The 115064-nt window shown below is 60.5% G+C and carries 105 protein-coding genes and 3 pseudogenes (2 of these 108 cut by a window edge); 48 read left to right on the forward strand and 60 right to left on the reverse strand.

Features of this window, described 5'->3' with window-relative positions:
• A protein-coding gene (locus NTD80_RS21350) for an efflux RND transporter periplasmic adaptor subunit (protein ID WP_262134904.1) crosses the window boundary here: on the reverse strand, positions 1-195 show its beginning. It extends 960 nt beyond the left edge of the window; 195 of the gene's 1155 nt are visible here — the first part of the coding sequence; its start codon is at positions 193-195; its stop codon lies off the left edge, out of view.
• 178 nt (positions 196-373) lie between these two features.
• Here NTD80_RS21350 and NTD80_RS21355 point away from each other — a divergent pair, with 178 nt between their 5' ends.
• Complete coding sequence (locus tag NTD80_RS21355) at positions 374-928, forward strand: TetR/AcrR family transcriptional regulator (RefSeq protein ID WP_262134906.1); 555 nt, start codon at positions 374-376, stop codon at positions 926-928.
• 168 nt (positions 929-1096) lie between these two features.
• Here the strand turns inward: NTD80_RS21355 and NTD80_RS21360 are convergent, their stop codons facing one another.
• From NTD80_RS21360 to NTD80_RS21375, 4 genes are all read right to left on the reverse strand, one after another.
• Positions 1097-2119 (reverse strand): transketolase family protein, encoded by a 1023-nt coding sequence (locus tag NTD80_RS21360; protein ID WP_262134907.1) that lies wholly within the window; start codon positions 2117-2119, stop codon positions 1097-1099.
• The gene (locus tag NTD80_RS21365; protein ID WP_262134908.1) at positions 2116-2964 is read right to left on the reverse strand and encodes a transketolase; all 849 of its coding nucleotides are present in this window, start codon (positions 2962-2964) and stop codon (positions 2116-2118) included. Before NTD80_RS21365 ends, NTD80_RS21360 begins: the two co-directional genes overlap by 4 nt.
• A gap of 17 nt (positions 2965-2981) precedes the next feature.
• Positions 2982-4280: an MFS transporter gene (locus NTD80_RS21370; protein WP_262134909.1), complete on the reverse strand. Its 1299-nt coding sequence runs from the start codon at positions 4278-4280 to the stop codon at positions 2982-2984.
• Positions 4281-4377: 97 nt separating this feature from the next.
• On the reverse strand, positions 4378-5127 hold the full coding sequence (locus NTD80_RS21375) for an SDR family NAD(P)-dependent oxidoreductase (protein WP_262134910.1): 750 nt from the start codon (positions 5125-5127) through the stop codon (positions 4378-4380).
• A gap of 197 nt (positions 5128-5324) precedes the next feature.
• Here NTD80_RS21375 and NTD80_RS21380 point away from each other — a divergent pair, with 197 nt between their 5' ends.
• Positions 5325-6239, forward strand: a complete 915-nt coding sequence (locus tag NTD80_RS21380; protein ID WP_262135067.1) for a LysR substrate-binding domain-containing protein — start codon at positions 5325-5327, stop codon at positions 6237-6239.
• Positions 6240-6291: 52 nt separating this feature from the next.
• Here the strand turns inward: NTD80_RS21380 and NTD80_RS31410 are convergent, their stop codons facing one another.
• From NTD80_RS31410 to NTD80_RS21455, 16 genes and pseudogenes are all read right to left on the reverse strand, one after another.
• A complete protein-coding gene (locus tag NTD80_RS31410; protein WP_410017425.1) occupies positions 6292-7155 on the reverse strand; it encodes a methyl-accepting chemotaxis protein in 864 nt (287 codons plus the stop codon).
• A pseudogene (locus NTD80_RS31415) lies at positions 7150-7911 on the reverse strand (MCP four helix bundle domain-containing protein); the annotation flags it as partial. The gene NTD80_RS31410 and the pseudogene NTD80_RS31415, both read right to left, overlap by 6 nt.
• Positions 7912-7973: 62 nt before the next feature.
• Positions 7974-9173: an OprD family porin gene (locus NTD80_RS21390; RefSeq protein ID WP_262135068.1), complete on the reverse strand. Its 1200-nt coding sequence runs from the start codon at positions 9171-9173 to the stop codon at positions 7974-7976.
• Positions 9174-9417: 244 nt separating this feature from the next.
• Positions 9418-10950: a UxaA family hydrolase gene (locus NTD80_RS21395; protein ID WP_262134913.1), complete on the reverse strand. Its 1533-nt coding sequence runs from the start codon at positions 10948-10950 to the stop codon at positions 9418-9420.
• 70 nt (positions 10951-11020) lie between these two features.
• The gene (locus NTD80_RS21400) at positions 11021-12208 is read right to left on the reverse strand and encodes an L-talarate/galactarate dehydratase (protein ID WP_262134914.1); all 1188 of its coding nucleotides are present in this window, start codon (positions 12206-12208) and stop codon (positions 11021-11023) included.
• Positions 12209-12225: 17 nt separating this feature from the next.
• Entirely contained in the window at positions 12226-13527 is a 1302-nt protein-coding gene (locus NTD80_RS21405) for an MFS transporter (RefSeq protein WP_262135069.1), read from the reverse strand.
• A gap of 265 nt (positions 13528-13792) precedes the next feature.
• Positions 13793-14803, reverse strand: a complete 1011-nt coding sequence (locus NTD80_RS21410) for an alpha/beta hydrolase (RefSeq protein WP_262134915.1) — start codon at positions 14801-14803, stop codon at positions 13793-13795.
• Positions 14804-14843: 40 nt separating this feature from the next.
• Positions 14844-16070, reverse strand: coding sequence for an OprD family porin (locus NTD80_RS21415; RefSeq protein ID WP_262135070.1), 1227 nt, complete (start codon positions 16068-16070; stop codon positions 14844-14846).
• A 92-nt stretch (positions 16071-16162) separates the two neighbouring features.
• The gene (locus tag NTD80_RS21420; RefSeq protein WP_262134916.1) at positions 16163-17035 is read right to left on the reverse strand and encodes an aldose 1-epimerase; all 873 of its coding nucleotides are present in this window, start codon (positions 17033-17035) and stop codon (positions 16163-16165) included.
• A 95-nt stretch (positions 17036-17130) separates the two neighbouring features.
• Positions 17131-18222: a mandelate racemase/muconate lactonizing enzyme family protein gene (locus tag NTD80_RS21425; protein ID WP_262134917.1), complete on the reverse strand. Its 1092-nt coding sequence runs from the start codon at positions 18220-18222 to the stop codon at positions 17131-17133.
• Positions 18219-19031: an NAD-dependent epimerase/dehydratase family protein gene (locus NTD80_RS21430; protein WP_262134918.1), complete on the reverse strand. Its 813-nt coding sequence runs from the start codon at positions 19029-19031 to the stop codon at positions 18219-18221. Before NTD80_RS21430 ends, NTD80_RS21425 begins: the two co-directional genes overlap by 4 nt.
• A gap of 51 nt (positions 19032-19082) precedes the next feature.
• Positions 19083-20366, reverse strand: a complete 1284-nt coding sequence (locus NTD80_RS21435) for an MFS transporter (protein ID WP_262134919.1) — start codon at positions 20364-20366, stop codon at positions 19083-19085.
• A 99-nt stretch (positions 20367-20465) separates the two neighbouring features.
• Positions 20466-20759: a Dabb family protein gene (locus tag NTD80_RS21440; protein WP_262134920.1), complete on the reverse strand. Its 294-nt coding sequence runs from the start codon at positions 20757-20759 to the stop codon at positions 20466-20468.
• A gap of 12 nt (positions 20760-20771) precedes the next feature.
• On the reverse strand, positions 20772-22181 hold the full coding sequence (locus NTD80_RS21445) for an aldehyde dehydrogenase (NADP(+)) (protein ID WP_262134921.1): 1410 nt from the start codon (positions 22179-22181) through the stop codon (positions 20772-20774).
• A 33-nt stretch (positions 22182-22214) separates the two neighbouring features.
• Positions 22215-22664 (reverse strand): nuclear transport factor 2 family protein, encoded by a 450-nt coding sequence (locus tag NTD80_RS21450; protein ID WP_262134922.1) that lies wholly within the window; start codon positions 22662-22664, stop codon positions 22215-22217.
• A complete protein-coding gene (locus tag NTD80_RS21455) occupies positions 22661-23473 on the reverse strand; it encodes a ribonuclease activity regulator RraA (RefSeq protein WP_262134923.1) in 813 nt (270 codons plus the stop codon). Before NTD80_RS21455 ends, NTD80_RS21450 begins: the two co-directional genes overlap by 4 nt.
• A gap of 183 nt (positions 23474-23656) precedes the next feature.
• Here NTD80_RS21455 and NTD80_RS21460 point away from each other — a divergent pair, with 183 nt between their 5' ends.
• The 5 genes from NTD80_RS21460 (at position 23657) to NTD80_RS21480 (ending at position 30130) form a co-directional block, all read left to right on the forward strand.
• Entirely contained in the window at positions 23657-25276 is a 1620-nt protein-coding gene (locus NTD80_RS21460; protein ID WP_262134924.1) for an IclR family transcriptional regulator C-terminal domain-containing protein, read from the forward strand.
• 471 nt (positions 25277-25747) lie between these two features.
• A complete protein-coding gene (locus NTD80_RS21465) occupies positions 25748-27010 on the forward strand; it encodes a serine hydrolase domain-containing protein (protein ID WP_262134925.1) in 1263 nt (420 codons plus the stop codon).
• A gap of 116 nt (positions 27011-27126) precedes the next feature.
• Positions 27127-28464: an alginate export family protein gene (locus NTD80_RS21470; protein ID WP_262134927.1), complete on the forward strand. Its 1338-nt coding sequence runs from the start codon at positions 27127-27129 to the stop codon at positions 28462-28464.
• A gap of 40 nt (positions 28465-28504) precedes the next feature.
• Positions 28505-29608 carry a polyamine ABC transporter substrate-binding protein gene (locus NTD80_RS21475; protein ID WP_262134928.1) on the forward strand — a complete coding sequence of 368 codons (1104 nt, stop codon included), beginning with the start codon at positions 28505-28507 and terminating at the stop codon, positions 29606-29608.
• Positions 29609-29650: 42 nt separating this feature from the next.
• A complete protein-coding gene (locus tag NTD80_RS21480) occupies positions 29651-30130 on the forward strand; it encodes a DUF3237 domain-containing protein (RefSeq protein WP_262134930.1) in 480 nt (159 codons plus the stop codon).
• 19 nt (positions 30131-30149) lie between these two features.
• On the opposite strand, the gene NTD80_RS21485 is transcribed toward NTD80_RS21480, so the two are convergent.
• Positions 30150-30761, reverse strand: a complete 612-nt coding sequence (locus tag NTD80_RS21485; protein ID WP_262134931.1) for a TetR/AcrR family transcriptional regulator — start codon at positions 30759-30761, stop codon at positions 30150-30152.
• A 513-nt stretch (positions 30762-31274) separates the two neighbouring features.
• On the reverse strand, positions 31275-31553 hold the full coding sequence (locus NTD80_RS21490) for a hypothetical protein (protein WP_262134932.1): 279 nt from the start codon (positions 31551-31553) through the stop codon (positions 31275-31277).
• A gap of 129 nt (positions 31554-31682) precedes the next feature.
• Here NTD80_RS21490 and tnpC point away from each other — a divergent pair.
• Both tnpC and NTD80_RS21500 read left to right on the forward strand, forming a co-directional pair.
• Positions 31683-32435: pseudogene (tnpC, locus tag NTD80_RS21495) on the forward strand (IS66 family transposase); the annotation flags it as partial.
• 391 nt (positions 32436-32826) lie between these two features.
• Positions 32827-33000: pseudogene (locus tag NTD80_RS21500) on the forward strand (transposase domain-containing protein); the annotation flags it as partial.
• 85 nt (positions 33001-33085) lie between these two features.
• Here the strand turns inward: NTD80_RS21500 and NTD80_RS21505 are convergent.
• The 10 genes from NTD80_RS21505 to NTD80_RS21550 all read right to left on the reverse strand — a co-directional run bounded on the left by NTD80_RS21505 (position 33086) and on the right by NTD80_RS21550 (position 43518).
• On the reverse strand, positions 33086-33793 hold the full coding sequence (locus tag NTD80_RS21505) for a helix-turn-helix transcriptional regulator (RefSeq protein WP_262134933.1): 708 nt from the start codon (positions 33791-33793) through the stop codon (positions 33086-33088).
• A gap of 2 nt (positions 33794-33795) precedes the next feature.
• On the reverse strand, positions 33796-34728 hold the full coding sequence (locus NTD80_RS21510) for an NAD(P)-dependent alcohol dehydrogenase (RefSeq protein ID WP_262134934.1): 933 nt from the start codon (positions 34726-34728) through the stop codon (positions 33796-33798).
• A gap of 152 nt (positions 34729-34880) precedes the next feature.
• Positions 34881-35258, reverse strand: coding sequence for a nuclear transport factor 2 family protein (locus NTD80_RS21515; protein ID WP_262134935.1), 378 nt, complete (start codon positions 35256-35258; stop codon positions 34881-34883).
• Between the two features lie 581 nt (positions 35259-35839).
• Entirely contained in the window at positions 35840-36220 is a 381-nt protein-coding gene (locus tag NTD80_RS21520) for a type II toxin-antitoxin system RelE/ParE family toxin (RefSeq protein ID WP_262134936.1), read from the reverse strand.
• Between the two features lie 2 nt (positions 36221-36222).
• Entirely contained in the window at positions 36223-36513 is a 291-nt protein-coding gene (locus NTD80_RS21525) for a type II toxin-antitoxin system ParD family antitoxin (RefSeq protein WP_262134937.1), read from the reverse strand.
• 291 nt (positions 36514-36804) lie between these two features.
• Complete coding sequence (locus NTD80_RS21530; RefSeq protein WP_262134938.1) at positions 36805-38019, reverse strand: PIN domain-containing protein; 1215 nt, start codon at positions 38017-38019, stop codon at positions 36805-36807.
• Positions 38020-38088: 69 nt separating this feature from the next.
• Entirely contained in the window at positions 38089-39708 is a 1620-nt protein-coding gene (locus NTD80_RS21535) for a DUF2326 domain-containing protein (RefSeq protein WP_262134939.1), read from the reverse strand.
• A complete protein-coding gene (locus NTD80_RS21540; protein WP_177020185.1) occupies positions 39701-39919 on the reverse strand; it encodes an ABC-three component system middle component 7 in 219 nt (72 codons plus the stop codon). The genes NTD80_RS21535 and NTD80_RS21540 overlap by 8 nt, the downstream gene beginning before the upstream one ends.
• Positions 39903-40862 carry an ABC-three component system protein gene (locus NTD80_RS21545; RefSeq protein ID WP_262134942.1) on the reverse strand — a complete coding sequence of 320 codons (960 nt, stop codon included), beginning with the start codon at positions 40860-40862 and terminating at the stop codon, positions 39903-39905. The genes NTD80_RS21540 and NTD80_RS21545 overlap by 17 nt, the downstream gene beginning before the upstream one ends.
• 886 nt (positions 40863-41748) lie before the next feature.
• Positions 41749-43518, reverse strand: a complete 1770-nt coding sequence (locus NTD80_RS21550) for a sensor domain-containing phosphodiesterase (protein WP_262134943.1) — start codon at positions 43516-43518, stop codon at positions 41749-41751.
• A 219-nt stretch (positions 43519-43737) separates the two neighbouring features.
• Between NTD80_RS21550 and NTD80_RS21555 the strand changes: the two genes are divergently transcribed.
• Together NTD80_RS21555 and NTD80_RS21560 are read left to right on the forward strand one after the other, a co-directional pair.
• Entirely contained in the window at positions 43738-45687 is a 1950-nt protein-coding gene (locus NTD80_RS21555) for a PAS domain-containing sensor histidine kinase (RefSeq protein WP_262134944.1), read from the forward strand.
• Positions 45688-45796: 109 nt separating this feature from the next.
• On the forward strand, positions 45797-47308 hold the full coding sequence (locus tag NTD80_RS21560) for a xylulokinase (RefSeq protein ID WP_262134946.1): 1512 nt from the start codon (positions 45797-45799) through the stop codon (positions 47306-47308).
• Here the strand turns inward: NTD80_RS21560 and NTD80_RS21565 are convergent.
• Positions 47265-48227: a LysR family transcriptional regulator gene (locus NTD80_RS21565; protein WP_177343950.1), complete on the reverse strand. Its 963-nt coding sequence runs from the start codon at positions 48225-48227 to the stop codon at positions 47265-47267. The genes NTD80_RS21560 and NTD80_RS21565 overlap by 44 nt on opposite strands.
• A gap of 286 nt (positions 48228-48513) precedes the next feature.
• On the opposite strand from NTD80_RS21565, the gene NTD80_RS21570 reads away from it, so the two are divergent.
• From NTD80_RS21570 to NTD80_RS21605, 8 genes are all read left to right on the forward strand, one after another.
• Positions 48514-49029, forward strand: a complete 516-nt coding sequence (locus NTD80_RS21570; RefSeq protein ID WP_065905597.1) for a flavin reductase family protein — start codon at positions 48514-48516, stop codon at positions 49027-49029.
• 57 nt (positions 49030-49086) lie between these two features.
• Positions 49087-50073: an ABC transporter permease gene (locus NTD80_RS21575; RefSeq protein WP_262134947.1), complete on the forward strand. Its 987-nt coding sequence runs from the start codon at positions 49087-49089 to the stop codon at positions 50071-50073.
• A gap of 30 nt (positions 50074-50103) precedes the next feature.
• Positions 50104-51051 carry a sugar ABC transporter substrate-binding protein gene (locus tag NTD80_RS21580; RefSeq protein ID WP_201143949.1) on the forward strand — a complete coding sequence of 316 codons (948 nt, stop codon included), beginning with the start codon at positions 50104-50106 and terminating at the stop codon, positions 51049-51051.
• Positions 51052-51073: 22 nt separating this feature from the next.
• Positions 51074-52573: a sugar ABC transporter ATP-binding protein gene (locus tag NTD80_RS21585; RefSeq protein WP_262134949.1), complete on the forward strand. Its 1500-nt coding sequence runs from the start codon at positions 51074-51076 to the stop codon at positions 52571-52573.
• 29 nt (positions 52574-52602) lie between these two features.
• Positions 52603-53400 (forward strand): SDR family NAD(P)-dependent oxidoreductase, encoded by a 798-nt coding sequence (locus NTD80_RS21590; protein ID WP_083221424.1) that lies wholly within the window; start codon positions 52603-52605, stop codon positions 53398-53400.
• A 166-nt stretch (positions 53401-53566) separates the two neighbouring features.
• A complete protein-coding gene (locus tag NTD80_RS21595; protein WP_065905601.1) occupies positions 53567-54685 on the forward strand; it encodes an LLM class flavin-dependent oxidoreductase in 1119 nt (372 codons plus the stop codon).
• A complete protein-coding gene (locus NTD80_RS21600) occupies positions 54678-55553 on the forward strand; it encodes a transketolase (RefSeq protein ID WP_065905602.1) in 876 nt (291 codons plus the stop codon). Before NTD80_RS21595 ends, NTD80_RS21600 begins: the two co-directional genes overlap by 8 nt.
• A gap of 3 nt (positions 55554-55556) precedes the next feature.
• Positions 55557-56537, forward strand: a complete 981-nt coding sequence (locus NTD80_RS21605) for a transketolase family protein (RefSeq protein ID WP_262134951.1) — start codon at positions 55557-55559, stop codon at positions 56535-56537.
• Between the two features lie 176 nt (positions 56538-56713).
• Here NTD80_RS21605 and NTD80_RS21610 read toward each other — a convergent pair whose 3' ends face one another.
• Positions 56714-57619 carry an NAD-dependent epimerase/dehydratase family protein gene (locus NTD80_RS21610; protein ID WP_065905604.1) on the reverse strand — a complete coding sequence of 302 codons (906 nt, stop codon included), beginning with the start codon at positions 57617-57619 and terminating at the stop codon, positions 56714-56716.
• Between the two features lie 143 nt (positions 57620-57762).
• Here NTD80_RS21610 and NTD80_RS21615 point away from each other — a divergent pair, with 143 nt between their 5' ends.
• Together NTD80_RS21615 and NTD80_RS21620 are read left to right on the forward strand one after the other, a co-directional pair.
• Positions 57763-58692: a LysR family transcriptional regulator gene (locus NTD80_RS21615; protein ID WP_262134952.1), complete on the forward strand. Its 930-nt coding sequence runs from the start codon at positions 57763-57765 to the stop codon at positions 58690-58692.
• A 105-nt stretch (positions 58693-58797) separates the two neighbouring features.
• The gene (locus tag NTD80_RS21620) at positions 58798-59580 is read left to right on the forward strand and encodes an SDR family NAD(P)-dependent oxidoreductase (RefSeq protein ID WP_262134953.1); all 783 of its coding nucleotides are present in this window, start codon (positions 58798-58800) and stop codon (positions 59578-59580) included.
• Positions 59581-59613: 33 nt separating this feature from the next.
• Here NTD80_RS21620 and NTD80_RS21625 read toward each other — a convergent pair whose 3' ends face one another.
• Positions 59614-60546: a TIGR03571 family LLM class oxidoreductase gene (locus NTD80_RS21625; RefSeq protein ID WP_262134955.1), complete on the reverse strand. Its 933-nt coding sequence runs from the start codon at positions 60544-60546 to the stop codon at positions 59614-59616.
• Positions 60547-60675: 129 nt separating this feature from the next.
• Entirely contained in the window at positions 60676-61524 is an 849-nt protein-coding gene (locus tag NTD80_RS21630; protein WP_262134957.1) for a type 1 glutamine amidotransferase domain-containing protein, read from the reverse strand.
• 110 nt (positions 61525-61634) lie between these two features.
• Between NTD80_RS21630 and NTD80_RS21635 the strand changes: the two genes are divergently transcribed.
• A complete protein-coding gene (locus NTD80_RS21635) occupies positions 61635-62558 on the forward strand; it encodes a LysR family transcriptional regulator (protein WP_262134958.1) in 924 nt (307 codons plus the stop codon).
• A gap of 75 nt (positions 62559-62633) precedes the next feature.
• Positions 62634-63536: a LysR family transcriptional regulator gene (locus NTD80_RS21640; RefSeq protein WP_201143956.1), complete on the forward strand. Its 903-nt coding sequence runs from the start codon at positions 62634-62636 to the stop codon at positions 63534-63536.
• On the opposite strand, the gene NTD80_RS21645 is transcribed toward NTD80_RS21640, so the two are convergent.
• The 3 genes from NTD80_RS21645 to NTD80_RS21655 are packed head-to-tail and all read right to left on the reverse strand — an operon-like array spanning position 63533 to position 65447.
• Entirely contained in the window at positions 63533-63952 is a 420-nt protein-coding gene (locus NTD80_RS21645; RefSeq protein WP_120448126.1) for an SRPBCC family protein, read from the reverse strand. The two genes, NTD80_RS21640 and NTD80_RS21645, sit on opposite strands and share 4 nt — an antisense overlap.
• Positions 63949-65007 carry a major royal jelly family protein gene (locus NTD80_RS21650; RefSeq protein ID WP_262134961.1) on the reverse strand — a complete coding sequence of 353 codons (1059 nt, stop codon included), beginning with the start codon at positions 65005-65007 and terminating at the stop codon, positions 63949-63951. Before NTD80_RS21650 ends, NTD80_RS21645 begins: the two co-directional genes overlap by 4 nt.
• Positions 65004-65447: a cupin domain-containing protein gene (locus tag NTD80_RS21655; protein ID WP_226940006.1), complete on the reverse strand. Its 444-nt coding sequence runs from the start codon at positions 65445-65447 to the stop codon at positions 65004-65006. Before NTD80_RS21655 ends, NTD80_RS21650 begins: the two co-directional genes overlap by 4 nt.
• 248 nt (positions 65448-65695) lie before the next feature.
• Here NTD80_RS21655 and NTD80_RS21660 point away from each other — a divergent pair, with 248 nt between their 5' ends.
• From NTD80_RS21660 to NTD80_RS21675, 4 genes are all read left to right on the forward strand, one after another.
• Positions 65696-66820 (forward strand): zinc-dependent alcohol dehydrogenase family protein, encoded by a 1125-nt coding sequence (locus tag NTD80_RS21660; protein WP_262134962.1) that lies wholly within the window; start codon positions 65696-65698, stop codon positions 66818-66820.
• Positions 66821-67076: 256 nt separating this feature from the next.
• Positions 67077-68222: an efflux RND transporter periplasmic adaptor subunit gene (locus NTD80_RS21665; RefSeq protein ID WP_065905614.1), complete on the forward strand. Its 1146-nt coding sequence runs from the start codon at positions 67077-67079 to the stop codon at positions 68220-68222.
• Complete coding sequence (locus NTD80_RS21670) at positions 68219-71374, forward strand: efflux RND transporter permease subunit (RefSeq protein ID WP_262134964.1); 3156 nt, start codon at positions 68219-68221, stop codon at positions 71372-71374. The genes NTD80_RS21665 and NTD80_RS21670 overlap by 4 nt, the downstream gene beginning before the upstream one ends.
• On the forward strand, positions 71367-72749 hold the full coding sequence (locus NTD80_RS21675) for an efflux transporter outer membrane subunit (protein ID WP_262134965.1): 1383 nt from the start codon (positions 71367-71369) through the stop codon (positions 72747-72749). Before NTD80_RS21670 ends, NTD80_RS21675 begins: the two co-directional genes overlap by 8 nt.
• A gap of 39 nt (positions 72750-72788) precedes the next feature.
• Here the strand turns inward: NTD80_RS21675 and NTD80_RS21680 are convergent, their stop codons facing one another.
• The 7 genes from NTD80_RS21680 to NTD80_RS21710 all read right to left on the reverse strand — a co-directional run bounded on the left by NTD80_RS21680 (position 72789) and on the right by NTD80_RS21710 (position 80488).
• Positions 72789-74096, reverse strand: coding sequence for an MFS transporter (locus NTD80_RS21680; RefSeq protein WP_065905617.1), 1308 nt, complete (start codon positions 74094-74096; stop codon positions 72789-72791).
• A gap of 62 nt (positions 74097-74158) precedes the next feature.
• A complete protein-coding gene (locus tag NTD80_RS21685; protein WP_065905618.1) occupies positions 74159-75139 on the reverse strand; it encodes a transketolase family protein in 981 nt (326 codons plus the stop codon).
• Between the two features lie 2 nt (positions 75140-75141).
• The gene (locus tag NTD80_RS21690; RefSeq protein ID WP_065905619.1) at positions 75142-76029 is read right to left on the reverse strand and encodes a transketolase; all 888 of its coding nucleotides are present in this window, start codon (positions 76027-76029) and stop codon (positions 75142-75144) included.
• A gap of 97 nt (positions 76030-76126) precedes the next feature.
• Positions 76127-77218 carry a glycerol dehydrogenase gene (locus NTD80_RS21695; protein WP_262134967.1) on the reverse strand — a complete coding sequence of 364 codons (1092 nt, stop codon included), beginning with the start codon at positions 77216-77218 and terminating at the stop codon, positions 76127-76129.
• A gap of 130 nt (positions 77219-77348) precedes the next feature.
• On the reverse strand, positions 77349-78041 hold the full coding sequence (locus NTD80_RS21700) for an SDR family NAD(P)-dependent oxidoreductase (protein ID WP_065905621.1): 693 nt from the start codon (positions 78039-78041) through the stop codon (positions 77349-77351).
• A 30-nt stretch (positions 78042-78071) separates the two neighbouring features.
• Positions 78072-78872: a shikimate dehydrogenase family protein gene (locus tag NTD80_RS21705; protein WP_262134968.1), complete on the reverse strand. Its 801-nt coding sequence runs from the start codon at positions 78870-78872 to the stop codon at positions 78072-78074.
• Positions 78873-78889: 17 nt separating this feature from the next.
• A complete protein-coding gene (locus NTD80_RS21710; protein ID WP_262134969.1) occupies positions 78890-80488 on the reverse strand; it encodes a GMC family oxidoreductase in 1599 nt (532 codons plus the stop codon).
• Positions 80489-80710: 222 nt separating this feature from the next.
• On the opposite strand from NTD80_RS21710, the gene NTD80_RS21715 reads away from it, so the two are divergent.
• From NTD80_RS21715 to NTD80_RS21750, 8 genes are all read left to right on the forward strand, one after another.
• Positions 80711-81856, forward strand: a complete 1146-nt coding sequence (locus NTD80_RS21715; protein ID WP_262134970.1) for a glycerol dehydrogenase — start codon at positions 80711-80713, stop codon at positions 81854-81856.
• A gap of 43 nt (positions 81857-81899) precedes the next feature.
• Positions 81900-83072, forward strand: a complete 1173-nt coding sequence (locus tag NTD80_RS21720) for an iron-containing alcohol dehydrogenase (RefSeq protein ID WP_262134971.1) — start codon at positions 81900-81902, stop codon at positions 83070-83072.
• Positions 83073-83196: 124 nt separating this feature from the next.
• Positions 83197-84474 (forward strand): carbohydrate porin, encoded by a 1278-nt coding sequence (locus NTD80_RS21725; protein WP_262134972.1) that lies wholly within the window; start codon positions 83197-83199, stop codon positions 84472-84474.
• Positions 84475-84504: 30 nt separating this feature from the next.
• Positions 84505-86010, forward strand: coding sequence for an aldehyde dehydrogenase (locus NTD80_RS21730; RefSeq protein WP_262134973.1), 1506 nt, complete (start codon positions 84505-84507; stop codon positions 86008-86010).
• Between the two features lie 69 nt (positions 86011-86079).
• Entirely contained in the window at positions 86080-87315 is a 1236-nt protein-coding gene (locus NTD80_RS21735) for a sugar ABC transporter substrate-binding protein (protein ID WP_262134974.1), read from the forward strand.
• A 67-nt stretch (positions 87316-87382) separates the two neighbouring features.
• On the forward strand, positions 87383-88894 hold the full coding sequence (locus NTD80_RS21740; RefSeq protein ID WP_262134975.1) for a sugar ABC transporter ATP-binding protein: 1512 nt from the start codon (positions 87383-87385) through the stop codon (positions 88892-88894).
• Positions 88887-89942: an ABC transporter permease gene (locus NTD80_RS21745; protein WP_262134977.1), complete on the forward strand. Its 1056-nt coding sequence runs from the start codon at positions 88887-88889 to the stop codon at positions 89940-89942. The genes NTD80_RS21740 and NTD80_RS21745 overlap by 8 nt, the downstream gene beginning before the upstream one ends.
• 126 nt (positions 89943-90068) lie before the next feature.
• Complete coding sequence (locus tag NTD80_RS21750) at positions 90069-90743, forward strand: GntR family transcriptional regulator (RefSeq protein ID WP_226940005.1); 675 nt, start codon at positions 90069-90071, stop codon at positions 90741-90743.
• Here NTD80_RS21750 and NTD80_RS21755 read toward each other — a convergent pair.
• Together NTD80_RS21755 and NTD80_RS21760 are read right to left on the reverse strand one after the other, a co-directional pair.
• Positions 90740-91726 carry a zinc-binding dehydrogenase gene (locus NTD80_RS21755; RefSeq protein WP_262135071.1) on the reverse strand — a complete coding sequence of 329 codons (987 nt, stop codon included), beginning with the start codon at positions 91724-91726 and terminating at the stop codon, positions 90740-90742. The two genes, NTD80_RS21750 and NTD80_RS21755, sit on opposite strands and share 4 nt — an antisense overlap.
• A gap of 198 nt (positions 91727-91924) precedes the next feature.
• The gene (locus NTD80_RS21760; protein ID WP_410017424.1) at positions 91925-94150 is read right to left on the reverse strand and encodes an ATP-binding protein; all 2226 of its coding nucleotides are present in this window, start codon (positions 94148-94150) and stop codon (positions 91925-91927) included.
• Positions 94151-94454: 304 nt separating this feature from the next.
• On the opposite strand from NTD80_RS21760, the gene pstS reads away from it, so the two are divergent.
• The 6 genes from pstS (at position 94455) to NTD80_RS21790 (ending at position 99592) form a co-directional block, all read left to right on the forward strand.
• A complete protein-coding gene (pstS, locus tag NTD80_RS21765; protein ID WP_065905629.1) occupies positions 94455-95483 on the forward strand; it encodes a phosphate ABC transporter substrate-binding protein PstS in 1029 nt (342 codons plus the stop codon).
• A 74-nt stretch (positions 95484-95557) separates the two neighbouring features.
• The gene (gene pstC, locus NTD80_RS21770; protein WP_065905630.1) at positions 95558-96523 is read left to right on the forward strand and encodes a phosphate ABC transporter permease subunit PstC; all 966 of its coding nucleotides are present in this window, start codon (positions 95558-95560) and stop codon (positions 96521-96523) included.
• Entirely contained in the window at positions 96523-97437 is a 915-nt protein-coding gene (gene pstA / locus NTD80_RS21775) for a phosphate ABC transporter permease PstA (protein WP_106804463.1), read from the forward strand. Before pstC ends, pstA begins: the two co-directional genes overlap by 1 nt.
• A gap of 76 nt (positions 97438-97513) precedes the next feature.
• Positions 97514-98275 carry a phosphate ABC transporter ATP-binding protein PstB gene (gene pstB, locus NTD80_RS21780; RefSeq protein ID WP_065905635.1) on the forward strand — a complete coding sequence of 254 codons (762 nt, stop codon included), beginning with the start codon at positions 97514-97516 and terminating at the stop codon, positions 98273-98275.
• A gap of 31 nt (positions 98276-98306) precedes the next feature.
• Positions 98307-99005: a hypothetical protein gene (locus NTD80_RS21785; protein WP_262134981.1), complete on the forward strand. Its 699-nt coding sequence runs from the start codon at positions 98307-98309 to the stop codon at positions 99003-99005.
• The gene (locus NTD80_RS21790) at positions 99005-99592 is read left to right on the forward strand and encodes a hypothetical protein (protein WP_213552307.1); all 588 of its coding nucleotides are present in this window, start codon (positions 99005-99007) and stop codon (positions 99590-99592) included. Before NTD80_RS21785 ends, NTD80_RS21790 begins: the two co-directional genes overlap by 1 nt.
• Before the next feature lie 82 nt (positions 99593-99674).
• On the opposite strand, the gene NTD80_RS21795 is transcribed toward NTD80_RS21790, so the two are convergent.
• The 6 genes from NTD80_RS21795 to NTD80_RS21820 form a co-directional block, all read right to left on the reverse strand.
• Positions 99675-100037: a BrnA antitoxin family protein gene (locus tag NTD80_RS21795; protein WP_213552309.1), complete on the reverse strand. Its 363-nt coding sequence runs from the start codon at positions 100035-100037 to the stop codon at positions 99675-99677.
• Between the two features lie 3 nt (positions 100038-100040).
• Positions 100041-100322: a BrnT family toxin gene (locus NTD80_RS21800; protein WP_262134982.1), complete on the reverse strand. Its 282-nt coding sequence runs from the start codon at positions 100320-100322 to the stop codon at positions 100041-100043.
• 336 nt (positions 100323-100658) lie between these two features.
• Positions 100659-101999, reverse strand: coding sequence for a c-type cytochrome (locus NTD80_RS21805; protein WP_262134983.1), 1341 nt, complete (start codon positions 101997-101999; stop codon positions 100659-100661).
• A 16-nt stretch (positions 102000-102015) separates the two neighbouring features.
• Positions 102016-104247 (reverse strand): xanthine dehydrogenase family protein molybdopterin-binding subunit, encoded by a 2232-nt coding sequence (locus NTD80_RS21810; protein WP_262134984.1) that lies wholly within the window; start codon positions 104245-104247, stop codon positions 102016-102018.
• Positions 104247-104702 carry a (2Fe-2S)-binding protein gene (locus tag NTD80_RS21815; RefSeq protein WP_065905649.1) on the reverse strand — a complete coding sequence of 152 codons (456 nt, stop codon included), beginning with the start codon at positions 104700-104702 and terminating at the stop codon, positions 104247-104249. The genes NTD80_RS21810 and NTD80_RS21815 overlap by 1 nt, the downstream gene beginning before the upstream one ends.
• A 219-nt stretch (positions 104703-104921) precedes the next feature.
• Positions 104922-105224, reverse strand: a complete 303-nt coding sequence (locus NTD80_RS21820) for a DUF6124 family protein (RefSeq protein WP_262134985.1) — start codon at positions 105222-105224, stop codon at positions 104922-104924.
• 484 nt (positions 105225-105708) lie between these two features.
• Here NTD80_RS21820 and NTD80_RS21825 point away from each other — a divergent pair, with 484 nt between their 5' ends.
• From NTD80_RS21825 to NTD80_RS21855, 6 genes are all read left to right on the forward strand, one after another.
• A complete protein-coding gene (locus NTD80_RS21825) occupies positions 105709-106698 on the forward strand; it encodes a hypothetical protein (protein ID WP_262134986.1) in 990 nt (329 codons plus the stop codon).
• 2 nt (positions 106699-106700) lie between these two features.
• Positions 106701-107060, forward strand: coding sequence for a hypothetical protein (locus NTD80_RS21830; protein ID WP_262134987.1), 360 nt, complete (start codon positions 106701-106703; stop codon positions 107058-107060).
• 70 nt (positions 107061-107130) lie between these two features.
• Positions 107131-107325 carry a hypothetical protein gene (locus NTD80_RS21835; protein ID WP_262134988.1) on the forward strand — a complete coding sequence of 65 codons (195 nt, stop codon included), beginning with the start codon at positions 107131-107133 and terminating at the stop codon, positions 107323-107325.
• Positions 107326-107368: 43 nt separating this feature from the next.
• Positions 107369-107731, forward strand: coding sequence for a hypothetical protein (locus NTD80_RS21840; protein ID WP_262134989.1), 363 nt, complete (start codon positions 107369-107371; stop codon positions 107729-107731).
• Positions 107732-108029: 298 nt separating this feature from the next.
• Complete coding sequence (locus NTD80_RS21850) at positions 108030-108389, forward strand: hypothetical protein (protein WP_262134990.1); 360 nt, start codon at positions 108030-108032, stop codon at positions 108387-108389.
• Between the two features lie 309 nt (positions 108390-108698).
• Positions 108699-109058, forward strand: a complete 360-nt coding sequence (locus NTD80_RS21855) for a hypothetical protein (protein ID WP_213552315.1) — start codon at positions 108699-108701, stop codon at positions 109056-109058.
• A gap of 106 nt (positions 109059-109164) precedes the next feature.
• On the opposite strand, the gene NTD80_RS21860 is transcribed toward NTD80_RS21855, so the two are convergent.
• Positions 109165-110847 (reverse strand): AMP-binding protein, encoded by a 1683-nt coding sequence (locus NTD80_RS21860; protein ID WP_262134991.1) that lies wholly within the window; start codon positions 110845-110847, stop codon positions 109165-109167.
• Between the two features lie 276 nt (positions 110848-111123).
• Between NTD80_RS21860 and NTD80_RS21865 the strand changes: the two genes are divergently transcribed.
• Positions 111124-111900 (forward strand): ABC transporter substrate-binding protein, encoded by a 777-nt coding sequence (locus NTD80_RS21865; protein WP_120448148.1) that lies wholly within the window; start codon positions 111124-111126, stop codon positions 111898-111900.
• An 83-nt stretch (positions 111901-111983) separates the two neighbouring features.
• Here NTD80_RS21865 and NTD80_RS21870 read toward each other — a convergent pair whose 3' ends face one another.
• From NTD80_RS21870 to NTD80_RS21885, 4 genes are all read right to left on the reverse strand, one after another.
• A complete protein-coding gene (locus NTD80_RS21870; RefSeq protein ID WP_065905656.1) occupies positions 111984-112610 on the reverse strand; it encodes a transcriptional regulator in 627 nt (208 codons plus the stop codon).
• Complete coding sequence (locus NTD80_RS21875) at positions 112610-113743, reverse strand: NAD(P)/FAD-dependent oxidoreductase (RefSeq protein ID WP_065905658.1); 1134 nt, start codon at positions 113741-113743, stop codon at positions 112610-112612. Before NTD80_RS21875 ends, NTD80_RS21870 begins: the two co-directional genes overlap by 1 nt.
• Positions 113740-114672, reverse strand: a complete 933-nt coding sequence (locus NTD80_RS21880; RefSeq protein WP_262134992.1) for an ornithine cyclodeaminase family protein — start codon at positions 114670-114672, stop codon at positions 113740-113742. The genes NTD80_RS21875 and NTD80_RS21880 overlap by 4 nt, the downstream gene beginning before the upstream one ends.
• Positions 114673-114740: 68 nt before the next feature.
• Positions 114741-115064, reverse strand: partial view of a LysR family transcriptional regulator gene (locus NTD80_RS21885; RefSeq protein ID WP_065905660.1) — the 3' end only. 615 nt of this gene lie beyond the right edge of the window; only the last 324 of its 939 coding nucleotides appear in the window; its start codon lies off the right edge, out of view; the stop codon is at positions 114741-114743.

Below are 115064 nucleotides of genomic sequence, written 5' to 3' on the forward strand. Positions count from 1 at the left end.
CACGCGCACCGGCTCTACACGCCCCGGTAGTTGTGCGATCAGGGTCAGTGGTTCGCTGCTGACTGTCATCGCTTCGACTTCACGCGGCCCCCCGGGTCCGCCCCAACCCTGCGGCGGCTGTTCACAACCTGCCAGGCTCAATGCGGCCAATAAAGGGAGTACCGGAACCACTTGCCATCTGCGCGACGTACTCATCTTTCACCTGGGCCACGCCCATTAGCTGTTAAAGATGCGGATGATTGTTTATTTTATCAAATGAGTCAATATTGACTCATAAGGTGCTTTTGTGAGCAACTTAGCCATAGCACTTGAGAAGATGAGCCATTTCTGCACAATGGCTCGCACGTCATTCTGATAATCGAAGAAACGCCTAATGGATTTATCTGCAGCGAACGAGAAACTGTTGAAGGCTCTGGCCATTGCCATGGTCGATCACCCGGCAGGGACGTTCAAAGACATCGCTGAAGCCGCAGGGGTGAGCAAGGCCACGTTGAATCGCTTCTGTGGCACGCGTAACAACCTCATTGAGAGGCTGTTCAATTACGGCTCTACCGTGATCAGTCAGGTCATGGATAACGCGAACTTGCAGGACGCGCCGCCTCTTGAGGCCCTACAGCGCCTGATCGAAAACCATTTGACCCACCGTGAACTTTTGGCCTTCCTGGCCTTCCAGTGGCGGCCTGACTCGCTGGATGAACGCGCAGGCGGCAGCCGCTGGCAGCCTTATTCGGACGCGCTGGACAATTTCTTTCTGCGCGGTCAGCACGAAGGAGTGTTTCGTATCGACATCAGTGCCCAGGTGCTGACGGAGATGTTTGCCTCGATCATTTACGGATTTGTCGACGCAGAACGGCGTGGGCGGGTTGCCCGGGTGGGGATGGCGACGCAGGTTATGCAGTTTTTTCTACAGGGCGCTACCAGCCGTTGAAGGCTGGGTCTCGGAACCGACGCTACGGTGTCGATGCTCGCGGGGCAGGGGACTTGCACGTATATGAATAGCGACCGCTGTCTCCATAGGCCGCTATCTGGGTACAGTTTCAGGTTTTCAAACCGTTCGATTGGGGCTGAGTGTTATCGGTGCATGTGGTGAATTCGGTCAAAGCCAGGCTTTGATCCGGGATTTGACAGCCTCAGTCGATATGCCGTAACGATCATGCAGCGTCGGCAAGGCCCCGGCATCCAGAAATGCATCGGGTAATGCAATCTGCCTGAAGGTCGGCGTCACGCCATTGCGCAGCAACACGCCGGCGACTGCCTCGCCCAGTCCACCAATAATGGAGCTGTTTTCTGCGGTGACCACCAGGCGACCTGGTTTGCGGGCTTCAGTCAGAATGGTTTGCTCATCCAGTGGCTTGATCGTCGGCACGTGCAGCACGGCAACATCAACCCCGTCCGCTTGCAGCTCTTTTGCAGCCTCCAGTGCGCGCATGGTCATCAAACCGGTGGAGATGATCAAAACATCGTTGCCGGTGCGCAGGGTCTTGGCTTTGCCGATCTCGAATTTGTAGCCGTACTCGTCCAGTACCAGCGGCACATTTCCGCGTAGCAAGCGCATGTAAACCGGGCCTTGGTGCGCTGCGATGGCGGGCACGGCCTGTTCGATTTCAAGCGCATCGCACGGGTCGACGATCATCAGGTTGGGCATGGCGCGGAAGATCGCCAGGTCATCCGTGGCTTGGTGGCTTGGGCCGTAACCGGTGGTGAGGCCGGGCAAGCCACAGACGATCTTGACGTTGAGGTTCTCTTCAGCAATCGCCATGCAGATGAAGTCATAGGCGCGTCGCGAAGCGAACACGGCGTAGGTGGTGGCAAAGGGTACGAAGCCTTCCCGGGCCATACCCGCTGCCGCACTCATCAGCAGTTGCTCAGCCATGCCCATTTGATAGAAGCGATCTGGGTGCGCCTTGGCGAAGATGTGGAGGTCGGTGTACTTGGACAAGTCGGCGGACAGGCCGACGATATCCGGACGCTGATCTGCAAGCGCGGCCAGCGAATGACCAAAAGGTGCGGACCTGGTGGTCTGACCTTCTGAGGCAATCGAGGCGATCATCGCCGAGGTGGTTAGGCGTTTTTTGGCCGGTTCAACCGTGGAAGACGGAGTGTTGGCTGCGTTGCTCATTGGTTTTTTCCTTCTTCAAGGTTGCTCAGTGCCAGATCCCATTCGTGTTCTTCCACTCGGATGAAATGGTTTTTTTCACGGGATTCGAGGAAGGGCACGCCTTTGCCCATTTTGGTATCGCAAATGATCACCCGTGGCTGGGTGCCGAGATGGTTGCGCGCGGCGTCGAATGCGGCGACCAGTGCTTCCAGATCATTGCCATCGACGCGCTGGGTGAACCAGCCAAAAGCCTGCCAGCGATCGACGATAGGCTCGAACGAGAGGATTTCACTCGAGTAACCGTCAGCTTGCTGGTTGTTGACGTCGACGATGGCGATCAGGTTGTCGAGCTTCCAGTGCGACGCCGACATCACCGCTTCCCAAGTCGAGCCTTCATTCAGCTCGCCGTCCGACAGCAGGTTGTAGACGAAGGCAGTTGAGCCTTTGCGTTTGAGGCCCAGGCAGGCACCGACCGCGATGCCCAGGCCCTGACCGAGCGAACCGCCGGTGATCTCCATGCCGGGGGTGTAGGTGGCCATGCCCGACATCGGCAGGCGACTGTCGTCCGCGCCGTAGGTTTCCAGCTCGTCGAGCGGGATAATGTCGGCTTCGATCAGGGCCGCATACAGTGCAATCGCGTAGTGACCGATCGATAGGTAAAAGCGATCGCGGGCTTCCCATTCCGGGTCTTCGGGCCGGTAGCTCAGGGCGTGGAAGTAGGACACGGCCAGCAGGTCGGCAGCGCCGAGGGCCTGGCCGACATAGCCTTGCCCTTGAACCTGACCCATGCGCAGGGCATGGCGGCGAATGTTGTGGGCGCGTTGTGCCAGCGTCGTGGGCGACGTGAATGCAGTTTGAACAGTCATGGTGAAACTCCAATGAATCAACGATTGACCGAGGCGGCGGGGATGCGCAGTACCAACGTGGCACCGAACAGCAGAACACCGGTGATCAGGTACATGCCGATGGCGCTGGAGCCGGTCTGTGTGGTGACCCAGCCGATCAGATAGGGCGAGCAGAAGCCTGCGAGGTTGGCGATGCTGTTGACTGCCGCGATTCCGGCGGCGGCGGACACCCCACCGAGCAGCGTGGTGGGCAGCATCCAGAACATCGACGTCGCGGACAGGATTCCGGAAGCGGCCAGGCACAGACTGAGGATGGAAAGCAGTACATTCCCGCCCATCAGCGCCGCCAGGCTCAACCCGATGGCACCTGCGATCATCGGCACAATGAGGTGCCAGCGACGCTCACGATGTTTGTCGCCGCTACGTCCGGCATACAGCATGGCCACGATTGCGCAGAGGTAGGGCAGGCTGCTCAGGAAGCCGATGTGCAGCGGATCGGAAACCCCCGCGTTACGCACCAGGGTCGGCAGCCAGAAGGTGATGGCGTACTGACCCATCACCACGCAGAAGTAGATGCCGGCCAGCAACCACAGACGGCGATCGCGGATGAACTCGCCCACCGAGGCATGGGTGACTTTCTGCTGGTCGTCCTCGGCCAGTTCGCGGCTGATCAGTGCTTTCTCGTCATCATCGAGCCAACTGGCCTGATGCACGCCGTCCTTGAGATAGCTCAGCACCAGTAACCCGACAACGACCGTGGGCACCGCCTCCAGCACGAACATCCATTGCCAGCCGGCCCAGCCGTGCATGCCGGCGAAGTGGTTCATGATCCAGCCGGAGAGCGGGCCGCCGACCATCCCTGACAGCGGAATGGCGATGAACCACAACACGGTCATGCGCGCACGCCGGTAGGAGGGAAACCAGTAGGTCAGGTACAGCAGCAGACCCGGCGCCAGACCGGCTTCGGCAACACCGAGCAGGAAGCGCAGGGCGTAGAACTGCCAGGCGGTTTCGACGAAGGCGAACAGGGCGGAGACGATGCCCCAGGTGATCATGATGCGGGCGATCCAGACCCGCGCACCGACCTTGTGCAGGATGATGTTGCTCGGTACTTCGCACAGGAAGTAACCGATGAAGAACATGCCGGCACCCAGTCCGTAGACCGTTTCGCTAAGTGCCAGATCGTTCATCATTTGCAGCTTGGCAAAGCCGACATTGACCCGATCAAGATAGGCGCACAGGTAGCACAGCATCAAAAAGGGCATCAGGCGCCACGCGGTTTTACGGTAGGCGTTGGAGCGCACGGTCGAAACCGCTTCGAGCGACAAGGTAGTCATGATGGTCTGATCTCTTATTTTTATTGACCGCCAGGCTTGTGGCCCGGCTGCGTCGTCGATCCAGAACCGCACGGGCCGCGAGGCCCGCCAGCTGTCATCAGTGAATCAGCATGCCGCCGTTCACATCCAGGGTGATGCCGGTCAGGTAAGAGGATAGGTCGCTGGCCAGGAACAACGCCGCGTTGGCCACATCCTGCGCCTCACCTAGGCGTCCGAGGGGGATGCCGTCGATGATCGCGTGACGGCGTTCGTCCTGCATCAGGCCGCCGGTGATATCGGTATGGATCAGGCCGGGGGCAATGGAGTTCACGCGCACCTTGTCCGGGCCCAGCTCGCGCGCCATGGCTTTGGCCAGGCCCAGCACGCCGGCTTTGGCGGCGCTATAATGCGGGCCACCGAAAATGCCACCGCCCCGTTGAGCGGAAACCGACGACATGCACACGATGCTGCCGGTCGACTGCTGGCGCATGACCGGGATCACCGCCTGGGACATCAGCAACGTACCGCGCAGGCTGACGTCCAGCACCTTGTCGTAATCCGAAGGGCGGATGTCCAGGGTCTTGAGGGGTTGGGTGATACCGGCGTTGTTGACCAGGATGTCGATGCGACCGAAATGCTCGATGATTTTCGCGACCGCCTGCTGCACTTGGGATTCGTCAGCGACGTTGGCGGCCAGACCCAGATGGCCTTCGCCCAGGGAGGCCGCGGCATCGCGGGCGGCGGAATCATCCAGATCGAGGATCACGACGCGGGCGCCTTGCTTCGCGAAAGTGGTTGCTGTGGCGCGGCCAATGCCACGCGCGGAGGCTGCACCGGTGATGATCGCGACTTTGCCTTGAAGAAGCATGGAGGGTACCTCTGATTGTTGTTATTGGGTCGATCCGCTATGAATCGATGATCCAGCTTGTTCTTCAAGGCATCCCTGAGCAATAACGCGAATGTCACTCGGTGCTGAAAAAAAATCAGCACTCGCCATCACGCAGATCGAATGGTTGAATGGCCCAACGACCGGCTTATGCCTTCTGTAGCGGAATAAAAATAATCATGCGTTCACCTGGCGATGCACCTCCGATACTGCCACCCCTGAAAGCCATTCAGGCCTTTGAGCAAACGGCACGCTTTGGCAACGTCGCGCGAGCGGCTGAAATACTTGATCTGACGCCCTCAGCCGTCAGTCACCAGTTGGCCAAGCTCGAGGCGATGATTGGTCGACAACTCTTTCTGAGAACGGCCAGGGGGGTAACCTTGACGCCTGTGGGTGAGCAATACCTCACTGAGGTGTCTGGCATCCTGCATAGCCTGGCGGTGGCGACCGAGCGCGCCACCAGCGATGTCAGTCTTGATTGTCTGCGTTTGCACTCGTCGCCCAGTTTTGGCCTGCTGTGGCTGATGCCGCGACTGGAGCAATTTCGCCAGAGCCATCCCGATATCCAGCTCAATCTCTCGTGCTCCTACGAATCACTGCACTTCAGCCGAGACAAGATCGATGTCGACATCCGCCACGGCATGCCCAACTGGCCGAGCTTCGAAGTGCGCACCATGCGCAATGAAAAGATCGCGGTGATGGCTTCGCCGAAACTGTTGGAGAAACAACCCGTCCGGGCTGTTGCGGATCTGCTCGGCTGCAACCTGATTCTGTCAGAGGCAACATTGATCAAGTGGCCGCAATTGTTTGCACAGCACGGTGTATCACGGCCGGAAAAACCCTACACCCTCAGTTTCGATCGCTCGTACATGACATTGGAGGCCGCCAGCCACGGGCTTGGCTTCGCACTGGAAAGCACGTTGTTGGCTCAGGACTATCTTACGCGTGGTGACTTGGTCGAGGTTGCCCCGGAACTGAGCGCCCCCATTACCGCGCATCATCTGGTCTTTCCCAGAGCCCACTCAAACTTTCCCCGCGTGAGGCGTTTTCTGGAATGGATGCAGAAAGAGCTCGGGCATGATTTCACTTACTGACGGTGGTTCGTGGTACACGAAAGGGGCGGCAAGTGGTCGATGCTTCACCGACTTAAAGCTTGAACGTACTGAGCATCAGGTTAAGCCCCGATGCGAGTCGTGCCAGGTCACTGCCGGCGGCGCTGGTCTGGTTGGCGGCAGTCGCTGTTTGGTCACAGAGATCGCGGATCTGCATCAGATTGCGGTCGATTTCCCGGGCAACGTAGGCTTGCTCTTCGGCAGCGGTGGCGATGATCAGATTGCGTTCATTTATTCCGCCGACGGCTTGAGTGATGGTGTGCAGAGCCTGTTCCGCAATGCCGGCCTTGAGCAAAGTTCCAGTGGCTTGAGTGACGCTCGCCTTGAGCGCCTCAACGGTGTCTGTCGTTCCCTGTTGAACCATCCCTATCATCGATTCGATCTCTCGGGTGGATTCGCCGGTGCGGTGGGCAAGGGCCCGGACCTCATCAGCTACGACGGCAAATCCCCTGCCGGCTTCGCCTGCCCTGGCGGCTTCAATAGCCGCGTTGAGCGCTAACAGGTTTGTCTGTTCGGAAACCGAGCGAATGACATCCAGAACCTTGGTGATGCCGCGACTCTGTTCGGACAGTGTTTCGGCCCGCATCGCAGCGCGTTGCACCTGGTTGACCAGGGCGTCGATCAAGGTGATGGTTTCGCCAAGTTGAATTTTGCCGTGCTCGGCTGTTTGCGTTGAAGTCTGCGATTGCTCTGAGGTAGTGACGGCGTTGCCGGCAACTTCTTCGACGGCGGCGCTCATCTGGTTGACCGCTGTGGCGGCCTGATTGATCTGGTTATTCTGTTCCTGCAGTGACTGACGACTGTGCTCCATGACCCGGGTCATTTCTTCTGCCGCCGACGCCAATTGATCCGCGGTTTTTTCGATGTCCCCAAGCGTGTTGCGCAGGTTGCCTTGCATGCTCGCCAGTGCTTGCAGCAGTTGCGCAGGTTCATCTCTGCCGGACGTTGAAATGGGCAGGGTCAGGTCGTTGGCGGCAATGCTTTGAGCCACGATCACTGCGTTTTGCAAAGGCAGGATAATGCTGCGGCTGAAGCGCCAAGCGAGGGTAAGGGTGATCAGCAGCGCTGCGATAGTCGCGCCGATGGCGATGCTTCGGGCTTGGCTGTAAGTCTGCTCGGCCACAGATCCAGCCTCGATTGCGGCGCGCTGGTTAATGGCGGCCAACCCTGCTGTTTGCTCATTCATGAGGTTGGCATACTCGTTGAGTTTGCGCAGTTGCAGCACAACGTCGCTTTGGCGGTTAGCCTTCAGCAACTCGATTTCCTCAAGCATGCCTTCCCTGTAGGTCTGGTAGGCATCCTTGAGTTTGCTCAGGGCAGTGCGCTCTTCGTCGGTAGTGGCAATGTTGCTGTACTGCGCCAGGTTGTTCTCGATCTTTAACGTCAGGGCATTCATGTTGCCACTGTATTTGATCAGGTCTTGCGGGGAGTTGAAGGCATGCAGCAACAGGGCGGTGATGCGCAGGCGAGAAAGGTTGAGGCCCAGCTCATCACTCAGGGCCATGTTGGGCATGGATTCGGTCTGGATGACTTGGCCTGCATGGCGGATGTCGTTCATCCGGGTCAGGAAAAACGCCCCCATAGCCACTAATAGCGCGCTGATCAAGGCGAAACACAGCAGGGTCCTGAGGGTTAATTTCATCTGTCTTAACATAGGCGAATTTCCACGGGGGGGGGCGGGCGGATGGAGGGGCAGCGAAGCCGCCCCTCGGAGGATCAGAGCAGTGGCAGGGTGTAGCTGACGATCAGCCGGTTCTCGTCGATGTCGCGCAGATAGTTCGAGCGCAGGGCCGCATTACGCCAGAGCACTGCGACGTTCTTCAGTGCGCCGCTCTGGATGGTGTAACCCAGGTCGGTGTCGCGCTCCCACTCGCGGCCTTCGCCTGCCACCGTGGCCGGGTTAGCATGGCTGGCGGTGGTGTAGCGGGTGGCAAAGGTCAGGCCAGCAATCCCCAGGGCCGCGAAGTCATAGCTGTAGCGCAATTGCCAGGAACGTTCGTCGCGTTCCATGAAGTCGTTGGCCATCATGTAGTTGGTCAGGGAAGCGTCTGTGCCGACGACATAGGGCATGGCCGTGGCACCGCTCAGGCCCTGGTAGCCAAGGCCGATACCGTGTCCGCCGAGGCTGTAGCCGACCAGCGCGTTGAGGGTGCGGTTGTCGACCTTGCCGGCACCGGCATTGCCGACGTCGTCACTGACGTAATAACGCACATCGGTCTTCAAGGTGCCGCTGCCCAGTGGCAAGGAATGCACCAGGCCCAGGTATTGCTGGCGGTAGATGTTTTCCAGTTCTCCATACTGATAGCTCAAGGTCAGACTCTTGCTGATTGCATAGTCGCCACCGGCCAGTTTGAAGTCGTCAGCGTCGGGCGTAGCCTTGAAGCGCTTGTTCTTGTTGACCAGGGTCAGGGCCTGATTGTGGGAATAGTCGCGCAGGGTGGTGCGGTTGATGTCCCCCAGAGTGAAGGTGAAGTTATCCAGTTCCTTGGCAGTCAGGATGCCGCCCTGGAATGTCTGCGGCAGGATACGCCCGGTGCTGGAAGCGATGACCGGGTACTTGAGGATCTGCGTGCCGACCTTCAGTTCTGTTTTCGACACCTTGACCTTGGCCGCCAGGCCGAACTTGCTGTACTGGTCCGGCGCCCGCCCGTCCTGCCCCACGGGCAGCAGGCCGGTTCCACTGCGATCGGGGGCCGAGTCGAGCTTGAGACCGAGCATGCCCAGGGCATCGATGCCGAAACCGACGGTACCCGGGGTATAGCCAGAGCGGAAATCGAGAACGAAACCCTGGGCCCATTCTTCGCGTTTCGATACCCCGGCATCTTCACGGAAGTCACGATTGAGGTAGAAGTTGCTGGTTTGCAGGGTGGCGTGACTGTCCTCGACAAAACCTGCGGCGAAGGTCGAAGGGGCCAGAGGCTAGCGGGCATGAGGCTGGTGCAGATGAGTAGTTTTTTATTGTTGTGCATGGTCTCTCCTATGATCCTGTGGGCACGGCGTTGCTGGTCGCGCATACGGATGGCGATGATCTTGTTGTTATTGTGGGTGGAGCCGAGTGCTCGGGCAGAGGCAGGGTGTTCAGCTTGTGGCTGAACACCCTGGGGCAATGCCGATGAGAAGAAGTCCCGCGTCAGCTTGTGACCGGGCGGGTCTCAGAGGGTCAGGCCAGAACGCCGATCTGCCATGGGCAGAATTCGTCCTCTCCCAGGCCATTGAGTTCGCTTTTGGTCTTGTCTCCAGAGGCGTGGGCCAAAAGGCGCTCGAAGATCTCCTGGCCCATTTCCTGGATGCTCTTGTCGCCGTCGATGATCTGGCCGCAGTTGATGTCCATGTCATCGCTCATTCGCTCGAACATCGGCGAGTTGCTGGCTAGCTTGAACGTCGGGGCGGGCAACGAGCCGAAGCAGGAACCGCGTCCGGTGGTGAAAGCGATCATGTTGGCTCCGCCGGCAATCTGCCCGGTGGCGGAAACCGGGTCATAGCCAGGGGTATCCATGAACACCAGACCATGGGTCGTCACCGGATAGGCGTATTCGTACACGTCCATCAGCGGCGCGTTGCCGCCTTTCTTGGCGCCACCCAAGGATTTTTCCAGAACGTTGGCCAAGCCACCGGCGTTGTTGCCAGGGCTGACTCGACCGTTGATTTGGGTGTCGCGACCCTTGTTGTATTCCAGCCACCAGTCGATGCGTTCGATCAGCTTGCGTCCGACTTCCGGGGTGATGGCGCGGGCGGTCAAGGTGTGTTCGACACCGAAGATTTCCGAGGTCTCGGAAAGAATCGCGGTACCGCCGTGGCGTACCAGAATGTCCACTGCCGCGCCCAGCGCCGGGTTAGCCGACAGGCCGGAGAAACCATCCGAGCCACCGCACTGCATGCCGATGATCAAGTGTTCCGCCGATACCGGTTCACGCTTGACCGCGTTGGCCTGGGGCAGCATGGCTTCGATCATTCGGATGCCTTGCTCTACTGCAGTTTTGACACCGCCGACATCCTGGATCACCAACGACTTGAGCATTTCACCGAGCACCAGTTGCTCCTGCTCGATGAAACCATAGATGTTGTTGCGCTCGCAGCCCAGGGCGATCAACAAGCCCCCTGCGGTGTTGGCGTGCTTGATGTGACCGCCGATGGTGCGGCGCAGCAGGTCCATTGGCTCGCCGGTCATTTCCATGCCGCAGCCGATTTCGTGGACGAAGGGCACCACGCCATCGACGTTCGGGTAGGCGGCCAGGCGCTCTTCGTCGAAGTGGTTGGCGATCTTGCGCGCCACGGTGGCGCCACAGTTGCCGACCACGAATACCCCGAGGTAATTGCGCGTGGCAACCCGGCCATCTTCGCGGACGATACCTTTGAAGGTTGCTCGTTGTTCTGCAGGCAAAAGATCGGTGGGCACGTAGTCAAGGCCGAAGCGATAGTCCCGGTCGGTCTCGCCGAAACTGATGTTATGGCTGTGCATCCAAGTGCCAGCCGGCAAGTCTTCACTGGCATAGCCGATCACGGTGTTGTACTTGAGCACAGGTTGGCCTTTCTCGATCATGCGCGCGGCAACCTTGTGTCCCAACGGTACGCTTTGCAGTGTCGTCAGCGCTTCGCTGACGACGGGCGTGCCGGCCGGAATTTCGACGCGGGCGACCACGACGTTGTCGGCGGGATCGAGACGAATGACTGGGCTGATTTCACGGGGAGACATGCGGATGTTCACTCTCGGATTATTTTTATGTGGCCGCCATCCCCGCCAGGCAAGGATGGCGACAGTACGCTTAGGGGCGCTTGCCGAACTCGCTGGTATCAACGGTCCAGGCCAGTGCCTGTTCGCTTAGGCTGAAGCCCAGGCCTGGGCGGTTCGGTACCTGCATGCGACCATTGCGCAGTTCCAGACGTTCGTTGAACAGGGGTTCGAGCCACTCGAAATGTTCCAGCCAGGGCTCCTGGGGGAAGGCTGCGGCGAGATGGAGGTGGATCTCCATAGCGAAGTGCGGAGCCATATTGATTCCCTTTAGGCTAGCCAGGTTCATGATCTGCAGGAATGGCGTAATACCGCCCACGCGCGGTGCGTCAGGCTGGATGAAGTCGCAGGAGCGGGCGTTGAGTAACTGAGCATGTTCGCCAAAGCTGGTGAGCATTTCCCCGGTGGCGATCGCGGTATCCAGTGATGCCGCCAGGGCGGCATGGCCCTCGATGTCGTAGGCATCGAGTGGCTCTTCGATCCAGGTCAGGTCGAACTGCTCCAGTGTGCGGCCGAAGCGTTGTGCGGTGATGCGGTCCCATTGCTGGTTGGCATCGACCATCAGCGGGAAGCCTTCGCCCAGGCGTTCGCGTACAGCTTTCACGCGCTTGAAGTCGATGCTGGTGTCCGGTTGCCCGACCTTGATCTTGATACCGCCAATGCCATTGGCGCGGGAGATATCGACGTTTTCCAGTACGTGTTCCAGCGGTGTCGACAGATAGCCCCCCGAGGTGTTGTAGCACTGCACGGAGTCGCGATGGGCGCCCAGCAGCTTGGCCAGTGGCAGCTTGGCGCGCTTGGCCTTGAGGTCCCATAGGGCGATATCGAACGGAGCGATGGCTTGTGTGGTAAGGCCGCTGCGGCCCATCGAGGCACCGGCCCACAGCAGCTTGTTGAAGATCTTGGCGATATCGTTGGGGTCTTCGCCGAGCAGGTTGGGCGCAATTTCCTTGGCATGGGCATACATGCCCGGACCACCTGCACGCTTGGAGTAGCCAAAACCGATCCCTTCATGGCCTTCGCGGGTGCGGATCTCGGCAAAGATAAAGGCGATTTCGGTCAGTGGTTTCTGACGGCCGGTTAATACCTTGGCATCGCTGATCGGCGCTGCCAGCGGCAGGATGGTCAGGGATACCTTGACCCATTCGATGCTGTCGGTAGTGGCGGCACCGGCTTTTTGTGATTCGATTTGCGGGGCCGTGTACACGTTACTCTCGATCATGATGGTTCTCCGTTTTGTTATGGGGCAACAGGGGACTTGGTCAAATCGGACAAATTGAGTCGTTGAATCTTGCCAACGATAAACAGGTAGGAAAAAGCCGCGAGCAGGCCGTGGGCACCCACATAGATCAGTGCGCTATTGAACGAGCCGCTGGAGTGCAGCAGGTAGCCGATGACCACGGGGGTGACGATCCCGGCGGTGTTGCCCATGGCGTTGAACACACCACCGGTCATGCCGACCATTTCTTTCGGAGCGGTGTCGGCGACTACGGCGAAGCCCAGGTTGCCGAAACCCTTGCCAAAGAACGCCAGGCTCATGACGGCGATCACCAGCACCTGTGAGTCGACGTAGTTGCAGAGGATCATTGATGAGCTGAGCAGCACGCCAGTGATGATCGGCGTCTTGCGGGCAATACTTAGGGACTTGGTGCGTCGGACCAGAAAGTCGGAGAAGAACCCGGAAGATATCGCCCCAATCAAGCCGCAGGCAGCAGGGATAGAGGCGACCAGGCCGGCCTGCAGGATGTCGAAGCCACGGTCCTTGACCAGGTAAATAGGGAACCAGGTGACGTAGAACCAAGTAATCGCGCTGACGCAGTACTGGCTGAGGAACATGCCGGCGAGCATGCGGCTCTTGAACAGCAGGCCAATTTCACCAAGGGTACTCAGGCCCGTTGCCGAAATTTGCTTGCCGGATTTGTCGCGGCGGCTTTCCAGGTCAACCAGGCCTTCGCCGGCCCGAATATACTCCAGTTCGGCGGCATTCATTCTTGGGTGCTTGATCGGCAGGTAGTAAACCTTCCACCAGATCATGGCAATGCCCAGTCCGAGGACACCCATGACGATGAAAACGTACTCCCAGCCATACCGGTAGCAAACCCAGCCCATCAGTGGTGTGAAGAAGGCCAGTGAAATGTACTGGGCGCTGTTGAAAATCGCCCCGGCCATGCCACGTTCGGAAGATGGGAACCACGACGCGATGACCCGCGTGCAGCCTGGGCCAACGGGAGCCTCGGCAATTCCCAGCAGAAAGCGCAAGGCCAATAGCAGTGGCACGACCATGCCGATGAAATGCACTAGGCCCATGCAGATGGTGAAGATGGACCAGATGGTGATAGCGAAGGCGAGCGTTTTCTTTGAGCCGAAGCGGTCGCTCAACCAGCCAGATGGAATCAGGAAGATCACATAGGCCCAGCTGAAGACCGAGAACAGATAGCCCATTTCCACCGAGCTGATGCCTAACTCCTTGCTCATGTCCGAGCCTGCCACCGAAATAGCTGCGCGGTCGGCGCTGCTCAAGGCAAGGACGATGGTGATCATGGCCAGGATCAGGAAACGATAGCCGGTCTTGGCGACGGATGTGCCGGTGCCGGCCTGGGAGCGTCTACTCGATGCTGAAGCATCTGGGGGCATGCTCGTGCCTTCAAGCGCGTAGCGCTCATTTGTGTTCATAGGTGTGCCTCTGTCGTTATTTTTGTGGAGTGCCAAGGCGCACGTGTTTTGTGAGCGCCGTTACCTGTTTTATTTTTCCCACTATTTGGGAGTAAGGTTTTGAGTGTTCAGCAGGTATGTATTGATCCTAAATTCAAGGGCCCGCTTTAAAAATGACTTTTGTCGCGCAGCGTCTGGATTGTTCCAGATAGTGGGAATGTCTTGTTGGGTATAACGCAAGTCGCAACGCTTGGCCCATGGCGTCGTAGAATCGCTCGACCTCATCACTCCCCTGCGCCCGAAGGCTCGCATGCAGCAAGCCACGACCCATATGCAGTTGGCTGGGTACGCCTGCCTGTTGCAGGACCCGGTGGTAGGCATGACCTTGATCACGCAACGGGTCGAACTCGGCTACGCCGATAAAGGCTGCAGCCAGGCCCTCGAATTGTTGGGCTTGTAAGGGCATGGCGCAGGGATTCAGGCGCTGCGCAAACCTGGGCAAAAAACCATCCAGCGACTTGGCCAGGCTCTGCGTCGTGAGGGTCGGCGTGCGGGCATGCTCGGTCATCGACGGCAGGTCATCGCTGGCGCTGAGAACCGGGTAGGCCAGCAGTTGCAGCAGCGGTTGCGCCAAATCACGCTCGAGCAACGCCCGGCACAGGCCGGCGGCAAGTGTGCCTCCGGCACTGTCGCCGGCCACTGCCAGGCGGTGGGTGCTCAGGGCTGGATGCAGTTCACCATTGCGTAATGCCATCCATGCCGCCAGGGCGTCCTCCAGAGGGGCGGGGAAGGGATGATCCGGCGCCAACCGGTAATCCACCGCGACGATGGCGGTCGGCAACCGGCGCGCCAGTCGGTAGGCGAACCAGTCGTGGCTGTCCAGATTGCCCAGGTCCCAGCCACCTCCGTGCAGGTAGAGCACGGTCGGCCATCCGCCTTCGGGCGGCGGCGCATCGGGGTGATACAGGCGTAACCTCAAGTCGCCCAGGGCAAGATCCTCCACTCGCAGGCCTTGTGGGACTGTCGGGGTGAAATGACGACAGGCCCGCACGAAGGCCGCGCGTCTGGCCTCCAAGCTGTCATCAACTGGCGCGAAACCCTGGCTAGTCTCGACAAAATCCTGCAGGGATGGGCTGAGCGAATAGGTTGTGGTCGGCTGGGTCATTGTGCCTCCGGGCGGGTGGAGTAATCGTAGTGCTGGCAGGTCAGCGCAACGGGATGGTGTAGGCCAGGATCAGGCGGTTTTCGTCACGACGTCCGGTGGCGTCACCGTTGAGTTCGACATTGCGCCATCGCACGGCCAGGCCTTGCAGCGGGCCGCTTTGCAACACGTAGCTGATGTCGAGGTTGCGTTCCCACTCGCTGGCATCCTCGCCGGCGACCTTGAAGTTGTCGCCCTTCACATAACGGACGAAAGCACTCAGGCCGGGGACGCCGAGCGGGGCGAAGTCCAGGTCGTAGCGCGCTTGCCAGGAGCGTTCCCGTGCGCGGTCGAAACGCAGCACCTGGACCGCGTTGGCCACGCCGGGCAGGTCGGTGTCGTGCAGGAACGGCAAGGCACTATCGCCGGCGTTGTATTGGTAGCCCGCGCGAAAGGTCTGGGGGCCATAGTTGGCTGAGAGCAGGGTTGAACTCATGCGGCTGTCAAGCTTGCCAGCCTTGGCCACGCCAGACTCGGATGAGTCCAGGTAATTGAGCGTGCCGCTCAGGGTCCAGCCGCCCAGCGGCAGGCTGTGGGTGCCGGTGTAGAGCACTTGCTGATAGACATCCTGCAACTGACCGCCCCACACGCCCAATGAGCTGCGGCCATTGGGAGCCCAGTTGCCACCCAGGTAGTTGAAGCGGTCACTGCTGGCGTTCAGGTAGTTGCCGGTCTGCATGTTGCGGCTGCCGCTGAACTCACGGTAGTTAACCTTGCGCATCTGTCCCAGGCTGAACTGAAAGTGCTCCAGCTCACGGATGTCGAGCATCGCGCCTTCAAAAAACTGCGGCAGTAGGCGGGCATCGCCGGCGCTGACCAAGGGTATTTTCGGGAACAAGCCGCCGACCTTCAGTTCGCTGCGCGAGTACTTGAGCTTGAGCGCGCCGGTGGCTTCGGAGTATTCGTCTACCGAGCGCGGATCGGCGTTGCGCGGTCCGCCAGCGCGGTTATAGGCACCGGGCAACAGGGCGCTGCCGCTGCGGTCTGGTGAGGAGTCGAGCTTCAGGCCCAGGCCTGCGTAGAAATCCAGGCCGACGCCGATGGGGGTGGCGGTGTAGCCGGATTCCCCTTTGAGGATAAAGCCTTGGGCCCATTCTTCAATCTTCGATTGGGCCGGTGCCTTACTGTCGCGCAAGTCGTGGTTGTAATAGAAGTTGCGTAGGGTCAGGTTGGCCTTGCTGTCTTCCAGGAAGGCCGCGTAGCTGCTCAGCGGCAACATGCCCAGGGTCATGTACGGCAGTTTTTTCAAGGTGCGTGGGCAGGTGAAACGAGAGCGTGGTTTCATTGTTTTTCTGCTCGTGGGTTGATCAGGTGTGGCGTGGTTCAGGCACCGGGCCGCCAGGCCAGTTCCAGGGTGGCTTCCAGCCGTTGCCCAGGCTCGATACGTTGTGTGCCGACCTCGGGCCACTGGTTGGCGGGTGTGTTGAAGGCGTCGGCCAGGTGCGAGACCGGTTCCAGGCACAGGTAGGCGGCGTCGACCGGAGCAAAGGCGACGAAATGCGACAGCGGTGCCTCGGCTTGCACGAGCAGGCGACCCTGGGGGTAGTTCAGGCTCAGGGCGCCATCCCATTGCGAGAGGTAGTACGCCAGGTTCGTCACGGCGCTGGCATCGATGCTGAGTGCCGTGTTCATTACCCGGGATTGCCCGGTGGGTAAGTAGGCATCGTCGATCAGCCAGTTACGTTGCGCCTGCAAGGTCGCCTGCATGCCGGAATGGCGCTGGAAGTAGGGGTGTAGCCCAAGTCCGCCGGGCATCGCATGATCGCCGAGGTTGGTCAGGCACAGACGGATCCGCAGACGTTCCCCGATTAGGGAAAAATGCTGTTCGGCACGAATCGGCCAGGGCCAGTGTTCGCCGTGGTACTCGCAGACGAGCACGGCGTGTTTGGCGTCGAGGCTGTTCACTGTCCACTCGAGTGTATGGCTCACGCCATGTAACGTATGGGGTTGTGCGGCTGGATGAGCGGGTAACTTGTACTCGCGGTCTTCGAAATTCAGCCGGGCGTCGCGCAGGCGGTTGGAGTACGGCAGCAGCGGGTAGGCGCCGCCCCGAGGCCAGTTCAGTGGGTCGAAGGTGCTGGTGTTGATGGGCAGCAGAATGTCGAGATCGCCGACGCGCAATGAACCGATGCGCCCGCCCCATTCGGGTAGAAGCGTCAGGTGCCAGGTGTCATTGTCCAGTTCGATCGACTGCATGATGGCTCTCCGCCAGGAAAAAAACGAGCACAACAAGGCCCGTGCCGGCTCCGGGGAGCCGACGCATGTTGGGTTGAAGGTGACGCAGGGGCGGGTCAGGCTCGGCGGAAGCGTTCCAGTACGCCCAGGTCTATATCCTGGCCAAGGCCCGCCTGTTGCGGGATCTGCAACAGGTGGCCGTCGCGCAGACCCTCAATGTCATAGAGCCAGCCGGCCGGCTCGACGAACAGGTACTCGATCTGCGGCACCGTAGGTTGCACGGCGGCAAGGTGAAGGGTTGCCAACAGACCCGGGCCGAAGTACGGGCAATGCGGCAGCACTACAGCGCCGTAGGCCTGGGCCAATTCGGCAATGCGCAGGCATTCGCTGATTCCGCCGACCTTGGTCACGCTCGGTTGTATCGAGTCAACGGCGCCGTGTTTCAGGGCCTGCTCGAACTGCACGGCGGTGCACCAGTTTTCTCCGGCCGACAGCGGCACGCCGTTGCCGCGAAAACTGGCGAGGGTGGCAAAGTCTTCCGGCGGAAAGATCGGTTCTTCCAGCCAGACCAGTTTCAGGTCTGCCAGTGCCGGAAGCCAGTCGCGCGTATCTTGTACGCTCCAGCTGCAATTTACATCGGTGGCCAGGGGCACATCATCACCAATGGCGCGCCGGCAGGCGGCGATCTCATCGACGGTGACCTCGTGCAGCTTGATATCGCGAAACCCCATCTCCAAGGCTTTTTCGCAGATGCGTGGGGCGATCTCGTTGTCAGCGTAGCGGACCATGCTGGCGTAAGCCGGCACCTGTTCGCGGCTGGCCGTGCCGAGCAGACGGTGTAGCGGCTGCTGCTGGCGGCGCGCAGCCAGGTCCCAGAGCGCCATGTCGACACCGGAGATGGCGAACATAGTCACACCGTATCGGCCGAACAGGTGCAAGCGCAACTGGGTATCGCGGTTCCACTGGGCTATATCATGGACCTCACGGTCCAGCAGCAGTGGGGTAATCAGGCGATCGATCAGGGCCTTGCTGGCGTCGGCGACGAAGTAGCCGAAGGCCTCGCCCCAACCGATATTGCCCTGTTCGTCCTGCAAGCGAATCAGCACGTTTTCCAGCGTGTTCCAGGTGGTTGGGGTAATTCCCTGGCCCTTGCCTCCGTCCTTGAACGGAATCTCGACGACGAAGGTGTCGATCTTGACGATTTTCATTGTGTCTCCACCAAAACGCTGGTCAATGGCGCGTCGGCGTACGCGCCGCCGACGTAATCACGGCCCGAGCCTTCGACAGTCATGGCCTCGTACGCGAGATAACCGGGGCCCAAGTGGCCACCGGCATTGTCCTGCGGGCGGTAACCGAGGGTACGCGCGAGACGATTGTGGAACATCGGGTTCGGACTCTCGGAAACACCGTAGACGATCTCATGGCGTACATCCGGGTGTTCGATGCCGATGCACACCAGTTGCGCCAGGTCGCGCGCACTGGTCCACATGCGCAGGCGCCGGGCATCGGACACTTGCGGGTCGGCATTGCCTATGCGAATCACGAAGGTTTGCAGGATATTGCGTTGGGCAAAGGTGGCGCAGGCGGCTTCGCCAAAAACCTTGCTCATGGCGTAGTAGCTGTCCGGTGCAATCGGCATATCGTCGAAGCACTCGGCCGCATCGCCGCGGTGCTGGCCCAATACATGATGACTGCTGGCGAAGACGAAGCGCTTGACGCCTTGGCGGTGCGCCGCCTCCAGCAGATAGAGAGTGGCGTGATAGTTCGGCTCCACCGTGGCCTGGAAGTGGATATCGGTGCCGTGGGCACAGGCCAGGTGCAAAACGGCATCGACCCCCTGCACGGCCCGATCAACCTGCTGTGCGTCGGTGAGGTCGGTGCTCAGGAACGTTTCGTTTGCGGCCAGATCGTCGACCGGCTTGCGATCCAGCAGACGCAGGGAATAGTGCTGGCGCAGGTAAGGGCGCAGGGCGGTGGCGACGATTCCGGCGCCGCCGGTGACAAGCAGAATGGGCATGATGTAGATCTCGGTCTGTATGCCGGTGTAGAGCGCCGGCAATGCTCAGGTTCAGGCAGTGACGGCGACTACCGGCAGGCTTTTGGGCTTGGTGCTGACAAAGAAGGCGACGATCAGTGCGCCCACGATACCCAGGCTACCGGCCAGCGCGAAGCCACTGGCATAGGTGCCTGTGGATTGGATGATAAAGCCGGTCAGGGTTGGTGCGACGATCCCGGACAGGTTCGCCAGCCCGTGCATGAAACCGCCCGCGGTACCGACCTGGTGATCGGGTACGGAATCCTGGATCAATGACCAATAGGCGGGTGCGGTCAGCATCAGGAATCCGATGGCGACGGTCATCACTGCGACGGTGGCGGTCACGTCCTGGACCTGGCCGGTCAGGCCGATACAGGCGGCGGCAATTAACAGGCACGTGACCAGCACCACCTTGCGTGAGAACACCTGTTTGCCGGTGAGCTTGAATACCCAGTCGATCAACAGGCCGCCGCAGACAAAGCCCACGGTGCCGACCAGCCATGGCAGCGCGGTGACGATGCTCATGGACTTCAGATCAATACCCTTGGCGTCGATCAGATAGCTGGGGAACCAGGTCATAAAGAAGTAGAGGATGTAGTTGTAGCAGAAGAGCGACACACCGGTGACGAGCACCGAACGCTGCAGGATGATCTGCAGGACTGGGGTGCGAGGCGCTTCACCGGGCGCGGCAACGGGGCGGCCTTCGTTGATCTGCGCCAATTCCTCGACCGATACCTCTGGATGTTCCTTGGGTGTCGAGGTGGCCAATCGATACCAGGCCACGGCCCAGATCAGTCCGAGCATGGCAATGACCACAAAGGCTACGCGCCAGCCCAGCCAGAGAGCGAGGAAGCCGACAATCGGGCCGGCCAAGGCACCGCCCAGAGGGCCGCCGGCCTGATTGATGCCGATGGCGCGGGCACGTTCCTTGATCGGGAACCAGCTGTTCACCGTCTTGTTGGCCGTGGTCGACACCGGGCCTTCGCCGACGCCGAACAGTGCGCGCACGATCAGCAACGACCAGAAGTTGAAGGCAAGTGCTGTGGAGCCGCACAGGAGCGACCAGAAGCTCATGGACCAGGTGAGCACGCGTTTAGGGCCGAAGCGATCGGCGAGGTAGCCGCCGACAAAGCAGAACAGGGCATAGCCGAAAAAGAAGCTGCTGAAAATCATGCCCTTTTCAGAGGGGGTGAGGTGGTACTCCTGGGTAATGAACGGCATCGCGATGGACAGTGCGGCTCGATCGACATAGTTGATGACCATCGCGATAAACAGCATGGTAAGGATTGTCCAACGATAGTTTTTCTTCTTATTCATGGTGATCTCCGCCCAACTTGAGGCTGGGCTGTTTTTATAGTGTGGCTTTGCTCTGGCAGCGCGCCCCGTTGGGCAGAACTACGGCGCGCGCCTTAAGGTTTACTCGCTGTAATCGACCGCTACCCACTCGAAGTACTGCTTGAGCTCGCCCACCAAGGCCTGGTGGGCCGGATGGGGCAGATAGCGTTCTACAGCGGCGCTGTCGTCAAAGCTGGAGTCCAGGATGTAATCCCAGCAGATCGGTCGATCCAGCTCATTGGCCGCGACTTTCCAGCCTCGAATAAAATCAATCTGCTCTTCCAGTTGACGCATGCCCTCGACCAGCCGGGCCTCAAGCTCAGGTTGTCTGGGCACACTGGGCAGTCGGCGAAACATTACGATATGACGCATCATTGATCGACTCTCCTATTCCGTCAGCAGCCAGGCCGGAGCATCCTGCAGGGCAACCGGACGCAGGAAACGTTCAATGGCGGCGTAACCAACCGAAGTGCTCTGCGGTGCGGTGGACGAAGGCCATGGACCACCGTGCTGTTGGGCATGGCATACGGCAACTCCGGTGGGAACGCCGCTGAACAACACGCGACCGGAAATATCCTGTGCGGCGTTAACCAGTGCACGGTTGCGCTCGGTCGCGGTATCGGCGCCCCATAGCGTGGTGGTCAGGGTGCCGCCGATCGCCTTGAGTACGTCGATGATTTCCTCATTGTTGCTGGCTGTGACCACCAGGGCGGCCGGGCCGAACATCTCTTCGCGCAGGTGCTGATTGGCGACAAAGGCCTTGGCCCCTACTGAAAACAGGCGTGGGGCTGGGCCATCGGTATCGGCCGCTGGCTGGAACAGGGCGCTGGCGTGGGCTGCAACGGTGGCGCTGGCCTGGTCGAAGCCCTGTTGCATGCTGGGGGTCAGCATGCGATGGGTCTTGATCGGAGCAATGGCTTCGGCCAGATGACGGAGAAAGCGTTCGCTGGCCGGGTGATCCAGGACAACGATCACCCCAGGGCTGGTGCAGAACTGACCGCAGCCCAAGGTGATCGAGGTGGCCAGGCTCTTGGCCAGGCTTTCGGCATCTCTTTCCAGCGCGGCCGGCAGAGCCACCAGCGGGTTGATCGAGCCCAGTTCGCCGAAGAACGGGATCGGGCGTGGACGCTCGTTGGCCAGTTTCCACAAGGCAGTGCCACCCTGATAGGAGCCGGTAAAGGCAACGGCAGCAACTTGTGGATGCTGGACCAGGTAGCCACCGGCACCGCGCGAGGCACCTTCGACCAAGGTCAGCACGCCCTCTGGCAGCTTTTGCTCGGCAACCACGCGTGCGGCCAGAGTGTAGACGGCACGTGACAGATCCGGGTGTCCGGAGTGCGCCTTGACCACCACGCAGCAACCGGCGGCCAGGGCTGAGGCGGTATCGCCGCCTAGTACCGAGAAGGCGAACGGGAAGTTGCTGGCGGAAAACATCGCCACGGTGCCCAGTGGGCGTTGCACACGCGTCAGTCGTGGGCGACCGACCGGTGGCGCGCCAGTAACCGGTTGATCTTCGACGCGGCGGTACGGCACGCCAGCTTCGACTTCATCGGCGAAACCGCGCAACTGGAAGGCGGTGCGCGCTACTTCGCCATTGAGGCGGGCCTCACCCAGGCCGCTTTCACGGTCGGCAATGGCGACCAGTTCAGCCTGGTGGGCTTGCAGTGCATCTGCCAGGCCACGCAGCAGTGCGGCGCGGACGGCAGGGCGCGACTCGCCCCAGATCAGGGCGGCCGCGTTGGCCGTGGCAACGGCCTGGTCGACGGAGGTATTGGAAGGTGCTTGAGCAGTAGTCATGTCAGGTCCCGTTCTATAGTCGTAAAAGGTCGATCAGCGAGCCTTGGGCTCCAGGTGATAGCCACGTCCGACGTAGTCGAAGGCCACGATTTCATTGATGGTCGCGGCGGGGTCCGCCGGGGATGCGTAGTAGGCGCGGATCTCTTTGATCAGGCCGCTCTGCTCATCAAAGATGTACCACTCGTCGCCGCGCAATGCGGTGCCTAGCTTACTTTTCCAGTGGGTCCACTCGATCACCGCTTCCGGGCTGTCATGGCTGACTAGAATCTTCTCGATGGTCCACTGCGAACCGAGGTTTTCTACGCACCACACCCATTTCGATGCAATGGTTTGCGCCCCGCGCCAAGGGATTTCCGGCAGGCCCGCCGGGAAGTAATGCACTGCATCCGGAGTGAAACAGGACACCAGGGCGGCATGGTCGGCAGCATTGCAGGCGTCGAAATAGCGACGAATCAGGGCGGCGTATTCGGTTTGGCGGCTCATGGCGTTGGCGCCTTGTCGATGATGCTGGCAATGGCCGGACGACCCGCAGCTACCCAGGCGTGGTAGTCGGAAACAGCCGCCGGGCTTGGCGGATAGACGCCCCACAGCGGTTCGCCGGAAGCGATGCGCATGGCGAGGTAGGCTTCGATGTCGTCCTGGGCCAGGCAATAGTCAGCCAATTCTTCGGCCAGGTGCGCGGGCACTACGGTAAGGCCATCGGCATCGCCGACAATCACGTCGCCTGGATAGACGGCTACCCCGGCGCAACCGATAGGCACTTGCAGGTCAGCGACATGGTGATAGGAAATACGGGTGGTCGCGGTGATTTCACGGGCATAGGCAGGCAGCGGCAGGGCGGCGATTTCACTGCCATCGCGCAGGGCGCCGTCGGTGACAATGGCGCGTGCGCCGCGGGCCAACAGGCGGGTTACCAGGATGTTGCCAGCGGACGCGGCGCGTGGGTCATTCTGGCTGTCGATCACCAGCACATCACCCGGTTGAATCTGTTCCACGCCTTGCCATTGCAGGTTGTCCTGATTCGGCTTGGTGGTCATGGTGCCGTAGGTATCAATGTCTTCGCGGGCCGGGATAAAACGCATGGTGTAGGCGCGACCGGCGAATGGCTTGATGTCCTTGCTCATCGCGCGCAGGCCTACCAAGGCAGGTTGGCGGAATCCCAGTTTGAACAGCTGGGTGGTCAGCGAACCGCTGCTGCACTTGGCAAGGCGCTCGAGCACTTCATCGCTCACGGCGATATGGCGCTCGGCCTGGTTTTCGACAGTGTCGGCATATCGATGGAACTGGGTCATTGTTGTTCTCCTGGAAGGCTCAGCCGGAGGTTGGGTCAGTAAATCAGGCCAGAAAATTCCCGTTATATGGGATTTTTATATGTTGCTGTCCTAGTGATGGGCCGAGCATAGGCCTCTGTTGACTAGGGCGTAACCGGGTTTATGATGCGAGCTTCGTTTTGTTCCAAATGGTGGGAATTAAGTATGGGAGCAGCAGACGGCACCGGTGCACTTGAAAAAGCCATGGATGTACTTGAAGCCATCGGCTCGGCTGCCCAGGGTCTGAGCCAGGCCGAGCTGGCCGGCATGGTCGGTCTGCCACGGACCACGCTCTACAGGATTATCGCCAGCCTGGTGGAGCGCGGCATGATCCGTCGCGATCCGCTACGCAAGGTTTATCGATTGGGCTTTCGCTATTTGGAATTGGTGCGTAACGCTTATCTGATGCCGGATCTGGTCGTCGCTGCGAGTCAGGAGCTGCGCGCTCTGCGCGATCTGACCGGCGAGACGTCCTACCTGGCGGTACTCGACGGTAATCAGGTGATGTCGCTGGAACGATGCGATGGCGCCCACACCACCCGTTCCGCGGCCGCCTTGGGGCGCAGCAAGCCGGTGTACTGCACGGGGCAGGGCAAGGCAATCCTGGCCGCGCTGGACGAAGTCGGGCGCGAGGCGATCCTCAAGGGCCTGGTGCTCAGCCCTCTGACTGAACTCACCATCACCGATCGGCGCCGTCTGGATATCGAGTTGCAGATCACCCGAGCGCGTGGCTACGCCATCGACGACGAAGAAATCGTCATGGGGGTGCGTTGTGTGGCGGCGGCAATCCGCGATAAGGCTGGCAATGTCCGCGGAGCGCTCAGCGTGGCAGGTCCGGCCTACCGTCTGACCCTGGAGCGCCTCGACCTGCTCGGACCGGAGCTTAATGAAGCGGCGCGGCGCGTTGGTTCGCAATTGAGCGAATCGCAAATCCGCGTGGGCGACAGTGAAGTGGTGGCGGTGGAATGCCCTTGGGCCTTCAACGGCGCGTTGCCGCGTTGGAGCGAAGCACAGCAGCGCCTGTACTGGGTTGACACGCTGGCACCGACTGTACGCGTACTCGACCAGAGTGGTGAACGCATCTTGGCACGCCTGGACGCTCCAGTGGTCGCCATGGAGCTGCACCGTGAAGGGCTACTCATCGCGCATGCTGCTGGATGGCTGTTGCTCGACCGCGAAGGCGTGCAACATCCGCTGGCCGGCTGGCCGGGGAAAAGACTCGTAGGTTTGTGCAGCCACCCGAATGGCAGCCTGTGGGCTTGCGTGTCGGTGAACGGTGGTTACAAGGTTGGTGAATTGAGCGCCGAAGGCGAAGTGCGTGCCCCGTGGCAGTTTCAGGAACGAGTCAGCGCATTATGCTGGGATTCCAAGGGGGAATTCCTGTATGCCGTGGGGCCGGATACTGGCAGCCTCTACCTTATGACGCTGGGCAACCCGTTGGTTCGCCGCTTCGCCACCCTCCCCAAGGGCTCCGGCCGCCTCAGCGGACTGGCCCTGGATGTTCAGGGCGGCGTCTGGACGACGCTACGGGACGGCTGGAGTCTGGTGCGTTTCAGCGAAGAGGGCAGCATTGATCGCATGATCGGACTGCCCGTGCCGTGTCCCGTGGATATAGCCTTCGGCGGGCCAGGGCATGACGTGTTGTATATCACCAGTGGACGACATGACCTGCCCATGGAGACGCTGTCGAATTCTCCCGCCTCTGGGCACCTCTTCCGGATGCAGGCGAATGTAGAGGGCGTGCCCGCTTTCTATAGCGAGTGGGGGATGGATGCAGGCAGGTAAATGGCGGCATAGCGATGATATCTGTGGAGGGCATTGCCGGCCCGGTGTGCTCGGCTCACAGGTGGCACGTGGAAATTTGATCTATGGGATGAGCTTCAGAGGCGTCATGCCCGGTAGCGATGCTGACCCTTTGATTGCAAGAGGTGATTTCCTCTCTGTGCGCGGGAGATGCGTTCAGGTTTACGGCTCCTTGGTTGGGGGGACGATCTGAAGTCTGCTGGAGGTATTGTGACTGGTGTGACTGGCTCCCCTCGAACCACCAGTGAAACATTGTCCCCCGTTGACACGGACGACCTATCCCTGTGGGTGATCAACCTGGAACGCCAGACCAGCGGCTGCCCGATCAGGCCGGACTTCACAGAGGTTGAGTGAAATGTAATTTGGTTAAATACTTTATTGACTAAAAAAATATATCGGGTAATTATTTCTGTGCATCTGCTCCCACGCAGAGTCATTTTCAGGGTTATCCCGATGAGTGTTAAAACCCCGTCTGTACTGGCGACTCTTTACGTCGAGGCCAATGAGTCGTGCTTTGCAACCCCCGTGGCACCTGCGCTGATGCAGGGCTTCCCAGCCGAGTCGAAACACCGGGTAACGTGGCACAACTGGATGCGCACGCCCTTCAGCCAGTGGGGGTTCCGTCATCTGGCGCGGTTGCGTCCCACCATTGATGTGGCGGCGGGTTCAAGGCCTGCTGGGCAGCTCAAGGAAGCGCCCACAGCGCTGGACCCGCTGTGTTTCGACAGCGAATGCGGGCTCAGCATCAGCGTGATCGAACACCTTGTGGCCAGCCAGACCGACGCTTTTTTAGTGATGCAGGGCGACACGGTGTTGTTCGAGCGCTACTTCAACGGCCAGCGCGCGGATGATCGGCACATTATGTTCTCGGTGACCAAGTCGCTGATCGGCACCCTTGGCGAACAACTGGTTTCCAACGGCATGCTCAAGCCCGAGCTGTCCGCCGCGTACTACGTGCCTGAGCTGGTGGGCAGTGCGTTTGGCGATGCTACGGTGCGTCAGTTGTTCGACATGGCGGTAGGCATCGACTACAGCGAGGTGTATGACGATCCCGGCTCGGAGAGCTCGCAGTACGGCTATGCCTGCGGTTTCCAACCGGCACCCGCGCAATACGCGCAGTTCGAGTCGCTGTACCAATACCTTCCGTCGTTGAAAAAACGTGGCGTGCATGGCGGCTTTTTCCACTACGTGACCGCCACCACCGAAGCGTTAGCGTGGGTCATGGAGCGTGCCTCGGGCAAGGCGTGCAGTCAGATGCTGGAAGAAATCTGGGTTCGCTTGGGCTGCGACCGCGACGGTTATTTCATGGCCGATCCCTGGGGTCGTAACGTTGCCGGGGCGGGCTTCAGTGCCACCTTGAGAGACATGGCGCGCTTCGGTCGCCTGCTGGCCAACGACGGTCGCCAGGACGGCGTTGAGCTGCTGTCGCCCGAGACCGTGGCCCGTATCGCCGCCGGCGCTGATCCGGCGATCTACGCGCAAAATGCCGAGTTCTCCCGCTGGACGCCGGGTGCTTCCTATCGCAGCCAGTGGTACGTGTTCAACGACCACAGCCAAGCCCTGATGGCTGGGGGGATCCACGGCCAATACTTGTTCATCGACAAGCCGTCCGGCGTGGTGATCGTCAAGCAATCGTCGCTCACCGATGCGGTCAGCCCGTTCGATAACGACAGCGTGCGCATGCTGCGGGCGATCGCCGCCCACCTGAGTCGCTGATCCACGCCAAACAATAAGAGTCTTGCGTTCTATTCACCTGGCTTGCCCAGGTGTTGGCGGCGCCCTGCGTCGCCATTGACTGCCCTGTAACAACAATAATTCCACAGGAGCTTCTTATGGTTTTCACCAAGCGTTTCTCTCGAGCGCTGTTAGCGCTCGGCTTACCCTTGACCACCCACGTCGCGCTGGCGGGCTACACCTTTGAGGACGGCGATCTCAAGGGTGAAGTCAATCTCACCGTGGGCGGGGCGACGCTGTTTACCCGTGGCGTCAACTTCGGCAGCGGCCAGGTCGATGCGCGCAACGGAAAAAACGGCGGCGCCAGGATCAACTGGCAAGAGGTCTACGTAAAGCCGGGGGTCAAGCTCGAGTATGCGCTGCAACCGGATTTCAGCCTGCTGGCGGGCGGATCCCTGGTGGCGGCGAGCACCTTCGGCGATGGCGATGCGGGTGGCTTCAGCCGCAGCTCCGACGGCAAGGTCGCAGCCGAAGAACTCTACGGCGGTTTTCGCGCCGGCGAGTGGAAGTTCACCGCCGGCCGCCAGAACTACATGATCGGTACGGGGTTCATCGTCATGGACGGTAACCTCGACCAGTACAAGGATGCGGCCTACTGGCTCGGCCCGCGAACCGCCTTCAAGGATTCAGCGATCCTGGCCTGGGACCATGGCGCGCTGAAGTCCCAGGTATTCACCCTGCGCACCGATGATGACCTGGGCGATTTCCGCATGACCGGCGTCAACCTCGACTACAACCTCGATGACCAGGTGACGTTTGGCGCCATGGCCATGAAGGTCAACGCCCTTGGCCCCAAAGGCAGCACGCTGCCGCGCCGTCGGGACGGCATGCAGGTGTACAACGTCAGGGCGCTCAACGCCAAGGTGCCCGGCGTACAGGCGCTGACGCTGAATGCCGAATACGCGCTGGAGCGTGGCAGCGGCGAGGGTGTCGACTACGATGCCAACGCCTGGTATGCCCAGGCCGACTACGCCTTCAGCACCTTGCCGCTGACGCCGATCCTCAGCTACCGCTACGCGAGCTTTTCCGGCGACGACAACCTCACCGACAACCGGCAAAAAGCCTGGGACCCACTGAGCAAAGGCTTCGTCGACTGGAGCACCTGGCTGGTCGGGGACGTGGTCGGCAACTACCTGCTGTTCAACAGCAACGAAAACGTACAGCAGTTCTCCCTCAAGACCCACCTCAACGACACCCTGACCCTCGGCGCGATTCACTACCAGTTCTGGCTGGACGAGAAAAACTACATGGGCGCGCCGGTCAGCGATCGGCGCTTTGCTGACGAAAGTGTGGTTTTCCTCGACTGGACGCCCACGCCGTCGTTCTATACGTCGCTGTCCTACAACTGGGTCAAGCCACTGGCCGCCGCCAAACAGGTGTTCGGTAACGACCAGATGTTCAGTGCGCTGGAACTGTATTTCACCTACCGCTATTAAGTGCTGCGAGCCATCGCGGCCGCGCTGGAGTGTTTTGATCATGAACAGATTTTTGCGTAACACCGTGCTGGGCACTGTCGCCTCGTTGCTCATCAGTGGTTTTTGCCTGGCTGAAGAACGCACCGTACGGATCTACAACTGGATCGAATACCTGCCACCCGAAGTGCTCAAGAGTTTCCAGGAAGAAACCGGCATTCGCCCGATTTACGATGTGTTCGACAGCGCCGAAACCATGGAGTCCAAGCTGCTGACGGGCAACACCGGGTATGACGTGGTGTTCCCCGGCACCGCCAACCTGGGGCACTTGATCACGGCCGGGGCCGTGCAGCCGCTGGACCGCCAGCAGTTGCCGAACTGGCAGCACCTGGACCCGCAGTTCATGCAATCCCTGGAAGCCGTGGGTGACACCGGTAACCGCTACGCCGTGCCTTACCTATGGGGTACCACATTGATCGGCTACAACGTCGACAAGGTGCGCAAGGCCCTGGGCCCCGACGTGCAGATGAACAGCTGGGACATCATCTTCAAGGAAGAAAACCTCGCCAAGCTCGCCAGTTGTGGCGTGGGTTTCCTCGACGCCGGCAACGAGATCCTGCCGATTGCCTTGCACTACAAGGGTCTCGACCCCAATAGCCAGAAGCGTGAGGACTATGTGCAAGCCCAGGCCGTGATGATGAAGATTCGCCCTTACGTCACTTACTTCAACTCGTCGCGCTACGGCATGGACCTGGCCAACGGTGATATCTGTGTGGGCGTGGGCTGGTCCGGCGGTGTCGCATTGGCCAAGCAATTGGCAGATGCCGCCGGCAAGGGCGTCAAGGTCGAGATGGCATTGCCCAGGGAGGGCGCGCCGATGTGGTCGGACGTGATGATGATCCCGGCCAATGCGCCTGATCTGGTGGAGGCCCATGTCTTTATCAATTACATCCTGCGTCCGGAGGTGATTGCGCGTATCAGCAACAAGATCGGCTACCCCAACCCGAACAAGGACGCCACCGCGCTGGTGGACGCCAGCATCCGCAACAACCCCAACATGTATGTGCCGCAGGAAGCGCGCAAGACCCTGTTCGCCCTGGAACCGATTCCGGCCGCCGTGGAGCGCATCCGTACCCGCACCTGGACGGCCATCAAGAGCAACCGCTGATCAGTGTGGCCCGGTGCGTGCGCGCCGGGCTTGGAGCTTGCCATGACTGAACGGATGGACATTGCCCCCAACTTGCAGCGGGTGCTGACCCTGCGCGTCGCGATAGGGCCGGGTGTGACCCTGGGCGACAGCGTTGAAGGCCTGCGCTGCAACTACCCGATTGTGGGCGGGGACTTCGATGGGGTCGGCATCAGCGGCCAGGTCCTGGCGGGCGGAGACGATTGTTTTGTTTTACGCCCGGATGGCATCGGTCAACTGGATGCCCGCTACAACCTGAGGACCGACGAAGGCGAGGTGATCAACATCCGTAACCGCGGCGTATTGAACATGACTGAGTACGGGCGCCAGCTGGAGCGCGACGGTCAATGGCCGATTCCTGAGACGGAGTACCGCTGTACCTGCACCCCGCTGTTTCAGGTGCCCAAGGGGCGGCTGGACTGGCTCACCCGTTCAAGTTTTATCGGCCTGGTGCATTACCCGGGCGCCGACCAGGTGGTGATTCGGTGCTATCGCTTTTACTGAGGCCCGGCCCTGGAAGCTGTCAGGCCTGCATGCCGTAGAACAGCAGCTCGGTGATACGCCTGACCTGGGTGGAGTGCGCGTCGAGATCCGGCTGTTCCTGGTTCACCAGCCTGAACAGTTGCAGGTGCGAATAGTCGTTCAACAGGAACGCGGCCAACTCCACATCGAGTTGCGGGCGCAGCTTGCCGGCCCGTTGCAGTTCCCGCAGCAGTTCGCTGATTTCGGCCCTGAGCGCATCGTTCATGGCGCGATAACCGGCCGGCAGTTCATTGTTGCCGCCGAACAGGATCAGCGGCAGCAGTTCACGCCACAGGCTGGGGTGCATGACTTCCAGGGCATAGCCGGTGAGCAGGCTTTCCAGGTGGCACAGCGCTTCGACCGGATCGTCCATTGTGTGGATCTCGCGGCGGGTGTCGCTGATTGCGCGCTGATCGGCGTGATGCAGGATTTCCAGGATGATTTCCTGCTTGTTGCCGAAGTACTTGAACACCGTCGGCGGCGACACCCCGGCCTGGCTGGCGATCTGTTCGATGGTGGTGTTCTGGAAACCCTGTCGCTCAAACAGCTCGATTGCCGCCTCGCTGATAGCTTGCCGGCGTTCGGCTTTCTGACGTTCACGCAATCCGCTCACAGGAGGTCCTTGTCAGGAGTAAAAGGGGCGCTTGTCGGCCCGGCGTCTTTGTAAAATACTTAATTGAGTAAACATTTTAAAGCGATAATTATAAGGAAGGGACTTTGCGCCTGTACGTTCAGAGCGTTTGCCGCTGATGTTTCTTCAAGCACTAAACAAACTGAGCATGACTGAGCTACACGAGAGGCGACCAAGTTATCGGCGAATAGGACTCAATTTCCAGGCCGCGCGCGCTGTGGCCAATTTGCTGGATAGGACGGCCCGCGAAAAGCGCCTGTCGTTCGCCGGTCAGGATCTGATGCAGGTCACACCAGGAGAACGTGCAGCCATGCGTGCCGGCAGATCGGCATGATCTTGCAGGCCACGACCTATTCGCTGAACTCGGAAACGTGCGTGAGAGAAAATTGCCAAAATATACCGGTTACACCAAGGGCAATGCCAGCACGTCGTCTCCCGAGCGCGGATGCTTAGGCCACTCCGACAGTGGCCCGTGCTACCAGCGAATCCCAGGTATCACTCGGCACTTTCCTGGAAATACGATGACTTTCTTTCGTCCGTAACGTTCTGGAGCAAGGCTTCAATGGGCGAAGATGTGCACTCAAAGCGACCTTCGTTCAGTCTGAAGTTGGACGCCCTGATTCCCGCGCAGAAAAGTGCCAGGTCCTTATCGCCAGTGCAGAGCAGAATCTTTTCGTCCGGGAACATGGCAAAGAGATGCATCGGCAGCTCAAGCGAGCGCAGGTCGGCAAGTGCGTTGTAGGCATGCTCTAACGAATAATTGCGCTCGTTCATTTTCAGTAATCCCTTCGCCGGGCTCTTTCCGTTGGGTACGCATACCGCGCTAAGGGCCGCAAGAACCAAGAGTGAGCCTGGGGACGCCGCACTCGTCAGCGATCTTCAGTACCTCATCCCATATCTGGCCAACACGTCGGGCAGCCAGGCGTGCAGCTTCAGCCTCTAGTCGACGCGTTGTGCAACGTGGTGCTTGGGCAGCAAGTCATCCATGCCGATGAAACACCCGTGCAGATGCAGGTTCCGGGATCGAAGAAAACCCACCGTTCTTATGTTTGGGCCTACGCCAGCAGCCAGTTCTCGGACTTGGCAGCGGTGGTTTACGACTTCAGCCCCAGCCGTACCGGTGAGCATGCTCGCAACTTCCTGCAAGGCTGGAAGGGCAAGCTGGTCTGTGATGATTTTGGCGGTTACAAGGCCAGCTTCGAACTCGGCGTGACCGAGATAGCCTGCATGGCCCATGCGCGGCGCAAGTTCTTCGAACTGCACGCCACCAATAAGAGCATGCTTGCCGAGCAGGCGCTGCGGCATATCCAACTGCTGTACGAAATCGAAAGTGAGATCCGCGATCTGGAGCCGGATTTACGACGCCGAATACGGCAGGAAAAAGCTGTGCCTGTGATGGATGTTCTGCATGCGTGGATGATCGCCCAGCGCGATCTCGTGCCCGAAGGTTCGGCTATCAGCAAAGCGCTGAATTACAGCTTGAAACGCTGGGCAGCGCTATCGCGCTACCTCGATGACGGGGCCGTACCTATTGATAATAATTGGGCGGAGAACCAGATCCGGCCATGGGCACTTGGGCGCAAGAACTGGCTCTGTGTGTCACGAAGGAGACCTCATGACGACATGAAAATGGCGGCGTGGCAATCCATGCTCCAAGGTGGATGGAGGTTGGCCCTCCGGTCAGGGCGTGCAGGCGCACTGATCAAACGACCCGATGCTGCGAGCATGTTCAGCATGTTGGTGGTGAGCGATTCGGGAAAAGGCAGAGAAACTACTGTCACGTAAGGCTCAGGTAGTTGAACGCAAGTGAACTGACTGATGAAGCGACGAAATCTCCTGCTCAAATGGATGAAGAGCAAGCACCGAATCTCTATACGTCAAGCGGAGCATCGGCTGCGTCTTGTTCGAAGAGAGAATCCGGAGCTGTTCGCGCATTGGTATTTACTACGTGCATCGAATGTGTGATCAAGAGCCGTATGACGGGAGACTGTCACGTACGGTTCTGTGAGCAGCCGAGGGGTGAAATTCCCTTCGGCTGACTCGACTTGCAGGTTCACTGCGCAGCGGCAAACGGGCAGAGGCGATCATGAGTTTGATCCAGTCTGCGCGGCTGAATGGGCATGATCCATATGCTTATTTGAAGGACGTACTCACGCGACTGCCGACGCAGCAGGCGAGTCAAATCGGTCAGTTGCTGCCGCATAAGTGGCAACCGTTTTAGTTACGTAGGCCTAATGCCCGGACGCATACAGGAGGTCTTACAAAATGCCAACTGATGAAGATCCGAGGCAGTGCCGGATACACAATTAAGGGATCTGTTTCTCCGATGCTGAGCGGGCTAACGCCCTCTGGCTTCGCCATTGCTTGACGAGTCCGCGACGGTTGCGCAAGTAGCAATCGCTCAAGATTTCGGCCTTGGCGATGCGATCAGTCCGGAATAAACGAAAATCCTCGCGGAGTTCACACCACCCGGCGATAAAGCGTCGAGACTTCACAAAACCTAGCATGATTGGCCAAATCGTTCGTTCTGATGGGGCGCCTGCCTGATCCGTATACAAGATGCGCATCTTGCGTTGTTCACGCATTGCTTGGCGGATAAGGCGCAGGTCAAGTTCAGCGACATCCTTCCTTTGATGACCAATATAAAACGCATCATCGTCTAATGCCTTTTGCATCTCCGCTGGCAGCACGCCCCCGATCTTGGCTAATGCGTTCTGCGCGGCACGTGCAAGAGTCTCGTCCGTCTGACGGCTGACCCACTGGGCACCTGCCGCGAGCGCATGAATTTCCTCCTCGGTGAAAGACATGGGCGGTAAGAGAAAACCTGGACGCAGGATATAACCCACTCCGGCTTCGCCCTCAATGTTAGCCCCCATCTCCTGAAGCGTCGCTACATCACGATAGATAGTACGTAGAGAGACGCCGGCTTCACGCGCAAGTTCTAGACCAGACACCACCCCTCGGTGGCGGCGGAGTACCTGCATAAGTTCAATCAATCGATGGCTGCGTGACATTTTTAGTCCATAGCAACGAGGCCTTTACCTTTGATCTTAAGGCCTGCTTCAAGCTCGGCGATCAAGCGTATTACGTCGGGCAGTGAAACGATCAATGCGACCGGCAATCCAAGTTTCCCATCTTTAGCCGCATGAGCAAGGCCGTCAAGGATGTCGGATCTGGGGGTGCATACGATAGGTTTTAGTCTCCGGTTTAGGATAGAACGGATGAACTTACCTGGAGTAGGGTTGATATCGAGAAATACTCCATCCTTGCGCAGCAGGGCGAGCCCCACTGCGGTCGTCATCGTTCCGGCGGTATCGTAGACAACATCGAAGCGCTCGCCGATCTTGGACAGATCGGTTACACGATAGTCAAGTAAGGACTGCACCCCTATAGCTCGCGCTCTTGGCATTGCCTCTGAGCTGCAACTGCCCGATACCGTGGCACCCAGCCTCTGCGCGAGATGCACGGTTAACGCCCCCACGGCACCGGTGCAGCCATTGATTAATACGTGCTTGCCGGACTTCAAGCCCGCTTTGTCTACGAGACCATTCCAGGCGGTGACACCTGGGGTTCCGAGGCATGCCGCATCCTCGAAGGAAAGGGCGTCCGGCTTCTTGGCGAGGAAGGTTTCGTTAGTGACTACAGCACTGCCAAGTGCTCCGCTTTCCTTGATTCTTGAAAGACCAAAAACTGCATCACCGGCCTTAAAACGCGTAACACCTGGGCCGACGGAGATTACGGTGCCGGAAAAGTCGCTTCCCATCGCACGAGGAAAGGATTTCCCCGTCACCATCTTCAGATAGCCGTTGCGTACCTTCCAGTCGATGGGATTAATAGACGCAAACTTGACCTTGACCGCGACCTGACCTATTCCTGGCGCCTGCAACTCGAAGTTTTCGAGTTGCATCGTTTCAGGGCCGCCATACTTGTGATACTGGATACGTTTCATAAAAGACTGACTCGTTTGAACGTGGCTACGACGACTTCGGTCAGTGGAGCTGACGGACACGCAATGGCGTCGCAGAGCTTCAGGCAGGGCAACCAATAGCGACCAATCCCAGCAGGGTTGATGATCATCTGAGACGCCCCGCCATCGATTTTTTAGTGAGGCTGAACCGTTGCCATATAGCTGGCAAACCGCGAGGCGTCGTAGATCACATTGGTGCAGACGAGCTTACCGTCCTTGACCTTGATGAGTTCGGCAATAATAGAGTGCGGAACTGGATGAGTTTCCGCGTCATAGACCACCAAGGCCTGCTCGTCGTCGCCATAGACTGCGAGAACAGTCAAATTCGTGATCATGCGGGCAAAACCGTCGTGAAACGCGCGAAATTGCTCAATCCCGTTCGTCTGCCCGATGGGTGAAGTACATACAACATCTTTGGCCGAGATTGAGAGGATCATCTCGACATCTTTGTTGGCGATTGCATTGACGTAAGAGCGGGCGATATCCAGAGCTTCGCCATTGGTATTGTTCATGATTGGTTTCCTGTTGAGTGGGAAACCAATGTATCGCGCCGTAGTGACAGATTCTGTCAGCATTGCGTGTGGCCCACTTGCCCAAGGCTAGATAAGTTTCGTTAGAACCGAGCGCTCGGTCTCAGCATCAGCGAATGAAAGAGGATAAACCTGAGGACTGCGTCTCTTGGCAATTACGCAAGGTGTGTTGGGCGGACGCTTACGCTGCTGCAAACTGCGCCACCCGTGCAGCAAGGGCATCGATCCGCGCGCTCATCGGCGGCAGGTGTGTAATACCAGATGCATGACCACGGGGAGCACCTCAGAAACATTCTTTCAACGTTGACGTATTCAGTGCGTCGCATCTGAGGAAGCGCTGGAGGTGGTGCGCAGATTGAAGGTCGTGGTGCGTTGCCGGCGACGGAGATTTGCCGGCCTGGTCAAACCAGCTTTCCGGTACGCCATCGTCGAGGGAGGGCTTGAGACCAATCCGGCCGCCGAGCTCGATAGTGTGGCAGTGCTTCGCCGAATCGGGCGACAGCGCTGGGCGCTCAGATTGAGACGTAGAGGGATGTGCCTCAGCCTCGCCGTTCATGGGCCACTTAAGCCTTTGGGCCAGGCCAGTGATCAGTCGTAGGCAAGTGCAACTGCACTTCCATGGCGTCATGAAGGAGTCTGACGACCTCGATCACGTCGTCGTTTGCCACACGATAGAACACGATATGGCGTGGGCTTTTGACCGTTCCATGGGTTTGTTTGGCCTGCTGGCGTGAATAGATGAGGTGATAACTGCGAAGGCCCGATGCCAGCTCATCGCGTTCGTGGCTGCCAATGCGATAAGGCGTGTCGGCAATCGCTTGCAGGGCCGCGAGGATCAGCGCCTGATACCGCTGGCGTGCTTGATCGCCGAACTGTGTCTGGGAGAGCCTGAGGATGTCGACAATGTCGGCGCGCGCCGCGTTGGAAATCCGATACGGCGGCATGCTCAGTGTTTCTCTCTCGGGGGGAGGGTTGCCTCCAGGCTCAAGCCCTCCATGTAGTGCTCCAGATCCTCTTCGTGCAACTGAGTAAAGCGCCCGCGCTCAAGGTCCATGAGGCCGATTGAGGTCGCCTGACGCAGGGCCTCAATTTTGGCGGTGTCTTCGGCGATGCGCTGCTCCAGTAGACGTAAACCTTCTCGCATCACTTCGCTGGCATTTTGATAACGACCGGACTGGACCAGGTCATGGATAACCTGTTCCTGGTGAGGGGTGAGCACAACGTTTCGCGTCGCCATAGATAGCTCCAGCTTTGGTCAAACAGGTTCTTTCAATCATTGGCATATTATGCCATTTTACCCGCGAACACATAGTTTGGGATTTGTATCTGACGAACTGGGTCGCATGGGTTCATCCGCCGCGCCTAACAGCGCGTGCATGCGTGTGCACAAAGTCCAAAAAGGGTGTTGTGTATCTTCCATGGGGAAGCGCTTTGAGAGAGGTGGTCGTCGAGTTCGGCTTTGGCTAGATCATCCTAACTAAAGCGTTATGACAATCTAGACCGATTCTATCCGGGGTAACAACACAGTTTAACTCGAAGGATTATAATCAGCAGCTGCCTCTGCCTCCTCCTTCTTATGCTGCTCCCACTCCCATAAATACTCTTCATCTCGGTCGCTAGAATAGTCGGGTGCAACTTCGCCGAAATCAAGGAGCTCTAGTTCGCCAATCACCTCTATTTCTTCATGGGTGACGCTTCTTTCATGGTCAGCCCAATCACCTCCAAAATAGATCAGTACGTCGGTTTCGTATGTGGTTTCAACCGAGGCCTCTACGCCGCCCAAGCTAACGTAGTCCTTATCTATAGAATCGTATTGGGAGAAGTTGAATGATGCAGTTGCGTGTACTGTAATAAGGGCTTTTATTCCTATTACGGCGGAATTGTCTTCTATAGAAACGATATTGACTAAAAGCTCGTCCGTGTCAGAAGCCAGCGCTAGCTGATGGTCAACATATTCTAGCTGGAGATCGTCGTACTCATAATGGTGGAATGAGCTGGCTTGTATTTCGGGCTCCATATTTGCGGTAGCGTTGGATAATGCAGCCATTATTTTTTCATATAATGGCCCGCTGTTCTCTAGTGCACCGTCTTTTCGTAACCGCTCAATGATCTTGGTGATTTTTGTATGAGGCTGGAACAGGGAAAGGGCATGTGGCAATTCGCTGACTACGTGAAGCCACTGAGAATTTTTAGCATAGGCATGCCACCCTTTATCTTTGCTGACTACTACCATGACCTTGTCGTTTTCGCTAGCCCAGCACTCCAGAGACAGTAAAGCTATTGCATCAGGGAATTCGCTTTTTTTCTCAGCCTTATTCTCAAACGGAGGTAGGGTGTCGAAGTATAGATCCATTAACTCATTGACATTAACTTTAGAGGCCAAAATGACTTGTCCATTGACCTTTGAATAGAATCCCTGAAACCGCTCGGTGGCCATCTGAGATGCGACGGTTGTAGAATTAAGCTTTTCGGATAAATGATCCGATGTAGATGCGCTGGGGATGTATTTAGATAAGGCCTTGAGGCTGCTTCGTGCGGACTTTAAATGCTGATCAATTTCTGCAGTTAAATGCTTAAGCCCCTCCCGATGAACGACGTCAGGTTGAATAATGGGGATGATGCTTCCGTCGAATTGTTCGAGTTGCTTTAGTAAGCCTCCGTCGAAATTATATCGCTGGCCTCTTAAGATATTGCTGTCTATGGAGAGTGCAGCGAAATCTAAGGTGGGTTCGAAGTCATCCATATACACATCCTTGAGTGAGGTTTAGTTGGCCCTATGCCGAATAGGCTATGGCAACATGCAATCGGTCAGCTACTTCTTGTCTCGCCAGTCTTTAGTGTAAAGAAGATCATTGTGGCTGAGTTTTATAGCGGTGTGCCTGAGCAAAATCCCCGCGGTGTCTTTTCCGAATTTTGAAGCTTCGTCGAACGCAAGGAAGATCTGTTTTTTCTTCACTGCTGCCAAAATTCGCAAAATGTGCTTGGTCGCTGCAACTTCAATGTTCTTGTATATAACCGAGTCATGAATAAGAAACGGCAGTGAAGTCAGTGAGAGCAACGCGAGGTCAAAGCCGATCAGTCCTGCGAAAGATTTACCAGTGCCTGTGTCTTCGAACGAGGTGAAACTGTACGATGCAGAGGTATGTAGTCTCAGTTGCGAGGGGTTTCGATTTTGCCCATATACAACTCGGTTAAATTTAATTAGCTTTTTATTGATTGCTGATTCGATGTCAATAAATATGCGTGTAAATATGTTCTCAAGTCGCTCCTTGGAGAGGCGAGCGTCTTCTTGAAGGCCTATTTTTTGGTCGTAAAATTTATTTTCCTCGATGGCCTTGTCCGTAAGTTCTTTGAGTTCAAATACTCGAGAAAACAGGTCGCTAGGGGTTCCTTTTGCAGAGAGGGCATCACGGACTTGCTTTTCTAACTGGCCTATTTCACCCGATAGCTCACGTTCCTGCCCTTGTAATGCGGTGAGCTCTGCTTTCAACTCTTTCTTAACAATGGAAGAAATTTTCTGATGGAAGGCCTCCACCTGTTCAAGCCTAGAGATGTCTCCGCTTGGGAAAAATTCTGCAACGAGTGCAATATTTGCAGCAGTTCTTGGGTTTACGCCGGAGATGTCCTTGCTCAACCTCTCAGTTCTGACCTGGAGGAGATTTTTCTGCTGGCTTAAATCATTCTTGCTCTGCTGCAAGCTACGGATATTCTCGTCAAATAGCGCCTCGTAGGCAGAGAGAGCCCCGGAAAAACTCTGCTTCACGTCGTCAATTACTTTGGCGTTATCAGAAATGAGGTTCTCATTCAGCTTATATTGCGACTTGTTGATATTAGGGATGATCTCTGCTGCCATGGACTTCGTCATCAGATTTTTTTTGCTGACAAAAGATTCTAGAATGGCCCTTTCTTCGGCGATATCACTTGTGCGCCCGAAGATATCGATTAGACGACTTATCGATGTTCCTTGGGATTCTTTTGGTGACCCTGAGAACGGATGCTCGGGATCAAGCTCTCCCTTGTTCCAGATTCTGCTGAAGGCACTGACAATTGAACGGAAAGGGCTTTCCTGCTCAAGCATCCCGTAATGGTACTTCAAAATATCCTTGTAATCTTCAAGTGAAATGGTGTCGCTGACTTGATATTGGTTATCGCAAATTTCTACTACGTCGGGCTCAGCGGTGGATCGACAAATGTAAAGCGGTTTCTTATCGAATTGGAATTCGATAAAGTAACTGTGATGACCTAGGGACTGAATCACACCGGTCTTATCGTTTAAAAGGCTCTTGCCGCCCATTACGAAGTCGACCACCATCAGGGCAGATGATTTTCCGATGGAGTTTTTCGCATCGTCATCACCGAGAATGACATTCAGTCCTTCGTGGAAGATGATTTCCTTATGATTAAATAATTCGCACTCGATCCTTTTAAGCATATTCAATCACTCCGTCGTCCTGTACATCTAAATATCCCAAGAAAAATAAAATATCCAGCGCGGATAGAAATTCTGATGCGTCTTGAAAGTCTTTTTTTGTCTTGGCTAGCAACTGAGCGACATTTTCTCCCTGCTGGCCCTTAGCCAAAATAGCGCGCATCTTGAAAATGGTTGATTCTTCGAGTTTGGTGAATTTACTCGGAACTAACATCGAAGACCTCGCAGTTTTGCACGAAAAATGAGGTCAGGATCTTGGCGGCATCAACTGACTTGCCAGTCCTTTTGCTCATCCATTGAGTGATGTAAGTGAATACCAAATCTTTGTTGTCTGGGATTATTCGCTGCATTTCCAGGTAGTACGTATTGACCTGGTTCTGCAGAACTCTCACCGTTAGCTGGTCGCGTTGTTCTAAGATTTTTATTTCGTCTCGTATCGTTACATAGTAGTCAAGTACGTCTCTTTTGACGTTGCGTTTCAGTAGAGGGCTCGCATGGGTTTTCAGCTTGTCCTTAATGGTCGCTATATCCAATTCTACTTCGGTTACTTCTGTATCTTCAGGAGTTAGCTCAATGATCGTTTGCAGCAGTTCTTTGATTTCTTCCTTTAGATGACACTCGGCTGTGACGAGCTTTGCTCGCGCCTCCTGTAGATAGCCTTTCTTGATTTTTTGGATGTTGAGGTACTCTTCGATTTTGAAGTCTTTGTCGTACTTTCTATGACAACTCGGACACAGGCACATTACATTTTCGAGAGAGTTGCTATCCTCGGGGGCCGCATATCCTACGAGGGCTTTAGCTTGCGAGGGGGTGGGATTGAGCGGGTAAATGTGAGCAATCTCATACCCTTTCTCGGGATGTTTTGATGTTGCTTTCTTGAAGATGATAGGTAACGTGCAGAGTGGACAGGCCCCACCAGTCTCTCCATAGAGAATGCTCTGCTCGTTTGGAGTGTAGTCCACTCTTTTCTTTGCCATGTTTTTCCTAGAGTCGTCCTTTCTGATGCTCAATGCTGGCGCGGTGCATACGCCAGTGATTTCAAATATGTCGATTGGTAGCGAGTGCGGGACTTGGGGCGGGATGGTCGCTGGGGAAGGCAAGCCTGCTTTGTTTTTGTATATCTGAAGACCACGCATTCCTTGCTTATTATCTGGCATCCAAGACTCCCATAGCATGCTGATCAATGCGGAGGATCATACCATTGGGCCACTACTGCTGAAACGGACTGCTTATGCGGATATGCCTTGGGCGATTCAGAGCGCCTATTCAAACGGGACCGCGGTGGCACATCCGGGCGTACTGTTCGAAAGCCAAGGCATTCTGCGATCTAAATCTTGGCCGAATTTCGGCGCTAAGTGCATCTGAAGACGCCGTCCTCCCAGGGCTGGATCGAGACGTAGATTGGCACAGGATAGTTGCAGTGCGTCTGGTGCCACACAGGGATCTGTCGGCAGAGCAGGCTCGTATGGTCTGTGAGGAATACATGGGGGGACTGCAGCAACGATTTTTAACGTCCGCGTCCCTATTACCAAGTATTTAATCCAATTCTTCCGAGCGGTCAACGATCCTGAGGGGAGAGGGCTCCAGAACATCTGCTCATGGTCTACCAGCCCGAAGAGTTGTCTGCGGTAGCCGATATTCGTCGGTTGTGAGTTGACTGGTGAGCGGGGGAGTTGGGACGTCTTTTCTGGGGGGCTCATACCCTGTCGAACCTGTGAGGATGACACTGCCAGCTTGATGATCGTTCGTCCATTGGCTATGGGTAGAATCCAATAGCCTTGCTTAGAGTTACCCCATTTTTCGCTCTTGAAACATCCCAAAAACAAGTCCAGAATTGAGTCTTTTCTTGCTTTCGAAAGAAAAGAAACCCCTTAGATTTCAATGGGTCGGACATCAGATGCGAGTCTCGTTTCCCGCTCCAAACACAAAGAAAAAGCCACTCAATAGAGTGGCTTTTTTTTGCCTGCGATTTATGAAGAGAGACCTTGGTCTCTCTTTTCATTTCCACCCGGTTCCCTGGGGTTCCAGCCCTGACACCGGTGTTTACGCGGTAAACGCGTGACTGTTCACCCACGCCTCCAAATCCTTTGCAGCCATTGGCTTGCCTATCAAATACCCCTGCGCCTCGTGGCAACCCCACGCTTTCACGAGGTCGAAAATGTCCTGGTTTTCGACGCCCTCGGCCACCACGCGATAGCCCAGGCCGCTGGCCAGTTCAATCAGGTTTTTCACCAGGCGTTTATCTTTTTCATTGGTTGTCAGGTTGCTGATCAGGGACTGATCCAGCTTGACCGTGCTGGTCGGCAAGGTACTCAGGTAGATCCAGTTGCTGTAGCCGGTACCGAAGTCGTCGATGGCAACTTCGACACCCAGATTGCGCAGGCGTGTGAGTTGCTGAACCACTTCAGTCGGATTGGTCATGAGGGTGCTTTCGGTGAATTCCAACTCCAGCCGGTCTGCGGGGAGTTGCTCAGCCTCAAGACGACCGATGAGTGTGTCAACGAAGGCTGGGCTTTCCAGGTCGCCTACCGTGACGTTCATCGCGATTTTCAGGACCAGTCCCCGATTGCGCCAGAGAGTGGCTTGATTGATCACCGCGTTCAGGACCCATGAAGTCAAGGACGGCATCAATGCGGTCTTTTCAGCCAGCGGTATGAATTCTGCGGGGCTGATGGTCCCCAGCAGTGGGTGATCCCAGCGGATAAGGGCTTCTACCGCCTCGCATCTCCCGCTGGGCAAGTTGATTTTCGGTTGAAATACCAGCCTGAGCTGATCCTCGGCGCGGATGGCCTGCGACAGCGAACTCAAGAGGGTGAAGGCCCGTTGTTGCGTGGCATCGAACGTGGGGTCATAGAGTAAATAGCCCAGGCCACGGTCTCTCGCGGCATCTGCAGCGCTGATGACCAAGCGCAGCCAGTCCTGCTCGTCGTTGCCGTTAATCGGCAGGATGCCAATGCCGACATGCATCAGGATAGGAATACCGTGGCAATCGACGGCCGTTTTGAAGCTCTCGATAATCCGCGGGCTGATGATCTCTCGATCAACCTTGCCCGCTAACAGGAAGCCAAAACGCGTCGGGCTGATTTTATACAGCAGGCACTCGGGCGGCAGGAGGGCGTGCAAGCGCTGTTTTATCGCAAGGATCAGGTCCTGCGCAAAACTGTAGCCCAAGGCCTTGACCACATCGTTGAGAAACTTGGGGGAGGTGACATCCACCGCGTATATCCTGATCGCGCCCTCGCGGGTGAGCGTCTCACGGATATCCTCTTCGAACCGCAAGCGGTTGAACAGGCCGGTCGGCTGGTCAATGTAATTCCGGGAGCGTACGCCCATGATCCGCATCATCACGAGTTCGGCCAGGTGGTTGAGCATCGCCGCGTCTTGCGCACTCATCGGCGCTCGCGCAACGGTATCGATAAAGCACAGGCTGCCCAGCGATAAACCATCGTCGGTCAACAGCGGGGCGCTGGCGTAATAGCGGATAAACGGTGCGCCCGTCACCAGGATATTGGCTTTGAAGCGCGGGTCGCTGCGTGCATCCAGGATTTCCAGAGGCTGATTGTCCAGCAGCGAGTAGGCACAGAACGAGGCACTTCTCGGTGTCGAACACTCCTCGATACCGATACGTGCCTTGAACCATTGTTCGTGCTTATCGACGATGGAGATCAGCGCGATCGGCGCGTTGAAGTACTCACTGGTCATTGCCACGATTTTATTGAAAACGGGATCTTCTTGAGTGTCCCGGGCGCACAGCTGCGCCACACGTTCCAAGCGCGTTGATTCTGTCTGGGGAAGGGGGGCGCCGTCGTCCATGATAAAGCTCCGTTTAACCATCATCTTCAGGGACGATATCAAATTCGGACGGTGGGTTTCGACTCGAGTTGACCATCGGCGTGCTCAGCCCGTTGCGCCAATGCGGTGGGCACAGCCCTCGAGGTTTTTCTGCAGGGCCCAGATTAAGCTGGTTCGCGCAGCCGATTATTCGACATACTGATCAGGTCGAAACCCTCATTTTTCTTCGAGGCTACCCTGATGCCATCCGCGCCTGCCAATCAGCCCAACCAACCGGAAGACCGCTATCGGCTGCTCGTGGAAGCCGTGGTGGACTACGCCATCTACATGCTTGATACGAATGGGCTGATTCGTAGCTGGAACTCGGGCGCCAAGCGGATCAAGCAGTACGACCAGAGCGAAGTGCTGGGTAAGCACTTCTCGTTGTTCTACACGCCGGAGGACCTGGCATCCGACCTGCCCGGCCGGGCGCTGAAGAGCGCGGATGAGTCAGGCCGCTTTGAAGGCGAAGGGTGGCGAGTCAGGAAAGACGGCACGCGCCTGTGGGCCCTGGTGATCATCGACCCCATACGCGCAGAGGATGGCTCGCTGATCGGCTTCGCAAAAGTCACGCGCGACCTGACTGAACGCCGCGCGGCAGAGCAGGCACTGCGCCAGAGCGAGCAGCAGTTCAGTCTGCTCGTGCAAGGCGTCACCGACTACGCCCTCTATATGCTGGACCCCAACGGCATCATCACCACCTGGAACGCTGGCGCCCAGCGCATCAAAGGGTACGAGCCTGCCGAAGTGATCGGCAGGCATTATTCAATGTTTTTCCAGGCGGATGACGTCGCCAATCATGTGCCTCAGCGTGCCCTGGCCACGGTTGTCAGTGAGGGGCGATACGAAGGGCAGGGCTGGCGCGTGCGCAAGGACGGTACGCGGTTCCTGGTCCATGTGGTGATCGACCCGATCAGAAACGAGCAGGGGGAGTTGATCGGCTACGCGAAAATCACCCGCGACGTGACCGAAAGCGTGCAGGCGCAACAGGAGATCAAGGAGACCAGGGAAGCGTTGTTCCAGGCGCAGAAAATGGAGTCCCTGGGTCAACTGACCGGCGGGATCGCGCATGACTTCAACAATCTCCTGATGGTCATCCTCGGCAGCCTGGAGCTGGCCAGGAAGCGCGTGCCACAGGATTCAAAAGTCCAGTCATTGCTCAATAACGCCATCGCGGGCGCTCAACGCGGCGCGACGCTTACCCAGCGAATGCTCGCCTTTGCCCGTCGTCAGGAGCTTGATCCGCAGCCTGTGGATGTGGGCGGCCTGATCAGAAACATGTCCGATCTCCTGTGCCGCATGCTCGGCGCCGGCATTCGCGTCGACACTCAGTTCCCGCTGGTCCTGCGCCCTGTGCTGGTCGACATGAGCCAACTGGAAATGGCCGTGATGAACCTGGTCATCAACGCCCGGGATGCCATGGGCGGCGAGGGGCGGATTCTGATCTCGGCAAGGGAGGATTCGTTTCCCGGCAGCCCGCCCGGTTCCGACCGGCTGATTTGCATCGCTGTCATCGACACCGGGCCGGGGATGAGTGAGGCGACCCTGCAGCGTGCGATGGAGCCATTCTTCACCACCAAAGGCGCGGGTAAAGGCACAGGGCTGGGGCTGTCGATGGTGCATGGCCTGGCGGCGCAATCCAAGGGCCGCTTTGTGCTCAAGAGTGTGTTGGGCGAGGGCACGCGTGCCGAACTCTGGTTGCCGGTTGCCGAGGTGCACAGTTCGCCGCAGGCCACAGAACCGGTATCAACCCAAAGCCCGCCTGACACATTCCACGTGCAACCCCTCGACATCCTGCTGGTGGATGACGACCCGCTGGTGCTGATCAGCACCGGCGCGATGCTTGAAGACCTCGGACATCGCGTCACGCCGGCGGCGGGAGGGCAGGCTGCGTTGGCATGCCTGACGCAGGGAGAGCGCTTCGACCTGGTCATCACCGACATGGCGATGCCGGAGATGAATGGGGTCGAGCTCGCCAACACCCTCGAGCAGCTGTTTCCGGCGCTGCCGATCATCCTTTCGTCCGGCTTCGCAGAGGTGGCTGTGGACCTCAAAAGCGCGTTGACGCGTTTGCCCAAGCCGTTTGATCAGTCCGCATTGGCCAGGGTTATCGCTGACATGCTGCGGGCCCGGAATGAGCCGCCTTGTTGAGCCTCACCGCCGCGTCCCGGGGGACCCTGAGGGGCCTCTGCCGCAGCGGCCGTGATCGCAGTATTCTGTGTGCTCAACCCTCGGCGTTTGATTCTGCGAGCAGTTACTCTTGAAGCGTAAAGCCTTGTTTATCGGGGTGGACATGGGCACCTCCAGCATCCGTGTCGGCGTCATTGACGAAAGCGGTCGAAGACGGGGCGCTGCCAGCCGTCCGGCGCGTTTGTCCAACCCCGCGCCTCGGGTCTACGAGCAGTGCCCGGACGAAATGTATGCCTCGGTCATGCTCGCCATCGCGGACGTACTGGCCCAGCCCTCCATCAATGCGCGTGATGTGTGTGGTATTGCGATATGCGGACAAATGGCTGGCATCTCGACGATCGGCCGTCACTGGGAAGCGACCACGCCGTATGACTCATGGCTGGACATGCGGTGTGCCAGCCAGGTGCAGCGACTCAAGCCCTACGAGCAACAGATCATCGAGCGCTCGGGCGGCCCGGTGAGTGCCACTCATGCGGCGAAGTGGCTGTATTGGCGCGATGAGCAGCCCCAGGTGTATCGACGGGTCAGCAAGCTCATCATGCCCGCGGCCTATGTGGCTGGACGCATGGCCGCGCTGGAGGCCGAGGCGGCCTTCATGGATGACACTTACCTGGGTTTCAACAGCTTTGCCGACAGCCGCACGCTGCAATGGAATACCTCGTTGATCGATGAGTTTCACCTTGACGCCGAACGGTTGCCCCAACTGGTGAGGCCCTGGGACCGGATTGGCGCGGTGTGCGCACGCGCGGCGCGTGACTGCGGATTGCCGGTCGGCACGCCGATTTTCGCCGGGTGCGCGGACATCGCGGCCTCCCTGCTCGGGACCGGCGCGTTCGCCAGTGGGCAACTCTTCGATATAGCCGGTACGGGAGCCGTGCTCGCGACCTTGCTCGACACCTTTGCCGTGGACGCGCAACACAAGACCCTGTCGACGTTCCGGCATTGCGTTCCCGGCATGTACTACTCGATGGCGTATGTGGGTGGCGCTGGCCTGACGCTCAAGGGGTTTGGCCTCACACCGGACGAATGCCTGCAACTGGAAGCCAGGGCGGCGGCACTGTGTGCCCGCAACAAGCTGCTGTACTTGCCTCATTGTGGCGGGCGGCATGCCCCCTTCGATGCGTCGCTGTCGGGGGCGTTTGTCGGCCTTGACTGGTCGCATGACCGCACCGACCAATACCGGGCGATGCTCGAGTCGATCGCTTATGAATATGCGCAGTTTCTGCGCTGCATGCGGGACATCGACAACGTCGCAGGGTTGGGTGGGGTGATCAGCCTGGGAGGTGGTGCCAACAGCCCGGTGTTTCGCCAGATCAAGGCCGACGTATTGGGTTTGCCTTATCACAAGCTGCCCAGCGCCGAATACGGCGTGTTGGGCGCGGCGATGCTCGCGGGTCATGGTGCCGGGGTCTTTGCTGACTTGCAGCAGACCGCCACGGATTGGCGTGCGCCAGTGCAAAGCGTCGCGCTGCCCGACCCGTCGCGCAGCGCCTTTTATGAGGGCATGCACCGCGCCTACGAACGACTGGCGGGAGCGCTCAAGCCGGTTCTGGACGACCTGCAGGCTGTGCCGCTTGGTTGAGTGCCAGGACGTGCCGGGCCGGCATGTCGAGATGCTTGAAGTACTGCACGGCGAACTCCACGAACGACTTGACCCGCTGCGGCAATTTCTTCCCGCCTTCGGTGAGCAGGTGAAAGCCGGCCGTTGGGCATTGATAGTCTTCCAGCAACGGGATCAGGCGTTTAGCCTGGATATCGTCGGCGACTTCCCAGACTGACTTCCAGATAATCCCCAGGCCCTGGATCGCCCACTGGCGCAGGGTAAAACCGTCGTTGGCGAGGCGGTTGCCCTTGACCTGGATGGTGGTCGAGACCCCGTCCTTGATGAATTTCCAGCGATCCAGTGCAAAGTCCGCGCGCAGTTGCACCAGGCAATTGTGCTGGTGCAAGTCTTCCGGCGTCAGCGGGGCGCCGTAGCGGTGGAGGTACTCGGGCGCGCAGCAAATCATCGGCCGATCGACACCCAGCGAACGCGCGATCAATGAACTGTCCGGGAGGTCGCCGAAGCGGATCGCAATGTCTGAACCGGACTCGACAAAGTCCAGGATCCGGTCGGTGAAAAACAGGCGAACGCTGACATGCGGATTGTCGCGCAGGAAGGCATCCACCAGTTGGCTGACCCATTGGCGACCCAGGTCCGTGGGGCAGGTCAGGCCGATGGTACCCAGCAGGTCGCTGTGACCGTTCTTGATGATGTTGTCCAGGGCATCGACGTCTTCGAGAATCTTCAGCGCGTTCTCAAAAAGCAACTGACCCTCAGCGGTCGGGCTCAAGCTGCGTGTATTGCGCTTGAGCAGGCGCAGGCCATAAAACTCTTCCATTGCCTTCAGCCGTCCGCTCATGGCCGCGGGCGACAGGCCCATCTGCCGCCCGGCGGTGGACAGTGAGCCTGTCTGCACGACCAGCCGAAACAATCGCATGTCCTGTAGTCGATCCACCATGATGATTCATCTCACGAGGCTGTTTTCTAATTGTTCGCAAAGTATTAAACGATTCTTCAGCTAATTCCATTAGTTAAGTAAGTCGTGAGCGCAGTTGCGCCGGCGCGAAGGCTTTGCCATGGGCATTTCAGGGGATATGTGAACGTGATTCAAATGTCTTTGTTGTTGGCTTCATCTTACGCGGTCGGTGAAAAGTCAATTTTTTAAAAGTGAATAGAAAAGTAGGGAAGATTGCGAATAATGAATACCGAGCGTGTGAGTCACTACACAATAAGAGGGTTTCAAGATGCGTGTTAATTATCAGGAGGCTGCCCCTTCGATCGACCTGGCCGGCCCATTCAAAACCGCGATGGGACGCTTTGCCTCGTCCTTGACCCTGATCACCACACTCGACGATGAGGGCCGGCCCCACGGCCTGGCCGCCACCGCGTTTTCCTCGGTGTCGATGGACCCGGCTTCGGCCCTGATCTGCATCAACCGCACTGCCAGCGCTTCACCGGTGATCAAGCGATCCGGGCTGTTCTGCGTGAACATGCTGCAAAGCCAGCATGAGCCGATCTGCAGGATCTTCAGCCAGCCCGACCTGCGCGAACGGCGTTTTGTAGAGGGTCAATGGCGCACGGGAGCACAGGGTATCCGGTACCTGGCCGACGCCCAGGCGGCGATTTTCTGCGAAGTGGTGCAAACCCTGGAGCACGGGACGCACACCGTGTTTATCGGCAATGTCCTGGAGGTTATCACCCAGCCACTCGACGACCCACTGTTGTACATGGGTGGGCGGTACCGTCAGTTGCAAGACTGATTCGTTAGTTGCGCAGTGCTCGTTCTTATAACAATTAAATAATAAGTGGATATGGGTATGAACAATCAGTTGTTGGGCAAGTTCAGACTGGCCGGATCGCTTCCAAAGTGGGTCGGCCTGGACACCAGTGTCGCCGGCCCGTTGATCGGTCTATTGCTGTTGTGTGTTGTATTGACGGTATCGACGCATAGTTTCCTGACCGTGAGCAACTTGCTCAATGTACTCGATCAGGTCACGGTCCTCGGCATCATGGCATTGGGCATGACCCTGGTCATCCTGATTGGCGGCATCGACCTGTCGGTAGGCGCCGTACTGGCCGTGGCAATCATGGCCATGAGTTGGCTCGGTCAGGTAGTCGGGCTGCCCATGTGGGTCGCCATGCTCGGTGCCATTCTCGTCGGTGCGGCGTGTGGTTCGACCACTGCGTTGCTGGTGGTCAAGGCCGGCTTGCCGTCGTTCATTGCCACGCTGGCAATGATGTCGGTGGCGCGAGGCCTCGCTTACATGGTCACCGATGGCGCGCAAATCAGCGGCTTCCCGGAGTGGTTCAGCAACCTTTCGGTGATTCGCTACGCTGGCGTGCTGTCACTGACGGTCGGGTGCTTCGTGGTACTCGCACTGCTGTTCTGGGTTGTCCTCAGGTTCACCGTTGCGGGGCGCAGCCTGTACGCCATCGGCGGCAGCAGCAAAGTCGCCAAGCTCGCCGGAATCCGGGTCAAGGCCTACACCAGCGCGGTGTACATCATCTCCGGAGTCTGTGCAGCCCTGGGCGGCATCATCATGACTTCCCGGCTGGACACCGCCGGGGCCGGCGCGGGCGTGGGCTATGAGCTGGACGTGATCGCTGCCGTCGTCATCGGTGGCGGCAGCCTCAAGGGCGGTGCCGGCAGCGTGGTCGGCACTCTCATCGGTGTACTGATCATCGGCGTTTTACGCAACGGCTTGAACCTGGCCGGCATTTCACCCTTCGTCCAGCAAGTGGTCATCGGCGCCGTTATCGCGTTTGCCGTGATGCTTGACCTGCTCAAGCGCAACCCTGACTGATTCCAAGCCCAAATAATAAGGATAAAAACCATGAAGCTTTCAGCGTTTCCAGTGCGTGCTCTCGCGCTTCTGCTTGGCTGCCTGATGTCGATCAGTGCGCACGCCCAGTCCAAGCCCGTGGGTGAAATCACCGTCGGCATGTCGATCCCGAGCCTGCAATGGGTGTTCTACCTGATGGTACGTGACGGCGTGACACAGCAAGCCAACGCACTCGGGATCAAGAATGTGCTGGTGGCAGACGCTCAGGCTGATCCGGCGCGGCAGGTCAGCCAGATCCAGGACATGCTCAGCAAAGGCATCGATGTGCTGCTCTATACCGCCACCGGCAGTGCGGCCTCGGCGGTGCCGGTACGCCTGGCGCGGCAGCAGGGTGTGCCCGTGATCTGCATCGACAACTTCCCGAAAAATGTCGAATGCGACGCGTACATCGCTACCGATAACCTCGCGGCGGCGGGGGAGTTGGCTCGGCAAATGATCAAGCTGACCGGTGGCACGGCTGAAATCGGCCTGCTGCAGGGCACCTTGGGCGACTCCACTGAAGTGGCCCGGGCCCAGGGCCTGGACGCGGTGTTGAAAGACGCGCCGGGGATGAAGATCGTCGACCGCAAGCCCACCGACTGGCTGCAGGACAACGGCTTCAAAGTCGCCCAGGACATGTTGCAGAAAAATCCCGGGATCAATGTGTTCATCGGCCGTTCGGATGCACCGGCGCTGGGGGCGGCACAAGCCGTCAAGGTCGCCAATATCGATCACAAGGTCTGGGTGTTCGGGTACGACGGTTTGCCCTCGGCCCTGGAGGCGATTCGCGACGGCAAGATGGACATGACCATCACCCAGCAGGCGGTGGAAATGGGCCGCACGGCGCTGCGTACCGCGCTCGACCTGCAACAGGGCAAGCCGGTGGCCAAGACGCAGTTGCTACCGGCCTTTGTCACCACCCGCGACAACGTGGCGACGTTCCTTGAGCAGCACCCGTGAACCGGATCCAGGAGGGCACGTCATGAGTATTCACCCAACGGTCCCGGCACCTCTGTTCAGGGCCACGCAGATCGGCAAATCGTTCAACTCGGTGCGCGTGCTGGAGGACATCAGCCTCGATATCGGCTACGGCGAAGTGGTGGCTTTGCTTGGGGAAAATGGCGCGGGCAAGTCGACCTTTTCCTCGATTATTGCCGGCGCCCTGACGCCGTCCAAAGGCAGCATGTTCCTGGCGGGCGAGCCCTACGCGCCGAACGGTCCGGCGGCCGCCATGGCGCTGGGGGTCAATATGATCCATCAGGAAATTCATTTGCTGGCGGACTTGAGCGTGGCGGAGAACGTGTTTCTCGGCCATCTGCCGACGCGTGGCGCAATCATCGACCGCAAGACCCTGCACCGCGAGACCGCCAAGCAATTGCAGCGCCTGGGGCTGGATATCTCGCCGCAGACGCCGGTACGGGAGTTGAAGATTGCCGCCCAGCAACTGGTCGAAATCGCGCGTGCGCTGACACTCAATTCACGCTTGTTGATTCTCGACGAACCCACGGCGGCCCTCGGCAAGGAAGAAACCGAGCGGTTGTTCCAGCAGATCGAAACCCTGAAGCAGCAGGGCGTGTCGTTTATCTACATCAGCCATCGCATGGACGAGATTGCGCGGATCGCCGACAAGGTCGTGGTCCTGCGGGACGGGCACCTGATCGCTCGCCACGAGAGCGGGGCGGCCGAGGTCAGTGTGCTGGTGTCGCAGATGGTCGGACGGCCCATCGAACGGTTGTTCCCCGAGTTGCCGGCGCCGCAGGACGCCGTGGTCCTGCGCGTGGAGCAGCTGTCGGACAAGGCCGGGCGCTTTCGCGACATCTCGTTCGAGGTCAAGGCCGGGGAGGTGTTCGGCATCGCCGGCATCGTCGGGGCTGGCCGTACCGAGCTGGTGCAGGCGATTGCCGGGCTGAGCGCCGTCAGCCACGGCGACGTGCTGTTGAACGGTCGACCGCTGCCGGCCAATAACGTGCTGGCCGCGATCGGCGCCGGTGTGGTGCTGATTCCCGAAGACCGCAAATCCGAAGGCGTGGTGCTGACGCAGACCATTGCCGAGAACCTGGCGTACTGCAACCTCGACCGGCTCAGCGCCTGCGGCATCGTCGCCAACCACCGCGTGACGGCCTTCGCCCACGAGCGTATTGCCGCGCTGGGGATCAAGGGCGTGGCGGGGCAACGGCTCGACAAGCTCTCGGGCGGTAACCAGCAGAAGGTCGTGATTGCGAAATGGATCGCGCGCAATCCCAAGGTGATCATTCTCGATGAGCCGACCCGCGGCATCGACATGGGCGCGCGTGCGGCAATTTACGAATTGATCATTGAGCTGTCGAAGGCCGGCATGTCGGTGATCGTCGTGAGTTCCGACCTGGAGGAAGTCATCGGCCTATCCCACCGCGTCATGGTCATGGCTCGCGGTTGCTGCCAAGGCATCCTCGAGCGGTCGCAGATTGCGCCGGACCGCATCATGGCCCTGGCTACCGCATGATCAACGATAAACAAAGAGCAGGTGAGAACATGTCCGGACCCTATCAAGCCTTGCCTTACCAGCCCTTCGCCGGGCTGCTGGATCTGTCCGGGAAAACCGCGGTGGTGACGGGCGGCAGCAGTGGCATTGGCTTTGCCATCAGCCGGCGCCTGGCCGAAGCCGGGGCTAATGTGCTGATCGGCAGCCTGGCGCCGGAGCGCAGCGCTGAGTTGGTCGAGGCCGGTTTCAGCGTGGCGTTTCACTCGACCGATGTCAGTTGCCCGCAAGCGATCCGTCAACTGGCGGATGTCGCAGTCGAGCGTTTTGGCCGGCTGGATATCTGGATCAACAATGCCGGCGTCTACCCGCTGAAGGCGATTGATGCCATCGATGCAGGGTTCTGGGATGGGCTGCATGCAATCAATACACGTGCGGTGTTCCTCGGTGCCCAGGCGGCGCAGCACTACATGCGCCGGCAGGGCGACGGCGGCGCGATCGTCAATCTGTCATCGGTGTGCGGCCACCGGCCAATGGCCAATCACTGCACCTATGACGCGTCCAAGGGCGCCGTGCTGGCCATGACGCGAAGCCTGGCCAAGGACTTGAGCGCGTTCAAGATCCGGGTCAACTCGATCTCGCCGGGGTTGACGGCGACGCCGGGCAACCTGGCACCACAGCTGCTTGAACAACACCGACAGAACAATGTGCTGGGCAACATCCCGTTGGGCCGCGCCGCCGAGCCCTGGGAAATCGCCGATGCCGCCCTGTTCCTGGTTTCGCCACTGTCGTCCTACGTGACCGGTATCGACCTGCTCGTGGACGGAGGCTGGCTCTTGCACGGAAGTTGAACGACTGGCGCGTCGAGCATCGCGCCGATTTGAACCCACGTTTGAACGTTGCCACTTGCAGCGCCGGCACTGGCACGCCTGCGAAACGAGTGCACGTTACGAAAACGGTGTGTTGCGTCCATGGTGTCTGCAGCACTCCGGCCACTGAAAACAGCAGGAGAACGTCATGAAACTCGCTATGTTTATGCAGCCACTTCATCACAAGGGCTGGGACTATCACGAGATGTACGACCAGGATATTGCCTGCGCCGTCCACGCCGATAGCGTCGGTTTCGATGAGCTTTGGGTTGGTGAGCACACGTCGCAGCGTACCGAGCCCATCACCAACGCGCTGCAATTTCTATCCACGCTGATCCCGCTGACCCAGCGCATGAAACTGTGCACCGGGGTGCTGAACCTGCCCCATCATTTCCCGGCGCGGATTGCCGCCGATGCCGCGATGTTCGATCACATGTCCAAGGGGCGGTTCATCATGGGGATCGGCCCGGGCGGGCTGGCTTCCGACTTCGAAGTGTATGGCAGCAACGGCAAGGATCGCGGGCAGATGATGGTCGACTGCTACGAGATGATCCGCGCGATCTGGGGCGCGGATGCCCCCTACGCGTTCACCTCCGAGCACTATCAGGTCATTCTCAAGGACGCGGTGCACCACGCGCTGGAAATCGGTTACATGCCCAAGCCGTTCCAGAAACCTTTCCCACGAGTGGCAACCACGGCGATGAGCCCGTTCTCCGGCACCGCAAAACTGGCGGGGGCCAAGGATTGGGACTTGATGTCCGCCAACTTCAACCCCACTGCCACCGTGGCATCGCATTGGCAGGCGTACTGCGAGGGTGCTAAAGGCGCTGGGATCAAGCCCGATGCCAACAACTGGCGCGTCGCCCGCTCGGTATTCGTGGCCGATTCCCAGGCCCAGGCCGAGGACTACCTGGCACAGGAAACCTGCACCTTGCGACGCTACTTCGATTACATGATCGATAACCTCGCGACCAACCACTACACCAAGATCTTCAAGACGCGCCCGGACATGACCGACGAGGAAGTCACCGTCGATCATTGCATCAACGAGATGGTGATTTACGGTGATGTGAATTCGGTCACCGAGCAACTGGTGGCCTTCAGTGAGCAGACCGGCCCGTTCGGCACCCTGATGACCACCTTCCACGAGTGGGACGATGAAGCGCTGTGGCGCCGTTCGATGGCACTTACCGCGCAACAGGTGATGCCGCGCCTCAACGACTACATGACGCCACGTCTGAAGGCTCAGGAGCGCGCACATGACTGATTTGCACGCCACTGCCGGGCACGACTTCACGCCGACCGAACAGGAACTGGCGCGACTGCGCGAGAAGGCCCAGTTCATTCGCCTGGAAACCATTCGCCTGATCGAGATCGCCAAGGTCGGTCACTACACCTCGGTGTTCTCCGCCGCCGAGTTGTTCGCCGCGCTGTACTACGACGTGATGGACCTGCGGTTCGGCGAGCCGAAGTGGCCCGACCGTGACCGTTTCATGATGGGCAAGGGGCATGCAGCAGTCGGGCTGTTCCCGGTGTTGGTTGAATGGGGCTTTTTCGAAAAAGAGATCCTCGACAACTACACGCGCCTGGGCAACCCATTGGGGGACCACCCGGACATGCGCAAGGTGCCGGGAGTGGATTTTTCATCCGGCTCCATCGGCCATGCGTTGTCCGGCGGCTTGGGCATGGCCCTGGCCGGGCGGATGCTGGGCCAGTCCTTCACCACCTACGTGATGCTCGGCGACGGCGAGATGCAGGAAGGGCAGGTGTGGGAAGCCGCGCTCGGTGCAGCTCACCACAAGGTCCACAACCTGGTGGCGATCATCGACCGCAATGGGTACCAGCTCGACGGCAATGTCGATGACGTCATCGGCATCGAGCCGCTGGCTGACAAGTGGATTGCGTTCGGCTGGGAGACCCATGTGGTGGATGGCCATGACCTCGCGGCAGTCACCGGCTTGCTGCGTCGCCTGAAGGCCGACACTGCACGCACACAACCGGTGTGCGTCATCGCCAATACCGTCAAGGGCAAAGGGGTTTCGTACATGGAAACCGAGCCAGGCTGGCACTTGGGGTATCTGGATCCTGAAGATGCGCAACGTGCTATCGACGAAATCAAAAGCAAGGTGATCTGAGCCATGAATTCCGCTCCGCTGTCGAACAACTCCTGGCAGTACCGGCAACTGAACCAGCAGACACCCAGTTTGAGTGCCCTGTCGGATGCCCTGATTGAACTGGTCGAGCGCGGTGAGCCGGTGGTTGCCGGCACCGCTGACCTGCAGTACTCCAACGGCTTGTCGAAATTTGCCGCGCTGCACCCCGAACGCTTTGTGCAGTTCGGCATTTCCGAACAGAACATGGTGTCTGCCGCAGCCGGTATGGCGGCGGTGGGCATGAAGCCGTTCGTGGCGACCTTTGCGTCGTTCCTGCCGTTGCTGTGCTGCGAGCAGATCCGCATGGACGTGGCCTACTCGGCGCTGCCGGTGCGCCTCATCGGTCACCATGCGGGTATCTCACTGGGCTTCTATGGCACCTCTCACCATGCCACCGAGGACCTCGCGATCATGCGTTCGATCGCCGATATCACGGTCGTCGCACCGGCCGACGGCAACCAACTGAAAGCGGCGATCCTGGCATCGGCCAACTACCCACAGCCGATCTACTTCCGCATTCAGCGCGGGCGAGATCCGGTGGTATACGACACCGTACCGGACTTCGTTTTCGGCAAGGCCACCGTGCACCTGACCGGCGATGAGCTGACCATCATCGCTACCGGCTCGACTGTGCACCCGGCTCTCGAGGCTGCACGGGCATTGAATGCCGCCGGGCGTTCAGTCGGTGTGATCGACATGACCACCATCAAGCCACTGGACCGTGAAGCGGTGTTGACGGCAGCGCGCAATAGCCACGCGATCCTCACTGTCGAAGAACACAACATCATCGGCGGGCTGGGCGGGGCGGTGTGCGAAGTCATTGCCGAGGAGGGGATCGGCGTCAAGGTGCGGCGCCACGGCCTGTACGACGAGTACAGCCTGATCGCACCGCCGACCCATTTGTATCGGCATTACCGCCTGGATGCCGCCGGTATCGAAAGCGTAGCCCTGGAAGTACTGGGCTAACGCGCACGGGCTGTGTTCTTTTCAGGCCCGGCTGGGCCTGGCGTGCGACAAGGCGCTTGAATCAAGCGTGCTGGTCGCACGCTTTTTTTTTGCCTGGGATTTATCTGCCGGGTTTATACGTGCGTAAAAAAGCTCACCGAAGTGAGCTCTTGATCAACCGAATGAGCGTGCAGCTGTCACCACTGCACACCACTGTTTTCGATCCACTGCAGGATCGACTCGCGCTGAGGATTCCAGCCCAGCAGGACACGCGCGTTCACCGCACGCACGCGGCTGTTGGAACCGATCGCGAAGCGTGCCCAATCGCCCAGCTCGGCGATCGCTTCAGTGGCAGGCCAACTTTGAATATTGCCGTTGAAACCCAGGGCCTTGCTGATGGACGTGGCAATTTCAAGGAACGACGCTTCGCCATTTTCGGCAAAAAACAGCGAGGCCGATGGCGCTTTCTCAATGGCCAGTCGATAGAGTTCTGCAAGGTCGTCGATGTGCACATTGGACCAGCGATGCACGCCGGCACCCATGTACGCACCGGCGCCGTATTTGCGTGACTGGGCGAACAGCTTGGGCAATTGATCGCTTTTCGACGCGACGCCCAGGGATTCGCCGTAGATCATCGTGGGGCAGAACACGATGCTGCGAATGCCCTGTTCGACGCCGGCGCGGCGCACGATTTGATTGATCTCGACCCGGTCCTTGCGAATGTCCATCGGGGTAAAGGGCGTCTCGTCGGTAAAAATATCCGCCCGTTCGTAAGCACCCCGTGCGTCGTCACCGACCACACTGGAGCCGGAGGTGTGCAGCAGCACTTTGCCGCTGCCGCTCAACGCCTTGATGAAGGTTTCTACGGAGGCGAGGTGGTCGGAGTTTGCGGCGTTGACCACCACATCGGCCAGGCGTGCCTGTTCGCTGAGAATGCAGGCGTCATCCAGGGTCCCGAGCACCGGGGTGATACCCAGCGCCTGCAGGGCCTCGCGCTGCTGTGGATTGCGCAGCAGGCCACTGACCTCATGGCCTGCATCCACCAGGTATTTGGCGACGGAGCCGCCGATGTAGCCGGTCGCGCCGGTCACGAAAATCTTCACTGTCTTCTCCTCATTTCTTGTTTGATGACTGGCCTTCGCGGGCGCAAAGGACAGGCGCTCCAGATACTGGAACGCTTAACCATACGGTCGGTCTTGTATATGAGCTAGACTGCTTGAATGACAAATATCTGTGAATTCATTTCATGCTAAATATCAAAGATGTCAATCGTTCCGGCGAGATGGAAGTGTTCACGCGGGTCGTGAATGCCGGGACGTTCTCCGAGGCCGCGCGTCAATTGGACATGTCGCCGTCGGCGGTGAGCAAATTGATCGCACGCCTGGAAACGCGGCTGGGGGCACGCCTGTTGCACCGCTCCACGCGGCGTCTGGAACTCACCGCCGAAGGTGAGCGATTCAACAGCGAGTGCCTGCGCATCCTGGAGCTGATCGACTCGGCGGAGCGCGACATAGCCAATGTCGCCAAACCCAGCGGGCTGATTCAGGTCAACGCCAACCTGCCGTTTGGGCAGCATTGCTTGTTGCCCTTGCTGCCCGGTTTTTTCGCCGCGTACCCGGACATCACCCTGAATATCGAACTCACCGACACCGTCGTCGACCTGCTGGAGCGGCGTGCCGACATTGCCATCCGTACCGGCCCGATGAAGGAGTCCAGCCTGGTGCAGCGGCGTCTTGGGGAGAGCCGCCTGCTCACCGTGGCGTCGCCTGAGTACATTGCGCGCTGCGGCCAGCCGTCCAACCTGGACGAGCTGCAACGGCACAATCGGCTCAGTTTCGGCTTCCATCGGCATTCCCAGGCCTGGGTGTTCCGAAGCACCGATGGCCAGCGCGTCGAGATCGAGCCCAAGGGCAATACGCTGGTCAGTGATGGCGAGAGCCTGCGTCGTTGTGCCCTGGCAGGGCTGGGGATCGCCCGGCTGGCAAGCTTTCATATCCAGGACGACCTGGATGCCGGGCGCCTGGTGCCGATTCTGCAGGCTTACGACAGCGGTGAAACCGAAGCGATTCATGCGGTGTTTATCGGTCCCGGCCAGCAACTGCCTCACCGCGTCCGCGTCTTTATCGACTTTCTGCTGGATAGGCTCGCGCCGCAGTTGTCGCCTCAACGGCGCTGATCGTTTCTTCAGTCTTTGCGGATTGAGTCTTCGCCAATGGTTGAAAATCCTCGCTCCTGGCTTGGGGCATGATGGTGCGCAAAACAACAAAAGAAGGCGGCACACATGGATTACCAACTGAGCGGAAAAACCGCGCTGATCACCGGTGGCGCAACCGGCATTGGCTTGGCCATTGCTCAACGTTTCATCCTTGAAGGCGCCCGCGTGGTCGTCAGCGGCCTGCATCAGGAGGAGCTCGACTCAGCGCTCCAGGAGCTGGGTGAACACAGTCGGGGGATGGTCGCGGACCTGACGGCGCAAGGTGATCCGGAGCGCCTGGTCTCCCTGGCGCTTGAGGCGGGGCCGATCGATTTTCTGATCAATAACGTGGGTATCTTCGAGGTCCGCGATTTTTTCGAAACCGACGATGCCCAGTGGCTTCATTACTTCAATGTGAATGTGATGAGCGGGGTGCGCATGACGCGCCTGGTGATGAAGGCCATGCTGGATCGCGGGCATGGCTCGATTGTGTTTATCAGCAGTGAGTCCGCGATCAAGCCACAACCGTGGATGGTGCACTACGGCGCGATGAAAACCTGTCTGCTGGGTATTTCCAGGGCGTTGGCCGAGTTGACCAAAGGCACCGCGGTGCGGGTCAACTCAATACTGCCGGGGCCGACCAGCACCGAGGCGGTCAAGTGTTATCACCGGGAAATCGCTGCGCAGAAGGGCATCACTGCCGAGCAGGTGGTGCAAGCCTACTTCGATGAAACCGAACCGACTTCGTTGATCCGCCGCATGATCGAGCCGCAGGAAGTGGCCAGCAGCGTGCTGCACCTGGCGGCCTCACCGGCGCTCAACGGTATGGCAATGCGCGTGGAGGGCGGCACGATTCGCGCCATCGTGTGAAACAAGCCCCACGCCGTGGGGCTTGAGCGGCTGTCAGGCGGCGCCGTGGAACCGGGGCAACACATGTTCGGCGAGCTCTTCCATGACCTCGACGATGGGCCTGGCACTGTGACGCAAGTGCAAGCCCACATGTTGCACGCCGGCTTCGCGCAGCGCCTGCAGCTCTTCGATCAATGCGTTTCGCCCGCCACGCCCGCCGAAGCGCAAGGTTTTCATCGGTGCATGCGGGTCGGCTTCAAGGTCCAGGTGCAGGAAGGTGATGTAGGGTTTGTCGCCCCCCACTTCGCGCCACAGGCGCACGCGGCGCCGGTGTTCCTGGGCGGTTCCGGGGTAGGCGAGCCAGCCCCCCATATGCTCGCCGATCCAGTTCGGCGATTGCTGGCCAAGCCCGGCCACCAGCAGCGGGAAAGCTTCCTTGCGTTGCGGCAGCAACTCGGCACCCTGGGGCAGGCGTCCGGCTCCTTGGGTCTGCAGCAGTTCGACGGCACTGCGAAAGAGCGCGCCGCGTTGCTCGTAGTCGACGCCGAACAAGGGGTATTCCATCGGCCGGTCACCACTGGCAACGCCGAGCAGCAGGCGTCCATCACTCAACTCGTCGATGCTGTTGGCGGCCTTGAGGGTCAGCCACGGTTGACGCAAGGGCAGCACCACTGCAGCGGTGCCCAACATGATGTTGTCGGTGATGCCGGCAAGGTAGCCCAGGTAAGAGAAGGTCTCGAACACCTGTGCGGCGTCGCCGAAGTGCGGGTCGTAGACCGGTACGTCGCGCACCCACAGCGCGCGAAAACCCGAGGTGTCCGCGAGCTTCGCCAGTTGAGCATGCTGTTTGATGTCGGGTACGCCAAAGGGGCGTTGCTCGGTGACGCGCAGGCGCTGGCCAGCGCTGGACCAGTCATTGTCCAGTGGCAGTTCCAGGCCGATCGAGAATTGTGTCGGGCCGAGCAAACGTTGAAAGTGCGTGTTCATCCAGTCTCCTGCGCCCTGTGCAAGGCAGGGCATTACTACGGTTGATGCGCCGTAGTATCCCTGCCGCAGGTCGGGAGAAAAATGCGCTGGCGCGCACAATACTCTTGACTGCAATGCACAGCTGGGCAGTCAGGGCCTGGCCGGCAGACGCTGGAGGATCGCCTTGCCCACATCCAGTGCCGACGCCGGATTCTGCCCCGTCACCAGCTCACGGTCGATGACCACATGGCTGGTCCACGGCGAGGTGTTGCTGCTGTAGGTGCCACCGGCGTGTTGCAGTGCCGTCTGGGGGTAGAACTTCATGGCGCCGCCGTTCAGCAGGCCTTTGGCGAGTTCTTCCTCCTGGTTGCTGATGACCGTGAATTGATAGCCGGCATAGGTCCAGCCGGTCGCGGCGGCGGGGTTGTCGGTTTCCAGCTGCTGGGTGAAGGACGTCGGGTCGGACAAGGTCGAGAGCAGGGCAATCGGACCATGGCAGACCAGCGCGGTGGTTTTCTGGTTGGCATGGAAGTGCTTCAGCAGTTTGCCCAGCTCGGCACTGTGCAGCAGGTCTTGCATCGGCGCATGGCCACCGGGCACGTACACGGCATCGAACTGCTCGTAGCCGATCTGTTCGACGCGCGACAGGCTGATCACCGGCGACTCACCCGGCGAGGTGATTTTCAGGCGTTCGAGCAGCACCTTGTGCACCTGCAGGGCCGCTGCATCGTTGTTGAAATAAGCCGCGTCGGTGGAGGATTTATCCAGCGTCGGGGCCTTGCCGGTGGGCGTGGCAAAGGTCACCGTGTGGCCGGCGTCGAGCAGCAATTTCACCGGCTGCATGAGTTCGTTCAAGTAAAACCCGGTGGAGAAGACTTTGTTGTCCTTGAGGTCGAGGTGGTCGGCATCGGACAGCACCACCAGCACGTTGCTGGCCTGGGCGTGAAGTGCGGTGGTGAATACCGTCATTGCAAGGGCGATTCGTCTGAGTGTGCGCATGGGCGTTCCTGATTGAGAAGAGAGGGCCGGAAGGCTGGGCGCACTATATTCATGCCTGTGGTGGCGATAAACTCGCTGGCGGGAACAGCACCTGTTCGTTGGAGGCAAAAGTGAGCCGTCGATTCGATTATCTTGCGGATGTAGAAGTCTTCGTCACCGTGGTGGAAAAAGGCTCCCTGAGCGCGGGTGCGGTATGTTTGGCGACGACGCCGTCGGTGGTCAGCCGTGCGATTTCTCGCCTGGAGACGCGTCTGGGCGTGCAGCTGTTGCGGCGCACGACTCGACGCTTGAGCCTGACCCAGGCCGGTGTGCTCTACCTCGAGCAGTCCCGCGCGGCGTTCTCGTTGATCGACAATGCCGAACGCTCGATCCAGGGCCAGGAAGGCGCGTTGACCGGCCGCGTGCGCCTCAGCGTGCCGACCACTTACGGCCACTTCCGGTTGCCGCCCCTGCTGTGCCAATTTCACCGGCAGTACCCCCAGGTCAGCATCGAATTGAGCATCAGCAATCGCAATGTCGACCTCGTCGCCGAAGGCTATGACCTGGCCATCCGCCTCGGGGCCTTGCCCGACAGCGGCCTGATCGGGCGCAAGCTGGAAGATGCGCCGTTGTGCGTGGTCGCCGCGCCCGACTACCTGCGCCGCGTGGCCGCTCCATTGAGCGTGGATGACCTGTCTGCGCATGCCTGCCTGCCGTTCGTGATGCCCAGCAGCGGCCGCGTCGGCCCCTGGCTGTTTCGCGAACAGGGAATTGACCGAGAGTGGCTGCCCCAGGCGACTGTGCTGGTAGCCGATGATGTCCTGGGCACGGTATCGCTGGCCGAACACGGCATGGGGATCTGCCAGACCTACGAGTTTATTGTGCGCGAGCGCATCCGGAGCGGGCGGCTGGTGCCCTTGCTGGAACAGGCGGCAGGGCGTTCGCGGCCGTTCTCGGTGATCTTCGCGCCGCATCGCCAGCTGTCGGCGGCGGCGCGGGCATTGATCGATTTCCTGACCCGTGAGGTGAATCCGTTTCACAAGACAAGTGAATAAGGCAGCGGTTTATCGGCCTCTGCACCCTCGGCGTTTGTGATAATTTTTCACTAATCAGCCAGTGGAGCAACGAACGTGGATAACAGAGCGGGTGAAATGTCGGTGTTTGTGCGCGTGGTGGACGCTGGCAGTTTTTCCCAGGCCGCGCGCCAGATGCTGATGACGCCCTCGACCGTGAGCAAACTGATCGTTCGCCTTGAGCTGCGCCTCGGCGTGCGCCTGCTGGAGCGCTCCACTCGCAAGCTGTCGCTGACCGATGAAGGACGCATCTACTACGAGCGCAGCATTGCCTTGCTGGCTGACCTCGATGATGTGGAGCGGGTATTGGCCCAGGGCGCGCAGAAAGCCCGTGGGACCGTGCGCATCAATGCCTCGGTGGCGTTCGGCACCTTGGCGATCGAGCCCAACCTGCCGGCGTTCTGGGACGCTCACCCGAATATCCAGATTAACCTGTCGCTGTGCGATGACATCGTCGATATGTACCTGGACCGCACGGACGTCGCCTTTCGGGTTGGCGTCTTGAGTGACTCGACCCTGCGTGCCAGGACCATCGGCGTGGCGCGGCGCAAGATCGTCGCTTCACCGCTGTACCTGGAAAAGCACGGCGTGCCTGAAACCCTCGAAGCCCTCAGCGAGCACAACTGCCTGAGCTTCAATTTCCGTCGTGCCACCCCGGTCTGGCCGATGAACCAGAGTGGCCGCATCGTCGATCGCATCGTGCAGGGCAACCTGCAAGCCAACAACGGCGAGACGGTTCGGCGCATGGCTATCGCCGGTGCGGGCATTGCGCGCCTGGCCGATTTTCATATCGACGAGGACATTGCCGCGGGCCGACTCGTCGAGCTGCTGGCGCACAACGGGCATGATTGCGAGGAAGTGCACGCGTTGTACCAGGGCGGCCAGCACGTGCCCCAGCGTATTCGCACCTTCCTCGACTTCATGGTGCCGCGTCTGCAGGCGTTTATGACGCGTGGTTAAGCCTGGGCTTCGACCACGCGCTTGAGGCCTTGCAGCCCGGCGGCATACAGCGCCTCGAAATGCGCGACAACCTCAGCCTCTTCCGCGCCCTGGACGATAAAGGTGCTGGACCAGCTCGCCAGTGTGCCGCCTTTGCCATCGTCCTTGGCCGCCATCGTGCCGACATAATCGATTACCGGCGAGGGGCCTTCGAGCAAGGCGTAGCTGTACTGCCGGGCGTCTTCGTCAAACGTCAGCAAGCGCTCGACAATCAGTGCGCCGTCGGCGGTTTTCAGTTGGCGCAGACGCCCACCGTCACTCAGGTTGCTGCTGGCAATGACGTCCAGCCAGCGCGGCAGCCAATTGTAGCCGCCGAGCACCGACCAGACTTCGTCGACCGGGCGTGCAATGGCAATCGAGACACGTACTTCACTCATGGTTTTACCTCTGGGTTCATGGGCGCGTCCACTCGCAGACGCAATACATGGAAGGGGGGCCGACTGTCGTCCTCGCCCGCATTGAGCAAGGGGTGACGGTGCAGTTGATTGGCGGTGATGTAGAGCCAGCGGCCCTGGGCATCCAGTTCGACGCCATCCGGCCAGCCGAGCAACCGGTCGTCCTGGGCGAGGATGCGATAGCCCGCGGGGGAGGCCAGGCCGATGGCGTTGTTGGCGATGTCGGTCACGTAGACGTTGCCTTCGGCATCCACGTCAAAGCCGTCGCAACAGGGTTTTTCGCACCAGTACTCCACGGCGGCGTCCAGTCGTGCAGCATCGGCCGGTTGCGCGAGTACTGTTGCGGCGATCCGGTAGACCTGGCGCGCCGACATCGAGCCGACGTACACCCAGCGGCCCAGCGGGTCGATGGCGATGGGGTTCAGGCCGTAGCGGTAAGGGATCACTTCGCCTTCCGGGATACGCAGGGCGAGGGTTTTTCCCGCGATTTGCAGCGGTTCATCGCCCGGCATCAAGGCTGGATGGCACTCCAGCGCACGCCATGACAACCCGGTTTGCAGGTCGACCACGATAATCGCCGGGTAGTCGCTGGTGCCCGCCGGGTTCAGCGTCATGTCGGCGATGTAGATGCGTTGCTGGCGCCAGTCGATCACGAAATCCTGGGTGAAGGAGCTGGGGCGCAGCACATTCTGCGGTAACACGATCAGGCGTTGCAGGCGGTTTTCCTGGTCGTTCCAGGCAATCAGGCGTGGCTGTTGCTGCGGGCCGCCCATGTCCAGAATCCACACGATACCTTGTGGATCGGTGCGGATGCCGATCACCGCCGACATACCGTGGCCCTGCGTGTCGGGCTTGCCCGCCCAGCGCGCATTCGGGTAAGGCGGGTGCTCGCCGTCGGCGGTCACGGCGCGCACCGAGAACGGCGGCGCGATGATCGCCGAGACGGACACCAGCACGCGCCCATCCGGCATGACGGTAGGGTTGCCCGGCCGCTCGACCGGGAACGTCGCCACGATTTCCAGGGCCTGGGTGCTCATGTCAATGCCTGCACGAAGGAGGCGGCGGTGCCGGCGGCCGGGTCGACGAAGATGATGTCGCTGGGGTCGCGTCGCGGCGTGTCGACCGAGACCATGAACAGCGGATGCTCGAGGATTTCCGGCATGCCGTGGATGGTGAACTTCTTGAAGAACAGCATCTCGCCCGGACCCACTTCGAACGGTTCGCGGTCACCCATGAAAAAGCGCGCGCGGCCGGACAGGATGATCAGGTACTCGTCACAGGTGGCGTGATAGTGCGCCGGCGTCGGGTGATACACCCGGAACACACGGCCACTGGCTTCATCTTCGTCGGTCAGGCGGGTGTCCACCAACAGGGTGTCGGCGTTCTCGGGGAAGGTCTTGACGATTGCATTCAGGTCGAACGAGGCATGGGGGGCGGCCTCGACCAGTTTTTTACGGGGGATTGCTGCGGACATCATGAAACCCTCATGTCAGGCGCACTGTGTTCAGTGCTGTCATCGTGTGGGGGTCAGCATAAGCAGTGAGCCGTGGCCGGAGAACGCTGCGTGCGGGCACAAGATTTGAGAACTCAACGCACAGCTGGCGTCCCTGGCGCGTTGCGAATTCAATTCCAAACTGCTGCGCCCGGCGATGCATTTTTGCCAGGGATCGCATGGGGCATAGTGGGGTCCATTGATTATCGATCCCGCTGCGTTGGAGACACCCTATGCAAGTCAGAACTGCTGTCCTCAGACACATGAAGGTTGCCCCGCCCTACGCCCAGAGCAAGCCGATCAGCATCGAGACCATCGAGCTGGCACCGCCCGGGCCGGGTGAAGTGCTGGTGCGCATCCGGGCTGCCGGCCTGTGCCATTCCGACCTGTCGGTGATCAATGGCGATCGCCCGCGACCGATGCCCATGGCGCTCGGCCATGAGGCGGCCGGGGTGGTTGAAGCCTTGGGCGACGGGGTCGGCGACCTCGAGCCGGGTGATCATGTGGTCATGGTCTTCATGCCCAGTTGCGGCCATTGCCTGCCCTGCGCCGAAGGCCGTCCAGCGCTGTGCGAGCCAGGCGCCAAGGCGAATGCGGCAGGTACCTTGATCAATGGCGCGGTACGCCTGAGCAGTGCGGCCGGGCAGGTGCATCATCACCTGGGGGTATCGGCGTTTGCCGAATACGCGGTGGTGTCACGCAACTCGGTAGTCAAGATCGACCGCGACTTGCCTTTCGTCGAGGCCGCGCTGTTCGGCTGTGCCGTGCTGACGGGCGTCGGCGCGGTGGTGAATACCGCGCAGCTGCGCGTGGGCGCCACGGCCGTGGTGATCGGCCTGGGCGGGGTAGGCCTGGCGGCGGTGCTGGGGGCGCGAGCGGCGGGGGCGAGCCAGATCATTGCGGTCGACCTGTCGCCGGCAAAACTCGCGCTGGCCAGGGACGTCGGTGCGACCGCCGTGGTCAATGGCGGCGACGCGGATGCCGTTGAGCAAGTCCGCCAGTTGACTGCCGGCGGGACCGACTATGTGTTTGAAATGGCTGGCTCCATCCGTGCGCTGGACAATGCCATGCAAATGACTCGGCGCGGCGGCATGACCGTGACCGCCGGCCTGCCGCCACCGGGCTCGGCGCTGCCGGTCAACGTCGTGCAGTTGGTGGGTGAGGAACGCACGCTCAAGGGCAGCTATATCGGCACCTGTGTACCGCTGCGTGATATTCCACGCTTCATTGCGCTGTACCGCGATGGCCGGCTACCGGTGGATCGACTGCTAAGTGGGCGACTGAAACTGGACGATATCAATGAAGGTTTCGACCGTTTGCACGACGGCAGTGCGGTACGCCAGGTGATTGAGTTTTGACGCGCGGGCTTTAATACCGGTTATTTAAAAAGGTGGCTGAGAGGCCATCTTTTTTTACCTCGGTTATTTGCCTGGGGGTCAATATTGTTTTCGTTTTAACGTGGTTTATCTAAGTCCTTGAGTCACGGAAAATTCCTTTCTATTCAAATAAATGAAAGTGGGTCACGGGTTAACTTGTTGTTCTTGATCCTCTCTTAAAACATTCCATTACGGAGCAACTGACGTGCATTCTTCTAGACAGGGGAAGGGGAGCTGTTTGTCCCTGAAAAAGCCCAACTGGGTTAAAAGTGCGGCACTTTCAGGCATCAGCCTGGCCGTGTTCGCGACGTTGAGCGGCTGTGGCGCAGACCACGCGAAACCGGCATCGGTGGCCCCCACGGTAACGGTGAGCAAACCGGTGAAATCGGTGATCACCGACTGGGACAGTTTCACCGGGCGCTTCGAAGCCACCGACTCGGTGGAAGTGCGCTCGCGGGTCAGTGGCTATCTGGAAAAGGTCGCGTTCCAGGACGGTGCCATCGTCAAGAAAGGTGATCTGCTGTTCGTGATCGACTCCCGTTCGTTCCAGGCGGCGGTGGTCCAGGCCCAGGGCAAGTTGGCGCAGGTGCGTTCGCAACTGGCCTTGGCCGAGCAGGAGTTTGCCCGCGCCAAGGTGCTGATCGAGTCCAGGACGATCGCGCGCAGCCTGTACGACCAGCGCTTGCAGGCGCGTCAGGCGGCGCAGGCCGAAGTGTTGAGTGCCGAGGGGGCGTTGAGCAATGCCAGGCTGGACCTGGAGTTCACCCGCATTACTGCGCCCATGAGTGGGCGCATCAGCCGCAAGCTGATCAGCGAGGGCAACCTGGTCAACGGCGGCAACAGCAGCGCGACGTTGTTGACCACCATCGTGTCGATTGACCCGATCGATATCTACTTCGATATCGATGAGCAGAGCTACCTCAAGTACCGGCGCCAGGCGCATACCGGCGGCAACCAGAGCCAGGTGCGGATCGCCTTGCCCGGCGAAAGCGAGCCGAGCATGAGCGGGCGCATGGACTTTATCGATAACCGGCTCGACCCCTCCACCGGCACCCTGCGCCAGCGTGCTCGCGTGAGTAACAAGGACCTGCAGCTGAGCCCGGGGCAATTTGGCCGGGTGCAATTCTCCAGCCAGGCGGCATACCCGGCGTTGCTGCTGCCGGACACTGCGATCAGTGTCGATGCGACGCGCAAAGTGGTGTACGTGCTCAACCCGCAGGACAAGGTCGAGATTCGTCCGGTGACCCTGGGCAAATTGCATGACGGCCTGCGCGAAATCGCCGCCGGCCTGCAGGAACAGGACCGCGTGATTGTCGACGGCCTGCAGCGCGTGCGCGCCGGTGATACCGCAACCGCCAGCGCGCCGCTGGAGGCACAGCGATGAACCTGGGACGTACCTCTATCGAACAGCCGGTACTGGCCATTGTGCTGTCGATTGTTTTGCTGATTGTCGGCGGCCTGGCCTACCTGGTGTTGCCGACCTCCGAATACCCGGACATCGCCCCGCCTACAGTAGTGGTCACCGCGACCTACCCCGGGGCGTCGGCGCAGACCGTGGCCGAAACCCTGGCAATCCCCATCGAGCAGGAGGTCAACGGCGTTGAAGACATGCTCTACATGTACAGCCAGGCGACGTCCGACGGCAGCCTGAACCTGACCATCACGTTCAAGGGCGGCACCGACGTGGACAAGGCCCAGGTGCTGGTGCAGAACCGTGTGGCGCTGGCCACCCCGCGCTTGCCGGAGCCGGTGCAGCGCAGCGGGGTGACGGTGCGCAAGTCGTCGCCGACGCAGCTGTCGACGATTTTCATCTCGTCGCCCAAGGGCACCTACGACCAGTTGTATGTCTCGAACTTCGCGATCCGCAATGTCGCCGACGTGCTCAAGCGCATCGATGGCGTTGGTGACATCAACCCGTTGGGGGCACGCGAATATTCGATGCGCATCTGGCTCGACCCGGAGCGTGTGGCGGCCTTCAACCTGACCCCGGCCGACATCATCGCCGCAGTGCGTGCGCAGAACACCCAGGTAGCGGGCGGCGTGATCGCCCAGCCGCCGGTGGCCTCCCAGGCATTCCAGCCGAACCTGATCTTCGAAGGGCGCCTGAAGGAGCCAGCCGACTTCGACAACATCGTGCTCAAGTCGGGGGCCAGCGGGCGCCTGGTGCGGCTCAAGGACGTGGCGCGTACGGAGATCGCCGGGCTGGCCTACGTCAACAACACCTACTACCTGCGCAATCCGGCGATTGGTCTGCAAGTACTGCAGCGTCCCGGGGCGAATGCCCTGGCGACGATGAAAGTGGTCGAGGAAACCATGCAGAAGATCGGCAAGGACTTCCCCGAGGGCATCGAATACAGCATCGGCTACAACCCCACCGCCTTCATCGCCGACAGTATCGGCGAGCTGGGCAAGACCATCTACGAAGCCGTGATTCTGGTAGTGCTGGTGATCATGGTGTTTCTGCAGGGCTGGCGGCCGTCGATCATTCCGATCCTGGCGATTCCAGTGTCGCTGGTCGGCACGTTCGCCGTGATGGCGATGCTCGGTTATTCGATCAACAACCTGACCCTGTTCGGCCTGGTGCTGGCCGTCGGCATCGTGGTGGATAACGCGATCGTGGTGGTGGAGAACGTCGAGCGGCACCTCGCCGATGGCAAGAGCCCGCTGGACGCCACGCTGGTGACCATGCAGGAAATCGGTGGCGCACTGATCGCCATCACGCTGGTGCTGTGTGCGGTGTTTATTCCGACGGCGTTCATTCCTGGCATCTCCGGTGAGTTCTTCCGCCAGTTCGGTATCACCATTGCCGTGGCCACCGCGATCTCGCTGTTCAATTCGGTGACCTTGTCGCCGGCGTTGGCGGCGATGATTCTGCGCCGGCATGCACCTGAGGCAGAGCAGGCAAACATCGGCCTGCTCAAGCGTGCGGCGAATGGGTTCAACCGTGGCTTCCTGAAACTCTCGGCGAGCTATGCCGGCAGTGTGCGCGGGCTGGTGGGGCGGACGCCATTGATGCTGGCGATTTATGCGGTGCTGATCGCCGCCACCGCGTACTTGCTGGTGTCGACGCCCAAAGGGTTCATCCCGATTCAGGACCGCGGTTACCTGGTGGTGATCGTGCAATTGCCTGACGGCGCGTCGCTGGAACGTACCAACGCGATATCCCAGCAGATCGAAGCCATTGCGCTGCAGGTGCCTGGGGTGGATCGAGTGCCGACGTTCTCCGGGTTCTCGATGGTGACCGGCACCAGTTCATCCAACTCCGCCGGCCTGGCCCCGGTGTTCCAGCCCTGGTCCGAGCGCAAGAAGCACGGGCTGACCTCGGACAAGATCGCCGCAGACCTGCGTGAGCGGCTGAAAGTTGTCAGCGGCGCCACGGTGATTGTCGCCACGCCTCCGCCGGTACAGGGTTTGGGCAGTACCGGTGGTTTCTCGATGCGCTTGCAGGACACTGCTGGCCTGGGCACCGAAGCCTTGGCCAAGGCTACCGACGCACTGATCGCGGCTGCCAACGCTACCCAGGGCATGACCGGCGTGTATTCACCGTTCTCCGCCCGCACGCCGCAGGTGTTCGTCGAACTGGATCGTGAACGCGCGGAAATGCTCGGCGTCCCGAGCAGCCAGATCAACCAGGCAATCGAGACCTACTTTGGTTCGTCCTACATCAACGACTTCAACCTGGTAGGCCGTACCTATCGCGTTACGGCGCAGGCTGACTTGCCGTACCGCGTCACGCCCGAAGACCTGGCGCGGGTCAAGGTGCGCAACGACGCCGGCCAGATGGTGCCGATTGCCAGCGTGACCCGCCTGCATGAGGCTCTCGGGGTGGAGCGCTTCCCGCGCTACAACCTGTTCCCGACCGCAGAAATCAATGGCGATACGTTGCCGGGGCTGGGTTCTGAATTTGGTATCAAGACCATGGAGCGCCTGGCCCGGGAAACGCTGCCGGCCGGTATCAGCTATCAGTGGACTGACCTGAGCTACCAGCAGACCACTGCCGGCAACATGGGGCTGCTGGTGTTCCCGCTGTGCGTGGTCTTCGTGTACCTGGTGCTCGCCGCGCAGTACGGCAGCTGGAGCCTGCCGCTGGCGATCCTGTTGATTGTGCCGATGTGCCTGCTGGCCGCGGCCGGGGGTGTGCGCCTGATGGGCCTGGATATCAATATCCTCACCCAGATCGGTTTTATCGTGCTGGTCGGGCTGGCGGCGAAGAACGCGATTCTGATCGTCGAAGTGGCGCGGCAACAAGAGAAAGAAGGGCAGGGCATCGTCGACGCCGTGGTCGAAGCGTGTCGGCTGCGTTTGCGGCCGATCCTGATGACGTCGCTGGCGTTTGTCCTCGGTGTGCTGCCGTTGGTGATGTCCGAGGGCGCAGGTTCGGAAATGCGCCAGGCCGTAGGCGCGGCGGTGTTCTTTGGCATGATCGGCGTGACGTTGTTCGGGCTGCTGTTCACGCCGGTGTTTTATGTCTTGATCCGCCGCCTGGCCGGTGGCGAACGCTCGATCCAACTTCAACAGGGGCTGTCCCATGAATGACCTTCTACGTACGCCGGCCTTGCTGCTCGGCGCCGCACTGCTGAGCGCCTGCGCCTCGCCGGTGCAGCCTCCCAGCATTGAGGCGCCGGTCGCGCAATTCGTCAACGCACAAACCCCGCAGCCACTGGGTGTGCCGGCACAATGGTGGACGCTGTATCAGGACCCCTTGCTCAACCGCCTGGTGGCGCGTGCCCTGGCCGAAAACCTTGACCTGCAGATGGCCCTGGCCCGCATCGATGCCGGGCGCGCGCTGCGCAACATCGCTGACGCATCCGGCAGCCCACAGGTGGACCTGGACGCCAGCGCCGCGCGCCAGCGGATCTCGGCCGACCAGGCGGGGTTCAGCGACCCGCTGATCACCGAGCCGAGGTCGGTTGGCCTGGGCGCAGCCTGGGAGATCGACCTGTTTGGCCGTATTCGCGAAGGGGTGAGGGCGGCCGACGCCGATTTCCACGCCACCGAGGAGCAGGCACAAGGGGTGCGCATTGCACTGATCACCGACGTGGTACAGGCCTACGCCGAGGCGCGTGGCCTGGAGGAACGGCTGGCTATCGTCAAGCAGAGTGCGGCGAGCCAGGCCGAGACGCTGCAACTGACCGAGCAGTTGTACGCCGCCGGGGGCAGCCCGGAAGCCGACTTGCTGCGCGCCCGTTCGCAGTCTGCTTCCACCGCCGCGCAAGTACCGGCGCTGCAACTCAGCTGGCAGCGCTCGCTGCATCGGCTGTCGGTGTTGCTCGCCGAGCCTGCCGAGACGCTATACCAGCAGTTCAAGGCGACCCCGGCTACGGTGGCCACGGTCTCGTTGCTCGACGCGGGCACACCGGCCGACGTGTTGCGTCGTCGCCCGGATGTACGTGCCGCTGAAGCGCGCCTGATTGGCGCTTATGCGCGCGTCGGCGTGGCCAAGGCGGACCTGATGCCGCGCCTGAGCCTGTCGGCGGCACTCGGCTCGTTGATCGACGGCGTGAGTGCGGCGAGCCTGGCCAACTCGACATTCTGGCTGGCCGGCGTGAATGCCAGCGTGCCGGTACTCGACGGCGGACGGCGACGCAACGTCGTCGACTTGCGCGATGCCGAGGCGCGGCAGGCGTTGCTGGCGTACCGGCGTACGGTGCTCACGGCGGTGTCGGAGGTGGAGTCGGCCCTGGCGGCGGCGCAGCGCAATGCTGAGCGCCAGCAGTTCCTGGCCAGTGCGGCGAGCCAGGCAAGTTCTGCGGCCGAGCAGATTCAGCGCGCCTGGCAGGCCGGGGAAACGCCGTTTCTGGATGTGCTGCAGGCGCAGCGGGTGCAGTTGGCGGCGCAGAACGCGCTGGCCCAGGTCAAGACCGCGCAATGGCAGAACCAGGCTGCGCTGGTCAGCGCACTGGGGGGCTGACGGCAGCGGGGGAGCAGGGCTTGCCTGCTCCCGTCGCCTTCAGATTTTGTCGATCGGCACGCCGTGGTTGTTCTTCCACATCAACACCACGGCGCTGGCGATGACCGCGACCACGATCAAATAGATATTGAACATCCAGCCGATATTCTCCGAGTACAGCCAGGTGGTCAGGTACGACGCCGTGCCGCCGAATACCGCCACGCCCAGGGAGATGCATACCCCGAACATGCGTGTGCGATAACGGGTGGGAATCTGTTCGGAAATCGATGCCGGCTTGCAGCCGGTGATAAACCCGACCAACAACAGGCCGGCGGTTTGCGCCACCATCAAGGTCCACGGCTCGCTGGAGATCAAGCCCCACAGCGGGAATAGCGTGGCGGCAATCCCCAGCAGCGAAATCAACGCGGAAATCTTGCGGCCCCACTGGTCCGACAGCCACCCGGAAATGGGCAGGAACACCAGGTAGATCACCTGTGCAATGCAGCTCATGGTGAAGGCGCTGCGCGGGTCCATGCCCTTGACGCTGATGGCGTAGATCGACGCCGAGGTGACCCAGGTGTAGTAGGTCAATGTCGCGCCGGCTTCATACAGGAACAGGCGCACGCCGTGCTGGAGGATCTTGCCACGGCTCCACGCCGCTGCCGACGACTCGGCACCGACGCTTGGCGAGTGCTCGCTTTCCATCATGTTGCGTCGCAACCACAAGGCAAACACCGCCAGCAGGCCACCGGTGGCGAAGGGCAGGCGCCAGCCCCATTCCTGCATTTCGCTGGTGGACAGCAAGCCGGTGAGCAGTGCCATGTAGAACGTCGCGAGCAACGAGCCGGACCCTACGGCGAGAAACACCGTGCTGGACCACAGCCCACGCCGTTTCGGCGGGGCGATTTCGGCGATATAGGCATACGACGTGGTGGTCTCGCCGCCGTGGGCAAAGCCCTGGATCAAGCGGGCCAGCAACAGTAGTCCGGAGGCCCAGCTGCCAATTGACTCATAGGAGGGAATAAACGCGATCAACAGGCTGGCGCCGGCCATCAGCAGCATCGTGCTGAGCAGCACCATGCGTCGGCCCAACCGGTCGGCGAGGATGCCGAAGAAGATCCCGCCAATCGGGCGCAGCACAAAACCTGCGGCGAACACTGCCAGGGTACTGAGCAGGGCGGAAGTAGGGTTGCTTTTGTCGAAGAGGGCGGCGGCGATATACACCGAGGCCACGGTATAGATGGTCCAGTCGAACCACTCCAGCAAGTTGCCAACGCCAGTGGCGACCAATGATTTTTTGCGCAGGGACGTGCGTGTCTTGCCGTGCCCGATCGCGTGATCGGACAGGGTCTCGGTGATGTTATTCATTATTGGCTCCGAGAAATGGGGTACCGCGTGGGAGCGAGCGCGCTCGCTCCCGTGGGCAGGCGTCAGGCGTCGAGGTGGGCCAGGGCGACTTCCTCGATTCCGGCGGCATCGAGTTTGTAGTGCTGGTACAGGTGCGTCGGCGGGGCGATCAGGCTGTATTCGTCGTAGATGCCGTGGCGCTTGAGCTTCACGCCGACACCTTCGTCGGCCAGCACTTCCGCCACGGCGGCGCCCAGGCCACCGAGCACGTTGTGTTCCTCGACGGTCATCATGCGTTTGCTGCGGGCGGCGGCGCGCAGGATCGCGTCACGGTCGATCGGCTTGATCGAGGCCATGTCGATCACACCCACCGAACGACCTTCGGCATTCATCTTGCGGGCTGCTTCGAGGGCGGCGTGCACAGTGATGCCGCAGGCGATGATGGTGAGTTCTTCGCCTTCGATGTGCTCATGGGCCTTGCCGAACTCGAAGACCACATCGGCGTCGTAGACCACCGGGTCGCGACCTCGGCCGATACGGAAATACACCGGCTTGTCGTAGGTGGCAGACGCCTTGATCGCTGCCGCCAGTTGTGCACCATCGGCCGGCGAGACCACCGCGAGGTCGGCAATCGAGCGCATGGTGGCGATGTCTTCGGTGGCATGGTGCGAGGTGCCATAGAAGCCCAGGGAAATCCCGGTGTGGTGGCCGATCAGGCGCACCGGCTGTGCCGAGTAGGCCACGTCCATGCGGATTTGCTCGCAGCACAGCAGGCCGAGGAACGAGGCGAAGGTTGCCACGAACGGCATGACCCCGCAGGTGGCCAGGCCGGCGGCGGCGGTGACCATGTTCTGTTCGGAAATACCGAACTGGATGTAGCGCTCGGGGTACTCGCTGGCGAACTTGTTGAGCCCGTTGGAGTACTGCAGGTCAGCGGAACCAGCCATCACCGGATAGCCTTCGCGGGCCAGGTCGATCAGCGCGTCGGACAGGAACGACAGGCCCGGGTTCATCGCGTTGAGGCCACGGTACTGCCAGGAATTGGGGGAAAGAGGGGCGTTCATGTTCAGATCTCCATGGCTTCAATTTCAGCGATAGCGCGTTTGGCGTCTTCCGGGTCGAGGTAACCGAGGTGCCAGCCGGGCTCGGTCTCCATGTAGGAGACGCCTTTGCCCTTGACGGTCTTGGCGATGATGCAGACGGGTTTGTCGCGGCTCTCATCGGCTTTTACGCGGCGCAGGGTCTCGGTGACTTCGGCGATGTTGTGCCCGTCGATCACGTGCACTTCCCAGCCGAACGCGCGCCATTTTTCATCCAGCGGTTCGATGCCGATGACGTCGTCGACCGAACCGTCGAGCTGGAAGCCGTTGCGGTCGACAATCGCGATCAGGTGCTTGGCCTTGTGATGGGCGGCGCCCATGGCGGCTTCCCAGACCTGGCCTTCCTGCATTTCGCCGTCGCCGAGCATGACGAACACGTCATAGGTTTCGCCGGTGAAACGTTGGGCCAGGCACATGCCCAGGCCGCCGGAAAGGGCGTGGCCGATGGAGCCGGAAGAGAAGTCGATACCGGGTACTTTGCGCATGTCAGGGTGATCGCCCAGAGGGCTGCCCAGGCGGGTGTATTCATCGAGCCACTCCTTGGGGAATACGCCCAGGTCCGCCAGGATCGGGAACTGGCCCACGGCAGCGTGGCCCTTGCCCATCAGGAAGCGGTCGCGGCCCGGCCACTTCGGTTCTTCGGGGCGAATCGTCATCACGTCGTAGTACAGCGCGGCAAACAACTCGGCGGCGGAGAACACCGAGGTATAGTGGCCGGTCTTGGCGATTTCGATCAGGCGGATGGTTTCCAGGCGAACGAATTTCGCCCGGTCCTTGAGCCGTGCAACGGTCACGGCATCGGGGACAAAATCGCTGGCGCGCCACTGTTCGAGCGTTTTTCGGGGTGCAGACATCTCTACCTCCAATCACAGGCATGAATGTGTTGAAGTCGACTTTCAGGCGCGGGGCTTGAACTTCAACGGGTGGGGTGTGGGTTCAGTTGTGGATGGCTCAGTGGGTCAATCCTTCGAGCGCGAGCATGGCCGCGATCAGGTCTTCACACGTCAGCGGGTTGCCCGAGGCCGTGGCAAAGTTGCGGGCGTGAGGCGCTTTCAAGGTGGGCTCCGCGACCTGCATCAGCACCGCGCGGTCGATAACAGGCACGCTCAGTTCGGACAAATTGCGGGGCAAGCCGATGCGTTGATAGAAGCCCAGCATGTCGCCCAGCAGTTCAGCGTCACGGTCTTCGAGTATCAGCTGGACCAGCAAGCCATACGCGACTTGCCAGCCGTGCACCTGCTGTTGTGCGCCGGGGATTTTCGACAGGCCGCGCGTCATCGCATGGGCGATGGACAGGCCGCCGCTCTCAAAGCCCAGGCCGCTCATGAGCAGCACGGCCTCGATCAGATGATCGAAGGCCACCGTCACCTCACCGCTGCCAGCCTGGGCCAGCGCCGGTTCGGCGTATTGACGGATAACGCGGTAGCACTCCTGCGCCAGTACCAACCCGGACAGCGCCGGGCGTGCACCGAACATGTTGACGCCGCCAGCGTTGAAGCACTGCTCGGCTTCGAATTTCTTGGTCAGCGCATCGGCGATCCCCGCCAGCAGGAACGCGCGCGGTGCCTGGGCGATCAGCCCGGTATCCACCAGCACGTAGCGCGGGCTGACCAACAGATGGCCGACTTCGCTGAGTTGGTGATGGGCGTCATAGACCACATAGTTTTTCGACGTGGGCGCATCGTTGGAGGCCACGGTGGGCATGGTCACCAGTGCACGGCCCGAGCTATGGGCGAGGGCCTTGCCGGCGTCGATGCACTTGCCGCCGCCGACCGCCAGGATCAGGTCGAACGCAATGCCTGCAGCGGCAGCGCGCAAATCGGCGATCCCGTCGGCGGTGATTTCGCCGTCGAAGGTGAGGTAGTGCAACGCCACGTCGGCTTCAGCGCAAGTGGCATCGAGCCGCTCGCGAATCAGGCCCAGCACGTAGCTGTCGATGACCACCACGGCAGTGCGCCCGCAGTGCGCCAGGTAGGTACCCGCCTGGGCAAGTACTTCAGTGCCCTGGACGTACCGTCCGGGCGAGCCGAAAACCAGATTCATTCAGCACCTCTCACTGTATTGCTCGTTGTTATTTGAGTCTCGACGGCCAGTCGCCGCAGTCTCGATCTTATAGTGATGCATGATATATCATGTTTTTAGACGGTCAAGCACTCAAATAGCCAGCGTCTACTCAGGCGACGGAATACCCGCCATCGACCGGCAGCGTAGTCCCGGTGACATAGCGCGCGTTGTCGGAGACCAGGAACGCAATCACATTCGCCACGTCCTCAGGTGCCCCCCAGCTTTTCATCGGGATGCGGGCCATGATTCCCGCCGAACGGGCCGGGTCTTCGAACGCTCGTCGCGATAGATTGGTAAGGATCCAGCCGGGCGCCACCGCATTCGCGCGCACGCCGTCAGTCGCCCAGGCCACCGCCATGCAGCGGGTCAGCTCGGAGATCGCGGCTTTGCTCGAGGCATAGGCGGGGGTTTTCGCCGAACCGAAAATCCCCCACATCGAGGCGAAATTCACCACCGCACCGCGTGCGGCTTTCAAGCCGGGCAGGGCGGCATTGGTGATGCGCAGGACGGCGTTGAGGTTGACGTCCATGACTCGACCGAAGCCTTCCAGCTCCCACTCGCGGTTGTGGTCGATGATCCCGGCGGCATTGACGATGGCATCCACGCGTTCGAACGGGGCGAAGAAGCGGTTCACCGCGTCGTCGTCGGTCACGTCCAGTTCCTGATAGTGGATGCCGGGAATGTGTTGCTCGGGCTCGCCCAGCCCGACGGTGAACACTTCATAGCCATCCGCGTGCAGGCGTTGCGCGGTAGCCAGGCCGATACCCGAACCACCGCCGGTGACGATTGCTGTCTTTTTCATGGTCTTTCCTTGGGGAGTAAAAACGGGCGCTCAAACGCCCGCTTGGGAAAACAGGAACTCGGCGAGCAGGTCCACCTGGCCGGTGATCATGTGCGCGCCTTTATGGATGATGCAGCCACGCTCGGCCGCTGCGCTGAGCAGGGGCGTGATGTCTGGGTTCATCACCACCTCACCGACAATCGTGCCGGCGGCGAGGGTCTCGACGGGCAGCGGCAGTGGATCGCGAGCATTGAGGCCCAAGGCGGTGCCATTGATCACCACGTCAAAGCCGCTGGCATCCGCAGGGCCGGCATTGACCCTTTTGCCGGGGAACATCAGGCGCAATTCCAGTGCCAGCGCCTCGGCTTTGGCCGGTGTGCGATTGCTGATCACCAGTTCCTGGATATCTTCGGCCAGCAACGCGTGGGCAATGCCGGTGGCCGCGCCGCCGGCGCCCAACAGCAGCACGCGTTTGCGGCCCAGGTCATGGCCCTGTTTTTTCAGGCCGGCGACAAAGCCGTCGCCATCGAACATACGCCCGGTGAAGCGTCCGTCCGCCAGGCGCTTGGCGACGTTGCACACTTTCAGCAGCAGGGCAGTGCCTTTGAGTTCATCGCACAAGGTTGCCACCTCCAGCTTGTGCGGCACGGTGACGATCACCCCCGCGAGGTTTTCAATGCCGCGCAAACCTTGCCAGGCAGTGGCCAGGTTTGCCGGTGCGACTTCCCATGGCACCAGCACGCCGTCGTAGCCAAGGCGTTCCAGCAACGGGTTGAAGAATTCGGGTGTCCGCAGGTGTTTGGCGGGGTAGGTCAAGTGCACGACGACGCGCGTTTTACCGCTGATAGGCATGGCTGGATTCCTGTGTTCTAGACGTGGGCCGCAGGCAATGCGCTGCGCCCGAGGATCAGGTCGGCGGCTTTTTCGCCGATCATGATGGACGGTGCGTTGGTGTTGCCGGAGATCAGGTTGGGCATGATCGAGGCGTCCACTACCCGTAGGTTGCGCAGGCCGTGCACGCGCAATTCCGGGTCGACCACGGCCATGGCGTCAGTGCCCATCTTGCAGGTGCCGACCGGGTGGTAGACGGTTTTCGCGCGCTGGTTGATGTAGCTCAGCAGGGCCTCATCGCTGCGCACACTCAAGCCGGGGAATACCTCTTCGTCGGTGTAGGCGCGCATCGCCGGTTGCGCGAGGATTTCCCGCGACAGGTTCAGCCCCTTGATGGCGACACGGCGGTCCTCCGGGTGTGCAAAGTAGCGGGGGTCGATCAGTGGTGGGGTGTCGGCGTGCTTGTCGGCGAGGCGGATTTCGCCTCGGCTCATCGGTCGCAATACGCAGGTATTGATGGTCGCACCGGGTTTCTTGATCGCCTCCTGGTCGAGGTCGAAAAACACGATGGGCACAAAATGCATCTGCGCGTTCGGCCGTTCCTGCGGGTTGTCGGTGTTGATGAATGCACAGGCTTCGGTGACGTTCGAACTCACTGGCCCACTGCCGAACATCAGGTATTGCAGGCCGTTTTTCACGGTGTTGAAAGCGTTGTCCTGGCCGTAGTAACCGTATTTGCCGTGACAATAGGCGATGCTACCGACTTCGGCGTGGTCCTGCAGGTTCTGGCCGACGCCGGGCAACGTGTGCTGCACGGCAATACCATGACGCTCAAGCTCGGCGGCCGGGCCGATACCGGACAGCATCAGCAACTTGGGCGACTGGATCGCGCCCGCGCTGAGTACCACTTCCTTGCTGCAGCGAGCCTGCACAACCTGGCCCTTGTGACGGTACTCGACACCGACCGCTTGATTGCCTTCGAGCACCACACGCTGCACGGTGGCGTCGGTGATAACTGTCAGGCGCTCGGATTTTTCGGCGGTGCGCAGGTACGCCACGGCGGCACTGCAACGGCGATTGTTACGTGCGGTGATCTGGTTGAAGCCGACGCCATTCTGGCGTTCACCGTTGAAGTCGGCGGTAAACGGGATGCCCGCCTGCTGCGCGGCACGCACGAAGCCGCGGGACAATTCACACACCTGCTTGAGGTCCGAAACCCCCAGCGGACCGCCTGTGGCATGAAAGCCGTTATCGAAGCGCTCATTGTCTTCAGCGCGCTTGAAGTAGGGCAGCACTTCGCGAAACGACCAGCCGTTGCAGCCAGTGGCAGCCCAATCGTCGTAGTCCTCGTGCTGGCCGCGAATGTAGATCAACGCATTCACCGAACTGCCGCCGCCCAGTACGCGGCCTTGGGGAAGAATGCGTTTGCGTCCGTCCATGGCCGTCTGCGCCTGTGTCTCATGGCGAGACAGCAGGGGGCTGGAGAGCAATCGGGTAAAACCGGCAGGAATATGAATCAGCGGATGGGTGTCCCGGGGGCCTGCTTCAATCAGCAGGACCGAGGCCCCGGCCTCGATCAAACGACCCGTCAGCGCACAACCCGCAGACCCGCCGCCAATGACAATGTAATCGTGCATGTCGTCTCCGAATAACGTTGTTCTTGTTTTCATGCATCATATATCTTCGATCCCCCCAAGCGTCAATCCCTGTCTTTCACGGCGGTTTTTCATTCGAAAAAGCGGTTGGCAGTAAAAAATTAAATATGATATATCATCGATCCGTCGGCGGTATTGCTCCTCGACCACGTCCTCAAAGCAATAACAAAAAGCCTCCTTGATGGGGCCAGGATGAACACTGAGATGACCCAGATATTTGCCGCACCTGGTCGTTATATCCAGGGCTACAAAGAACTCGACCGCCTGGCACTGCACGTCGCCTGGTTCGGTCGCCGCCTGATGGTGATCACCACCCAGGGCCGCCTGGACAGCCTGCAGCCAACCCTGGAAAGCAGCTTCGCCAGCACCCGCACCGCGCTTCACTACGGGATTTTTTCCGGCGAAGTGACCCGCCAGGAAATCCAGCGCTTGGCGATGTTGATGCAGGGGCTTGAGTGCGACGGTGTGATCGGCATCGGCGGTGGCAAAGTGCTCGATGCTGCCAAGGCGCTCGCCAATCAGGCGCGAGTGCCGTTGTGCATCGTGCCGACGGTGGTTTCCAACGACGCGCCTACCAGTTCGCTGTCGGTGCTGTACACCGAAGCCGGCGCGTTTGACGACGTGTTGTTTTTCCAGCGCAGCCCGGATGTGGTGGTGGTCGACACCTGGATCATCGCCCAGGCCCCGGTGCGCCTGCTGGTAGCCGGCATGGGCGATGCGCTGTCGACGTATTTCGAAGCCCGCACCTGTGTTGAAGGCTACCGCGACAACTTTCTCGGCAATGCCGGCGGCGGCATGAAGGAGGGCGGCGGCGGGGCCAAGGCCACCCTGACCTCAATGGCGATTGCCGAGCTGTGCTACCGCGTCCTGCTTGAAGACGGCGTGCAAGCCAAGCGCGCCGCCGAGCAGCGCTGCGTGACCAAGGCCTTCAACCGCGTGGTGGAAGCCAACGCCTTGATGAGCGGCATCGGCTTTGAAAGCAATGGCGTCGCCACCGCCCACGCGGTGTATTGCGGTTTCAGTGAGTTGGGCCTGCGCGCCACGATGTACCACGGTGAGTACGTGGCGTTCGGCACGCTGGTGATGCTGGTACTGGAAGGCAAAACCAGCGGTGAACTGGATGCCGTGTTGCGCTTTTGCCTGAGCATTGGTTTGCCGGTGACCTTCGGCGACCTCGGCCTGGCCGATATCACCGCGCAGGAACTCGATGCTGTGGCCCGCACCGCGGCCGACCCGAACCAGACCAGCAACGTCGAGCCCTTCGCCGTGACTGTCGATGAGATGAGAGCTGCGCTGATTGCCGCCAGCGATCTGGGCGAGTTGTACAAATATGGCGGCGCGCTGCGATAAGGCCGGGCCGGTCACACATTCCAATAAGAACAAAGGTGAACTGATGAACGCATTTCAGGCAAGTCTGCCTATCACCCTGGACTTCGAGGTCGGCGCGATCCGGCGCATGGGCGACAAAGTCGCGCCGTTCGGCACCAAGGTGTTCCTGATGGTCGACCCGTTTCTCGAAGGCAGCGAGTGGGTCGCGCAGGTTACTGCCAGCTTTATCGAGCGCGGTATCGAATATCTCGAGTTCTACGACATCGTGCCCAACCCCCGTCACACCACGATTGATCGCGCGGTCGATCAAGTGCTTCGCGCAGGCTGCGACGTGGTCGTGGCCATGGGGGGCGGCAGTGCGATCGATTCGGCGAAGGCCGTGGCGTTCGTCGCCGTGCACGGTGGCAACTGCTGGGATTACACCGAGCGCCTCGGCGAAGAGGTATGCCGCCCGCAACGCCGTGGCCTGCCGCTGCTGGTGGTGCCGACCACCTCCGGGACTGGCACCGAAGCCACGCCTTTTGCGGTGATCAACAACCCCGAGCTGGGCCTCAAGTGCGCCATCGTCAACCCGTTCATCTACCCTGACGTCGCGTTGATCGACCCGCAGATCCTGGTGTCGAAACCGCCCAAACTCACCGCGCTGACGGCGGTCGATACCTTCTGCCATGCGCTCGAAGCCTATATCAGCATCCATTGCACACCCTGGGTGGAAATGGTGGCCTTGCAAGCCATCCGTCTGTTTGCGGCGAATGCCCAGCGCTGCGTGGAGCACGGCACTGACCTGGAGGCACGCGCCAACATGGCATTTGCCTCGACCCTGGGCGGCATGGCTATCGCCGGTGCCGGGGTGACTGTGTCCCATGCCTTGGGCCAGCCCTTGGGCGCAATGACCGACGCGCCCCATGGCGGCACGGTGGCGGCAAGCACCCCGCATGTCATCCGCTGGACCTTGCCGGTCGCCGCGGAAAAGTTTGCCACCGTGGCCGGGATCCTGTGCCCGGAAACCTTGGGTCTGTCGATCAACGAGCGCGCGGAGCGCCTGCCCGTAATCCTCGAACAGCTCTTCACCACCCTGGGGGTCACCGACACCTTTTGCAGCTACGGTTTGCGCCCTGAGCAAATCGATGAATTTGCCCACACCGTCTGGACCAGTTTCAACCAGGACCTGGCCTGCCACCCTAAGCCGATCAACAACCAGGAGGAGGTCGCCGCCATCGTGAGGATGTGCTTCTAACCGACGTTTCAGTCACACCGCGTTAACGCTGTTGCTTCACCGACCCGTCAGTTGGGTTGGCGGGATTCTGCATGCTCGAAAAACACTAAAACCAACAATAAAAACAGTTTCGGGAACACTGACAATGACCAATAAAACCATCGTTGCCGCAGGACTTCTAAGTGCGTGTGTAGGCCCTGGCGTGTTTGCCGCCAGTTATTCGCCGGACAACTTTCTGCTTGGCGACTGGAACGGTGAACGCACGCGCCTGCATGAACAGGGAGTGGACTTCCAGCTGACGTACGTCAACGAGCTGGCCTACAACACCCAGGGCGGCGACACGCATAAAGGCACCTACAGCGATCAGTTGATGATCGACAGCAACTTCGACCTGCAAAAGCTGCTCGGTTGGCAGGGCGCGAGTTTTCGCATGACCTTCAGCAACCGCAACGGCGAAAGCCTGACGGCCGAGGCGGGCACTCACACCTTGCTGGCCGCCCAGGAAATCTACGGCTACGGCAGCGTCACGCGGCTGGTGCAGTTCTATTACCAGCAGCAACTGCTCGACGACCGACTGGTGGTCAAGCTCGGCCGCTTGCCCATGAGCGGCGATGTGTTCCCGTTTTCCTGCAAGTTCCAGAACCTGACGTTCTGCGGCACGGTGCCGGGCTACATCACCCCCAACTGGTTTACCTGGCCGGTCAGCCAGTGGGGCGCGGCGGTGGCGGGCAAGTTGACCGATGAGCTGACCGTCAACGCCTCGCTGTATCAGGTCAACCCGCGGTTTACCGAGAACGGCCAGGGCCTGAATTTCGGCAGTCCCTCGGGCACTACCGGCTACCTCGCCGTGGGCGAACTGGCCTGGACGCCGAGGCTCAACGGCCTGCCTGGCACCTACCGCGTGGGCGTCTGGCGCAACACCGGTGATTTCAACGACGTGTACCGCGATCTCGATGGCCAGCCGATCGGCCTGACCGGCAACGCCCCCGACCAGCACGATTCAGCCCGCGGCTTCTACGCCATGGTCGACCAACGCGTGTACCAGGACCCGGACAACAGTGCCCGCGGCCTCAATCTGTTTGCCAACTTCATTCAGTCGGACCGCGACGTGTCCTACGTGGAAAACGTCTGGCATGCCGGTGCCTTTATCAGCGGTCCGTTTACCGCACGTCCGCAGGATGAAATCGGCCTGGCGCTGGGCCGCCTGGAAGTGAATGAAAAATCCGCCAGGCGCATCCGCCAGACCAGTGGCTACACCGTGGCGGAACCGCACACCGAATACCCGATGGAGCTGTACTACGGCGTCAGCGTGACCCCGGCCCTGACACTGCGGCCCAACGTGCAATACGTGGTCAACCCCGGCGGATTGAGCGGGGACAAGAGCGTGGTGGTGTTCGGCCTGAAAACCGAAGTCAGCTTCTAACCCCTTGAACCAGACAGGAGATACAACAGCATGAATACACTCGTGGATATCGCTGCGGTCCAGCAGCGTGTCGCCGCCCTGGACCTGCCAGGCCAGGCCTTCATCAATGGCCGCTTTGTCGATGCACTGAGCGGTGAGACCTTCGCCAATATCTCTCCGCGCAACGGCCAGGTGCTCAATCACGTCGCGTCCTGCCAGGCCGAAGACGTCGACGTTGCCGTCCAGGTGGCGCGCCAGGCGTTCGACAGTGGCGTGTGGTCGCAGCGTCCGCCCAAGGAGCGCAAGAAAGTCATGCTGCTCTTCGCCGCGCTGTTCGAGCAGCACATGACTGAACTGGCCCTGCTCGAAACCCTGGACATGGGCAAGCCGGTCGCGGAAAGCAGTGGTTTTGACGTGCACGCGGTACTCGAATGCCTGCAGTGGTACGCCGAATGCTGTGACAAGGTCTACGACGAAATCGCGCCCTCCGGGCCGGGTGCACTGGGCATGATCACCCGCGAAGCCATCGGCGTGGTGGCGGCGGTCACGCCCTGGAACTTCCCGATGCTGATGGCCATGTGGAAGGTAGCGCCGGCCCTGGCGATGGGTAATTCGGTGATCCTCAAGCCGGCCGAGCAATCGCCCTTGACCGCACTGCGCATCGCCGCGCTCGCGGCCGAAGCGGGCATTCCGCCAGGCGTGTTCAACGTGCTGCCGGGTTTCGGTCCCACCGCTGGCCGCGCGCTGGGCCTGCATATGGATGTGGACACGCTGGTGTTCACCGGCTCCGGCGAAGTCGGCAAATTGTTCCTGCAGTACGCGGGGCAATCGAACATGAAGCGGGTCTGGTTGGAGTGCGGCGGCAAGACCCCGAACATCATCCTCAATGACTGCCACGACCTGGAAAAAGCGGCGGCCACCGCCGCGAAATCGATGTTTTTCAACCAGGGTGAAGTCTGCGTAGCGCCTTCGCGGCTGATCGTCGAGGCGGGTATCCGTTCCGAATTCGTCGCCGAGGTCCTGAAGGTCGCGCGCGGTATCAGCGTCGGTGACCCTCTCGATCCGGCCACGCAACTGGGCGCCATGGTCGACAAGGCGCAAATGGACCGCGTGCTCGGCTACATCCGCACCGGTGCAGAGGAGGGCGCGCAGATCATCCTCGGCGGTGAGCGTGCCGGTGGCGCCCTGGCCGACGGGTTCTTCATCCCGCCGACGATCTTCGACAACGTCACCAACGACATGACCATTGCCCGCGAAGAGATCTTCGGGCCGGTCCTGTCGGTGATCACCGCCACGGATCACCTGCACGCGGTGCGCATCGCCAATGACTCGCCCTATGGCCTGGCTGCCAGCCTGTGGACCAGCAACCTCAGTCGCGCCCACTCGATGATCCGCGCCCTGCGCGCCGGCAGTGTGTGGGTCAACTGCTTCGACGGCGGCGACATCACCATGCCGTTTGGCGGCTACAAGCAGTCGGGCAACGGTCGCGACCGTTCGCTGCATGCCTTGGACAAGTACTCCGAACTCAAGTCGGCCTGGATCGATTTACAGGCCTGAGCCCACACCACGGCGCTGTCGAGGACGGCGCCGGCATCACCGATCCCATCAGCGCACTGGAGAACAATAATGATGAAGAAGCGTTTGATCACCACCTTCGCCCTGGCGGCCCTAATCGGCGGCCAGGCCTGGGCCGCCGGCAAGCATGAAATCTACAGCTTGATGCCCAATACCGCGCTGTCGGGCGTGATTGACCCCGACATGCCGGATCGCACGGCGATCAACAAGGCATTGCCGTTGAAAAAGAAAGGCGAGCGCCTGCGTATCGGCTGGACCGAGATCACCCTGGGCAATCCCTGGTTCGTGTCGATGCTCGACGACGCGAAAACCATCGCGAAAAAGTACAACTACGATATCGAGCTGCAAGTGGCGGACAGTGACGTCGCCAAACAAAGCGCCCAGGTCGACAACTTCATTACCCTGGGCGTCGACCTGATCGTGATCGATCCCACCGACGTGCTCGGCTCGGTGTCGGATGTGGAACGCGCCGTGGCAGCCGGGATTCCGGTGATTACCGTGGGCACTGCGCCAGACGCCCGGGCTCCGGTGATCACCACCAGCACCGGCAACCCCTACGGCAGTGGTTTCGAGGCGGGCCGCTATGTGATCGCCAAGACCGACCCGGCCAAGGTGATCAACGCCGCCATGGTCATCGGCGTGATGGGCAACTCCACCTCCGAAAGCCGGCTCAACGGCATGATCTCCGGGATTGTCTACGCGCGTTCCGAGGAGCGAAAGCTGGGCTTGTCCAAGGAGGACGCGATGCTCAAGGGCTTCAAGTTGTTCCAGCAGATCAAAGCCAAAGGCAGTTTCAGTTGGCCGGAAGGTGGCTTCAACGTGTTGGCCTGGGGCCGGGGTGACTGGACCGAAGAGGGCGGGCTTGCGGCCACCGAAGACATCCTGGCGTCGCAGGGTGACAAGCTGAACCTGGTGCTGGCGGAAAACGACTTCATTGCCATCGGTGCAATCAACGCCCTGGAAAACGCCGGCAAGAAGGACCAGGTGACGGTCGCCTCCGGCGCGGGCAACTTCCGTGTGGCGCTGGACTTGATCAAGCAGGGCAAGTTGCTGGTGAGTGCCACCAACAGCGGATCTGAAACCGGCGTGGCCGCGATTGAGCTGATTCACCAGATCCTCGACAAGGGCCTGGATGCCAACAACCTGCCGCTGGCGTCGTATTTCCCGGTCACGCTGATTACCCCGGACAACGTCGACACCTATATCAAGGCTGACAGCCTGCCGCCCTCCACCGACAACGTGCCGCCGTTCCGCTCCATCGAGCAGATCAAGGCGGCCCTCAAGTAACGCCCGCCAAACAGCCCGCGCCAACGGGGGCGGGCTGTTCGGCGACAGTCAATAGAGGGTGAAGAACATGAATGCGATGCACATACCAGCCGTAGAGATGCGCGATATCTCGAAGAAATTCGGTGGCATCAGTGCACTGAGCCACGCTGGGTTTTCGGCACATGCCGGGGAAATCCATGCGTTGATGGGCGAGAACGGCGCGGGCAAGTCGACCCTGATGAAAATCCTTGCCGGGGCCTACGTACGGGATACCGGCACGGTCAGCCTGAATGGCGAACCGGTGGATATCCGCAAGCCGGGCGATGCGCTCAAGCTGGGTATCTCGATCATCTACCAGGAGTTTGCCCTGGCCCCGCACCTGTCGGTGGCGGAAAACATCTGCATCGACGACCTGGGCAAGAGCCGTGGTGTTGTGCAGTGGGCTGCGATGCGCAAAAAGGCCCGGGCGATTCTGGATGAGCTGGGTTTCAGCGATATCGACGTGCGCCAAGCGGTCGGCAGCTTGCCGGTGGCGTACCAGCAGGCCGTGGAAATCTGCAAGGCGTTGTCGCGCAATTCCTCGGTGCTGGTGTTCGATGAACCCACTGCCGTGCTGACCTCGCATGAAGCAGAAAAGCTCTTCAAGATCCTCGACGAGCTGCGCCGCAAGGGCGTGTGCATTGTGTACGTGTCGCACCGCATGGATGAGATTTTCCGCATCTGTGACCGCGCGACAGTGCTCAAGGATGGCAAGACCGTCGGCACCCTGGCCCTGGCGGATGTCACCGAGCGCGGGCTGATCGAGATGATGATCGGCCGTGAACTCAGCGACCTGTTCCCGCCGCGCAACGCGCAGATCGGCGAGGTGCTGCTGGAGGTGGATCAGCTGTGTGCCGGGCGGCTGGTGCGCAATGTGAGCTTCAACGTGCGTGCCGGTGAAGTACTGGGCTTCTGCGGCCTGGTGGGGGCAGGGCGCACGGAGACGATGCGCGCGATCTTCGGCGCCGACCGCAAGACCTCCGGGACCCTGCGCTTGAATGGGCGCGAACTGCACAACCGCACGCCGCGCGAAGCCATCGCCAATGGCATTGGCCTGCTGCCCGAGGACCGCAAGCAGCAGGGCGTGCTGCTGGAAATGTCGATCCGCGTCAATGGCGCGCTGCGCCCCGCCAGCCCCTATACCGGACGCATGGGCTGGATCGCCAGCGGCAGGGAGACCCAGGGCATCGAGGCCCTGCGCAAGCAACTGTCGGTGAAGACGCGTTCCATCGAGCAACGGGTCGGTGACCTGTCGGGTGGCAACCAGCAGAAAGTCGCGCTGATGAAGTGGGTCGATGCGGGTTGCCGCGTGTTGATTCTCGATGAGCCGACACGCGGCGTGGATGTGGGTGCGAAAACCGAGATCTACCGGGTGATCAATGCCCTTGCCGAGCAAGGGGTGGCAATCATCATGGTGTCTTCGGAAATGATCGAAGTGATCGGTATGTGTGACCGCGTCCTGGTCATGCGCGAAGGTGCGATCGCCGGTGAGCTGGTGGGTGAGCGCATCAAAGAACAACAGATGATTTGCCTGGCGATGGGAGTCGAGCACCATGAATAACCCTGATTACAAACTGGCTGCGGCCGAACCGCTGCAACACGACAGCCACGCCGATGCCGGGCGTGCGCACCGGCGCTCACTGCAACGCCTGTTTCTTGAGCACAACTCGCTGGTGATGCTGGTACTGCTGGCGATTGTCGCCAGCGTCTTGTCCGCGGATTTTTTCACCTATCAGAACCTCGGCAACCTGTTGCGCCAATTGACGCCGCTGTTGCTGGTGAGCATCGGCATGTTGATCGTGATTCTGACGGCGGGGATCGATTTGTCCGTGGCGTCGGTGGCTGCCGTGGGCGGGATCGTGGTGGCCATGACCCTGAACGTGATGCCGGTCGAAGGGGGACTTGGCCTGCTGCTGGCGGTGACGGTCGCGGTCGCATCAGGCGTCCTGATGGGCTTGGTGACAGGCACGTTTATCGCCTACTTCCGCATGGCACCCTTTATCGCCACGCTGGCGATGATGACGGTAGGGCGCGGCCTGGCCTTTATTTTGTCGAACGGCCAGCCGCAACGGCTGGATGACAAGTTGACCAGTGCCCAGTGGTTGCGCGATTTCGGGCGCCTGGCCGATGGCGTGCTGGGCATTCCCTGGCCCGTGTGGTTGGCGATCCTGGTGACGGTCGTCTTTGCGCTGATCCTGCGTTACAACACCTACGGACGACTGACGATTGCCAGCGGCAGCAACGAAACTGCCGTGCGCCTGGCCGGGATTGCGGTGGAACGCTACAAGTTGGCGGCCTATGGCATCTGTGGTGGGCTGGCGGCATTGGCCGGGGTGGTGATTGCGTCGCGCTCGGGTGTTGCGGCACCCAGCGCGGGCATGGCGCTGGAGCTCGATGCAATTGCGGCGTGCGTCATCGGCGGCGCGCTGCTGAGCGGCGGCAAAGGCACGATTTTCTACACCGTGGTCGGCGTGCTGGTGCTGGGGCTGATCGGCAATATCATGAATCTGCTGAGTGTGCCGGCCTACCCACAGCAGATTATCAAGGGGGCGATTATCGTGATTGCCGTGCTGTTGCAGGGCGTAGGACGGCGCGACGCACGGATTTGAAGGACGCGCCTGCCGGAGTGGCAGGGGTAAAATGATGATGTATGATGCGTGATCTGCGCCCCTGCCGCAGGCGTCGAGGCCTGCCGGGCGCACGTCATCGACCATGGAGATCGAGTAACAGTGACCGTGCATAAGCCCATTGATAAAGGCAACTTGAGTGAGCGGGTGTATTCCATTATTCGCACGGCGTTGATGGACGGCCAATACCAGCCCGGCGATCGCCTGCGGATCAGCACCCTGGCCGAAGAGTTCGGGGTCTCGATCACGCCGGTGCGCGAGGCGATCTTCCGGCTGGTCAGCGACCATGCGCTGGACATGAAGGCCGCGACGTCCATCTACGTGCCGGAGTTGTCGGTCAGCCAGCTCAGGGAAATCCAGTTGATCCGTCATCTGCTCGAGGGTGAGGCCGCCGGTGCCGCCGCGCAGCGCATTACCGTGCCGGAACTGATCAAGCTTGAAGGTATCCAGGATGCGTTTCAGAAGGCGGTTTCGGTCGACCATCGGCAGGCGGCATTGCTCAACCGCGAGTTCCACTTTGGCCTGATCAGCGCGGCGCGCATGCCAGTGGTGTCCAAGACCCTGGAGAACATGTGGGTCATCATGGGGCCGCTGCTCAGCCGCTTCCACGCGGAAGTGCCGAAATTGGAACTGGCGAGCGCCCAGCATAAGCACTTCGAAGTGCTTGAAGGCCTGCGCACGCGCGACTCGGGCAAGGCCAAGGCCGCGCTGCAGGCCGATATCGCCTGGGGAGAGTTGATGATCGAGTGGTTGGAGAAGAAGGAAAGCCTGGCCGAGGTTTAGTCGGCGAGGCGCGCTACCCATTTGCCACTGCTGGAACCTTGCTTGAGGGCACGAAGCGCTTGCGGCAGCTCATGGAAGTCGAAGACCTGCTGTCCAGGTACCCGCAGTTTGCCGTTCAGGACCGCGTCGAGGAGCCGTTCGCCGTGTTGGCGCAAGGTCTGCCGATCACTCAGGCTGGCGTAGGCGTGAAAGCTGTTGAGCGCCACCTCGTGCAGTGAAATCGCAGTGCTGAAAGCCGGCAATGGCGCGCTTTCCTGGCGGTCCTGGATGCACACCAGGTGCCCGTTGTAGCCGAGCAGGGGCGCGAGTGTGGCTGCATGCGCACCGCTCACGGTGTCGAACACGGCGTCAAGGCGCCGTTCGCCCAGGGCTGACTGAAGTGCCTGCTGCCAGCCGGCGTCGCGGTAATCGAATACACCGACCACGCCCAATGCCTTCAGGTGGGCATGATGAGCCGTGCTCGCCGTGGCCCACACACGCCACCCACGCTGTACCGCCAACTGCGCCAACAGCAGGCCCACCGCCCCGCCCGCGCCGACCACCAACACATCGCCAGCACTGCCCGGAATCTTTTCCAGCGCCTGCCAGGCCGTCAAGCCGGGGCAGGGCAGTGAGGCCGCCCAGGCATCATCGAGGGCCGCCGGCACGGTCATCACCGTCGCCGCATCGAGTATGCAGAACTCGGCAAAACTGCCGTCGCGATCCAGCGACTGATGGTAGGCCACGCGCGTACCGGGTTTGATCGGCACTCCGGCACCGGTCGCGACCACCACGCCCATGCCATCCACGCCCGGCACATGTCCGGTTTTCCACGCCGCATGACCCCACTCGATGATCTTCCAGTCCACCGGGTTCAAGGCGATGGCACGATTGGCGATGAGCACCTCACCCGGTCCGGGCTGATCCAGGCTTTTGCGGACCAGCTGCAAACCGTCGATTCCTGCACCCGCAGTCCAGGACCAGGCAGCGAAATCTGTCTTCATCATCAGTGTTTATCCCTAAGGCGAGAGTCGCGCAGTATCACCTGGGACGCGCTGGCGATAAATGTGCCTTCTGGAACGAGTGTTGTGAGAAAGAATCAACAATCATCAAGGCGCGGGGCTGATCCTCCCGCGTGTGCAGCGGGGGGATGTGCTGCCGTCGGCCACAGTAACCAGGGGGCCGGCGACATCGCCTGACGCTCACGACTCGATCAACTCCCGCACCCGCGCCGTCAACGTGTCCAGCGCAAACGGCTTGGTCAGTATCTGCATGCCAGGCCCCAACTGCGTGTCGCCAATGATGGCGCCTTCGGCGTAGCCGGTGATGAACAGGGTTTTCAGCGCGGGCCGCACTTCGCGGCCGGCGTCGGCCATCTGGCGTCCGTTCATGCCGCCGGGCAGGCCGACGTCGGTGATGAGCAGGTCGATGTGCACGTCGGAGCGCAGGATCTTGAGCCCGGTAATGCTGTCACTCGCTTCGATCAGGCTGTAGTCGAGGCCGCCGAGTACATCCATCAACAGCGTGCGCACACTGGGTTCATCGTCGACGATCAGGATGGTCTCGCCGTACTCCGCCGGCGCGGCACTGGTACTGTCCTGCTCGGGCGTGGGCTCAATGGTCTGTCCATAATAACGTGGCAGGTAAAGGCTGATGGCGGTGCCGCGCCCGACCTCGGAGGCAATGCGCGCCTGCCCGCCGGACTGTTTGGCGAACCCATAGATCATCGACAGCCCGAGGCCCGTGCCCTGGCCGATGGGTTTGGTGGTGAAGAACGGGTCGAACGCCTTGGCCATGACATCGGGCGTCATGCCGGTACCGGTGTCGGTGACCGTCAGCGTCAGGTATTCCCCTGCGCTCAGGTCTTGGGCGCTGGCAGTGGCAGCGTCCACCCGCACATTGGCGGTCTCGATGCTGATGCGCCCGCCATCGGGCATGGCGTCGCGGGCGTTGATGCACAGGTTGAGCAGGGCGTTTTCCAGCTGGCTGGCATCCACCAGCGTCGGCCATACGCCACTGGCGCCGAGGGTTTCCACGCTGATGCTGGGACCCACGGTGCGCTGGATCAGCTCGCCCATGTCGTCCATCAGCAGGTTCACATCGGTGGGCCGTGGGTCCAGGGTCTGGCGGCGCGAGAAGGCGAGCAGACGGTGGGTCAGCGCCGCCGCGCGCTTGGCCGCACCCTGGGCGGTGGTGATGTACTTGTCGACTTCCGCCCAGCGACCCTGCGCGATGCGCAGCACCGTCAGTTCAAGCGCGCCGGAGATCCCCGCCAGCAAGTTGTTGAAGTCATGGGCGAGGCCGCCGGTCAGTTGGCCCACGGCTTCCATTTTCTGCGACTGGCGCAGTTTTTCCTCGGCCTGGATCAGCTCGACGGTGCGCTCGGCCACGCGTTGCTCAAGGGTTTCGTTGAGGGCGCGCAGTGCGGCAGTCGCGCGGTCGCGCTCGGCCTCCACGGAGCGCCGGCCCTCGACGTCGATGACCACGCCCGGCAAGGTCAAGGGCGTGCCATCTTCGGCAAGTTCGACCCGGCCGTTGGCCTCGATCCAATAGTATTTGCCGTCGGCGCGAAGCACGCGGTACTGGTGCGCGTAGGCGCCGCCACGGGCAATCGCGGCATTGATGGCGGTGGTCAGCCCGTCGCGGTCTTCCGGGTGCACCGAGGTGATCACCTGCGCCAGGCTCAGGCCTTCATGGCCCAGGGCCGGGTCCACGCCAAAGGCGCGGGCAAACGCGTCGTCGATGGTGAAGCGGTCGCTGGGCAGGTCCCAATGCCAGGTGCCGATGATCGCACCGGCGGCCAGCGCCAGTTGCACGCGCTCGACGTTTTGCCGTGCCACTGCTTCGCTGATGCGCAGGCGCTCCTGCGCGTTGCGCCGCTCGGTGACGTCACTGAAGATAATCGCGATCTGCCGGTCGGCCGGGTCGCCGACACGCACCGCGCGCACGTCGAACCAGCGCTTGAACGCTTCAGCGTAGCTTTCGAAAGTGGCTGGCTCGCCGGTCTTGGCCACGTGCCCGTAGGTCTCGAACCAGAAACTTTCCAGGTCGGGGGCGAACTCGGTTACCCACTTGCCGCGCAGGTCGACCCCGGCCTGGCGCTCGAACGCCGGGTTGGCCTCGACAAACCGGTAGTCGATCGGCCGATCATCGGCATCGAACTTGACCTTGACGATGGCAAACGCCGACTCGACCGTCTCCAGGATGGTGCGAAATCGCTCTTCGCTCTGGCGCAATGCGACGTGCGCGGAGCGCATGTTCGACATGTCGAGCAGCGCCTGGCGATAGCGTGCCTGGGTGTCTTCGAAGGAATACGGCGGTACATCTTCGCTACGCGCGCCCGACATGGGGTCGACGCCCGCCTCTGTCAGCAGGGCACGCAGGCGCAGGACTTGCGCCTCCAGCTCTTCACGAGTCAGGTCTTTCACTGCTGTTTCCATCGATGTGTGAGAGGGAGCAACCAAGCCGCTAAGACCCGCGCGCCCGCCAGAGGGTTCAATCAGGGGGAGAGGGGGCTTTGCGAGAAGTAAAGCCGGCTTTTCGGGGGCTGGCTACTTTTTCAGCGCGACGCGCGAAGCGTCCTAGTCGCATTTTGTTACGAACCAATGACCGCTAAAGGTCACATTGAGACGGTAAATGGGGACAAGCGCGTGGTTTGCCATTCAACTTTCATAAAAACGTAACAACTCTGCTGCACAGTTCGGGAGCCCGTAATTACAAGGATTCTCCTGAATGAAACGTCTGATGAAGTCTGCTGCACTCGCCGTTGCGGTTTCGCTGGGGGCCACCTCGGTATTTGCTGCCGAGAACGTCCGTCTGACCGGTTCAGGCGCCAGCTTCCCTGCACCGATCTACCTCACCTGGTTCAAGGATTTCAGCAAGAAAAGCGCGGGTGTCACCGTGGATTATCAATCCAAGGGCAGCGGCGCAGGTGTGCAGGACTTCCTGAATAAAACCGTCGATTTCGCCGCCAGTGACTCGGCGATGAAAGACGAAGACATCGCCAAGGTCGCCGAAGGCGTGCAGTTGCTGCCGATGACGGCGGGCGAAATCGTGCTGGCCTACAACCTGCCGGGCAACCCCAAGGGCCTGAAGCTGCCACGCGAGGTTTATTCCAACATCTTCCTGGGCAAGATCACCAAGTGGAACGACCCACAGATCGTCGCCGCCAACCCGGACCTGAAACTCACCGACACGCCAATCACCGTGGTCGTGCGTGCTGATTCCAGCGGTACCACCGCCGTCTTCACCAAGCACTTGGCGGCGATCAACCCGCAGTTCCAGAAGGACCTGGGTGAAGGCAACACCGTCAACTGGCCAGCCAGCGACAAATTCATCAAGTCGCCGAAGAACGATGGTGTGACCGCCACTGTACGCCAGACCCCGGGCGCCATCGGCTACATCGAGTACGGCTTCGCCAAACTGGCCAAGGTTGACTTCGCCCAGTTGCAGAACAAGGCCGGCCATTACGTCGTGCCAAACGCCGAAAGCGGTGCCGAGGCCCTGGCCGCGGTGAAAATGCCGGAAAGCCTGGTGGCCTGGCTGCCGGACCCGGACGGCGCCAAGTCCTACCCGATCACTTCCTACACCTGGATGATCTTCCGCAAGGACAACGGCAACCCGGCCAAGGCCAAGGCCATGCGTGAAATGGTCGAGTACAGCCTGACCGAAGGGCAGAAGATCGCTGATTCGATGGGCTACATCCCGCTGCCGCAATCGGTTGTCGATCAGGTTCGCAAGGCTTCCGCCAACATCCAGTAACACCCGTGTGGTCTCTCTCGGTGTGTGCGTCGAGCCGCGCCGAGGGAGTTTCCCCCCTGTTCCGGAATTAGCCAATGAACACACCTTTTGTCGTACCGGTTAACCCGGATTCTGCCTGCCAGCCGCCTTCCACGAAGGATTTCCTGGTTGACCGCACCTTCCGTGCCCTTGCGCGAATTGGGGTGGTGCTGATTCTGGCGTTGGTCTTCGCCTTGGTATTCGAGGTGGGACGCAAGGCCCTTCCGGGCATGGAAAAGCACGGTTTCGATGTGCTTTTCGGCAGTGTCTGGGACGTTAACCAAGGCAAGTACGGCATTCTGCCGGCCATTTGGGGCACGCTGTACAGCGCCCTGATTGCTTTGCTGATCGCCGGTTTCTTCGGTGTCAGCATGGCCATTTTCCTGACCCAGGATTTCCTGCCGGCGAAGCTGGCAGCGGTGTTTCGCACCATTGTCGAGCTGCTCGCGGCCATCCCCAGCGTGGTCTATGGCCTGTGGGGGATCTACGTGGTGATCCCGGCGATTCGGCCACTCACCGCCTGGCTGAACAGCGAACTGGGCTGGATTCCTTTTTTCGGCACGTCCCTGAGCGGGCCCGGGTTGCTTCCCGCCGCGCTGGTACTGGCCATCATGATTCTGCCGACGATTGCGGCAGTGTCGCAGGACGCGCTCACTGGCGTGCCGATGAAAACCAAGCAGGCCGCCTACGGCATGGGCACCACCCACTGGGAAGCGATTCTCAAGGTGATGGTGCCTTCGGCGGCGACTGGCATTTTCGGCTCGCTGGTCCTCGGCCTGGGTCGCGCGCTGGGTGAAACCATGGCGCTGGCGATGCTGGTGGGCAATGCGAACAACATTTCGCTCTCGCTGTTTGCGCCGGCCAACACCCTGGCCGCGCTGTTGGCGCTGAACTTCCCCGAAGCCGGTCCCAACGAAATCGAGGTGTTGATGTACGCCGCGCTGGTGCTGATGTTCATCACGCTGCTGGTGAACATCCTCGGCTCCATGATCATGCTCTACGCCCAGCGGGGGAACAAATAATGACTGACCTCACTTCGCCTGCCAGCAGCTTGACCTCGCCAGCCGGCGCCATGCCCAGCCTGCAGCGCAAGTTCGAAGGGCGCGCCCTGCGCAGCCTGGTGCTGACCACGTTGGTGTGGACGGGTGCGCTGATCGCCAGCGTGCCGCTGATTTCCGTGCTGTACATGCTGATCACGCGCGGCGGGGCCCGGCTGAGCCTGGAAGTGTTCACCGAATTGCCGCCTACCGGTTTCGAGACTGGCGGCGGCTTCGGCAACGCCATGGCCGGCACCTTTGTGATGGTCGGCATTGCCGCCGCCATTGCCGTGCCGGTCGGCATCATGGCCGCCGTCTTCCTCGCTGAACTGGGGCCCGACAGCAAGCTGGCAAACGCCGCGCGCTTTGCCGCCAAGATGCTCACCGGGCTGCCGTCCATTCTGGCCGGCGTGTTCGCCTACGCCCTGGTGGTGATGACCACCGGCACCTACTCGGCACCGGCCGGCGGCGTTGCCCTGGCGGTGTTGATGCTGCCGATCGTCGTGCTGACGGCTGAAGAGTCGATGCGCATGGTGCCCAAGATCATGAAGGACGCCGCCTACGGCATGGGCTGCACGCGTTCGCAGGTCATCTGGAAAATCATCTTGCCGACCGGCATGCCGGCGATTCTCACCGGCGTGATGCTGGCCGTGGCACGTGCTGCGGGCGAAACCGCGCCATTGCTGTTTACCGCGTTGTTCAGCAACTACTGGATCTACCACGACGGCAGCCTCGCGGTGATGAACCCGACGGCATCGCTGGCCGTACTGATTTACAACTTCTCCGGCATGCCCTTCGACAATCAGCTCGAACTCGCATGGGCGGCTTCGCTGGTGTTGGTGATGATCGTGCTGGTCGTGAACATTGTCAGCCGCATTTTCGGCAAGCCCAAGTACTGAACAAGGGAGCATCTGAATTTTGAACGTATCAACTGCGCAAATAGCCGCTCCGTTTACCACCCAGGCGCCTGTGGTCATGGACTGCAAGCTCGACAAGATTTTCTACGGCAACTTCATGGCCGTGCGCGACAGCCACGTACCCATCGAGAAAAACAAGATCACCGGCTTCATCGGGCCTTCCGGTTGCGGCAAGAGTACCGTGCTGCGCAGCCTCAATCGGATGAATGACCTGGTCAAAGGTTTCCGCTTCGAGGGGCACGTGCATTTCCTCGGGCAGGACGTGTATGGCAAAGGCGTGGACCCGGTGGTCGTGCGCCGCTATATCGGCATGGTGTTTCAGCAGCCGAACCCGTTTTCGATGAGCATCTTCGACAACGTCGCGTTTGGCCTGCGCCTCAACCGCTACAAGGGCGACCTCGGCGATCGCGTCAAGCATGCGCTGCAGGGCGCCGCGCTGTGGGATGAGGTCAAGGACAAGCTCAAGGTCAGTGGCCTGTCGCTTTCCGGCGGCCAGCAGCAACGGCTGTGTATCGCCCGCGCCATCGCCACCGAGCCGGAAGTGCTGTTGCTCGACGAGCCGTGTTCGGCGCTCGACCCGATCGCCACGCGCCGGGTTGAAGAGTTGATGGTCGAGTTGAAAAAGGACTACACCATCGCGCTGGTGACCCACAACATGCAGCAGGCCATCCGTGTGGCTGACACCACTGCGTTCTTCTCGGTGGATATTTCCCAGGGCACGCGTACTGGCTACCTGGTAGAGATGGGCCCGACCACCCAGATTTTCGGCAGCCCCCGCGAGAAAATGACCGAGGACTACATCAGCGGCAAGTTCAGCTGATCGACCTTTCCACCGTTTGCCAGGATTGCCAATGTCTGCAACACGTCGTCTTGATTTGCCCGCGATCGAACGCGCTCTGCGTAAAGTACAGAGCCGCTTTGCCGAGCTCAGTCGCCACTTTACCGAGCCGCGCGATCCGTTCACGGACGAGGTGCTGGAAAATGTGCTGGAAGGCTATGCCCTGATTGATGACTATGTCGCTCGCGGCGTCGACCTGTTTGACCTGCAGCAACTCAACCTGATGCTGGAGATCAATGCCACCGTGCTCTGCGGCAAGGACCCGGTGCGCCGGCTGGAGTACGCCCAGCACCTGGTGGCGACCGAGCAGCACTTTTTCAACAATGTCGAGGGTGGCATCAAGGACTTGTACAACTGGTATTGCGCGTACCGCAGCGAGTCGGTCTGGAAGCGCGCAGCCGGTGTCTACGTGCGCATTCTCAGCAAGCCGCAATTGTTCATCGAGGGCAATAACCGCAGTGGCTCGCTGATTGTCAGCTACCTGCTGATGCGCGCGGGACTGCCGCCGTTCGTGCTCACGCTGGAAAACGCCGAGGGCTATTTCAACCCGTCCTCGGTCATCCGTAACTCCGCCAAGCATGGCGTCAAGGCCCTGTACGAATTGCCCAAGATCAAGAAAAAATACGCGGCATTCCTGGAAGATCAGGCCCCGGATCCCAGGGAGTTCTTCCTGGGCGACACACCCGTGCCTGCTGCTCGGGGAGGCCTGTGATGGGGGGGTATCCAGTGCTCGACAGCGTTCGGCGTCTGTTCAATCGCCCGCGTATCCGCATTTCGTTCGACATCGACGACACGCTGGCCTGCCAGCTTCACCACAGTGCGGTCGAACACAGCCGGCTGCCGGCGTGTGTCCACCGTTGGCTGGGCGAACCGCTGCGCGTGGGGACTCGCTCACTGACCCGTGAACTGCGCCGCCAGGGCTGCAGCATCTGGGTCTATACCTCGTCCGGGCGGACCCCGTCCTACATCCGGCGTTGGCTGTTGCTGTACGGCATCCGTGTCGACGGCGTGGTCAACAGCGTGCTGCACAACCGTGCGCTCAGCGTGCGCGGGCTGTCGAACGCGCCCTCCAAATTTCCACCGGCCTTTGACATCGACCTGCATGTCGACGATTCCGAAGGCGTGCGCAGTGAAGGCCATGACCACGGCTTTCGCGTGGTAGTGGTCGACCCGCAGGACGAGCAGTGGGCACAGCGCGTGCTCGACGCGGTCGCGCACGTCCAGGCGCAACTGGCCCGCCAGCAACCGCTCAGCTTTGCGCCGCCGGCACGACGGCGTCCGCAGGTGTTTTCGTCCTGAAGCCCATCCCCTCTAACGTGGGCTGGCCTCGCCGTCAGCCAGCGACCGGTGCCTGACACAAGCCTAGGCAGGGTGAATCAACTTACAGCGTTGCTTTGGATTTGGCCGATCTGGAGGTGCCCAGCACCCGATTCAATTCTCCGGCGACCGCGATGAGTTGTTGTTCCAGGGCTTCAACCTCAGACAGGCTGATACCGCTATTGAGGACTTGCAGGGGTTTGGCCCGCTTCTTCGGGGCAGGCGCCAGGTTGTGTGCTTCCTGTGAAACCAACGCCTGGCGCAACAGGTTGTTGATTACGGTTTGATAGCCCGTGCCGGCGCTTTGCGCACGCTCACGGGCAGCGTCGATCACTGCATCGTCAAGCATTATGGTGATGCGGGTCTTGCCCTTGTTGCTGGCGACAGCACCGCGCTTACCGTTGGTGAAATCGTATTCGTCTTTCATGGTTCAAGCCTCCAGGTACTGGCGCCGTTCATTTCTTGAGGCAAGCCTGGCGCTGATAATGCGCACGAAATGTGGGTCGCGGTAGGTATAAGCAACTACCAAAATGCGTCCTTTCGCGTCAGTGCCGATGGTCACCCAGCGTTCTTCGTCATGATCGTGGTCTTGTATCGTCAGGGCCGCTCCGTCGTAGAACACGGGTTCTGCGTCGGCCAGGCTGATGCCTTTGTGTTTTTGCTGATTGGCGATATTTTTCGCTTCATCAAATTGAATCCTGAACGTTCTCATTATGCATACTTTATATGTATAAAAAAGCCAAGGGAGAAACCGTCAGTCAGGAAGATGGTCAGCCATTGATAACCGCAATGGTTACCATGTTCTGCGCGGTGAGGTGGGGCTCGATCTTGCCGAGGTTGCCCGCCTGTTTCTGTGCGCAATGGCGAGTACGTTGCGTAAAAGGATTCTGATTTGTGTGTCAGACGAGGCGAACGGGAGCAGGCGAACGCAAGGAAGTGTCAACGTGCGCTGAGCCCGTTCAAGACAGCTACTGTTCACCTGGCGATTGGGTTCCTGGCGCGCTCACTTCGGTGACCACGCCAGGGAGGGGGGAGGGGGGCCGTCTTTTCAGCGCATTTGCAAAATTATCGGACTGGCACTGGCCGGATCGGTATGCCCGCGCAGTTTGCCGACGGCCTTGGCGTCGACTGCGTCAGCGTGGTTGCCCCACGTGCTGCGCACATACGTCAGCACCTCAGCGATTTGTGTATCGGACAATTGCTCACGGAAGGCCGGCATGCGGTAGGCATCCGGTACGCCGGCGGCGACGATGCGTTGCGAGCCGTTGAGGGTGATGTTGATCGCCGAGGCATTTTCCTTGGCGAGGGCGGAGGTGGCGCCGGCCAACGGCGGCATCCACTCGGGCTGGCCTTTGCCGTCCGAGCCATGACAGGCGGCGCAGCGGGTCGCGTAGATGTGGGCGCCGGGAATGTCCTGGCGGGTATCGGCAGCCACGTATTGCCACGGGGGGCCGTCGCGCTGCGGGTCGCCGGGCAGTGACTTGAGATACCGGGCGATGGCGGCCAGGTCGTCGTCTGCCATGAACTGCGTGGAGTTGTTGAAGGCTTCGGTCATCGAGCCGTAGACCACCGCATGCTGATTGCGCCCGGTCTTGAGGAATTGCACGATGTGCGCCTCGCTCCAGCGGCCCAGGCCGGTGTTGTGATCCTGGCGCAGGCTCGGGGCGTACCAGCCATCGAGCAGGCCACCGGCGAGGTACGGCGCGCCGGACTCGTCCAGGGCCTTCTCGTTGAAAGCCAGGCCGCGTGGCGTGTGGCAACTGCCGCAATGGCCCGGGCCCTGGACGATGTAGGCGCCACGGTTCCACACCGCATCTTGATTGGGCTTGGCCGCATAAGGCGCGGTGGGAGCGAACACGCCATTCCACAACGCGATGGGCCAGCGCAGGTTGAGCGGCCAGGGGATGTCGCTGGGGATATTCGCCTGTTTGTCCGGTTGCACGCCGTGCATGAAAAACGCATACAGCGCGCGGATGTCATCGTCACTGAGCTTGGCATACGAAGGGTAGGGCATGGCCGGGTACAGGCGCTTGCCACCCGGCGCCACGCCGTGGCGCACCGCGCGGTCGAAGTCGGCCAGGCTGTAGGTGCCGATGCCGGCGTCACGGTCAGGCGTGATGTTGGTGGCGTGGATGTTGCCCAGCGGCGTGGCCATTTCCAGGCCGCCGGAGAAAGGCGCCTTGCCCGCCAGGCTGTGGCAGGCCACGCAGTCGCTGAGGCGCGCGACGTACTCGCCGCGGCTGACCAGCGCAGGGTCGGCGCTGGCGGTCGACTCCTGTGCGAAGGGCGTCGCGGGCTGGCGGGTGACGTACCAGGCCAGCACGCCGGCTGCGACCAGGCAGGCCAGCAACAGCCAGCCTGCGGTTCTTGCGAAGCGAGGGTTGTTCATGCGCGGTCCTTGTCGGTCAGCTGAAGGTATAGCGGCTCAAGGGCAGGCTGCGGATGCGCTGGCCAGTCAAATGTGCGACCGCATTGGCCACGGCTGGCGCTACTGCCGGCAACGGGGGTTCACCGATACCGCCCATCTTTTCGCCGCTCTCGACAATCCGTACATGCACCTGCGCCATCCGCGAAGGCGGCAGGATCGGGTACAGGTCGTAGTTGCGCGCCCTTGGCTTGCCGTCCACGTACACCGCTTCCTCCAGCAGGGTCTGCGACAAGCCCAGGGCCACCGCGCCATTGACTTGCGCCTCGATGATCGCCGGGTTGACGATGCTGCCGGGGTCGATGGCTTCCCAGATGTGATGCACCTTGACCTGGCCCTGATCGATCGATACCTCGGCGACCACCGCCGCATGCGAGCCGAACGGCGAGGCCATGGCCACGCCACGCGCGCGCCGGGTGCCGTCTTCGGCGGTGTAGGGCCCGCGCTTCCAGCCACCGGACAGCTCGCCCACCGCCTGCAGCAACGTCGTCAGCCGCGGGTTGTCACGCAGCAGGTGCAGGCGTAATTCGTACGGGTCGTGTCCGCCCTTGTCCGCCAGTTCATCGAGGAATGCTTCATAGAAAAAGTCGTTCAGCGAATTGCCCACCGAACGCCAATAGCCCAGCATCACCGGGCCTTTCACGTAGATCTGCGCGATGCGCTTGTTGGGAATCGCATAGGCCTTGCCCGACAGCCCTTCCAACGCGGTAGGGTCGATCTTGTCGCCCTGTTTGCCGGCCAGGCCTTCGGTGGGGCCCTCGGTGGCGCTTACCGCCTCGAGCGCCAGCGGCAGGCCTTGGTCATCCAGCGCCGCGCGGAACTTGACCACCGCGACCGGGCGCAACACATCGCGCAGGAATTCCTCCTCGCGGCTCCAGATCAGCTTGACCGGCCGACCGACTGCCTTGGCCAAAGTGATGGCCTGCGGGTAAGGGTTGGCCGATTCATACAGGAAATGCCGGCCGAAAAACCCGCCCAGCAGCGGCGAGTGCAGGGTGATCTGCGCAAGGTCGAGGCCGGTGCGCTTGGCGATGTCGGCGCGAAACATATCCGGCGCCTGGTTGGGCAGCCAGACCTCCAGTGAACCATCGGCGTTGAAGCGCGCCAGGGCGGACGGCGGCTCCAGCTGGGCATGGTTGACGTACTGGTTGTGGTAGGTGGCCTCGATGCGGGTCTTGCTATTGGCGAGTGCTGCGGCCACGTCGCCTTCGTTCTCGTCATCGCGCGACGGGCCCTGCTGCGTGGCGAGAAAGTCACGGTGCTTGTCGCTGGAAAAATCCGCCGGCATCACGCGCAGGTTCGAATCGGCGGCAGCTTCCTGCCAATCGACCTGGATCGCCTCGACTGCGCGCTTGGCGTGCCACCAACGTTCGGCCACCACTGCCACCGCGCCGGGCAGCGTGTGGACGGAGTGCACGCCTTTCATGCCTTCGACCTGCGCCTGGTTGCGCAGGCTGCCGACGGTCATGCCCAGGCGCGGCGCGTGCTGCACGGCGGCGTGAAGCATGCCGTCGACCTTCAAATCGATGCTGTACTGCGCCTTGCCGGTGGATTTGTCGTAGGCATCCAGGCGTTTCACCGGCTTGCCGATCCAGCGGAACTGGCTCGGATCGCGCAGGGTGATGCTGGCGGGGTCGGGCACCGGCATGTCCAGCGCGCGGCCGGCCAGCTCGCCGTAGCCCAGTGAGCGCCCGGACGCGCTGTGCACCACGCGGCCGGGTTGGGTGGTCAGTTCGGCCACCGGCACACCCAACTGCTGGGCGCCGGCCTGCAGCAGCATGGCGCGGGCGAGGGCGCCAAGACGGCGCATGGTCGGGTAGCTCATGCGCACCGACATACTGCCGCCGGTGATGCGCATGCCGTTTTCCATCACCACATAGGCTTCGCCAGGCGGGGCGGCTTCGACGATAAAGGTGGCGGGGTCGGCGTCGAGTTCTTCGCCAACAATCTGCGCCATCGCGGTGTGGGTGCCTTGGCCGCCTTCCATGAAGGGGCTGAGCAGGCGCACGCTGCCGTCCGGACGAATCTCTAAAAAGGCCGGCACTTGGGTGCCGCGCTCGGCCGCCGTGGCCGCTTGCACCCTGGCCGAGCCCAGCGGCAGGCCAAAGCCGATCACCAGCGCACCCACTGCCGTGCCCACCAGAAAGTGCCGACGCGACAGGTTGACCGGCTCGCCCAGCGGCAGCTCGAGCATTTTATTGCGCGTATTCATCAGGCGCTCTCCGGCTTGGCCAGCGCCTGCATGGCGCTGTGGATCGCGTTGTAGGTGCCGCAGCGGCACAGGTTGATCATCGCCGCTTCGATCTGCGCATCGCTGGGGGCGGGGGTGTGCTTGAGCAGTGCGGTGGCTGCCACCACCTGCCCGGACTGGCAATAACCGCATTGCGCGACCTGATACTCGACCCAGGTGGCAACCACGCGCTTGCCCACTTCGTCGTCTTCGATCGCCTCGATAGTGGTGACCTCACGGCCTACCACCCCAGCCACCGGCGTGACGCAGCTGCGCACGACATTGCCGTCCACCAGCACCGAACAGGCGCCGCATTGCGCCAGGCCGCAGCCGTACTTGGTGCCGGTCAGCCCCAGGTCATCGCGAATCACCCACAGCAAGGGGGTGTCCGCGTCGGCATCGACCTGATAGGTCTTCTGGTTGATTCGCAATTCCATGATTCACCTGCTGATCGACGGTAGTGGCGGCCTTTTTGGGATGGCCGCTCATTGTCGAACTCTAGACCACCGCGCAAGGGGCCAGGTATCCGATGGTCGATAAATCGCAGGATCAGGCAAGTATTCGAGAGGATTGCACTGCTTTCGGGCTACACCAGTGGCGAATCGGCTTTTGTGGTGAGCGGGGTTGCCCGCTCACCACAGGCAGCGGTGGATCGTTCAGGCAGGCAGTTTCGTGGGGTTCACGCACTCGATGGAGCGGTCCACGGTGGTCTTGGCAATCTCGAGCAAGTGCCAAACCGCCAGAATCTTCGCCCGCTGAGGGCTCTCCAATCGCTCACTGCAGTCGAGGGCAGTGGCGCAGGCGCTGTCGAGCAAGCTGGCGGTGTAGAGCAGGGCGTCTTCGAAGCTCAGGTCTTCGATTTGAACCCCTTGGGTGGGCAGGTAATGGTCGATGGCGCGGTTGAAGGCGGCGCGGTCTTTGGCGCAATGGCGGGGTGGGTCGGGGACGGTTTTTTTCATTGTATAGCTCCAGAGTGCTCAAGGAGCCGACACGCTTCGCGACTAAACGTAGGGTGGCGGCTGTACGCAGGTTAGTCGACCGGTCTGGAGCACCCGGCGCGCCCAAGGGCGCCCTGCGCACAGCCACCATAAAGTTTCATGGGGCCCTGCACCTGCTCCAAACCTGGGCGACTAAACCCGATCACTGATTAGCAGTGACGGATCGCAGACTAGCCATCGATTCCAACAGGCACAAGGCGGCAGGGATTGTCTAGGAAACGTCCTGCAATTTAAAGAGACACGGCTTGCTGGCCCTTTACAAACCATGACCAAACGCCATTAACCCCCACCCGCCAGATGGCGCGAAAGGCGTTTTTGTAGGCGCTTGTTCTCTGGTATGTAGGCAACTTCCCAAATGTGATTGAGACCCACCGGGCTTGTGTCCTGAGCGTATTCGCTTGCTTATATTCCAACGCCATCTTCGTTGCATTCAGGGATGCAGGGCATGGCGCAGGGCTATATCAACGAGCGTACGACGGACTACCACGGCTTGAAATCCCGTTTGATGGGGCACGGCATCAGCCAGCAGCGTTCCGACTATTTTGACCTGTTGAACCGACACCTGCGCCGTGGGCTGGTGGCCCCTGGGCAGTTGGTGATTGTGCCCGACGCCTACAGCGTGACCTGCTCAAGGGAAGAAGCCTGGTTGGTTCGCCATGCCGAGGCCATTCGCCGTGAACTGGACAACTCCGCTGGCACCCAAGTGATCAACGACTACGACTTGCTGCAAAGCCTGCTTGGGTATACCTCGCTGGGCGTGGGCAGTGCGACATCGGCGTGGGCACGGCATATGGATGAGGTGGCGCATACCCTGGAGCAGATCGAGCATTTGCATCAACGCCTAAGGGCGGGCGGCCTGGAGCGTGAGGCGTTTTTTCGCCAGCGCAAGGTGCTGCTTGACCTGCTGGATACCCAACTGCAAGGCGCGGCGCGGCTGGGCACCGGGTTGCGGGGCAATCAGGCGTTGAAGAAGGTGTTGGGGATTTCCACCAAGAGCTATTTGCATAAGGGGGAAATTGCCGGGTACGCCCAGCGAATCCGCGAGATTGCGCAGACATCGAAGTGGTTGGGGAAGGGCACGTATGTGGGGTTGGCGCTGGATGTGGGCGTGGCGGGATTGGAGATCAAGGAGGCGTGTGTGGAGGGGCGGGAGGCGCAGTGTCGGCGGGCGAAGTATGTGGAGACGGGGAAGTTGGTGACCAGTGTTGGGGGAGCCCTTGGGGGAGGATACTTGGGTGCAAGATTAGCCCGTGACGCTTGTAGGATTTTTTTGGGCGTGGTGGCTAAAGGGAACGGTGAATTGGCCTGCGCCGTTATTGGCGGCGCTGCGGGCGGGTATTCGGGGGGGAGTGCGGCTGGCCTTGGTGGTGCGTTTTTGGGCGGGCAAATCGCAGAGATCGACGGCGATTTGATCTTTCAGCCAGAGGGGGCTTGACCATGATTTTTCAGATCATCTCTGCAATCTTTGTATGCGCAGGGGCATTTATTACCTCGGGGCTCTTTTTATTTGTCGAATACACAAAACTCGAAGAGTTGGAGAGCTACTTCAGCGAAAACAAGGTGGTTAACGATCACAAACGCTTCTGGGGCAGAAATAAGCCTATTGACAGGTTTCATCGCATGCTCTTGATCAATCATATGTTGAGCATGCCCAAATCGCATATCAAAAGCGGGGAAGTGACCGAGGCCGAGCTGGCTGCCGTTCCCCTATCTCTCAAGCGTTGGGTCTTGTGGCCTTACGCTTTCGGGACGATATGGTTTGTCTCCGCGATCATCTGGAGCATCTGGTATGGCTAGTAGCTGTGGCAAACCCACTGATGTTCAGGCCCGTCTTCGTCGCGAACCAGACAATTTCGTTGGACCCCAGGTGATCAACAACTATGACCTGCTGCAGAGCCAGGGTTGGCGCAGGGTTAGCCCGTATCGGCTGTCGGATTTTTGGGCGTGGCGGCTAAAGGACACGATGAACTGGCTTACGCCGTTATTGGCGGCGCTGCGGCAGGGTATGCAGGAGGCAAGGCAGGTGGCGCTGGTTGCGCGTTTTTTGGCGGGGAAAACGTAGAGATCGGTGGCGATTTGATCTTTCAACCAGAGAGGACGTGACCATGGATTTTCAGATCATCTCTGCAATCTTTGTATGTGCTGGGGCATTTGTTTCCTCGGGGCTCTTTTTATTTGTCAAATACACAAAGCTCGAAGAGTTGGAGAGCTACTTCAGCGAAAACAAGGTGGTTAACGATCACAAACGCTTTTGGGGCAGAAAACAGCACATTGACAGGTTTCATCGCATGCTCTTGATTAACCAATTGTTGATCATGCCCAAGTCACATATCAAAAGCGGGGAGGTGACCGAGGCCGAACTTGCTTCCGTCCCCCTATCGCTTAAGCGTTGGGCCCTGTGGCCTTACGCTGTCGGGACGATATGGTTTGCCTCCGCAATTATCTGGAACATCTGGTATGGCTGGTAGCCGTGGTAACCCCACTGATGTTCAAGCCTATCTTCGTCGCGAACCGGACAATCTCGTTGAATCCCATGTGATCAACAATTATGACCTGCTCTAGAGGCTGGGGTGGCGCAGGGTAAGCTCGTGTCGGCTGTAGGATTTTTATGGGCATTGCGGCTAAAGGAAATGGTGCGCTGGCTTGCTCTGTTATTGGAGGCGCTGCGGGAGGGTATGCAGGAGGCAAGGCAGGTGGCGCGTTTTTGGGCGGGCAAATCGCAGAGATCAACGGCGATTTGATCTTTCAGCCAGAGGGGGTTTGACCATGGTTTTTCAGATCATCTCTGCAATCTTTGTATGCGCAGGGGCATTTATTACCTCGGGGCTCTTTTTATTTGTCGAATACACAAAGCTCGAAGAGTTGGAGAGCTACTTCAGCGAAAACAAGGTGGTTAACGATCACAAACGCTTTTGGGGCAGAAATAAGCCTATTGACAGGTTTCATCGCATGCTCTTGATCAATCATATGTTGAGCATGCCCAAATCGCATATCAAAAGCGGGGAAGTGACCGAGGCCGAGCTGGCTGCCGTTCCCCTATCTCTCAAGCGTTGGGTCTTGTGGCCTTACGCTTTCGGGACGATATGGTTTGTCTCCGCGATCATCTGGAGCATCTGGTATGGCTAGTAGTTGTGGCAAACCCACTGATGTTCAAGTCCGTCTTCGTCGCGAACCGGACAATCTCGTTAGACCCCAGGTGATCTGCAACTATGACCTGCTGCAGAGCCTGGGTTGGCGCAGGGTTAGCCCGTATCGGCTGTAGGATTTTTTGGGCGTGGCGGCTAAAGGAAATGATGAGCTGGCTTAGGCCGTTATTGGCGGCGCTGCGGGAGGGTATGCACGAGGCACGGTCTTTGGCACGGGCGGTGAGTTTCTGGACGGGAAAATTGTGGAGATAGATGGCGATTTGATCTTTCAACCAGAGGGGGCCTGATCGTGGATTTTCAGATCATCTTTGCAATCTTTGCAGTTGGAGGAGCCGTCGTGGGCTCGGGGGTCACCTTATTCGTCGAGTACACAAAGCTTGAAGAGCTGGAGAGCTACTTCAGCGAGAACAAGATGGTCTGCGATCACAAGCGCTTTTGGGGCAGAAACCAGCACATAGACAGGTTTCATCGCATGCTCTTAATCGTCCAATTATTGAGCATGCCCAAAACCTATATCAAAAGCGGGGAGGTGAGCGAGGCCGAACTGGCATCTATCCCCCTCTCCCTCAAGCGGTGGGCGTTGTGGCCGTATAACCTCGGGACGATATGGCTTGCCGGCGCAGTCATCTGGCTCATCTGGTATGACTAGTCGCCCGCGAGGGCGGTGCGTCCAACCGGATTGGAAAACCGTCAAACCACGATTCTGAGGCTGGTCGCTTCGCTTTGCCCGGTGGCGCGTGCCACCGGGCTTTTTTTTACGTGAAATCTTCCTCGAAGTGCTCCTGCTCACCCCGCGTTTCACTCTGGCGTCGCAGCACTTCCATCTGGCGCAATTCCACCCGGCGAATCTTGCCGGAGATGGTCTTGGGCAATTCGCTGACAAACTCGATGCGCCGCACGCGCTTGTACGGCGCCAAATGCTCGCGGGCGAAGGCGAGGATGTGCTGTGCCAACTCGGCGCTGCCGGGGGCGTCGTGGGCGAGGATCAGGAAGGCCTTTGGCACCGCCAGGCGCAGCGGATCCGGGCTGGGTACCACGGCGACTTCCATCACCGCCGGGTGCTCGATCAGCGCGCTTTCCAGTTCGAAGGGGCTGATGCGGTAGTCGGACGCCTTGAACACGTCGTCGGCGCGCCCGACAAACGTGATGTAGCCGTCGGCATCGATCTGCGCGGTATCGCCGGTGCGGTAGTAGCCGTCGCGCATCACCTCAGCGGTTTTTTCCGGGCTGTCCTCGTAGCACAGCATCAGGCCCAGCGGACGTATCGCCAGGGGCAGGGCGACTTCGCCCTCGGTGCCCGGCACGCCGTCGGCATCGAGCAGCGCCACCTGGTAGCCCGGCAGCGGCCGGCCCATGGAGCCCGGCTTGAGCAATTGCCCTGGGGTGTTGCCGACCAGCGCGGTGGTTTCCGACTGGCCGAAGCCGTCGCGCAACGGCAGGCCCCAGGCGTGCTGGATCTGCTCGATGATCTCCGGGTTCAGCGGCTCACCGGCGCCCACCAGTTCACGCAGGTTCAGGCGGTTTTTGTAGCTGGCCAGGTCCTCCTGGATCAGCATGCGCCACACGGTGGGCGGCGCGCACAGGCTGCTCACGCGGTAACGTTCCAGCGTGTTGAGCAGGGCCGGCGCGCTGAAACGCGCGACGTTATGGATAAAGATGCAGGCGCCGGCGTTCCATGGCGCGAACAGGCAGCTCCAGGCATGCTTGGCCCAGCCCGGAGACGAGATATTGAGGTGCAGGTCACCCGGCTGCAGGCCGATCCAGTACATGGTCGACAAGTGGCCGACGGGATAACTCTGGTGGCTGTGCAGCACCATTTTCGGCTTGGACGTGGTGCCGGAGGTGAAATACAGCAGCATCGGGTCGGTGGCCAGGGTGCGGCCTTCGGCCTCGAACTGTTCGGGGTATTCGAAGGCGGCGCTGTGCGCGACCCAGCCAGTGGGGGCGGCGCCCACGCAGATGCGGCTGCAGCCAGCGCCGAGGCCGTCAAACTTGCCGACATGCGCTTCACCGACCACCAGGTGGCGCACCTGGCCGCGCTCGATACGGTCACTCAGGTCATCGGGGTTGAGCAGGGCAGTGGCGGGGATGACCACGGCACCCAGCTTGAACGCAGCCAGCATGGTTTCCCACAGCGCGACATCGTTGCCGAGCATCAGCAGCACACGTTCGCCCCGGCGCACACCGAGAGCGCGCAGGTGGTTGGCCACCTGGTTAGAGCGCGCCGCCAGTTGCTGGAAGCTATAGCGTTGCTCGCTGCCGTCCTCTTCGACGATCCACAGCGCATCCGCCGCGTTGCCTTCTGCCATCGCATCGAAGTAGTCCAGGGCCCAGTTGAACGCGTCCAGGTGTGGCCAACGGAAGTCGCGCACGGCGGTGGCGTAGTCGGTACGGTGAGCGAGCAGAAAATCCCGAGCGGCCAGGAAGGGCTGGGTCATGGTCGGTGTCCTTGATTATTGTTGTAGGGACATGGCTGTGATGCTGCGGCCCCTCGGTTCCTCCGGGAGGCTGAACCGAGTATAGGCACGCATAAATCTAGAGATGAACGCTCAAAAACACCGGTGCGTTGTGCAAAAAAGTCATAGGGTGGCGAGGTGATTTGACGGTATGTACATAAAAGTCCAATATGGAATTATAAGTACAAATAAAGCTCTTTTTCGTCTGATTTTTTCTTCACGCTTGCCTAAACCAACAACAACTTGCGAGACACAACCATGAAGAAACGCTTCGTCATTCCCGTCCTGGCCCTTGGCCTGATCGCCTCCAGCCACTTGCTGGCTGCCGAGAAAACCCTGCGCATCGGCATCGAGGCCGCTTACCCGCCGTTTGCGTCCAAGACCGAGGAAGGCAAGATCGTTGGCTTCGACTACGACATCGGCAACGCTTTGTGCGCGCAGATGAAGGTCAAGTGCGTATGGGTCGAAGGTGAGTTCGACGGTCTGATTCCTTCCCTCAAGGTGAAGAAAATCGACATGGCCCTGTCGTCCATGACCATCAATGAAGACCGCAAGAAGTCGGTGGATTTCACCCACAAGTACTACTTCACTTCGTCGCGCCTGGTGATGAAGGATGGCGCGGTGGTGGATGATCAGTACGCCAGCCTCAAGGGCAAGACGGTCGGCGTGCAACGCGCCACGACCACCGACCGCTACGCCACCGAGGTGTTCGAGCCCAAGGGCATCACCGTCAAGCGCTACAGCAATAACGAAGAGATTTACATGGACCTGGCGGCCGGGCGACTGGACGCGATCTTCGCCGACACCATTCCCCTGAGCGATTTCCTGTCGATGCCACGCGGCAAGGGGTATGCGTTTGTCGGCCCGGAACTCAAGGACCCGAAATACGTGGGCGAGGGTGCGGGGATCGCGGTGCGCAAGGGCAATACCGAGTTGGTCAGCCAACTCAACAGCGCCATCGATGGCATCCGCGCGAGTGGCGAGTACCAGAAGATTTCGCAGCAGTACTTCAAGTCTGATATCTACGGCGATTGACCCTTGCAGCAGCCCGGCTTGCCGGCGATGGCGACCGCAAGGGCCCTATCGCCCGCCAGCCGGGCCCTGCACAAAAGCTGCTTTCAGCCCTTCAATTCCTTCAAGTGCTTGTAGACCGTCGCCCGCCCCATGCCCAGCACATTGGCCACATAGTTGGAGGCGCTCTTGCCCTTGAACGCGCCTTCGGCATGCAGCGCCAGCACCAGCTCACGCTTGTGGTCACGGGTCAGCAGGTTCAGGCTCAATTGGCGTTCACGCATCCAGGCGTGCAAGAAGGTGTTGATGCGCTCCTGCCAGTCATCACGAAAGAGTGAATCCGGTTGCGGGATCAACTTGCTCGGCGACAGGAACAGATCCAGCGCCGCCTTGGCATTCTCGAACAGCGAGATATTCAGGTTGATGCACAGCACGGCCAGGCGGCGGCCGTTATGGTCATGCAGCACGGTGCTCAGGCTGCGAATCTTCTGGCCATCCCAATTGAGTTTTTCATAGGGGCCGATATTCACCTCGCTGACGTCATCGCTGAGCATGTCCTCCAGCGCCGACTCATCACCGATGCCACGCTTGGACAGGTTGTTGGCAATGTAATCGACTTTTTGCGTGCGCAAGTCATGCAGCACCACTTCAGCGTGGGGAAAGAACAGCGTGGCGATTGCGTCGGCAATCGCGCGGAAGTTCTGCATGACCTTGTCGTGTTCGGCGGTGTTCATCAATGCGGCTCCAGGCGGGCGGGGGAGAGCATACCAGCGTCCAGGCCGAACCGCGTCAGTTGCTCCGGCAGCGGCGCACCGCGCACCAGTGCGGCACTGGCCTGGCCCATGGCGGGGGAGGTCTGGATGCCATAGCCGCCTTGCGCCGCGACCCAGAACAGCCCCGGCACCTGCGAGTCGAAGCCCGCCAGCAGATCCCCATCGTGGACAAAGCTGCGCAGTCCGGCCCAGGTACGGGTCGGGCGGCGGATGGTCAAGGTGGTGGCTTCTTCGATCTGGTAGATGCCCATGGCGATGTCCAACTCTTCGGGCTGGATATCCTGCGCCTCGACGGGGTCGGCGTTGGCGGGGGAGCCGAGGAACATGCCCGCGTCGGGCTTCATGTAGAAGGCTTCGTCAAGGGCCACCAGCATCGGCCAGGCGTGGGTGTCCTGGCCTTCGGGGCCGGCGAAGATAAACGCCGAGCGCCGCTTGGGTTGCAGGCCAATGGCGGCGGCGCCGGCCAGCCCGCCGATATGATCGGCCCAGGCGCCGGCGGCATTGATGATGATCGGCGCGGTGAAGGTGGCGTCCTGGGTATTCACATGCCAGAGGCCGGCGCTGTCACGGCTCAAACCGAGGACGTGGCTGTCAGTGCGCACTTCGCCCTGATTGCGGCGGATCCCGCGCAAGTAACCCTGGTGCAGGGCGTCGGTGTCGATGTCGCTGGCGGTGGGGTCATAAATCGCACCGTGGACTTTTTCGCGGCGCAGGATCGGCAGCATCGCACAGGCCAGGTCGGCGCTCAGTTGCTCCACCTGCGGCACGGTGGCCTTGGCGCTCAAGTACTGCGCGTTCAATTCATCCGGGTCGCCGATGAAGTCCACGGTCATTTCACCGCGCGGCGTCAGCAGTGGGTGCTCGCAGAAACCGCTGGGTGGGTGGTCGAAAAACTCACGGCTGGCAAGGGTCAGCGCGCGCACCTGCGGGGTGCCATAGGCGGCGGTATACAGCGCCGCCGAGCGTCCGGTGGAGTGGTAGGCCGGGTGGGATTCACGCTCCAGCACAATCACCTTGCCGTGCGGCGACAGCCAGAAACCGGTGGAGGCGCCGGCAATGCCGCCGCCGATGATGATGAAGTCTGCGTGGCTCATAGCTGTCTCCAAAGGGCATTAGCCAGTGCGATGTCTTCCAGGCCCAGGCCGATAGAGCGGAAGAATACGTGACGGTCGTAGGATGGGCGCGGCACCTGCTCGCTAAGCAACTCTGGCAGGTCGCCGACCACCGAACCGATGTCCCAGCCGTGCTGCTCGGCGGCAATCAGCATTTCGCCGGCCGAGCCTGGGGTGGTACGGCGATAGTCGCAGAACACCTGCATGTCGTTGAGGCTTTGCGGCGGCACTTCATGGGCGCGCGGGGCATTGGTGCTGATGGAGGTGATCAACGCCGGCTTGCTCAGGCGCGCCGGGTCGATCACCGGCCCGGCCGAGGAGGTGCACAGCAGGATCACGTCGGCGTCCTCCAATGCGGCATCGCAGGTTGAGGCGATCTTCAACCGCGGGTCCAGGCTTTCGAGCTGGGAATTTTTCCCGGCCAGGCTCGGCGAAAACAGGTTGATGCTCTGCCAGTCCCGCAGGCCTTTCACATACTGCAGATGCGCCTGCGCGACCTTGCCGCTGCCGATGATCGCCAGGCGCTTTGCCTGCGGCGGCGCCAGTGCATCCACCGCCAGCGCCGTGGTCGCGGCCGTGCGCGCGGTGGTCAGCTCGGCGGCATCGCACAGCAACAACGGCTGGCCGGTTTGCATCGACATCAGCAGCGTCCAGGCGGTCACCAGCGGCCCTTGTTCGCGCACGATGTAGGGTGAGGTCTTGACCCCATACACGCCGTCCTGCGCCAGCACCCCCAGGTAGTTGATAAAGTCACCGCCGCCGTGGGGAAATTCCACCAGCTGTTGCGCCGGTTGCACCGCGTGCCCGGCGGCGAGGTCGCGAAACAGCGCACGCAGGATCTGCAGTACATCCACCTGAGCAAGTAACTCGCGGGCCTGGGCGTGGTTGATCACGTGAGGTGTGCTGGACATGGGCGCTCCGATTATTGAACTTATTTGTCCATTATGGACTTTTTGTTCTGTTGGGCAAGAGGCAAACCTCAGCCCTTGAATCGGAACCCGCCCGACAACCGTTCTTTCAAAAAGCCGACCAGGGCACTCACCGACTTCGGCACGTGGGGCGAATAGGGCCGTATCAGGTAAATCTCATCGGCAAATGCGCCCTTGAGTGTCCAGTCCTTGAGCACTTGCACCAGCTTGCCGCTGGCCAGCGCGGCATGGGCGCTGAAATCCGGGAGAAGGGCGATGCCCAGGTGGTTGAGGGCCGCATCCCTTAACGCTTCGCTGTTGTTGGTGGCGAAGCTGCCGGCGATCGGTACGGTGACGCGCTCAAGGTGTTTGCTGCCGCGTTCGAAGGTCCAGGC

This window comes from Pseudomonas sp. 13B_2.1_Bac1 (assembly GCF_025466155.1).
GTDB lineage: Bacteria > Pseudomonadota > Gammaproteobacteria > Pseudomonadales > Pseudomonadaceae > Aquipseudomonas > Aquipseudomonas aylmerensis.

Coding starts and splice junctions, on each gene's coding strand:
- NTD80_RS21355 (WP_262134906.1), top strand. CDS start 374: ATGGATTTATCTGCAGCGAACGAGAAACTGTTGAAGGCTCTGGCCATT.
- NTD80_RS21360 (WP_262134907.1), bottom strand. CDS start 2,119: ATGAGCAACGCAGCCAACACTCCGTCTTCCACGGTTGAACCGGCCAAA.
- NTD80_RS21365 (WP_262134908.1), bottom strand. CDS start 2,964: ATGACTGTTCAAACTGCATTCACGTCGCCCACGACGCTGGCACAACGC.
- NTD80_RS21370 (WP_262134909.1), bottom strand. CDS start 4,280: ATGACTACCTTGTCGCTCGAAGCGGTTTCGACCGTGCGCTCCAACGCC.
- NTD80_RS21375 (WP_262134910.1), bottom strand. CDS start 5,127: ATGCTTCTTCAAGGCAAAGTCGCGATCATCACCGGTGCAGCCTCCGCG.
- NTD80_RS21380 (WP_262135067.1), top strand. CDS start 5,325: ATGCGTTCACCTGGCGATGCACCTCCGATACTGCCACCCCTGAAAGCC.
- NTD80_RS31410 (WP_410017425.1), bottom strand. CDS start 7,155: ATGCAAGGCAACCTGCGCAACACGCTTGGGGACATCGAAAAAACCGCG.
- NTD80_RS21395 (WP_262134913.1), bottom strand. CDS start 10,950: ATGTCTCCCCGTGAAATCAGCCCAGTCATTCGTCTCGATCCCGCCGAC.
- NTD80_RS21400 (WP_262134914.1), bottom strand. CDS start 12,208: ATGATCGAGAGTAACGTGTACACGGCCCCGCAAATCGAATCACAAAAA.
- NTD80_RS21405 (WP_262135069.1), bottom strand. CDS start 13,527: ATGATCACCATCGTCCTTGCCTTGAGCAGCGCCGACCGCGCAGCTATT.
- NTD80_RS21410 (WP_262134915.1), bottom strand. CDS start 14,803: ATGACCCAGCCGACCACAACCTATTCGCTCAGCCCATCCCTGCAGGAT.
- NTD80_RS21415 (WP_262135070.1), bottom strand. CDS start 16,070: ATGACCCTGGGCATGTTGCCGCTGAGCAGCTACGCGGCCTTCCTGGAA.
- NTD80_RS21420 (WP_262134916.1), bottom strand. CDS start 17,035: ATGCAGTCGATCGAACTGGACAATGACACCTGGCACCTGACGCTTCTA.
- NTD80_RS21425 (WP_262134917.1), bottom strand. CDS start 18,222: ATGAAAATCGTCAAGATCGACACCTTCGTCGTCGAGATTCCGTTCAAG.
- NTD80_RS21430 (WP_262134918.1), bottom strand. CDS start 19,031: ATGCCCATTCTGCTTGTCACCGGCGGCGCCGGAATCGTCGCCACCGCC.
- NTD80_RS21435 (WP_262134919.1), bottom strand. CDS start 20,366: ATGAATAAGAAGAAAAACTATCGTTGGACAATCCTTACCATGCTGTTT.
- NTD80_RS21440 (WP_262134920.1), bottom strand. CDS start 20,759: ATGATGCGTCATATCGTAATGTTTCGCCGACTGCCCAGTGTGCCCAGA.
- NTD80_RS21445 (WP_262134921.1), bottom strand. CDS start 22,181: ATGACTACTGCTCAAGCACCTTCCAATACCTCCGTCGACCAGGCCGTT.
- NTD80_RS21450 (WP_262134922.1), bottom strand. CDS start 22,664: ATGAGCCGCCAAACCGAATACGCCGCCCTGATTCGTCGCTATTTCGAC.
- NTD80_RS21455 (WP_262134923.1), bottom strand. CDS start 23,473: ATGACCCAGTTCCATCGATATGCCGACACTGTCGAAAACCAGGCCGAG.
- NTD80_RS21460 (WP_262134924.1), top strand. CDS start 23,657: ATGGGAGCAGCAGACGGCACCGGTGCACTTGAAAAAGCCATGGATGTA.
- NTD80_RS21465 (WP_262134925.1), top strand. CDS start 25,748: ATGAGTGTTAAAACCCCGTCTGTACTGGCGACTCTTTACGTCGAGGCC.
- NTD80_RS21470 (WP_262134927.1), top strand. CDS start 27,127: ATGGTTTTCACCAAGCGTTTCTCTCGAGCGCTGTTAGCGCTCGGCTTA.
- NTD80_RS21475 (WP_262134928.1), top strand. CDS start 28,505: ATGAACAGATTTTTGCGTAACACCGTGCTGGGCACTGTCGCCTCGTTG.
- NTD80_RS21480 (WP_262134930.1), top strand. CDS start 29,651: ATGACTGAACGGATGGACATTGCCCCCAACTTGCAGCGGGTGCTGACC.
- NTD80_RS21490 (WP_262134932.1), bottom strand. CDS start 31,553: ATGAACGAGCGCAATTATTCGTTAGAGCATGCCTACAACGCACTTGCC.
- NTD80_RS21505 (WP_262134933.1), bottom strand. CDS start 33,793: ATGTCACGCAGCCATCGATTGATTGAACTTATGCAGGTACTCCGCCGC.
- NTD80_RS21510 (WP_262134934.1), bottom strand. CDS start 34,728: ATGAAACGTATCCAGTATCACAAGTATGGCGGCCCTGAAACGATGCAA.
- NTD80_RS21515 (WP_262134935.1), bottom strand. CDS start 35,258: ATGAACAATACCAATGGCGAAGCTCTGGATATCGCCCGCTCTTACGTC.
- NTD80_RS21520 (WP_262134936.1), bottom strand. CDS start 36,220: ATGCCGCCGTATCGGATTTCCAACGCGGCGCGCGCCGACATTGTCGAC.
- NTD80_RS21525 (WP_262134937.1), bottom strand. CDS start 36,513: ATGGCGACGCGAAACGTTGTGCTCACCCCTCACCAGGAACAGGTTATC.
- NTD80_RS21530 (WP_262134938.1), bottom strand. CDS start 38,019: ATGGATGACTTCGAACCCACCTTAGATTTCGCTGCACTCTCCATAGAC.
- NTD80_RS21535 (WP_262134939.1), bottom strand. CDS start 39,708: ATGCTTAAAAGGATCGAGTGCGAATTATTTAATCATAAGGAAATCATC.
- NTD80_RS21540 (WP_177020185.1), bottom strand. CDS start 39,919: ATGTTAGTTCCGAGTAAATTCACCAAACTCGAAGAATCAACCATTTTC.
- NTD80_RS21545 (WP_262134942.1), bottom strand. CDS start 40,862: ATGCCAGATAATAAGCAAGGAATGCGTGGTCTTCAGATATACAAAAAC.
- NTD80_RS21550 (WP_262134943.1), bottom strand. CDS start 43,518: ATGGACGACGGCGCCCCCCTTCCCCAGACAGAATCAACGCGCTTGGAA.
- NTD80_RS21555 (WP_262134944.1), top strand. CDS start 43,738: ATGCCATCCGCGCCTGCCAATCAGCCCAACCAACCGGAAGACCGCTAT.
- NTD80_RS21565 (WP_177343950.1), bottom strand. CDS start 48,227: ATGGTGGATCGACTACAGGACATGCGATTGTTTCGGCTGGTCGTGCAG.
- NTD80_RS21570 (WP_065905597.1), top strand. CDS start 48,514: ATGCGTGTTAATTATCAGGAGGCTGCCCCTTCGATCGACCTGGCCGGC.
- NTD80_RS21575 (WP_262134947.1), top strand. CDS start 49,087: ATGAACAATCAGTTGTTGGGCAAGTTCAGACTGGCCGGATCGCTTCCA.
- NTD80_RS21580 (WP_201143949.1), top strand. CDS start 50,104: ATGAAGCTTTCAGCGTTTCCAGTGCGTGCTCTCGCGCTTCTGCTTGGC.
- NTD80_RS21585 (WP_262134949.1), top strand. CDS start 51,074: ATGAGTATTCACCCAACGGTCCCGGCACCTCTGTTCAGGGCCACGCAG.
- NTD80_RS21590 (WP_083221424.1), top strand. CDS start 52,603: ATGTCCGGACCCTATCAAGCCTTGCCTTACCAGCCCTTCGCCGGGCTG.
- NTD80_RS21595 (WP_065905601.1), top strand. CDS start 53,567: ATGAAACTCGCTATGTTTATGCAGCCACTTCATCACAAGGGCTGGGAC.
- NTD80_RS21600 (WP_065905602.1), top strand. CDS start 54,678: ATGACTGATTTGCACGCCACTGCCGGGCACGACTTCACGCCGACCGAA.
- NTD80_RS21605 (WP_262134951.1), top strand. CDS start 55,557: ATGAATTCCGCTCCGCTGTCGAACAACTCCTGGCAGTACCGGCAACTG.
- NTD80_RS21615 (WP_262134952.1), top strand. CDS start 57,763: ATGCTAAATATCAAAGATGTCAATCGTTCCGGCGAGATGGAAGTGTTC.
- NTD80_RS21620 (WP_262134953.1), top strand. CDS start 58,798: ATGGATTACCAACTGAGCGGAAAAACCGCGCTGATCACCGGTGGCGCA.
- NTD80_RS21625 (WP_262134955.1), bottom strand. CDS start 60,546: ATGAACACGCACTTTCAACGTTTGCTCGGCCCGACACAATTCTCGATC.
- NTD80_RS21630 (WP_262134957.1), bottom strand. CDS start 61,524: ATGCGCACACTCAGACGAATCGCCCTTGCAATGACGGTATTCACCACC.
- NTD80_RS21645 (WP_120448126.1), bottom strand. CDS start 63,952: ATGAGTGAAGTACGTGTCTCGATTGCCATTGCACGCCCGGTCGACGAA.
- NTD80_RS21650 (WP_262134961.1), bottom strand. CDS start 65,007: ATGAGCACCCAGGCCCTGGAAATCGTGGCGACGTTCCCGGTCGAGCGG.
- NTD80_RS21655 (WP_226940006.1), bottom strand. CDS start 65,447: ATGATGTCCGCAGCAATCCCCCGTAAAAAACTGGTCGAGGCCGCCCCC.
- NTD80_RS21660 (WP_262134962.1), top strand. CDS start 65,696: ATGCAAGTCAGAACTGCTGTCCTCAGACACATGAAGGTTGCCCCGCCC.
- NTD80_RS21670 (WP_262134964.1), top strand. CDS start 68,219: ATGAACCTGGGACGTACCTCTATCGAACAGCCGGTACTGGCCATTGTG.
- NTD80_RS21675 (WP_262134965.1), top strand. CDS start 71,367: ATGAATGACCTTCTACGTACGCCGGCCTTGCTGCTCGGCGCCGCACTG.
- NTD80_RS21680 (WP_065905617.1), bottom strand. CDS start 74,096: ATGAATAACATCACCGAGACCCTGTCCGATCACGCGATCGGGCACGGC.
- NTD80_RS21685 (WP_065905618.1), bottom strand. CDS start 75,139: ATGAACGCCCCTCTTTCCCCCAATTCCTGGCAGTACCGTGGCCTCAAC.
- NTD80_RS21690 (WP_065905619.1), bottom strand. CDS start 76,029: ATGTCTGCACCCCGAAAAACGCTCGAACAGTGGCGCGCCAGCGATTTT.
- NTD80_RS21695 (WP_262134967.1), bottom strand. CDS start 77,218: ATGAATCTGGTTTTCGGCTCGCCCGGACGGTACGTCCAGGGCACTGAA.
- NTD80_RS21700 (WP_065905621.1), bottom strand. CDS start 78,041: ATGAAAAAGACAGCAATCGTCACCGGCGGTGGTTCGGGTATCGGCCTG.
- NTD80_RS21705 (WP_262134968.1), bottom strand. CDS start 78,872: ATGCCTATCAGCGGTAAAACGCGCGTCGTCGTGCACTTGACCTACCCC.
- NTD80_RS21710 (WP_262134969.1), bottom strand. CDS start 80,488: ATGCACGATTACATTGTCATTGGCGGCGGGTCTGCGGGTTGTGCGCTG.
- NTD80_RS21715 (WP_262134970.1), top strand. CDS start 80,711: ATGACCCAGATATTTGCCGCACCTGGTCGTTATATCCAGGGCTACAAA.
- NTD80_RS21720 (WP_262134971.1), top strand. CDS start 81,900: ATGAACGCATTTCAGGCAAGTCTGCCTATCACCCTGGACTTCGAGGTC.
- NTD80_RS21725 (WP_262134972.1), top strand. CDS start 83,197: ATGACCAATAAAACCATCGTTGCCGCAGGACTTCTAAGTGCGTGTGTA.
- NTD80_RS21730 (WP_262134973.1), top strand. CDS start 84,505: ATGAATACACTCGTGGATATCGCTGCGGTCCAGCAGCGTGTCGCCGCC.
- NTD80_RS21735 (WP_262134974.1), top strand. CDS start 86,080: ATGATGAAGAAGCGTTTGATCACCACCTTCGCCCTGGCGGCCCTAATC.
- NTD80_RS21740 (WP_262134975.1), top strand. CDS start 87,383: ATGAATGCGATGCACATACCAGCCGTAGAGATGCGCGATATCTCGAAG.
- NTD80_RS21745 (WP_262134977.1), top strand. CDS start 88,887: ATGAATAACCCTGATTACAAACTGGCTGCGGCCGAACCGCTGCAACAC.
- NTD80_RS21755 (WP_262135071.1), bottom strand. CDS start 91,726: ATGAAGACAGATTTCGCTGCCTGGTCCTGGACTGCGGGTGCAGGAATC.
- pstS (WP_065905629.1), top strand. CDS start 94,455: ATGAAACGTCTGATGAAGTCTGCTGCACTCGCCGTTGCGGTTTCGCTG.
- pstC (WP_065905630.1), top strand. CDS start 95,558: ATGAACACACCTTTTGTCGTACCGGTTAACCCGGATTCTGCCTGCCAG.
- pstA (WP_106804463.1), top strand. CDS start 96,523: ATGACTGACCTCACTTCGCCTGCCAGCAGCTTGACCTCGCCAGCCGGC.
- pstB (WP_065905635.1), top strand. CDS start 97,514: ATGGACTGCAAGCTCGACAAGATTTTCTACGGCAACTTCATGGCCGTG.
- NTD80_RS21785 (WP_262134981.1), top strand. CDS start 98,307: ATGTCTGCAACACGTCGTCTTGATTTGCCCGCGATCGAACGCGCTCTG.
- NTD80_RS21790 (WP_213552307.1), top strand. CDS start 99,005: ATGGGGGGGTATCCAGTGCTCGACAGCGTTCGGCGTCTGTTCAATCGC.
- NTD80_RS21795 (WP_213552309.1), bottom strand. CDS start 100,037: ATGAAAGACGAATACGATTTCACCAACGGTAAGCGCGGTGCTGTCGCC.
- NTD80_RS21800 (WP_262134982.1), bottom strand. CDS start 100,322: ATGAGAACGTTCAGGATTCAATTTGATGAAGCGAAAAATATCGCCAAT.
- NTD80_RS21805 (WP_262134983.1), bottom strand. CDS start 101,999: ATGAACAACCCTCGCTTCGCAAGAACCGCAGGCTGGCTGTTGCTGGCC.
- NTD80_RS21810 (WP_262134984.1), bottom strand. CDS start 104,247: ATGAATACGCGCAATAAAATGCTCGAGCTGCCGCTGGGCGAGCCGGTC.
- NTD80_RS21815 (WP_065905649.1), bottom strand. CDS start 104,702: ATGGAATTGCGAATCAACCAGAAGACCTATCAGGTCGATGCCGACGCG.
- NTD80_RS21820 (WP_262134985.1), bottom strand. CDS start 105,224: ATGAAAAAAACCGTCCCCGACCCACCCCGCCATTGCGCCAAAGACCGC.
- NTD80_RS21825 (WP_262134986.1), top strand. CDS start 105,709: ATGGCGCAGGGCTATATCAACGAGCGTACGACGGACTACCACGGCTTG.
- NTD80_RS21830 (WP_262134987.1), top strand. CDS start 106,701: ATGATTTTTCAGATCATCTCTGCAATCTTTGTATGCGCAGGGGCATTT.
- NTD80_RS21840 (WP_262134989.1), top strand. CDS start 107,369: ATGGATTTTCAGATCATCTCTGCAATCTTTGTATGTGCTGGGGCATTT.
- NTD80_RS21850 (WP_262134990.1), top strand. CDS start 108,030: ATGGTTTTTCAGATCATCTCTGCAATCTTTGTATGCGCAGGGGCATTT.
- NTD80_RS21860 (WP_262134991.1), bottom strand. CDS start 110,847: ATGACCCAGCCCTTCCTGGCCGCTCGGGATTTTCTGCTCGCTCACCGT.
- NTD80_RS21865 (WP_120448148.1), top strand. CDS start 111,124: ATGAAGAAACGCTTCGTCATTCCCGTCCTGGCCCTTGGCCTGATCGCC.
- NTD80_RS21870 (WP_065905656.1), bottom strand. CDS start 112,610: ATGAACACCGCCGAACACGACAAGGTCATGCAGAACTTCCGCGCGATT.
- NTD80_RS21875 (WP_065905658.1), bottom strand. CDS start 113,743: ATGAGCCACGCAGACTTCATCATCATCGGCGGCGGCATTGCCGGCGCC.
- NTD80_RS21880 (WP_262134992.1), bottom strand. CDS start 114,672: ATGTCCAGCACACCTCACGTGATCAACCACGCCCAGGCCCGCGAGTTA.